A 114,221-nucleotide genomic window follows, 5' to 3' on the forward strand; every position below is an offset into this window, starting at 1 on the left:
AACCCATTGCCGGAGCGGAATATCCAGGGTCTCGACACGCTCGACCAACGCGAATCAGAGCTTCCCCAACCCGATCTGCAGGTAGGCGGCCCCGAACCGGCCGGTGAGCAGCACCGTGGCGTACCGCTCCATCATCGAGTCCTCGCGGTGGGTCAGCCGGGTGACCCTGATGTCGGCGGCGTCGGCACTGCGCAGCAACCGCAGCCGGGCCTCGGCCGAGGCCGCGTCGTCCAGGCCGTCGTCGACCAGCACCAGACCCGGCCGGCGTTCCTGACCGCCCTCTTCGAACGGGTCGGCGAACGGATCGCGGGGCGACACCTGCTGCACCAGTCCGACCAGATCGGTCGCATCGGCCGATAGCCCGACACGCCCGGACGCCTGCCGCAGCGCCTCGACGATCCGTCGGCTGGCTCGGGCCGACAGCACCGAACCGCCCCAGACCAAGGGGGTGGCGTCGGCCAGATCGAGGGCCATCGCCTTGGCCGGGTTGACCGATACGTCGGTGCGCGCCGCACAGCTCTCGGCCACCGCGTCCATCGCGGCGGCGATCGCGTCGGGGTTGGTGAACGGGCCCAGCCCCAGCCGGTGCAGGGCGGCCAGCCCCACGACCGCGGCGGCCAGCGGGTCGCCGGTACTGACCGGCAACACTGTGGTGGAGCGCGATGCGCCCTGCACCGCGAGCGGCGAGTCGGGCGGGCAGATCACCACCAGCCGGCTGCCCCGCCGCACCGCCTCGTGCGCCACGGCGAGACTCTCGGGCCCGCGGCGTCCGATCAGCAGCACGATGTCGAGCGGCCCCACCCAGCCTGGCAGCCCCAGGGCCGGCCAGGCGACGAAGGGCACCGGGCAGACTGGTTCGAGCACGGCTCGCAGCAGCCTGGCCTCCGGGCCGTAAGCGATCACGGCCCGCGGCCGGTCGGAGTCGTCGAGGGCGGCCAGCGGTGCCTCGGCGATGGCCGCCTCGCGCCGCACCCGGGCACCCGAACTGGCCAGGTGCATCAACAGCGGAGCGGCGGCGGCCAGGACGTCTGGGTTTTCGAGCCGCGAGTCGTCGAAATCGAGCATTGGGGTCAGCCCCGCGCCGGACGGCGGGCCTCGTCGATCAGCAGAATCGGGATGCCGCCCTTCAGCGGGTAGGCGAGGCCGCAGTCGGCCCCGGTACAGACCAGTTCGGATGCCTCGTAGTCCCAGGTGAACGCACTGTGGCAGGCCGGGCAGACCAGCAATTCGAGCACGTCATGGGTCAGGTCAGGCATCGGATCCTCCTCGAATCAGCGCCAAGGCTTCGTCTCGTAGCGACGCCATCTGTTGCTCGGTGCGGGCTTCGATGTTCAGTCGCAGCAACGGTTCGGTGTTGGACGCCCGGACGTTCACCCACCAGTCGCCGGTCTCGATGGTCAGGCCGTCGGTGCGACTCTGCTCGCCGCGCCCGGAGAACGCTGTCGCTACCCGATCGAGGGCGGCAGGCACGTCGGCGACGGTGGAGTTGAGTTCCCCCGAGCCGGCGTAGCGGGGCAGTTCGGCCACCAGCTCCGACACCGCTCCCGCGCTTCGGGCGAGCAGGGCCAGCATGTGCAGCGCGGCCAGCATGCCGGTGTCGGCTCCCCAGAAATCACGAAAGTAGTAGTGCGCCGAGTGCTCGCCGCCGAAGATCGCGTCGTGCTGGGCCATCAAGGCCTTGACCGAGGTGTGGCCCACCTTCGAGATCACCACGCGGCCGCCGTCCGCTGCGACCACCTGGTTCACCGCGCGCGAGGTGATGGTGTTGATCACGATGGTGCCGCCGGGTTCGCGGGCCAGCTCCTGCCGTGCGATCAGGGCGGTGACCAGTGACGGGCTGACCACCTCACCGCGCTCGTCGATGATGAAGCACCGGTCGGCATCACCGTCGAAGACCAGCCCGATATCGGCACCGCATTCACGCACCGCGGCCTGTGCGTCGACCAGGTTCTCGGGCTCGAGCGGATTCGGTGGATGGTTGGGAAAACTACCGTCGAGTTCGGTGAACAGGCCGAACAGTTCGAGGTTCAGCGGGCCCAGGACGGCCGGGGCCGTGTGGCCGGCCATGCCGTTGCCGGCGTCGTAGACAACCCTGAGCCGGCGCGACCCGCCCAGCGGTACCAATGCGTGCAGGTGGGCGGCATAGTCGAGCAACACGTCCTGTTCGCGGCGGGTGCCCGGCCCTGCCGCCGGTGGCAGTGGGGCACCGAGGGCGATGCGTTTGATCTCGGTCAGTTGAGCGGGCTCGATGGGGGCCGCGTCGGCCAGGCAGAATTTGACGCCGTTGTAGTCGGCGGGGTTGTGCGAGGCGGTCAGTTGCACGCCCGGCAGCCGAAAATGGCCCGAGGCGAACCACAACTGGTCGGTGCTGGACAAGCCGATGTCGATGACGTTTGCGCCTTGCGCGGTGGCCCCGGCCATGAATGCCCCGGCGAGTTCGGGACCCGTGCTGCGCATATCGCGACCGAGCACGAAGCTCTGCCCGGCCAGGCCCAGCACATGCACGTAGGCGGCCCCGATGGCGTGGGCCCCGGCGGCGTCCCACTCCGGGTTGTCGCCCGTGACCAGACCGCGAATGTCGTTGGCCTTGAAGATCGAGGGTGTAAGCACGTCCGCAGCCTAGTGGAGGACGATTCAACTGTCGGCGACGACGCCCAGATGCCCCTTGCGACGACTCACCGCCGGTTCGGGACGCACCTCGGCCTCACCACCCAGCCCCGCCACCCGGACGGCCTGGGCCAGCGCCAGCAGGTCATCACCGGACGGGCCGGCCTCGTCATCAGAGGCGGGCAACCGGATCACCTCCCAGCCCCGGGGTGCCGACAGGCTGGCGCTGTGCACTGCGCACAGATCGTACGAGCCGGGCTCGGCGCGCAGACCCAGCGGGCCCAGCACGGCGGTGGAGTCGGCGTAGGCGTAGGTGAGGGTGGCGACGGCGCGCGCCGAACACCCAGTTCGCGAACACGACCGTGACCTCACCGGCGTGACATTACCCGCACGCACTAGCCTTGGCGGTATGGCACACCGCAGGGAACGACACGGTCGCGGACTGCGTGGGCCGTTGGCGCTGCCCAACCCGCTCACCGGCAACCCGGTGCCACTGCGCAGTCGTCCGCAACGCTCGGAGTACTTCACCTCGTGCGTCAGCGGTGCGGTGGCGCGGGTGTCGGCCGCCTGCCCGCGGGCCCTGGTGGCCATCGACGTCGGCGTCGAGGACGTGCCGGTGGTCGCCGGGCCGTGGAGCCGCGACCGGGTGCCGCTGGCGGCGGCCATCGGCCCCGAGCCGCCGCAGCACGGCCAGGTGGTGCTGTACCGACGTCCGCTGGAACACCGGGCCCGCACCCGCAAGGGACTGCGGATTCTGGTGTTTCGCACGCTCGTGGAGCAGTTGCACGCGCTGACCGAGATTCCGCTGGAGGAACTCGACCCCGAGGGCTGGGCCACCGACGACGACTGGGATTAGAAAAATGCTGCCTTCCGCCGGTCGAGCCTGTCGAAACCTCGGCGACACGCCGCCTTCCGCCGGTCGAGCCTGTCGAAACCTCGGCGACACGCCGCCTTCCGCCGGTCGAGCCTGTCGAGACCTCGCACATGCACTTCCGGCCAGGGTTTCGACAGGCTCAACCAGCGGTGACCGGGTTGATCAGCACTTCCCCAGCGGGCGGCCAGGCGGCAGCTACCAGCCGACCCGGACGTCCTGGCGAATCGGCGGCAGGGTCGCGGCCGCGGCACCCGGCAATACCGCCAGCGAGGCGACGCCGGTGACGCCGTCGAGATCGGAGCGCACCGCCACCGAGGCGTGAATCGCACCGGTGGTCTCGGGCTGCACGCCGACCAGCGACTCCGCCGCCCGCGGCAGCTCCACCGTGACATCGGCCCCACCCGGAACACTCACCCACGTGTCGAGCAACGGCTGGGTGGCCAGGGCCGGCCTGGCCGCTTGCACCACAACCCGTGCCCGAACCGGCTCGGCGCTGCCGTTGGCCAGGTGCAGCACCGGCGCCAGCTTGGCGCCCGGCGACAACGCCAGCACGCCGGGACCGTCCAGCGCGACGGTCGCCACCTGGGTCGAGATGTCGATGGCCGCAGCCCCGGCGCCGTTGGTGCCGACCACGGCGGCGGTGACCTTCTGCTCCGAGGTGAGCTGTAGGCCCACCGGCGCCTCGGCCAGAGCGCTGCCCAGCGGCACCACCCGGCTGGTGCCGGGGGGCAGGTCGATGGTCTCGAAACCCGGGACGGCGGTCGGCCCGTCGGCGCCCAGCACCTGCAGGGCAACCGAGGCGGTGCGGTCGCCGGGATTCACCACCACCAGGTCACGGCTGCCCTTGCCGGCCGGAAGGCCCGGAACGACCACCGCTCGGGCCGGTTCCGTGGTGGGCGGCAGCCAGTCGCTGCCGGCGGGCGAGCCGCCGTTCAGCATGCGTTGCCGGACGGCGGCGACCACCCGTCCAGCCGAGGTCGACACCCGCACCGAGACGGGCTGGGCATTGGTGAACAGCGGCCCGAGCGGCACCACCCGGCGGCTGCGTGCGGGCACGATGATGCCGCGGGAACCGGGGGCGGTGAGCCGCCCCTCGGCGCCGTAGAGGGTCAGGTCGACCGCTGCGTCCTGGGCGTCGGCGTTGAGCAGCACCAGGTCGGCGGTTGCGGTGCCCGACGACAGCACCCCCGCAAACCACTGCGCGGCGCTCGGGCGCCCGCACGACATCATCGACAGGCCACGATCCGAACCGGCAGCCGCCGCGGTACGGGTGGTGGCCGAGAACGCGTCGAGCCGAGGGGCGGTGACCACCACCGGCTCGCCGGCCGATTCGTCGAGGGTGAAGGACGAGCCGCCGACGGCCGGCCGCTCGGGGCTGCTGAGCTGGGCGGTGGCGACCTCGCCTGCGGGCGATCCAGCGGCTACTGCGGTCGGTTCGTTGGTGCCCACCACCGTCGGGCAGACCACCGTCACCCGGGCCCGGTCGTCGTCGGTGACAGCGGACGCTGCCGGTTGCTGCGCCGGCACCGCCGAGGCCCCGACCAGGGCCAGGCCGACGGCGAGCACCCCGCTCGCCGGCCACCACCACGCGCGGTTCACGAGCGCCTCCTCACCCTGGGGGCGGCCAGCACGATCAACACCAGCACTGCGCCGAGCTGCACCCAGGGCCAGACCTGCGGGCCGCCGTCGAGCCTCAGGTGCAAGGTGCCCGCCTCGGTGCCGAGCTGAAACCCCTGGCGGCCGTCGGCGAGGCTCAACGGCGCCAGCGGACGTCCGTCGATCGAGGCCTGCCACCGGGAGTCCACCGGTTGAGCCAGCACCAATTGCCTCAGCGCCGACCCGGCAGGCACCGGCTGACCATCCCCGGTAGCCACCGCACCCTCACCATCGCCCTCGATCGTCGCGATCGCGGCGTTCGGCACCGGCCAGGTGGCACCGTCGTCGTCACCGGTGCCGATGCCCAGCCCCGGCACGTTGCCGATAGCGGAGCGCAAGTCAGGATCGCTGCCCCGCAGCCACACGTAGCCCACACCGAGCCGGGCCAGATCGGTACTCAGTTGATCGTCGGCGCTGCCCGACAGCAGCCGGTTCACCACCGAGGCGGCCAGTCCTCGCTGCGGCTCGACGGTGCCGGGCAGGCCCCGTTCGTCCTCGCCCAGCCGGGGCAGGTCGCCCTCGACCAGCGCCCAGCGAATCTCGCCGGACGTGCGCGCGATGGCCAGGGTGCGCACCGGCGTGCCGGACGTCATCGCGACGCGGACGAACGGCGGCAGGCTGTCCGACGTCGTGCGGCGCAGGGCCGAGCCGCCGTCCCAAGCCCACCACAGGGCACCCAGGCCGACCGCACCGACCATCACGACACTCAGCGCGAGCACGACCGCGTGCCGCCCGCCCAGGGTGCGGTGGTGCAGTTCGGCGGCCAGCCCCGACAGTCCGCGAGCGGCGGCCAGCATCAGTCCACCCGCCATCAGCACCAGCCAGGCATGTGGCTGGGGCCGCGCCTCGACCCCGGGCGGCACGACCACCACCAACCGGCTCAGCAAGACCGCCAGCAGCAGAGCGACGCCGGCCGTCACGAAGCCCGGGGCCGCCGCGCGCGGTCGCCGGAACAGGCCCAATACGGCAGCCAGCCAGGCCACCCCTAGCACCACGGCGCTCACCCACAGTGGCGCCACCCCGGCCCCGTTGGGGTGAGCCAGCGCCAGCAGCCACGGGTCGGGTTCGGCCAGCGGGGCCAACGCGGGCGAGGCCGAGGTCAGCAGGCGCCCGGGGAAACCCGCCCAGCCGGCCAGTGCGGGCCCCAGCCCGATCGCGCCGGCAAGAGCGGCCACGGCAACCTGCCCCGCCCCGCGGGCGCTGCGAGCGGCCGGCAGCACGGCCATGGCCAGCACCACCAGCGGCCAGGCCAGCGGCACCTCGACCACGGCAAAGACCAGCCACAGGGCCACCGCGCCGGCGGCCCGCCAGCTTCGATCGGCGGCCCACCGGGCCAGGGCATGGGCCAGCAACGGCAGCAGCACAGCCCAGGTGAGCACCCCCAGCCAGCCGCCGCCGAACGCGCCGCACAGCACGGGTGCGATCGCATAGCCCAGCGCGGCGATGACGGCTGCCGACCCCTCGACGCCCTGGCCGCGCAGCGCACGCAAGGCCAGAAACCAGGCCAGCGGCACGACGGTCGTAAAGCCCAACGTGACCAGCCACTCGACCTGGCCGAAGCTCGCCAGCGCAGCCAGCGCGGTGCTGCCCAGCCAGGGCGGGCCGGTCAGATTAGGCTGCCCCGCGATCGGGTCGAGGTAGCTGTGCACCAGGTCGGCCCAGGTCTGCTGCGAGGGCAGCAGACCAACGCCGGTGAGCCGTCCGTCACCGAGCAGCTTCCACCCCGCCAGCACCGCCAGCAGGCCGACCAGGTAGGCACCCACCGCCAGCGGTGAGAGCCTGCGCAACCTGCCCTTGGCGGCGAAGTCGTCGCCGGTCAGCTCGTCGAGCGAGACCTCGGTCTCGCGGTCGGCCAGTTCGGCCCAAGCCTCGGCCAGGCCGCCGGCGGCGCGGTCGATGCTGTGGGCCAGCAATTCTCGCCGGGTAGGAATCAGCCCGGCCAGTGTGTTGGGGTCGACCTCGCGTCCGGTCAGCGCCGCCCGGGCCGGACGGTCGCCCAGCCAGCGTTCGATTGCCCGCAGTTCGTGGCCGGCGCCGGCGGCGTCCTTGCCGAGCAGAAATCCGATCGCACCGAGCAGGCTGCCGAACAGTAGTCGCAGCCTGGTGAACCAGGAAGCGCCGGACGACGCGAGCCGCAGTTCCCAGGCGCGCTGCTCGACCGGGTCGGGCAGCGCGGGTGCAGCCCGGACCACCCGCGCCGCCGGCTCGGCGACGACCCGCACCCCCGCCGCGTTCAGCCGGCGGCCCAGTTCGAGCCCCGCCAGTGCGCTGGGCAGTTTTTCCAGCACTCCGCCGGCGGGCTGCCACAGGTCACGCCGCACCAGCGCCGCCGAGGCGTCCACGCCCAGCACCGCCATGGTCGACAACTGGCCCTGGTCGGGCTCACCGCCCTCGACGGCCGGAATGAGCCGGCCGATCGGTGTGACGGTGAGGCCGCACGACTCGATCAGGTCAACCCGGGCGCGGCGCTGCGACTGGACCATCAGTGGACCGACCAGGCCGATCCGGCTCGATTCGAGCGCGCTGCCCAGCAGTGCGCGCAGGGCATCGGGATCCGGTCTGACGGCCTGCGGAAACAGCCACAGCCACTCGCCGGTGGACCGCTGCACGCCCTCGGCCAGCGTGTCGGCCACGATGATCTCGGCCGGTTCGACGCTCTGTTCGGCCAGCAGCGACCGCACCTGGTCGGCCACGGGCGTGAGCACGATGGCACTGACCCGATGCGCCCCGACGTCAATGTCTGGCTCGGCGGGCTCCTGCTGCAGCCACGCCCAGGGATCAGTCACGGTGCCCTAGGGTAGCGGCCCCGCGTGACACGTCCGGCCCGAAGCCTGCGGAAGCACGGTGCCGGATGGTGCAGTGGCGCCTGGGGACGGGCCGATCAACGAGCCTCGGGAAACGCCGAGTGTTCGCCGGTTGAACGTGTCGAGACCACAACCAGAATGCCCTCACCTGGGGTTTCGACACGCTCAACGAGCGGTAGACGCATGGATCAGCGCTTCCCCGAGACGCCGAGTGTTCGCCGGTCGAGCGTGTCGAGACCTCAACCGGAATGCCCTCACCTGAGGTCTCGGCACGCTCGGCCAACGATTGATCAGTGTCTCTCTAGACCGCGCGCTTCTTCAGCTTGCGGCGCTCGCGCTCCGACAGGCCACCCCAGATTCCGAAGCGTTCGTCGTTGCTGAGCGCGTACTCGAGGCACTCACTGCGCACCTCACAGCTCAGGCACACCCGCTTCGCCTCGCGGGTGGAGCCACCCTTCTCGGGAAAGAACGCTTCGGGATCGGTCTGGGCGCACAGTGCACGCTCCTGCCAACCCAGCGCACCCTCGTCGCCGTCTTCTTCGAACTGCAGAGCTACCAACTCGTGCATGGCATTCCTCCTCGACCCGGTGCAGCCACGCGGAACTACATGGAGGAAATTACATTGGTGTTGTTCCCATAAGTCAACCCAGGGGGTGTGCTACTTTTGCCCGCCCTCACGGGGACGCGGACGCCAGGTGCGTTCCGGGGCCGACGGGAGCTCGGCCTCGGGCTCCTCAAGAACCGCCCCGGCGTCCGGGCGCGCGCCGCTGGCCGCATCGCGCGCACTGCGCCACGCGGTTCCGGTGGCCTGATCGGCCCGCCACAGCGGCTGCGCCTTGGCCTCAGGCGCGGCGACTGCCGGCGGAACCGCAGGTGCCAGGTCGAGCCGGCCCGATTTCACCCCACGCACCAGCACCCAGAGCACACCGGCGGCCACTGCCTTGAGCGAGACGTCGAGCAGGCCGCCCAGAATCTCCATGATCACCCCGAAGGCGTTGGCCGAAGCGGCCAGCCCCAGCGCCAGGCAGATCAGTTGCAGCAGCGTGCCGATGCCGACCACCCAGGCCGAGAGCTTCGCCAGGGTGATCGCGCGCCGGGTGGCCGGCGGAATGAACAAGCAGGTGCAGACCAGGGCAACCAGTGCCAGCACCAGCGACAGGTTCATGATCGACTGGCCGATCTCTTGAAAGGCGGCGAAGACCTGGGTCTTCTCCCAGAAGACCAGTTGGGTGAGCCGTACCACGCCGAGCACGAGGCTGACGCAAATGATCACCAGCACCGCCCAGGTGACGGGTTGCCGAATCCGCTTCAGGTTCTCGAGCATGGCCGGCCCTTCGTGTTCGGCTGATCGGACGGCTCGGCTTCGATGCGATGGACGGCGTAGCGAACGGCACCACAGGGGTCCACCGGCGAGCCGGATGCCCGCAGACGTACCGGGTGGTACGACGAGCGTGACCGGCGCGTCCAGCGCCCCCGGCAGGCGTCACGCCGTAGCTGCCACTCGACGGATCGAGACTCGAAGAAGCGCCGATCAACGCCACCACCGCTGGTTGAGCTCGGAGCCCCTTGCCGGAGCGCATCTTCGGGGTCTCGACAAGCTCGACCAGCGAAAATCAGCACTTCCTTGGCGAAGAGCCGATCAACCCAGCCAACCGCTGGTTGAGCGTGTCGGAACCTCTTGCCAGAGCCGTAGATCCGAGGTCTTGACAAGCTCGACCAACGAAAAATCAGTGATTCCCCAGCCTTAGACATAGCTCTCCCCCGCCTCGTCGCGGACCAGGGCGACCAGCTCACGGACCCGCTCAGCCTGCTCGACCGGCGCGACCATGGTGGTGGTCGGTGTGGTGACCACCACCAGCCCGGAGCAGCCCAACAGGCCGATCAGGTGACCGTCGCCGGCGGTGTTGATGATCACATTGCGCTCGGCGTCCAGGTGCACCGACGCACCGATCAGCGCGTTGCCGGCCGCGTCATGGCTGAGCACCTCGGCCAGCGAGGCGTACCCGCCCACGTCATGCCAGCGCACCGGCAGCGCCACAGCGAGCACATGCGCGGTGCCGGCCCCGGCCGACACCGGCTCCATGACGCCGTAGTCAACCGAGGTCTTGTGCAGGGTGGGAAAGATCTCGGCCAGTCGTTGCGGGTGAGCGGCCAGTTCGAGCACTGCGGCATGGGTGGCCGGATGCAGCGCGGCGAGCTGGTCGAGAAAGGTGGCGGCCCGCCAGACGAACATGCCGGCGTTCCACCAGTAGTCGCCCGAGGCCAGGTACTGGGTGGCTGTGGCCAGGTCGGGCTTCTCGCGAAACTCGATCACCTGGTGGGTGCCGGGGTGCCCCGGCACCCCGGCACCCCGGTGCAGGTAGCCGTAGCCGGTGTGGGCGCTGGTCGGAACCACCCCGAGGGTGACCAGGGCCGCGGGGTCGGCCTCGGCCACCTCGAAAGCCTGCGCCAACGTGGCGGTGAACACCTCGACCGGCTCGATCAACTGGTCGGCGGTCACCTGTGCGATCACGGCGTCCGGGTCGCGCTCGGCGATCACCGCCGCCGGCCAGGCCACGGCGTTGAGCGAGTCACGGCCCTCGGGCTCGCCCAGAATGTTGGCCTCCGGCACCTCGGGCAGTTCGGCCCGCACCTGGTCGGCATACGGCGCGCCGGTGCAGACCAGCACCCGTTCGGGCGGCACCAGATCGCCGAGCCGCTCGAAGGCGATCCGCAGCAGTGAGCGGCCCTCGATCAGCCGGAGCAACTGCTTGGGGGTGCCCTTGCGCGACAAGGGCCACAATCGGGTGCCCGAACCGCCGGCCATGATCACAGCGAAGCGCATGTGCTGAACGATATCGCTCAGCCTCCCCGAAGCGCCGATTTTAGCTCGTCGAGCTTGTCGAAACCTCGAATATGCCACTTTGGCAAGGGGCTACGAGCGCAACCAGCGGTGGTTGCGTCGATCAGTGCTTCCCCTAGGCTGAGCTAATGGACGTCCCCGTCACGCTGGCCGCTCTGCAACGCCGGGCCCGTAGTTTCGGTGCCGAACCGCTGCTCACCCACTATGACCTGGCCACGGGCGGCCGCACCGAACTGAGCGTGGCGACCTTCGCCAACTGGGTGAACAAGACCGCGAACCTGATCGAGGACGCCGGTGCCGACTCCGGTCAGGTGGGGCTGCCGCTGGCGCTGGAGCGTCCGGGGCATTGGATGACGCTGATCTGGCCACTGGCGGCCTGGCAGCGGGAGTGCGCGGTGAGCCTGTTGGCCGACGACGCCGATCTGGTCGTGATCGGGCCGGACGAGCCGCGCGCGATCGTGCCCGGCGCGACCTTCGCCTGCTCACTGCACCCGCTCGGCCTGGGCCTGCGCAACCTGCCGGCCGGAGTACTCGACTACACCACCGAGGCATTGGCCCAGCCAGACCGGGCCGGCACACTGCCGTGTGGGCCGAACGCGCCGGCCTTCATCGACGGCGCCTGCGTGCTCTCACACGCCGAGGTGGCCGACGTCGCGCCGGTCGCGCAGCGGGTGCTGGTACGGCCCAGCGACTCGCTGGGCACGCTGCGCGACGCCGTCATCGCACCCCTGCTGGGCGGTGGCTCGGCGGTGATCGTCGAGGGCGCGGCCGACGACGCGCGGCTCGCGGCGATCCGGGCGGCCGAGCGCTGCGTGGAATGATGGCCGGGTGACTGCCTGGACCTCAGCTCCCCGCTTCTCGCGCCGCACCGGCCTGCTCGCTCTGGCCGGCGTCCTGGTGCTGAGCGGGTGCAGCAACACTCCCGCCGTACCGACCCCGACGGTGTCGCCGACCGGGGCGATCCGCGATCAGTTGCAGGCCGCGATCAGCACGATAGCGGCCGGGCACGACAAGCTGGGGGTCGCCGTGCGCGACCTGCGCAGCGGCGCCTCCTGGAATTTCCGCGGTGACGTGGCCAGCCAGAGCGCGTCCATGGCCAAACCGATGATCGTGTCGATGGCGCTGCGCAAGGCCCGCGCCGACAAGCTGCAGCAGCCGCTCCCACCCGAGCAGGCGACGCAGGCCACCAAAGCCATCACGAACTCCGACAACGACTCGGCCGACGCCCTGTGGGCCTGGGCCGGGGGGCGTCCGGCCTATGACGAACTGGCCGAGGCGCTGGGCCTGGCGAACACCCACAGCGCCGCCGAGAAGGACTTCTGGAGCTGGACCTGGACCACCCCCGAAGACCAGTTGTCGTTCCTACAGCAATTGGTGACCGGCGACACCACTGCGCTCACCGAGGCCGAGCGCAGCTACCTGCTGGGCCTGATGGGTCAGGTGCAGGACGACCAGACCTGGGGGGTCGGCGCCCCCAAGAGCGGCACGGTGAAGGTCGCGTTGAAGAACGGCTGGGTGCAGTTCCAGTCCACCGACAACCTGTGGGCGGTGAACTCGATCGGCCACGTGTCGGGCGACGGACGCGACTACCTGCTCACCATCATGGGCCGGTTCAGCACCTTCGACGAGGGCCGGGCCTACTGCAACGCGATCGGTGATTGGGTATTTCGCATTCTCGGTTCGGGCGAGTTGACGTAGCGCCTCAGGGAGCACCGGCCAACGCCGGCAGAACTGGTCGGGGCTGTCAACGCCCGTTGCCAGCGCCGTGTTTCAAAGGTCTCGACAGGCTCGACCCGCGAAAATCAGCTCACCGTGCAGATCGCATCGAGATCGTCGGTCTGAGTCTTGGCCTTGGCGCTCGCGGTTGCCGTCGGGGTCGCGGTGCCGCCGTCCGAGGCTGATGCGGTGGTCTTGGCCGGCTTGTCGTCGGCGTTCTCGGACGCCTCGATCTTGTCGGCCACGATCTGCCGGATGCGCGGAAAGTCGGGCTTCACCGGCAGGATCAGCGGCGGGGCGAAGCTGACGCTGGCGAGCGGCAGCGAGCGGCCCTTGGCGGCCAGGTCGAGCATGGTGCCGATCTGCGAGGTGGGCAGGTCGGTGGAGACAATCTCTTCGCCGGCCTTCGCGATCTCTTGGAATTTGGTCAGCACCGTGGCCGGGTTGAGCTGCTTGGCCATGGCGTTGAGCACGCATTTCTGCCGGGCCATGCGTTCGTAGTCGGTGGAGCCTTCCCGCGAGCGGGCGAACCAGAGCGCGTTGTAGCCGTCCAGATGCAGGTTCTTGCCGGGGCCGATGTAGCCCTTGATCGGGTACTTGCGGCCTGTGGTCAGGTCGGTGCCGCCACCGATCGGCACCTTGCGGGCGACGTCGAGAGTGATGCCGCCAACAGCGTCGATCAGCGATTGGAAGCCCTTCAGGTCGACCAGCGCGTAGTAGTTGATGTCGAGGCCCAGAATGTTGCCGATCACGTCCTTGGTCGCCTGCACACCCGGGTTCTTCACCCCCGGGAAAAGGTTCTTGTGGTTCATCGCCAGGGTGTAGACGGCATTCAGCAGGCAGGACTGGTCTTTGCACCAGTAGCCGTTGGGGTACAGCTTCTTCAGCGGTGAACTGTCCGGAAACGGCGCCCACTGCAGGTTGCGAGGCAGGCTGAACAGCACGGTGCGGCCGGTGTCGGCATCAATGCTGGCCACGATCATGGTGTCAGGTCGCAGCCCTTCTCGGTCGGCGCCGGCGTCGCCGCCGAGCAGCAGCACGTTGTAACGGCCCGACGAGGTTTCGGCCTTGCCACCGCCGCCGAACACATTGCCGAGCAGGCGGCTCTGGGCGTTGAAGGCGCCCGCGAGCGTCCATGATCCCCAGGCGACGGCCAGCGCCAGAGTGAACGCAACGGCGGGCACGATCGCTTTGCCAGCCGGCGACATGGCGGACGGGTTGGCGATGCGCCAGGCGTTCACGAACAGCAACGCCCAACCCAGGCCGAGAGCCAGTGCCGCCCAGCGCAGCACCTGCAGGGTGATCGGGTTGGCGTACAGCCCGATCGCGAAGGCCCGGAAGGTGAACAGCAGCACCACGAACAGCAGCGCCAGGGCGATCAGGGTGAGCCAGACCCGCACCGCCGCACGACCGATGCGCTGGTTACCACCGACCAGTTGCGCCGAACCCGGCACCAGCACAGTCATACCGAGCAGAGTGAGCCCGCGGCGCAGGGCGATGCCCTGGCTGCGTAGCTGTGCCGGTGGAAGCGGGGAAGTCGTGACGGTCACCGAACCAGTCTGCCGCGCACCTTCAACCGCCACGGCCTCGGCTCGCCGAGGCACCGGTTTCACCCCCAGTTCGGTGACCTCGTCACGCCGTGCCGCGCCGGCAATCCCGACCTATCTCCATTGGGGAACCGCCGATCAAGCGCCGGCGGAGCTCGCCGAGACCTCAGCTGTCCCGCGGCGGCGACGGGTTTCGACGTACCTCAACGCGCCCACCGCCGGTTGAGCCTGCCGACCCCTGCCGAAGCCACAAACCCGAAGTCTCGACGAGCTCGACCAACGACGATCAGCGTTTCCTCAAGGGGACATACCTCAGGCGCCGCGCACCGTGGCGCCCTTGGCGCGGGCCGCATCGCGCAGCGCCTGCTGAAACTCGACCATGCGCCCCTGCAGCGCCTCGTCGGCCGCCGCCAGAATGCGCACGGCCAAGAGCCCGGCGTTGCGCGCGTTGCCGACCGCGACGGTGGCCACCGGCACGCCGGCGGGCATCTGCACGATCGACAGCAGGGAGTCCATGCCTTCGAGGTACTTCAGTGGCACCGGCACACCGATCACAGGCAGCGGGGTGAGTGCGGCCAACATGCCGGGCAGATGCGCCGCGCCCCCAGCCCCGGCGATGATCACCTTCAGCCCACGGGTGTGTGCGGCACGGCCCCAGGCGACCATGTCTTCGGGCATCCGGTGGGCCGACACGACGTCGGCCTGGTACGGCACGCCGAACTCGGCGCACGCCTCGGCGGCGGCCCGCATCACCGGCCAGTCCGAATCCGACCCCATCACGATGCCCACCAGCGGTTGAGCGGACTGCTTCATCGCTGCACTCCCATCAGGTGGTCAGCCGCGGACTGGGCACTCGCCCGCACCTCGGCCACGTCATCGCCGACGACGGTGACGTGCCCGACCTTGCGCCCCGGCACCACGCTCTTGCCGTACAACTGCACCCGGACCCCCGGGTCGCGCTCGAGCAACTCGGCGGTAGCGGCCAGCAGGTCGTCACGGGCACCGCCCAGCACGTTCACCATGGCTGCGTGCCGCTGCCGGACGCCGGTCGGCCCGAGCGACAGGTCGGCGACGGCGCGCAGGTGGTTCTCGAACTGCGAGGTGTGGGCACCGTCGATGCTCCAGTGCCCGGTGTTGTGCGGCCGCATGGCCAGCTCGTTGATCACCACCGCGCCGTCCGCGCGCTGCATCAACTCGACCGCGAGAATGCCGGTGACGTCGAGTTCGGCAGCGATGCGCCGGGCCAGCGCCTCGATCGCCTGCCGCTGCTCGTCGGTCAGGTCGGGGGCCGGGGTGAGTGTGTGGCTGCAGACGCCGTCGGTCTGCACGGTCTCGGTGACCGGATAGACCCGCTCCTCTCCGCTCGGACGCCGGGCCACCAGCACGCTGAGCTCGCGAGTGAAGGCGATGAACTCCTCGGCCAGAATCCGAACCCCGGGCTTCAGGTTGGTGAACGGTTCATTGGCGTCTTGCGGGCGCTCGATCTTCCAGACCCCCTTGCCGTCGTAACCGCCGCGGGAGGTCTTGGCGATCACCGGCCAGCCGATGCGGTCGCCGAACGCGCGCAGCTCGGCCGGCCCCTCGACCACCGCAAACGCGGGGCAGGGCAGGCCCATGGACGTCAGCCGCTCGCGCATCACCACTTTGTCTTGGGCGTGCACCAGGGCGTCGGGGCCGGGGTGCACTCCCTTGCCGCGCTGCAGCAGACCGCGCAGAATCGGTTGCGGAACGTGCTCATGGTCGAAAGTGATGACGTCGCAGCGTTCGGCGAAGGCGTAGACGGTGTCGGCATCGGTGTAGTCCCCGACGCTGGTGTCGGCGACCACCTGGGCGGCGGAGACGTCCGGCCCCTCGGCAAGCAGAGCGATGCGCACCCCGAGCGGAATGCTCGCAGCGTGCATCATCCTGGCCAGCTGGCCGCCCCCGATGATTCCGATCCTCCGCACTGTCACCCCCCCGACCCTATTAGACCCCCCTCCCCCCAGCGCACCCTGCCCACAGCGATGCTCGATCCGACGTCTCCGCCCTCCGGCGTCCTTTCCGCGGTTTGAACCACGGAAGCGACGTGGAAACCCGGAAACGTCGGCGCGACGCCTCGGGCGGGAGGGTGGGTGTGGGGTGGGGGGTCAGGGGGTGAAGATGAGGGTGCGCTGGACGACGAAGTTGACGGCGGTGGCGGCGCCCTGGGCGATCACGAAGCCGATCAACTGCGCCCAGGTCATCGTAGGCACGATCTCGGCGCCGGCGCCGATCACGATCAGCCAGGGGTAGAGCACGGCGAAGATGCCCACCTGCAGCACGAAGGTCAGGGCGTACAGGCCCATCACCGCGGCGAATTTGCGGCGAGAGCCGTCCGACACGAAGGTCCAGCGTCGATTGATCAGGTAGGCGGTGGTGGTGCCGGCAATGAACGACAGGACCTTGGCCGGCAGGTAGCCGAGGCCGACTGCCATCAGGGCTACCAGCAACCCGTAGTCGACGATCGCCGACAGTCCACCGGTGATGACGAAGCGCACGAGTTGAGTGCGCAGCGCTGGCTGTGCGGGCGTGGCGGCGGTCACGCCCGCACCCCGAAGAGCAAGTTCGACACAGCCACGCCAACCTCTTCGACCTTGGGAATGTCATTGAGCACCACCGGCGCCTCGGCTGAAGTGGTGAACACCAGCGAGCCGCAACCGAATATGCGATCGGTGAGGCTGCGTTCGTAGGCCACGTTGGTAATCCGCGCCACCGGCACGTCGTGGCCCACCTTGTTGACGATGCCGGTGCGGGTGATCAGCCGATGGGTGGTGAGGGTGTAGGTGGTGGTGCGCCAACGGAGCAGCGGCAGCAGGTAGGCCGGAATGGCGAGCCCGACGACCAGAGCTACCGTGACCCACCCCGACCACGGACGCCAAGCGGCCGGCATCACCGCGAACGCCAAACCGCCCAGCGCGGCGAGCAGCAGCAGCCAGGCGGTCGGGCCGATCATCACCTTGCCGTGGGAACGCAGGTGCAGCAGTTCGCTCTCGCCGGTTCCGAGCAGCTTGGCGGGTAGTCCCATGCTGCCCATTATGGCGAGCCCCCAAGGCATTCCCGTCCGGCGGCATGGTTCGATAGGCCCATGTCGGTGCCTCTGCTGGTGTTCTTGCACGGCCTGGGCCAAACCCCGCAGTTCTGGCAGAACCAGGTGACCGTGCTGCCGTCGTCCACCCGAGCGGTCGCACCCTGGCTGGACGGGCTGCGCCCCGGCTCGTCCGCCGGGTTCGAGCTGGAGCGGGCGGCTGATGCCGTGCTGACCCAGTTGAACCGGTTCGGGGTCGATCAGGTCGCGCTGGTGGGTAGCGGCCTGGGGTCGTCGGTGGCCGTGGCGGCAGCCGGACGCTCCCCCGCCGCGGTGTCGCACCTGGTGCTGAGCGACGTGCTGCCCCGCACCCCCAGGCTGGCCGGCGCGCTGCAGCGGCTGGCCATGCGCGCCATGCCGGCGGCCACGCTCGCCGATGCCGGACTCGACCGGGAGCGCATGCTGGCCCTGATGAGGACGTCCGCGGCCATCGACCTGCGGCCGCTGCTCCCCGAGGTCACGGCACAGACGTTGGTGGTCGGCGGCTCGGGCAACCCGTCCGGCGTGACCGCCGGGCGCGAACTGGCAGCGGCTATCGCCGGCGCCCGCTGCGAGGTGGTCGGACGCGCCGGATCCGGCGTACCCGCCGAGGCGCCGGAGGAGTTCAACCGGCTGCTCTACGAATTTTCGGGCTGAGCCAGCCCCGCCGGCTGAACCAGCCGGAACCGTCCCCTGAACCAAGCGGAACCGTCCCCGATGCTTGCGGATGGATCAACGTGACGATTCGGCGCTTGCAGCGGTGCTAGGCCAGAATGGTCCGATGCGTGCCTACCGGGAGATCTTGAGCCTGCCCGGCACCTGGCAGTTCAGCGCAGCGGGACTGCTGGCCCGCTCCGGCGGAGCCATGATGGGCCTCGGCATGGTGCTGATGGTGTCGGCCCTGTACGGCAGCTACGGGCTGGCTGGGGCGCTCGCCGCGTCGAACGCGACGGCCTGGGCGTTGGGCACCGCGGCGCTGTCGAACCTGGTCGACCGGTACGGGCAACGCCGGGTGATGTACCCGGCGGTGATCGTGTCGGCCTCCGCGCTGTCGCTGCTGGTGGTTTTCGCCATGCTGCAACTGCCGGCCTGGGCGCTGTTCCCGCCCGCGATCATCTGCGGCGCCACCGGGGGCGCACCCGGCGCCCTGGTCCGGGCCCGCTGGAACAACGCCACGAACAACCACGAGCAACTGCACACCGCCTACGCGCTGGAGTCGACCCTCGACGAGGTCACTTTCGTGGTCGGCCCGGTGCTGGCCACCGCCCTGTCGACGGGGGTGCACCCGGCCGCCGGCCTGATCGCGCCCGTGGTGTTGTCGTTGGCCGGCGCGCAGTTGCTCTACTCGCAGCGCGCCACCGAGCCACCGGTGATGCCGCGGGTCTACGCCGGCGGCGCGAAGCCACCGCTGCTGAAGCGACTGGTGCTGCTGGTGCCCGGCGTGGGCGCCGTGGTCGCGGTCAACCTGCTGATCGGCTGCGTGTTCGGTTCGATCGACGTGTCGGTGGTCGCAGCCGCCACCGAATGGGACGTCCGGGCCGCGGCCGGTGTCGTGCTGGCCCTGTTCTCGCTCGCCTCGGGCCTGGCCGGCTTCTACTACGGCTCACGGGGCTGGTCTTCACCGCTGGTCTCACGCTTCCTGTTTGGCGTGGCGGCACTGTTCGCGGCCTGCTTGTTGATGCTCACGGCAACGTCGGTGCTGGTGCTGTGCGTGGTCGCACTGCTGGTCGGCATCACCGTGGCCCCCACCCTGATCAATGGCAACTCGCTGATCGGACGGCTCGTCCCCCGCGATCGGCTCACCGAGGGCCTGTCGTGGATGGGCACCGGCATCGGCATCGGGGTCGCTGTCGGCTCGAGCGTCTCGGGCGCGGTGATCGACTCGTCGGGCTACCCCGGCGGGTTCATGGTGGTGGCCTGCTTCGGCGCCGTGGCTGCGCTGATCGCGCTGGCCGGACGATCCGGCCTGCGCCGCGCTATGTCCGCGAGCGAGCTCGACCGCTGAGTCGGCAGGCTCGCCGGGCTAGCGCTGGCGCAGCCAGCCAGGCAAGTGCTGATCAACGCGCCCACCGCCGGTTGAGCTCGTCGAAACCCCTAGCCACAGCGTGATGGCCAAGGTCTCGACAAGCTCGACCAGCGAAGAATCAGCGTTTCCCGAATCTTGGCTCGCACTCGTCCTCAGGGTGCCGGCTGGTCCGACCCGGCCTCGGGATCGTGACCCTCGGCGCCTGCGCTGGCGTGGCTCTTACCGGTGACCCGGTGCAGCAGCGTCATCACGGCCACCACCACCGCGCCGACCAGGAGGCCGATCACGGCCGACGCGCCGGTGTTGACCAGCCAGGCGAAGAGTTCGCCGAAGAACCCCGGAACGGCATGCCCGATGGCCTCTTCGGCATGGTGCACGAGGTCATAGACCGGGTGCCAACCCAGCTCGTCGACGCCCACCAGCAGAATGTGACCGCCCACCCAGAGCATCGCGACGATGCCGACGTTCGACAGCACGGCGAGCACCCTGGGCATCGCGGCCACCAGTCCGCGTCCGAATCCGGCCAGCCAGCCGCTGCGTTCGGTGGCCAGGTGCAGGCCGACGTCGTCCATCTTGACGATTACCGCGACCACCCCGTAGACCAGCACGGTCATCACCAGCGCCACCACGATCAGCGTCACAGCGCGTGACAGCAGCGGTTCGGAGGCCACCTCGTTGAGCGCGATCACCATGATCTCGGACGACAGAATGAGATCGGTGCGGATCGCCCCGCCAACCATCGCCTGCTCGTCGGGCCCGCCCACCACCGGCGTCGGCTCGTGCTGGCCGTGGCCGCCGAACTTCTCCCATACCTTCTCGGCGCCCTCGTAACACAGGTAGGTGCCGCCGACCATCAGGATCGGGGTGAGCAGCCACGGCACGAACTGGCTGAGCACCAGCGCGGCCGGCAAAATGATCAGCAATTTGTTGCGCAGCGAACCGACGGCGATCTTCTTGATCACCGGAAGCTCCCGTTCGGGGCTGAACCCGTGCACGTAGCGGGGGGTCACGGCGGTGTCGTCGATCACCACGCCCGCGGCCTTCGCGCTGGCCCGTCCGGCGGCGCCCGCAACATCGTCCATCGAGGCCGCGGCCAGCTTGGCCATCGCCACGATGTCGTCCAGCAGGGCAAAGAAACCGCTCACGCGCCGCAACTCCTTGTTCGATCAATCTCATCAGCGTATCCAGGGAAACGCTCAATTCTCGCTGGTCGAGCGTGTCGAGACCTCGGTCAATAGGCTGTGGCTAGGGGCTTCAACACGCTCAACCAGCGGTGGGCGCACTAATCAGCACTTCCCTGGGCCTCGACGCCCGCGAAGGACGGCCTCAACGCAGGTGCAGTACGTCGCCGGCGGCAAACGCCCGCTCCCCCAGGGGGGTGCGCACGACCAGCCGCCCCCACTCGTCGACGCCCAGGGCCAGCCCTTCGACGCTCAGCGACTCGGACTGCTGCACCCGCACTGGTCGCCCGATGGTGCTGCAGTGCCGGCCGAACCAGGCGCGCAGGTCGTCGCCGTCCAGCCACCGTCGGTAGCCCTGCTCCAGGGCCAGCAGCACGCCGCCGACCACCGCGGTGACGCTGGCCTGGGAGCCCTCCAGCGCCAGCGAGGTGGCGGTCGGCACGGGCAGCTCATCCGCGGCCAGGGTGGTGTTGATCCCCATGCCGATCACCGCAGCGTCCCCGACCCGCTCAGACAAGATGCCGCACACCTTGCGGCCCTCGATCAGCACGTCGTTGGGCCACTTGACCGCGGCATCGACGCCAGCCGCCGATCGCAGCCCCTCGGCCACCGCCACGCCGGTGACCAGCGGCAGCCACAACCAGCGTTCCATCGGCACATCGCCGGGCCGCAGCAGCACCGAAACGGCCACGGACGTTCCCGGCGGCGCCTCCCAGCGTCGTTCGAACCGGCCCCGTCCGGCGCGTTGGTGGTCGGCCACCAGCACCGCACCCGACGGCGCCCCGGCCACCGCTTCGGCGGCCAGGTCGGCATTGGTCGAACCGGTTGCCGGCACGCACGCAACGGACTGGAACAACCGGCCCGGCCCGGTGAGTGCCGCAGTGAGCGCGGCGGCATCGACCAGCGACTGATCAGGCACGCCGCTCAGGGTAGTGCGCCCCCTTCGTCCGGAGGCCACAATGTCCGGGGGACGGTTGCCGGCGACCGTCGGAACAGGAGAGCAGGCCATGCGCGCCGCCGACGAGATTCTCGCAGCCTTGCCGCTGGGCCAGCGTGCCGCCCAACCAGGGATCGCCGAGCAGGCCGTCAGCACGGGCCTGCCCGCCCTGTTCGCCGGGGTGCAGGCCAACGTCACCGACAGTGACCAGGGCTCGTTCAGCCTCGCCAGTACGCTCACCCGGCACAGCGAACCGCAGTTCTTCGACGGCGGGGTCAGCCGCGACGGCGTCGACACCAGCGACGGCCAGGGGATCGTCAACCACATCTTCGCCGACGCTTTGGAGCAGCCGCGGGAGCTGCAGGCCAGTTCGGCCGGCGCGGACGACGTGATCGGCAGGGCGCTGCCCATTCTCGCCCCGATCGTGCTGGCCTACCTGGCCACGAAGCAGCACCTGGGCGGCTCCGGCCTGCAGCAGCCGTCCGACGACGGGCTGGGCGGCGGCATGGCTGGGCTGGGCGATCTGCTCGGCCCGATTCTCGGTGGGCTGTTCGGCCGATGAGAGTCGTTCTCGCATCGGCCAGCCCGGCCCGGCTGCAGGTGCTACGCAGGGCAGGGGTGGCCGCCGAGGTGATCGTCTCGGGGGTCGATGAGGACGCCGTCGCCGTCGAGCCTGCTGCCGCACTCACCCTCACCTTGGCCCGGCTCAAAGCGCACGCCGTGGCCGATCAACTCCTGCCCGGCGACGAGCCCGTGCTGGTGATCGGCTGCGACTCGCTGCTGGAGTTCGCCGGGCAGCCGCAGGGCAAGCCCGCCGACGCCCCCACCGCCGTCCGGCTCTGGCAGGCGATGCGCGGACGGTCGGGCGTGCTGCACACCGGCCACCGCGCGATCGTTATCGACGAGGCCGGCACCCGGGCCGCCGAGCGGGTCGCGTCGACGGTCGTGCACTTCGCCCAGGTGAGTGACGCCGAGATCGAGGCCTACGTCGCGACCGGCGAACCGCTGTGGGTGGCCGGAGCATTCACCGTGGACGGCCTGGGCGGGCCGTTCGTGGCCAGCATCGAGGGTGATTATCACAATGTGGTGGGGCTCTCGTTGCCACTGCTGCGCGACCTGCTGCTCGAGCTGGGCATCGACTGGACCAGCCTGTGGCGAGCGACACCCGGGGGCTGACGGGGTCGCTCGCTGGTCGAGGCACTAGCCTGTCGCTCGATGTCTGATAATGCGCTGGTCCAACCCAAGAAGTCACCGCTACCCGCTTGGCTGCGGGCGATGCGGCCCAAACAGTGGGTGAAGAACATCCTGGTCTTCGCCGCTCCGGTGGCGTCGGGGGCATTGTTCGACCCACGGGTGTTGGCCAACACCGTGTGGGCGTTCGTCGCGTTCTCGCTGATCAGCGCGTCGATCTACCTGATCAACGACGTCCGCGACGTCGAGGCCGACCGGCTGCACCCGAAGAAGCAGTTCAGGCCGATCGCCGCAGGCGAACTGGGGGCGTCGCCGGCGCTGATCCTCGCCGGCGCGACCGCGGTGGCCAGTCTGGCGATCGGCTGGTGGGTGGCGCCGATGCTGGGCGTCACGCTGGCGGTGTACTGGGTGCTGCAGGTGTGGTACTCGATGTTCCTCAAGCACCAACCGATCATCGACCTGGCCATGGTGGCCGCCGGCTTCCTGCTGCGCGCGGTGGCCGGAGGCGTGGCGTCCGGCATCGAGTTGTCGCAATGGTTCCTGCTGGTGGCGTCGTTCGGTTCGCTGTTCATGGTGGCCGGCAAGCGCTACTCGGAGATGAAGGAGTTGGGCTCGGACGCCGGCACCCGCGCCTCGCTGGAGCGATACTCGCTCAGCTACCTACGCTTCGTCTGGGCGATCTCGTGCTCGATCGTGATCATGTCGTACAGCCTGTGGACCTTCGAGCACCGCGCCAACGAGCCCTGGGGCGTGCCCTGGACGACGATCTCGATCGTGCCGTTCACGCTGGCCCTGCTGCGGTACGCCATGGACATCGACGCCGGTAACGCGGGCGAACCCGAAGACGTGGTGCTCAACGACCGGGTGCTGCAGGGGCTGGCGGTGCTGTGGCTGATTCCGCTCGGCATCGGCATCTTCGTGCACTGAGCGCGCGGCATTCCCCACCACGCTCAGCGATTAGCGTTGGTTCCTAGGACGGGTCGCGAAAGTGCACCACATTCCTCACCCCTGCACGCTTCTGACGGCGCATGCACTCACGAATGTGGTGCAGTTTCGCGAGCCAATGCGGCCTGAATCGTCTGGATCACCGCGTCCGGCTGCTCGGTGACCTGCCTCCAGGTGAACCGCAGCACGCGATAGCCCGCCAGCACCAGCGCATTTTGCCGCACCCGATCGGTCTCGAACACCGCGCGTCGGCTGTGCACCTCGAAACCGTCGAACTCGACGATGAGGTGCTGCTCGACCCAGCACAGGTCCGGGTAGTAGCGGGTCTCGCCGACGATCAGTTCGGCGTTGGCGACCCAACCCCCGATTCGGTGCCGACGCAGCAGTGCCTGCAAGACGCGTTCACCGCCCGACCAGGGGTTGTCCAGTGACGCCCGGACGACTCGCCGCCGGACGTCCTGCCCCGGTGAACCAGCCATCGCCGCAACGGCGTCAGGCAACTCGCTCACCTGCAGCCGACCAGCCCGCAGGAACTGCTCGATCAACTCACCGTCGTCGCGGACGGCTGCCTCGACCGCGACGAACGCCGGGGATGGGCAGCGCAGGCCCCGGACGGTCACCCGCTGCTGCGGCGGAACTCGTCGGCGCACCCACCGCAGTCCGGACGTCGCGCGCCGGCTGTGCTGGTGGGCGAGCACGACCTCCTCACCCTCACCGAACTCGTGCTGCAGCGCACCGGTGAGCGCCTGCACCGCGCTGGCCCCCCACAGCACCGATCCCGTGGCGAAGGCGAGCGCCGCCGCGAAGCGCGTGCTGCGGTCGAGCCGCAGGTCGGCGTCCACATAGGTTCCGGGCAGCACCCGCACGATGGTGCGGGTGCGCACCAATTCGTCGAACGCCGCCCGCGAGCGCAGGTGGTCGCGTTGCCGCAGCACGCCGTTGTTGTGCTTCATCACGAACACCAACGTGAGCATCTCGTCGGGGTCTGGCATGCACCTCAGTCCAGCAGTCCCCCGCCCGCTGTGGGACGTCGTCCACAGGTTTTCGTTGGTGAATCTGCACCAACGTCAGAAGCCCCGCAGGCTACCGAGGCGTGGCATCCCCAGACTGTGGTGCAGTTTCGCGAAGGCGACCCCTTTGCCAGGGCACCGGCCCTGTTCGGTTCAGATCGTCACCCGGACGAGCCTGGCGAGACCTCGGCTGGTGCGCTGGAGCAGAAGGCATCGACGGGCGCAACCGACAGTGGACGCCATGGAGCACGCAACCGGCAACCGGCAACCGGCTACTAGGGTGCGTTCATGGAGCCCGATCTGCACACCACAGCAGGCAAGCTCGCCGACTTCCGCCGCCGCGACGAGCAGGCCAGGCAACCGGCGTCCGAGGCTGCCGTGGCCAGAGTGCACGCCAGGGGCAAGCTCACCGCGCGTGAGCGGATCGAAGCATTGCTCGACCCCGACAGCTTCACCGAGTTGGACGAGTTCGCGCGGCACCGCAGCACGGCCTTCGGCATGGCCCTCAAACGCCCCTACACCGACGGGGTGATCACCGGCGTCGGCACCATCGACGGCCGCAACGTCGCGGTGTTCAGCCAAGACCTGGCCATCTTCGGCGGGGCACTGGGCGAGGTGTACGGCGAGAAGATCTGCAAGCTGATGGACTTGGCGCTGCGCACCGGCATCCCGGTGATCGGCCTGATCGAGGGTGGCGGCGCCCGCATTCAAGAGGGCGTGGTCAGCCTCGGTCTCTACGCCGAGATCTTCAAACGCAACACCCACGCCTCGGGCGTGATACCGCAGATCTCGGTGATCATGGGGGCCGCGGCGGGCGGGCACGTCTACTCCCCCGCGCTGACCGACTTCGTGGTGATGGTCGACCAGACCTCGCAGATGTTCATCACCGGCCCGGACGTCATTCGCACCGTCACCGGCGAAGAGGTCACGATGGAAGAACTGGGCGGCGCCCGCACGCACAACAGCCGCTCCGGCAACGCTCACTATCTGGCCGCCGACGAGCCCGACGCGCTCGAGTTCGTCCGGCACCTGCTGAGTTTTCTGCCCAGCAACAATCTCGACGAACCCCCCGCACTCGGCGACCAGCAGCACCCGCTCGAGCCCGACGATTTTCTCGACGGCGTGATTCCCGACTCACCCAACCAGCCCTACGACATGCACCAGGTGATCGAGAGAATCCTCGACGAGGGCGATTTCTGCGAGATTCACGCCCGCTTCGCCGCGAACATGATCTGCGGCTTCGGACGCATCGAGGGCCACCCGGTCGGCGTAGTGGCCAACCAGCCGATGGTCCATGCCGGCTGCCTCGACATCGACGCCTCAGAGAAGGCCGCCCGATTCGTGCGCACCTGTGACGCCTTCAACGTGCCTGTGCTCACCTTCGTCGACGTGCCCGGCTTTCTGCCCGGCACCGACCAGGAGTGGAACGGCATCATTCGCCGTGGCGCCAAGCTGCTGTACGCCTACGCCGAGGCCACCGTGCCGCTGGTCACCCTGATCACCCGTAAGGCCTACGGCGGCGCCTACGACGTGATGGGCTCCAAGCACCTGGGCGCCGACATCAACCTGGCCTGGCCCACCGCGCAGATCGCGGTGCTGGGCGCCGAGGGCGCGGTCAACATTCTGTACCGGCGTGAGCTGGCCGAGGCCGATGACCCGGCCGTCCGCCGAGCCGAACTGATCCAGGCCTACGACGACGAGTTGTCGAACCCCTGGATCGCGGCCGAACGCGGCTATATCGACCGGGTGATCGCCCCGCGCGACACCCGCCTGGAGGTGGCCACGATGCTCCGCCTGCTGCACACCAAGCGGGCCTCCCTGCCGCCCAAGAAGCACGGGAACATTCCGCTGTGACCGGCCCAGCCGCCCCGATCGTGGTGCACGGTCACCCCAGCGAGTCCGAACTGGCCGCGCTCACCGCGGTGCTGCTCGGCCTGCGCGTCGCCGCCACCACCACCGCCAGCAACGACCCGCAGCCGCCCCCGTCCGCCTGGCGCTCCCGCAGCCGGCAGTTGCGCCTGCCGCCCCGGCCCGGCCCGGGCGCCTGGCGGGCCAGTGCCTGGCCCTGACCGTGGGAATTCGACGAAACCGGTCCGATCATCGGACGAAGCCATGACCCTGTCGCCGATGAGCAGAAAGGAAGCCTCCCGATGGCTGCATTCAGCAAGGTTCTGGTCGCCAACCGGGGCGAGATCGCCGTGCGGGTGGTGCGCGCGGCGCGCGATGCGGGCATCGCCAGCGTGGCCTGCTACGCCGACCAGGACGCCGACGCGCTGTTCGTGAAGCTTGCCGACGAGGCCTTCGCCCTGGGCGGCGACACGCCCGCCGACAGCTATCTCGACATCGACAAGCTGCTGCGCGTCGCCGAGCGCTCCGGCGCCGAGGCCGTCCACCCCGGCTACGGCTTTCTCGCCGAGAACGCCGCCTTCGCCAGCGCCGTGATCGATGCCGGACTGACCTGGATCGGCCCGCCGCCGGCGGCCATCGAGGCGCTGGGCGACAAGGTGCGCGCCCGGCACATCGCCGCCCGGGTGGGCGCACCGCTGGTGCCCGGAACCACTGCCCCGGTCTCGAGCGCCGACGAGGTGGTGGCTTTCGCCGAGCAGCACGGCCTGCCGATCGCCATCAAGGCCGCCTACGGCGGCGGCGGGCGCGGCCTGAAGGTGGCCCGTAGCCTCGACGAGGTGGCCGAGCTGTACGAGGCGGCCACCCGCGAGGCGATCAACGCGTTCGGTCGTGGCGAATGCTTCGTGGAGCGATACCTCGACCGGCCACGGCACGTCGAGACCCAGTGCCTGGCCGACGCGCACGGCACCGTGGTGGTGGTCTCGACTCGCGACTGCTCGCTGCAGCGCCGGCACCAGAAGCTGGTCGAAGAGGCTCCGGCGCCCTTTCTCAGCAAGCAGCAGGTCAGCCGGCTCTACGACTCCAGCAAGGCGATTCTGCGTGCGGCCGGCTACGTCGGCGCCGGCACCTGTGAGTTCCTGGTCGGCACCGACGGCACGATCAGCTTTCTCGAGGTGAACACCCGGCTGCAGGTCGAGCACCCGGTCAGCGAAGAGGTGACCGGAATCGACCTGGTGCGTGAGATGTTCCGGATCGCCGCCGGCGAAGAACTGGGCTACGACGACCCGGCACCGCGCGGGCACTCGATCGAGTTCCGGCTGAACGCCGAGGACGCCGGCCGCGGCTTCCTGCCCGCCCCGGGCACCCTCACCACGTGGCAGCCTCCGACCGGGCCCGGCGTGCGGGTCGACGAGGGCTACCTGGCCGGCATGACGGTACCCGGCACGTTCGACTCACTGGTAGCCAAGATCATCGTCACCGGCGCCGACCGCGCCCAAGCCCTGCAGCGCGCCCGGCGAGCACTGGCCGAGACCCGCATCGAGGGCATGCCGACAGTGCTGCCGTTTCACCGGGCGGTGCTGGACGACCCGGCCTTCACCGCGGCGGGAGGCGACTTCGGGGTGCACACCCGCTGGATCGAGACCGACTTCACCGGCACCGTCGAGCCGTATCGAGGGCCGTCGGCGCTGGCCGAGCCGGCCGAGCGGCAGTCGTTCGTAGTCGAGGTGGACGGCCGTCGGCTCGCGGTCAGCGTGCCCGGCGAGTTGCTCGCCCGGGCCGGCCGTCGCGCGCAACCGGCCCGCGCCGTCCGCCGTTTTGCCGGCTCCACAACCCCCGCCGCGGACTCCGACGATCTGACCGCGCCGATGCAGGGCACCGTCGTGCGGGTCGCTGTCGCCGAGGGCGACGTGGTCGCCAAGGGTGACCTGGTCGTGGTGCTCGAGGCCATGAAGATGGAGCAGCCGATCGCGGCCCACCGGGCCGGAACCGTCACCAAACTCGCCGCCGTCGCGGGCGCCACGGTGCCCAGCGGCGCGGTGCTGTGCACGATCACAGGCACAAGCTGAGCGGACTCTTGCGACAGATGAGATCTCTCAGTTTGTGTCGCAAGAGTGAAATTCATCGAATTTTCTTGGTGACGTGCCAGCTTTTGTGTGCACAATGACCAGATGGACTATCTCGGCGTCGTGCTGCTCGTGGCCGCTGTGGCCACGGCATTCGTCGTGATCGCCCGCAGCAACGCCTGGCAAGGCCGTCGTGCCCGAGCCGAGCACGAGTCCCAATTGGCCCTCGCCAAGCGAGCCGCCGAGGCCGATGTGATCGGGCTGGCCGAAACCCTGGCCAGGCTCTCGCCCGCCGCCGAGACCGATCCGCAGGCTCAGGACGACTACGTCCGTGCGACACAAGCGCACGCGCGGGCCGCCCGCTACCTTCAGGAGGCCACTGAGCCCGGCGAGTTGAGCCTGGTCACCGAGAGCCTCGAGGAGGGCCGCTGGACGGCGGCCCGGCTGGCCGCCCGCGCCGCCGGCGAACCGCTGCCCTCTCGCCGTCCGCCCTGCTTCTTCAACCCCGGCCACGGCCCCTCGGCCCGCAACATTCACTGGGACGGCCGCAGCGTGCCGGCCTGCTCCGCCGACGCCGCCCGGGTCGAGACCGGTGCCGACCCCTACATTCGCACCGTCGTGCGCGATGACCGCCGGGTGCCGTACTGGGAGGGCGGGCCGACCTATGCCGGCTGGGCCAGCGGCTACTACGCGTCGTGGCGGGGCAGCACCCTGGTCGCCGACATCGTGACCAGCAACGCCTGACTCAAACGCAACCACCGCTGGTCGAGCCTGTCGAGACCTTCGCCATCACGCTGCGGCAAGGGGTTTCGACACGCTCAACCAGCGGTGGGCGCAGTGATCAGCACTTCCCTAGAACACCTGGCTGCCTTGGCCTGCCGAATGCGTGTGCAGTCGCCGGGCGGCCTCGGCGATCGACCCCGACAGCGACGGGTACACGGTGAAGCTCTGCGCCAACTGATCGACGGTCAGCTTGGCCCGCACAGCCATCGACAGGCTTTCGATCAGTTCGCTGGCGATCGGCGCCACCACCACACCGCCGATGACGATGCCGGTGGTGGGCAGGCAGAACACCTTGACGAAGCCGTCCGAGATGCCGCGCATCTTGGCCCGGGCGTTGGTGTGCAGCGGCAGCATCACCGCCAGCGCGTTCACCACCCCGCAGTCGACCTCGGCCTGGGTGACCCCCACGGTGGCGATCTCCGGAGCGGTGAACACATTGGCGCAGACCGTCCGCAGATCGAGCGGGCCGACCGCGTCGCCGAGCGAGTGCCACATGGCGATGCGGCCCTGCATGGCCGCCACCGACGCGAGTGCGAACACCCCGGTGCAGTCCCCCGCGGCGTACACCCCCCGAGCGGTGGTGCGCGAGACCCTGTCGACTGTCACGTAGCCACGATCGTTCAGCGCCACCCCGGCCTCGGCCAGCCCGATGCCTTGGGTGTTGGGCACCGAACCCACGGCCATCAGCACGTGCGAGCCGGTGACGCTGCGCCCGTCCGCCAGCTTCACGACGACCTCGTCGCCCACCACCTCGGCAGCCTCGGCCCGCGACTTCGACACGATGGTCATGCCGCTGCGCTCGAACACGTGCTGCACCACGCGCGCGGCCTCGTCGTCCTCGCCGGGCAGCACCTGGTGCCGCGAGCTGACCAGCACCACGTCGGCACCCAGGGCGTTGTAGGCGCTGGCGAACTCGGCGCCGGTGACGCCTGAACCCACCACGATCAGCCGTTGCGGCAACTCGCGCAGGTTGTAGAGCTGCGTCCAGTTCAGAATGCGCTCACCGTCGGGACGGGCCTGAGGCAACTCGCGCGGGGTGGTACCGGTGGCGACCAGAATGATGTCGGCGCCGAGCCTTTCCTCGCCCTCGCCGGTGACCGCGACGACGTGCTCGGTGCCGTCCAGCCGTCCGGTGCCGTCGATCAGCCGGACGCCCTCGGCCCGCAGCCGTTGGTCGATGTCGACGGACTGGGCCGCAGCCAGCCGCAGCACCCGGTCGTTCACGGCTGCCAGGTCGACGTGAAAGGCGTGCGCCAGGTCTGACCGCTCCCCCAGCCGCACCCCCAGCTCGTACGCGCCGCGCATGGTCGACATCACCTCGGCGGTGGCGATCAGGGTCTTGGACGGCACCACGTCGGTGAGCACGGCCGACCCGCCCAGTCCGCGTCGCTCGATCAGGGTGACGGAGCCGCCGAGTTGCGCGGCCACCAGGGCCGCCTCGTAGCCGCCCGGACCGCCCCCGATGATCACCACGTTCGTCACACGGGCATTCTGGCACCCACGGGTGACGGCGTCATCGTCGCGCCGGGCAGGCGTCAAGGGAATGCTGACTCTCGCTGATCGGGCTTGCCGAGACCTGGATCTGGCTTTCTGGTCAGAGATTCCGCATAGCTCAACCAGCGGTGGCTCGCGTTGGTCGGCGCAGCTATGTGCCTCAAACCATCGATCGGCGGCGTAGCGAGGCTAGGCTCGGCCGGTGCCCCGCGACCGTTCCACTCTGACCGTCTGCGTGCTGGCGGGCCTCCTGGTGCTGGTGGCGGTGCTGATGATCACCCTCGGACTGCCCGAGCAGACCCTGCTGCAGCACCGCCTGTTGCAGATGTACTCGGTGCCGCTGTCAGGGGCTCTCGGCCTGGGTGTGGCACACCTGACCACCCGGCTCTCACCGATCGACGGTGCCACTCGCATCGTGCTGGTGGTGGCCGTGGCTGCCACGGCGCTGGGCGTGGGGCTGATGGCCGCCGGGGTGATCCTCGACGTGGACGGCCTGCTGCCGCTGGGCCAGGCCCTGATTTGGCTGGCCCTGGGGTTCGCCGTGCTGTGGCTGGTGGCCAAACTGCCACCCCGCAAGGGTGGCCGTAGCTTCGACCTGCGTCCGGTCGACGACGAGTAGGCCCGCCGGTCGGTCCTCGCGCAGCCCCCGCCAGGCCGGTGGCAACCCCCGCTGGTCGAGCCTGTCGAGGGCACAGCCGCTCGAACGCGTCGGCCAGCCCTGTCGAGACTGGTTCGACTGGCGCTATCGTCGCGCCATGAGCGACCCTTACCAGCTCGCTGCGCAGGCCGCCGAGGCGCTGCGCAGCCGCTTCGGCATCGACGGTATCGATCTTGCCCTTGTGCTCGGCTCGGGCTGGGCCCAAGCCGCGGAGGGCCTGGGCGAGCCCCTGGGTGAGTGCCCGTTGGACGAGCTGCCGGGCTTCAGCGCCCCGGTGGTCGCCGGCCACGGCGGCACGCTGCGGCTGGTGCGCACCGCGTCCGGCTCGGTGGCTGCGATCTTCACCGGACGCACCCACCTGTACGAAGCCCGCGGGGTGGCCCCGGTGGTACACGGCGTGCGCACCGCGGCGGCTGCTGGCGCGCGGCGGCTGCTGCTGACCAACGGCTGCGGTGGCATCGGCCACCCGGCCGGAGCCGTGGTACTGATCGCCGACCAGATCAACCTGACCGGCGCAACGCCCCTGGTCGGCCCGCGGTTCATCGACCTGACCGAGGTCTACAGTCCGGCCCTGCGCGCTCTTGCCAAGCAGGTCGACCCGAGCCTGGATGAGGGCATCTACTGCCAGTTTCACGGGCCGGCCTACGAGACGCCGGCCGAGGTGCGCATGGCGCAGGCCATCGGCGGCACGCTGGTGGGCATGTCCACCGCTCTGGAAGCCATCGCGGCCCGCGAGCTGGGGCTCGATGTGCTCGGCATCTCGCTGGTCACCAACGCTGCAGCCGGCATTGCACAGCAGCCGCTCACCCACGCCGAGGTGGTCGAGGCGGGCCACACCGCCCAGCCGCGGCTTCGCGCTCTGCTCAGCGGCCTGCTGGAGCGGCTGTGAGCACCCCGTTTCGGTGGCCTGCTGGAGCGGCTGTGAGCACCCCGCTGAACGGAGCAGCGATCATGACCACCGTCAGGGAAACACCGATTGTTCGCTGGTCGAGCTTGTCGAGACCTCGAATCTGTCGCTCTGGCAAGGGGTTTCGACCAGCGCAACCAGCGCTTGGCTGTGTTGATCAGCTCTTCCCCAGGGACTCCCCCTCGGAGCGACCGTGACCACTGCACTCGGCGACACCCTCGAGGCACAGGTCACCGCCTGGTTCACCGACGACCCCGACCCGGCCACCCAGCTCGCTCTCACCAACCTGCGCGACCGGGCCCGCGACGGCGATCCGGCCGCCCTGGCCGAACTGACCGACGCCTTCAGCGGCCCGCTCAGCTTCGGTACCGCCGGGCTGCGCGGAGCACTCGGACCCGGGCCGAACCGGATGAACCGGGTGGTGGTGGCGCGCGCGGCCGCCGGGCTGGCGGCCCACCTGCTCGACCATGGGCATGCCGGTGACCGGGTGATCGTCGGTTACGACGCCCGTTACAACTCCGACGTGTTCGCCACCGACACCGCTGAGATCCTGGCCGGGGCGGGGCTGCGTCCGCTGCTCTGCACCCAGCATCAACCGACTCCGGTGGTGGCCTTCGGCATCAGGCACTACCGGTGCGCGGCCGGGGTGGTCGTCACGGCCTCGCATAATCCACCGCACGACAACGGCTACAAGGTCTACCTGGGTGACGGCTCGCAAATCGTCCCACCCGCCGATGCCGAGATCGCCGCGCAGATCGCACGAGCGTCACGGGTGCCGGTGGCCGGATTGCGCCGCAGCGACGACTATCACCGGCTCGGCGACGAGTTGGTCGAGGCGTACCTGTCGCGGGCGTCGGCTCTGGTGGCCGGCTCCTCCGCCCGCGAGCTGGTCTGGGTGCACACCGCGTTGCACGGCGTGGGCACCGAGGTGGTCACCCGGGCGGCGGTCGCGGCCGGCTTTCCGGCGCCGCACCTGGTCGAGGCCCAGGCCGCCCCCGACCCGACCTTTCCGACCGTCGCATTTCCCAACCCCGAGGAGCCGGGCGCGATCGACCTGGCCCTGGCGAAGGCGGTCGAGGTGGGTGCCGACGTCGCCGTGGCCAACGACCCCGACGCCGACCGATGCGCCCTGGCCGCTCCCGTGAACGGGTCGTGGCGCATGCTCAGCGGAGACGAACTGGGCTGGCTGTTGGCCGCGGCATCCCTGGCGGACGGGGTCCGTGGCACCTATGCCTGCTCGGTGGTGTCATCGACGCTGCTGGCCGACCTGGCCGCCGCGCACGGTCAACCCTTCGCGCAGACCCTCACCGGGTTCAAGTGGATCGCCCGCGTGCCCGGCCTGGCCTTCGGCTACGAAGAGGCGCTCGGCTACTGCACCGACCCTGCGGCTGTGGCCGACAAGGACGGCGTGACCGCCCTGCTGCGGGTGCTGGCACTGGCCGCCGGGCTGAAGGCCGAGGGACGCAACGTCACCGACCTGCTCGACGATCTGGCCCGCAGCTTCGGCGTCTGCCTCACCGAGCCGCTGAACTACCGGGTGGCCGACCTCGCGCTGATCGGCGATGCGATGGCCAGGCTGCGCGCCACCCCGCCCGGCACCCTGGCCGGCGAGCCGGTGAGTGCGGTCGACCTGGCCCGGGGCTCGGACGAGCTTCCGCCCACCGACGGACTGCTGTTCACCGGTGAGCGGGTGCGGGCGGTGGTCCGCCCGTCGGGCACCGAGCCAAAGCTGAAGTGCTACCTGCAGGTGAGGCTTCCTCCCGACGCCTCCCACGACCTGGCCCTCGCCCGGGCGGAGGCTTCCGGGGTACTGGCGAGGCTGCGCGCAGACCTGGCCGGCGCACTGGGGTTGTGACGGACTCGATCCGCGTGGGCAGCGACCGATCGCTACACTCACCGGTCATGCAGCACCCGCCCGCGCCCCGCCGGCTGGTGCTGGTGGCCGGGCCGTCCGGCAGCGGCAAGAGCCGACTGGTGCTCGGCTCGGGGCTGCCGCAGGTGCGACTCGACGACTTCTACCACGACGCCGACCACCCCGGCCTGCCGCAGACCCTTGGCATACCCGACTGGGACGACGTCGCCACCTGGAACGGTGCGGCAGCGATCGCGGCGATGGCCGAACTGCTCAGCACCGGAGCGACCCACACCCCCGACTACTCGATTCCGTTGTCGCGCACGGTGGGCGAGAAATGCCTCACCATTCCCGACGACGCCACGGTGGTGCTGGCCGAGGGCATCTTCGCCGTCGAAGCGTTGCCGCTGGCACGGGGGGCCGGCATCGAGGCCGAGGGCATCTACCTCGACCGGCCGGGTCTGCTGGTCGCCTGGTACCGGCTGCGTCGCGACCTGGCACAGAAGCGCAAGCCACCGTGGGTTCTGTTGCGACGCGGGCTCGCCCTGTGGCGGGCACAAGGGGCGTTGAAGCGCAAGGCCGTTGCCAACGGCTTCCGCCCGCTGACCTACGAGCAGGCGCAACGGCGGCTCACGGCGATCGCGCCGCACTCTGTTGATGCGTAGCGGAAAGACCCTGTTGATGCGTAGCGAAAAGGCCGCATCACCGTGGCGACGGCACTCGGCGGCCCACGGAAACGCTGATCCATCGTTGGCCGAGCTTGCCGAGGCCGCGGATGTACCGCTGTGGCAAGCGGTTTCGACGTAGCTCAACCAGCGGTGGACGCGTTGCTCAGGCCTTCCGCAGAGCCGGTCACGTCACCCTGGTGGCCGACTCGGCAGGCTCGGCCCGATGATCGACGCACGCGCCGTCCTCAGCCGATCGGCGCCCACTCCGGGCCGGTCTCGGCCAGCTTCGGATCGAGCTTGGTGAAGATCGGGGACGGCTTCGCCAGCGGCGTCCCGACGGCGATCGGACGCGACTCCCAGGTCGCGGCCTGGTTGACGTAGTCGCCGCGCAGCACCGGGTAGGGCGCCTCGGCGCCCGGCTCGGTGACCTCGGTCAGCTCCGGCTGGGCCGCCCAGATGCCCTCGCCACCCAGCGCTTCGAACACCTTCTGCGCGGCGTGCGGCAGCAGCGGGGTGAGCAGGGTGTTGCAGTCCTGGACGACCTGCAGCGCGACGTGCAGCACGGTGTCGCGGCGGACCGGGTCGTCCTTCAGCTTCCACGGCTCCTGGTCGGAGATGTACTTATTGGCCAGCCCGACCACGCGCATCGCCTCGGTGGTGGCGAGCTTGAATTTGCACCGGCTCCAGGCGTCGCCGACCACGGCATAGGCGTCCTTCGCCGCCTGCAGCAGCGCCTCGTCCACCTCGGTCAGCTCGCCGGCGACCGGGATCGCGCCGACACCTCTGTGCGCCATCGAGATCGACCGGTTGACCAGGTTGCCCCACTCGTTGGCCAGCTCGAAGTTGATCCGGCGGACGAACTCCTCCCAGGTGAAGTCGGTATCCTGGTTCTCCGGGCCGTTGACGGCGATGAAGTAGCGCAGCGCGTCCGGGCCGAAGTCGCGCAGGAAATCGCGCACGTAGATCACGTGCCCGCGCGACGACGCCAGCTTCGAGCCCGACATGGTCAGGAACTCCGACGACACGATCTCGGTGGGCAGGTCGAGCAGCCCGAACGCCGACGGCTCGCCGCCCTTGTCGCCCTGGCCGTTGGCACCGAGCAGGATGCCGGGCCAGATCACCGAATGGAAGGTGATGTTGTCCTTGCCCATGAAGTAGTAGGAGCGGGCCTCGTCGTTGCTCCACCAGCGCTTCCAGGCGTCCGGGTCGCCGGACCGCTTGGCCCACTCGATGGACGCCGACAGGTAGCCGATCACCGCGTCGAACCAGACGTAGATCCGCTTCATCGGGGCGTCCTCCCAGCCCTCGAGCGGGATCGGCACCCCCCAGTCCAGGTCGCGGGTGATCGCCCGGGGGCGGAGCTCGGCGAGCAGGTTCTCACTGAACTTCAGCACGTTCGGACGCCAATCCGTCCGGGTCTCCAGCCATTCACCGAGCGCCCCGGCCAGTGCCGGCAGGTCGAGGAAGAAGTGTTCGGTCTCGATGAACTGGGGGGCCTCGCCGTTGATCCGGGAGCGTGGGTTGATCAGGTCGATCGGGTCGAGCTGGCGTCCACAGTTGTCGCACTGGTCGCCGCGGGCGCCGTCGAAGCCGCAGATCGGGCAGGTGCCCTCGATGTACCGGTCGGGCAGGGTGCGGCCGGTGGACGGGCTGATCGCGCCCTGTTGCCGCTGCGCGACGACGTAGCCGTTGGCGTGCAACGTCCGGAACATCTCCTGGACGGTGGCGCGATGGTTGAGCGTGGTGGTGCGGGTGTAAAGGTCGTAGCAACAGCCGAGTCCGGCCAGATCCTCGGCGATCACCCGGTGGTACTTGTCGGCGGTCTGCTGCGGGGTGAGCCCCTCCTTCTCGGCCTGCACCTGGATCGCGGTGCCGTGCTCGTCGGTTCCCGACACCATCAGCACGTCGTTGCCGGCCATTCGCATGTAGCGCGAGAAGACGTCGCTGGGAACGCCGAAGCCGGACACGTGACCGATGTGCCGCGGGCCGTTGGCGTAGGGCCAGGCGACCGCGGTCAGGATGGGTGAACTCATGGTCCTCATCCTATTGGCCCGCCCCGGTGCCCCCGAACCGCGGTAACGCAATGATTTCTCAACGGCGAACAGGCGGTTGACTACGGGTGACAGATGACCCTCAACCATCTGTTTCCGCACTGGCAAGAATGTCCCTACGATGAGGATGTGTCCCCCGAGCTCATCTTGTTGACGCTCGTCGTCGTCACGGCTTTGGCCTTCGACTTCACGAACGGTTTTCACGACACGGCCAACGCCATGGCCGCATCGATCGCCACCAAGGCGCTGACCCCGAAGACCGCTGTCGTGCTCTGCGCCTCGCTCAATCTGGTCGGCGCATTGCTCTCGGTCGAGGTTGCGTTGACCGTCACCAACGCGGTGATCAACCTGCAGAACGCCGATGGCACCCCGCGAGCAGACCTGCTGGCCGACGGGGGCGACAAGCTGCTGCTGATCCTGCTGGCCGGGCTGGCCGGCGCGATCATCTGGAACCTGGCCACCTGGCTGTGGGGGCTGCCGTCCAGTTCGTCGCACGCCCTGTTCGGGGGCCTGATCGGCGCCACCCTGGCCGGGCTGGGCTGGGACGGCGTGCACTGGGTCGGCGATGGCGGCAAGCTCGACGGCGTGATCGGCAAGGTGATCATTCCGGGGTTCATGTCGCCGGCGATCGCCATGATCGTGGCGCTGGTCGGCACCCACTTCGTCTTTCGGGTGGCCGCTTCGCTCGGCGAGAAGTACCGCAAGCAGGGCTTTCGCTGGGGTCAGGTCGGCGCCGCCTCGCTGATGTCGCTGTCGCACGGCACCAACGACGCACAGAAGACGATGGGCGTCATCACGCTGGCCCTGATCGCCTCGGGCGAGTGGCACAGCACCCACGAGGTGCCGTTATGGGTCAAGCTGGCCTGCGCCGTGACGATCGCGCTGGGCACCTATCTGGGCGGCTGGCGGATCATTCGCACCATGGGCAAGGGCCTGGTCGAGATCGAGCCGCCGCAGGGAATGAGCGCCGACATGAGTTCGGCCGCGGTGATCCTGGCCTCCAGCCAGCTCGGTTTCGCTCTTTCGACCACCCATGTCGCCACCGGTTCGATTCTCGGCTCGGGCGTCGGACGACCCGGAGCCCAGGTGCGCTGGCCGGTGGCCGGACGGATGGCGTCCGGCTGGCTGAGCACCCTGCCGTCGGCCGCCGCGGTCGGGGCGCTGATGTTCTTCATCGGCAATTCCCTCGGCACGGGCTGGGGAGCCGCCGTCGTCGTGCTGCTGCTGCTGGCCGCCGGGGTGTACATGTGGCTGCACTCGCGCAAGGAACCGATCGGCCACCACAACGTCAACGACGAGTGGGACGACGCGAAGCAGAAGAAGAATAAGACAGAGGTGGCGGTCTGATGCTGCTCTCGGCTCTGGACGGTGCCTGGCGGGTGCTACTCGCCGGTTTGCTGCTCGGCTCGGGCCTGCCGATTCTGTTCGCACTGGGGGTCAAATCGCTCGCCTGGGCGAACGGAGATCTGCCCGACCGCCCGGCCAACCGGGCCGGGAAGGTGATCGCGGTGGCGCTGTTCGCGATCGTGCTGCTGGCCGTCCTGCTCGGCATCAGCTACATCGTGGCGCACGGCTTGGGCTACACGCTGGTCTGGAACGGCCCGTTGCCAAGCTTCACCGCCAAGTAGGTCGAGCGGTCGGCTGCGATCACCGATCTCGCCTTCAGTGCCCACCTTCTCGGCACCGGCCCGGTTCCACGTCATTTCGCCAAGGAAGCTTTGAGCCTGCCGAAACCCCTTGCCACAGCCACACAGCCAAGGTCTCGACACGCTCGACCAACGAATCACCCGCGCTGAGGACGAGGCGAAGCCGGGTCGCGAATCTCGTCGCGGTGCAGAGTCACCGGGTGCTGCACGTGCGCCGCCAGGTGCGCCGATGACTGACGCTCAGCTCTGCGCGGTGACGTGGCTCAGGTCGTCCGGCCCGAAGGCGCCCGGCAGCACCTGGGCCATCGTCCAGACCCCGTCGGGGGTATCGATCAGCAGATCGGCGCCGCCATGCTCGTACAGCAACTGCCGGCAGCGCCCGCAGGGCATCAGCGGCTCGCCGAGTGCGTTGACGCAGGCAAAGGCCACCAAGCGTCCGCCGCCGGAGGCCACCAAATCGCTGATCAACCCGCACTCGGCGCACAGCGTCACCCCGTAGCCGGCGTTCTCGACGTTGCAGCCGGCCACCACTCGTCCGTCGTCGACCAGCGCGGCAGCGCCGACCCGAAACCGCGAATACGGGGCGTAGGCGCGGCCGGCACAATTCCTGGGCCCGGGTCCGCAGGGCGTTCCAGTCGATCTGCATGTCAACCCCTCCGTCGATTGATCTGGTCGAACCCCTCAGGGCCTCGACAACCTCGACCAGCGGGTTGTCACTACAGACGCGTCCGGTATAGCCATGGCTGCCGGCGTTGCGCCCGATCGTCTGCCGCGGGCAAGGCCATCACTTCGTATAGGGCACGCCGTCGGCGGCAGGGGCACGAGTGCGTCCGATCAGACCGGCGACCGCGATGATGGTGGCCACATACGGCAGCATCAGCAGAAACTGGCTGGGCACCGGGGTGTTGAGGGTCTGCAACTGCGAGGCCATCTGCACCACGAAACCGAAGAACAGCGCCATGGTGGCCGCCAGCACCGGGTGCCAGCGACCCATGATCACCGCGGCCAGGGCGATGAAGCCGTTGCCCACGGTGAGGTCCTTGCTGAACACGCCCACCGAGCCGACGGTGAAGAACGCCCCGCCCAGCCCGGAGAAGACGCCAGCCACCAGCACCGCCTGCCAGCGCACCCCCTTGACCGAAATGCCGACGGTGTCGGCGGCCTTCGGATGCTCGCCGACGGCCCGGACGCGCAGCCCCCAGCGGGTGCGGAACAGCAGCCACCAGACCACCACCACGGCGACGATCGCCAGGTACACCAGAATCGTCTGGTTGAACAGGATCGGCCCCAACAGCGGAATGTCGGCCAGCAGCGGAATCGAAATCGGGTCCATCACCGGGGCGTTGTTCAGCGCCCGCGAGTTGGGTTGCACCAACTGGTCGAACAAGAAGCCGGTGACGCCCGAGGCGAGCAGGTTGATCACCACGCCCAGCACCACCTGGTCGACCAGGTACTTGATCGCGAACAACGCCAGCAGCGCCGCCATCAGCACACTGGCGAACACCGCGGCGAACAGCGCGGCCGGAATCGACTTGGTGACCGAACCGACGATCGCCGCAGCGAAGGCGGCGGTGAGGAACTGGCCCTCGATCGCCACGTTGACCACGCCCGCGCGTTCGCCGACCACGCCACACAGGGCACCCAGAATCAACGGCGTGGCGGTGAACACCGTGCCCGCGAGCTGATTGGCAACCGGGAACGGCAGGTCTTTGCCAGCGGCCGCCCAGGTGAGAAAGCCCAGGACCACCGCCAACCCGGCAACGATGCCGGCCACCATGGGCAGCCGGCCCCGCAGCCGTCCGGAGACGAAACCTGCCCCGGCCAGCAGACACAGCACCGCGCACAGCGCCACCATCGCGGCGCCGGGCACCTCGATGGTGGGCAACTGGACGTCGGCGAACGCGTCCGACAGCGCGAACCGGGCGGTGCCGGTGGTGCTGAAGAACAGCACGCCGAGCAGCAGCCCGACCACCACGATCAACACCCCGGACGACAGCCGCGCCCGCCGGGCGTCGCGCGACTCACGAACCTCGAAATGCAGCTCTTCGGGTGCATCGGCGAGGCTCGGCACGTGCGGCTCATGGGTAGCGGTGCTCATGCGTCGGCTCCCGTCAGCGAAACCCCGCGTTTGCGGGCCTTGAGAAACGGCACCAGGGTCGAGACCAGTTGCGGCGCTGCGACGAACAGCACCACCAGGGCTTGCAACACCAGGGTGAGGGTGAGCGGCGTCTGCGCGACGCTCTGCATGGCCAGGCCGCCGGCACTCAAGCCGCCGAACAGCAGCCCGGCCAGCACGATGCCGATCGGCTTCGAACGGCCGAGCAGGGCCACTGTGATGGCGTCGAAGCCGACGGTGCCGACCAGTCCTTCGGTGAGCGGCACGGGCACCCCGGTGACCGAAGGCCCGAGTGCCGACTGCACCCCGGCCAGGCCGGCCAGGGCGCCGGCGACCGCCATGGTGATGATCGTGGTGGCACCCACGTTCATGCCGGCGGTACCGGCCGCGTGCGGGTTGGCGCCGACGGCCCGAATCGAGAAGCCGATCACCGACCGGTCGAGCAGCCACCACACCGCCACGGCAGCCAGCAGCGCCACGAAGAAGCCCAGGTGCAGTTGCTCGTACAGTTGCGGGAAGGCGGCCGACGACGGCACCTCGGGCGAGATCGGGTCGCTACGGCCCGGACGCTGAAACACCGTCGTGGTGAGCGCCCACGCCAGCAGACCGGCGGCGATGTAGTTCATCATGATCGTGACGATCACCTCATGCGCCCCGGTCTTGGCCTTGAGCCAGCCGACGATGCCGCCCCACAGCGCGCCCGCGATCAGGCCGGCCAGCACGGCCACGAGCAGATGGATCACCGGCGGCAGCGGCAACGAGAAGCCGACCCAGGCCGCAGCCATCGCGCCGAGGATCGCCTGGCCCTGGGCGCCGATGTTGAACAGGCCGGCGCGAAAGGCCAGCCCGACGGCCAGGCCGGCACAGATCAGTGGCGCAGCCGCCGCACTGGTGGCCGACAGTGCCGTCGGCGAACCGACCGCACCGACCAGCAGTGCACCGTAAGCGGTCGACACCTTGGTCCAGGCGCTGCCCAGCGCCAGACCGGGGGCGGTGAACAGGTAGTTGAAGTTGCCCGACACCTGGGGGTCGGCCACGATCATCAGAATCGCGCCGACGATCAGCGCGAGCACGAACGCGGCCAGGGTGATCATCCAGTCCCGCCACCGGGTGCTCGCCCAGGCGCGCAGGCGCGTCGAACGCGGGTCGCTGTCAGCCATCAGTGGTCCTCTCCCCCGGCCCGGGCGTCGTCCGCGGCCACCTGGACGGCCTCGTCGTAGCCGACGCCGGCCATCATCATGCCCATCACGTCGCGTGGAGTATCGGGCGCCACAATGCCGACGATGCGGCCCCGGTACATCACCAGTACCCGATCGGCGAGCGCCTCGACCTCTTCGAGTTCGGTCGAGACCAACACCACCGCCGTGCCCTTGTCGCGCTCCTCGACGATGCGCTTGTGCAGAAACTCGATCGCCCCCACGTCAACGCCCCGGGTAGGCTGCGATGCCACCAGCAACGCCAGGTCGCGGCTCAGTTCGCGAGCCAGCACCACCTTCTGGGCGTTGCCGCCCGAGAGTGACGACCCGACGTTCTGCACATCGGGGGTGCGAATGTCGAACTCGTCGCGCAGCCGCACCGCGTTCTCGTTGATCGCCTTCAGGTTGAGCGACCCGCCGGTGGCGAACGGTGCGGAGTCGAACCGGTTGAGCACCAGGTTCTCGGCGATGCTGAAGCTGCCGATGAAGCCGTCGAACTGCCGGTCTTCGGGGACGAACCCGACGCCCGCGGCGATCGCCTGCCTGGGGGTGCAACCGCTCAGGTCGTCGCCGTCCAGGCTGATCTGCCCCGACAGCAGCGGAATATTGCCCAGCAGGGCGTCGGCGAGCTCGGACTGACCGTTGCCCTGGACGCCGGCGATGCAAAGAATCTCGCCGCCGGCCACCTCGAAGGTGATGCCGTCGACCACCACCGCACCGGCCGAATTGGCGATGGTGACGTCGTCGAGCTGGAGCCGGACGGCCCCCGGCGCCGCGGGCTGCTTGGCGACCGTCAAGTCGACCGCGCGGCCCACCATCAGTTGGGCCAGTTCGGTCTCGGACGAGCTGGGGTTGGCGCTGCCCACGATCTTGCCCCGGCGCAGCACGGTGATGCGATCGGCGATCGCCCGAACCTCGCGCAGCTTGTGGGTGATGAAGACGATCCCCTTGCCCTCGTCCCGCAGCCCCTGCATGACAACCATCAACTCGTCGATCTCTTGCGGGGTGAGCACCGCGGTCGGCTCGTCGAAGATCAGGTACTTGGCATCGTTGGCCAGGGCCTTGAGAATCTCGACCCGCTGCTGCACTCCCACCGGAAGGTCTTCGATGATCGCGTCGGGGTCGACCGGCAGGTTGAACCGCGCCGACAACTCGCGCACCTTGGCCTTGGCGGCCTTGAGGTCGACCACCACGCCGGGCTCACGACCCAGGATCATGTTCTCGGCCACGCTGAACACCTCGACCAGCATGAAGTGCTGGTGCACCATGCCGATGCCCGCGGCCATCGCCGCCTTCGGGTCGTCGAACGACTGGGGCCGTCCGTCGATCACGATCTCGCCACCGTCGGGCTGGTACAGCCCGTACAGCACGTTCATCAGCGTCGACTTGCCCGCCCCGTTCTCGCCGAGCAGGCAGTGGATCTCACCGGGTCTGATGTCGAGGTCGACTGCGTCATTGGCCACGAAAGAGCCGAACTTCTTGGTGATTCCCCGCAACTGCAGCCCGACAGCCTGCTCAGAATCCTGCGACACCGGCTGACTCACTTCACACCACCTTCTCTTGCGTCAGTGCCCTGCAACGGCAGAAGGGGGGCGCATCGCCCCCCTTCACCGGTCAGATCAGGCAGTGGTCTTGATCGAGCCGTCGATGATTCCGGCCTTGATCGCGTCGAGCTCCGCCTTGGTCTCGTCGGTCACCTTGCTGTCCCAATCGTGGAAGGGCGCCAGGAAAGTGCCGCCGTTGGCGAGTGTGCCCAGGTAGGGCTCGTTGCTGAATTTGTCGTCCTTGGCGGCCTTGATCGCTTCGAACACAGCCACGTCCATGGCCTTGGCGACCGAGGACGGAATGATCGAGCAGTACTGCTCCTGACTGATGCAGCCGTCGGTGTCGACCCACAGCGAGCCGACCTTGCCGTTGCTGGCTTTAGCCACCTGCAATGCGCCCTCACTCGACGGGCCGGCCACCGGCAGCAGAATGTCGGCCCCCTGTGCCATCAGGTTGGTCGCCACCTTCTTTCCGCCGGGCACGTCGTCGAAGGGCGATTGCCCGCCGATGAACGTGCCGTCCTTCTTCGTGGTGTCCCAGCCGAGCACCGCGACGCTCTTGCCCTTCTGCTGGTTGTAGTAGGCGACGCCGCGCGCATAGCCGTCCATGAACGAGGTGACCGCGGGGTAGGGTGCGCCACCGAAGGTGCCGACCTTGCCGGTCTGGCTCAGCGAGGCGGCCAGGTACCCGGCCAGGAACGAGGGCTCAGAGGCATCGAAGACCAGGCCCTTCAAGTTGTCGGGGGCGGTGTTCTTGCCCTCGTCGTCGCTGTAGGAGTGGTCGACGATGGCGAAGTCGATGTCGGGGTTCTTCTTGGCGGCGGCCAGGGTGGCGTCACCGAGCGCGAAACCGACGGTCACGATGATGTCGCACTTCTGATTCACCATTTCTTGAACGTTCTTGGCATAGTCAGCCGCGGCCGCGGACTGCACCTCGTTCTTCTGCACACCCAGCTCGGCGACCGCTTTGGTCAGGCCGGCGTAGGCGGTCTCGTTGAACGACTTGTCGTCGAAGCCACCAGAGTCCGACACCATGCAGGCCTTGAAATCGGACTGGGCGACCGTGGCCGAAGCCGAGGCGGTGGCCGATGCCGAGGTGGCTGCCGGCGGCGTGGCACAACCACCGAGGACGAGGGCGAATGCACCGAACGCGACGGGTGCAATCAGGGACTTCTTCACGAACCTGCCTCCTGAGCAAGATGACCGAAGGGCTCTCTCCGCCCCCGAACTGGTGCACACCATAGGTGATCCAGCGCCCGGCCGTCGCGCCCGAAGACCCCTGGAGGGCACGGTGTGACAGAGTTGTTACGCACGGTCAGTTCGGGGCCCGCACGCCGGGTACGTCACGCCGGAACCTCCCGGTCTCGAGCCAATGCCGCAACCGCGACGTGGCGTTCACCACGTAAACGGGCAGCATGTCCTGAAATTCGGCGTTGGCCTGCGCCAGCAGATCGTCGAGGAGCAGCAGGTTGCGCCCGGCGACCATGCCCTCGAGCACGGCGGGCCGAACCTCGGGCAGCGGCCAGCACCTGGGCGTAACCCTGCTTCAGCGCCGCCTCCAGCGACTCGTCGTCGCGCAGGTAGAAGACGGTGATCGCCAGGTCGAGCGCCGGCACGCCCAGCCCCGCATCGTCGAAGTCGAACACCCGCAGGTTCGCCAGGCCATCGCCGCTTGAGCCCCCGCCGGTCGAGCCTGTCGATACCCACTTCAGGTTGCCCCCGTGCAAGTCGGCATGCAACGGAATGATCGCGTCGGTTGCGAACGCCTGGTCCTGGCACGCCTGGGCCCGCTGGTAGGCGGCGAGTACGACCTCGCGGGCCTCGGCGTTCAGCGCCGGGTGGTCGTCGAACCGGTTGGGCAGGTCGGTGAGCACGTTGTCGAACCGGGGCAGCTCGGCGCCCGCGGGCAGGCTCCAGCCACTGGCGTGGTCGTGCAGGATCGCCATCGCCCGGCCCACCACCCGCGCCCGGTCGAGGGTCGGCCGGTTGCCCAGATCACGGCCGTCGAGCCACGAGAACAACACCGCCGCGACGCTCCGGCCGTGATCTGGGCTGGGCACCCGGGCCGCCCAGTCGCCACTGAGGGTGCGCTGCGGCGTCGGCACGCGCAGACCGGTGTCGGCCGCGATCGCCGCCAGCCAGCTCACCTCGGCCAGCAGGTTGGGCTCGGGTTTCGGCATGGCGGTGTTGAGCCGCAGGGCGTACCGGCGGCCGTCGGCGGCGTCGATGCGAAAGGTCGTGTTGTACCCGTGCAGCAACAGCCGCACCCGGGCGTCCGCCAATCCCCAGGCCGGAAGGTCCCGCACCGCGAGCCGTCTCAGCCGCTCCACCTGGGTGCGGCGGGCGACCTTGGCGAACGGCTTGCGCACGGCCGAAACCCTACTGCGGGCCCTCGACGCGCTCCATCGGCGGGGGTCAGCCGGTGAAGCCCGCCTGGTCACCGGGCCGAGGCGGCCACAGCGTCGGCACGTCGGCGACGAACGCCCGCACCAGGTCGTCGGCACCCTCGAGCGCTGAGAGCTCGTTGCCGGCGATGGCCGCCTCGATGCCTGCCCGCAATGCCCGCACCCGCGGCGAGTTGCGGACGCCGTCGAGCACCTCACCCTCGGCCAGCGACCACAGCCACTGAAGCTGTTGCCGGGCACGGCGCGGCTCCAGACCGCCGTTGGCCTCCAGGTAGGCGCGGTGGTCGAGAACGGCTTGCCACACGTCGTCCAGGCCCTTGCCGGTGTACGACGACGAGGTGAGCACCGGCGGTCGGCGGGCGTCCGGGTCGGAGCTGATCAGCTTCATCGCGATGGTCAGCTCGCGGGCGGTCACCCGGGCCTCGCCCTCGTGCTCGCCGTCGGCCTTGTTCACCGTGATCACGTCGGCCATCTCGAGAATGCCGCGCTTGATGCCCTGCAACTGGTCACCGGCCCGGGCCAACGCGATCAGCAGAAACGTGTCGACCATGCCGGCCACCGCGACCTCGGACTGGCCGACGCCCACCGTCTCGACCAGCACCACGTCGAAACCAGCGGCCTCCATCACGATCATCGATTCACGGGTGGCCCGGGCCACCCCGCCGAGGTGACCGCCCGAGGGCGAGGGCCGTACGTAGGCGTGGTCGGATGCCGTGAGGGCCGCCATCCGCGTGCGATCACCCAGAATCGAGCCGCCGGTGCGCGACGATGAGGGGTCCACGGCCAGCACCGCGATCCGGTGGCCCTGGCCGATCAGCTTCACCCCGAGCGCGTCGATGAAGGTGGACTTGCCCGCACCGGGCACGCCAGTGATGCCCACCCGCACCGACCCACCGGCGTCTGCGCGCAGCCGCCGCAGCAGTTGCTTGGCCAGCTCGCGATGGTCGGGCCGCGACGACTCGACCAGCGTGATCGCCCGGGCGATGTGCGCTCGCGATCCCGCCCGCACCCCGTCAGCGAGTTCGTCGGGGTTCATCCTGCGCATCTGCCCACCCTTTCAGAGTTCACGCCAACACCGGTGATTGAGGCGTCGCAAACCACGAGGCCCCGAGGTCTCGACACGCTTGACCAATCGGTTCAGGGGACGGTTCCTTGGTCGGTTCAAGGAACCGTCCCCTGAACCAAGCGGAACCGTCCCCTGAACTGGCGCCACGGCTCAGGCGGGGTCGATCCGATCTTTCAGCTTCTGCAGCAACTCGATCGCGGCGTCGGGAATGATCGTGCCGGGCGGGTAGATCGCGTCGGCCCCCTTGGCCCGCAACTCGTCGAAATCCTGGGCCGGAATGACGCCGCCGACCACGATCATCATATCGTCGCGGCCAAGGGCGTCGAGTTCGGCCCGCAGTGCCGGCACCAGGGTCAGGTGACCCGCGGCCAGCGACGAGACGCCAACCACATGCACGTCGGCCTCGACCGCCTGCCGGGCCACCTCGGCCGGGGTTTGGAACAGCGGGCCGACGTCGACGTCGAAGCCCAGATCGGCAAACGCCGTGGCGATCACTTTCTGGCCGCGGTCGTGGCCGTCCTGACCCATCTTGGCGACCAGAATGCGCGGACGTCGCCCTTCGGCCTTCTCGAACTGCTCGACCAGGCCGCGGGCCTGCTCCACCCCTCGGGTCGTGCCGGTTTCGCTGCGGTACACGCCACTGATGGTACGGATCTGCGCGGTGAACCGCCCGAACTCCGACTCCAGCGCGTCCGAGATCTCACCCACCGAAGCCTTGGCGCGGGCTGCGTCGATGGCCAGCTTCAGCAGGTTGCGGTCGACATCGGTCGGATCCGGGTTGGCCGCGGCCCAACTCAGCCGGCGCAGCGCCTCGGCGGTCGCGTCGGCGTCCCGCTCGGCGCGCAACCGATGCAGCTTCGCGATCTGCTGCTCGCGCACCACGTTGTTGTCGATCTTGAGCACCTCGGGCGGCTCGTCGTTCTCGACGATGTAGGAGTTGACGCCGATCAGCGGCTGCCGCCCGGAGTCGATCCGGGCCTGGGTGCGGGCGGCCGCCTCTTCGATGCGCATCTTCGGAATGCCCGCCTCGATCGCCTTGGCCATGCCACCGGCTGCCTCGACCTCGCTGATGTGCCCCCAGGCCTTGGCCGCCAGTTCGTAGGTGAGCCGCTCCACGTAGGCCGAGCCGGCCCACGGGTCGACGACCCGGCAGGTGCCCGACTCCTGCTGAATGAACAGCTGGGTGTTGCGGGCGATCCGGGCCGAGAAGTCGGTCGGCAGTGCGATCGCCTCGTCCAAGGCGTTGGTGTGCAGCGACTGGGTGTGTCCCTGGGTGGCGGCCATCGCCTCCAGGCAGGTGCGGCCCACGTTGTTGAACACGTCCTGCGCGGTCAGCGACCAGCCGGACGTCTGCGAATGCGTCCGCAGCGACATCGACTTGGGGTTCTTCGGGCCGAAATCGCGGACCAGCTTCGCCCACAGCATCCGGGCTGCGCGGAATTTGGCGACCTCCATGAAGAAGTTCATCCCGACCGCCCAGAAGAACGACAGTCGCGGAGCGAACTGATCGACCTTGAGGCCCACCGACTCGCCGGCCCGGATGTACTCGACGCCGTCGGCCAGCGTGTACGCCATCTCGATGTCGGCGGTCGCCCCGGCCTCCTGCATGTGATAGCCGGAGATCGAGATCGAGTTGAACTTCGGCATATTCGCCGAAGTGAACGCGAAGATGTCGGAGATGATCCGCATCGACGGCGCCGGCGGGTAGATGTAGGTGTTGCGGACCATGAACTCTTTGAGAATGTCGTTCTGGATGGTCCCGGCCAGCTGCGCCGGCTGCACCCCCTGCTCCTCGGCGGCCACCACGTACAGCGCCAGCACCGGCAGCACCGCGCCGTTCATGGTCATCGACACGCTCATCTGATCGAGCGGGATGCCCTCGAACAGTTGCCGCATGTCGAGGATCGAATCCACCGCGACCCCGGCCATGCCGACATCACCGGTGACCCGCGGGTGGTCGGAGTCGTAGCCGCGGTGGGTGGCCAGGTCGAAGGCGATCGACAGACCCTTCTGGCCCGCCGCCAGGTTGCGCCGGTAGAAGGCGTTGGACTCCTCGGCGGTCGAGAAGCCGGCGTACTGCCGGATGGTCCATGGCTGGTTGACGTACATGGTGGCGTACGGCCCGCGCAGAAACGGCGGAATGCCCGGGTAGGTGCCCAGAAAGTCCAGCCCTTGCAGGGCCTCGTCGGCGTAGACCGGCGGCACCAGAATGTGCTCAGGGGTCTGCCAACCTTGGGAGTAGGACGGCACCTGCTCGATCAGATGCTCCCACTGCTGGCTCGAATCGGCCGGCGGGACCGCGTCCCCCAGCTCGATGCCCACGAAACGCGGCACGCTCACTTCGCCACTCCCAACTTGTCCAGTGTGCCGGCCAGGAAGCCGGCGACGTCCATGCCGTCGAAGATCTCGCCGTCGATCACGTCGACGGCGCAGTCAGCGGCGGTCTCGCTGCGGCGTCCGGCGATCAGCACGGTGTCGACACCGGCCGCCTTGAGCGCCGTGGCCACCTCGATCGCCTGCGTCGCGTACACCCGCGCCGAACTGCACAGAATGACCGTGGTCGCCCCGGCCCGCCTGACCTGCTCGACGATCTCGGACGCCGTGCCGCCCTCGCTACTGGGTCGCTCGATGCCGACGACCAGCAGCACGTTCGCGGTGAACTGCTCGCGTGGCCCGAAATCGCGACGGGCGCCCAGGCAGGCCAGGAACACCTGCGGCTTGTGGTCCGACGCCGCCACCCGGTCGCGCAGCGCCTCGAACACCTCGCTGTCGCGGTGCGGCTGCAGCCCTCCCTGTCTGGGGTGCACCGGCCGGGGCCGGACCTCCAGTGGCTGCTCGTGCTCGGCCGGGAACATCGACACGCCGGTGATCGGCTGTTTACGGCTGGCCAGCCGGACGGCCCGCTTGGCCACCGTCTCACCGATCCAGTCGGCGACCCGGCCCTGGGCCAATGCCTTCGCCATGCCACCGGCCGCCTCGATCTCACCGACCCGCGCCCAGGCCCGGCGGGCGAGCTGGTCGGTCAGGCTCTCGACGTACCACGAGCCGCCGGCCGGGTCGGCAACCCGGCCCAGGTTCGACTCCTCGGCGGCCAGCAGTTGAATATTGCGGGTCATCCGGCGCGAGAACTCGGTGGGCAGGCCCCACGCGGTGTCGTGCGGCAGCACCGTGATCGACTCCGCGCCGCCGGTGGCGGCGGCGAAGGTGGCGATGGTGCCGCGCAGCAGGTTCACCCACGGGTCGTCGCGGGTGATCATCCGCCACGACGTGACGGCCAGTTGAACGGCGCCGCGGGCTGCAGCCGGGACGCCGCTGACCTCCCCCACCCGAGCCCACAGCCGGCGCAAGGCGCGCAGCCGAGCAATGGTCATGAACTGGTCGGCGTTGGCCGGCACGCGGAACGCGATCTGGCTGAAGGCCCGCTCCGGGCTGATGCCGTCGGCCTCCAGATCGCGCAGGTATTCCACGCCGGTCGCGATCGCGAAGGCCAGCACATCGACGTCACCGGCACCCGCGTCGTCATAGAGCAGGCCGTCAATAGCGATCGCCCGGGCCTTGGGAAACTCGGCCAGGCCGGTGGCGACCCAATCGCGCTGCGGGCCGAACTCGGGTGCCTGGCCGGTCAGGGCCGCGTGGCCGAGGGCGTCCAAGCCGAGGCTTCCGCCCACTGCGGACGCCTTGCCGCTGGCCCTCCAGAAACCGGCCAGCGCCTGCGCGGCGGTGACCTGGTCGATCCGGCTGCTGACCCGCAGCCGGGCCAACTCGGGCAACACCCCGGCCAGCACCCCGGCCACGTCGGCGGCGGCGATCGCGTCGGGGTCGACCCGTAGCCACAACGACACCGCGCCACGGTTCAGGTCGGTGAGCACGGCGGCGTTGCTGTAGCCGACGTCGGGGTCTTCGTGCAGTTGGGTGATGTCCCAGGCGTGGATCGTGCCGGTGCGCAGGCTGGTACCGCGGGTGAACGGCATCACCCCGGGGTGGCCGAGGTCAGGGCCGGCGCTCGTCGTGGAATAGAGCGGATCGATGATCAGATCGTCCACCGTCGTGGTGGTGAGCCGTTTCATCGCCTGCTCGATGGAGAGTTCCTTGCCCTCGGGACGGCGCCGGTTGAGCACCTTGAGCACCTCGGCCTCCCAGTCCTGCCGGCTTGGCGCCGAGAAGTCGCCGGCCAGGGTCAGCGGAGATTCAGTCATACTACGGAGCGTAGTATTCATCGCGGGGCCATGTCGTCCGTCCGTCGGAAAAGGGTCGCGGGGTGAGCCTCGCGGTCTCGCGATTCGGAACGTCGTATGACGCGGGGCCCGCCCGGGCGCGTTACCCGACCTGGCGCACCAGCGCCTCGGCCGAGGCGATCATCCGCAGCGTCTCCCACTCCCACTCCGGCTCCTGCCCACGGAACGGGCCGGTGGCCAGCGAGATGATCACCGCGGCCGCCCGCAGCCGCAGCTCCAACGGGTCGACCCGCGTGTCGAAGACCGGCACCCAGGTGCGGATCAGCCGGTGCACCTTCGCCTCCTGCGCCGGGTTCATCCGCTGGATCGTCGACAGGTGCGCGATCAAGCAGGCCAGGTCGTCGGCCCGGCGGCCCGGGCCGACGGTGTCGACGTCGAGAATGCCGACGATGCGTCCGCCGGCCACGTGCACCTGGCCCTCGTGGAAGTCGCCGTGGGTGGGCTCGTTGCCGAGCGGAACCGACGCCAGCCCGTCGGCGATCTGCCCGGTGAGCCAGGCCAGCTTGTCGGTGGCCCTGGGCACCGCGGCGGCGACCATCTGGGCGTAGTGCTGCACCGCATCGGCCCAGGGCGGACGCCGCTCGAGCCTGGCCACGCTCATCGGCATGGCGTCGAGCAGGTGAATCAACTGCTCGGCGGTGCACGGGTCGGTCTCGTCGAACACCGCCTTGGCCAGCGGACGTCCGGCGAGATTGTGCAGCAGCAGCAAGGCGTCGTCGGTGGTGGCGGCGACGCGCGGGGCCGGCACCCCGGCGGCCAGCAGCACCTGGTGCCGGCGCACCACGTCGTCGAACACGCGCTCCCGCAACACCTTGCAGTACAGCGTCACCGGCGGCTGCCCCACCTCGACCCGCAGCACGGCGCGGCGCCGCGGCCGATAGCCGATCATCCGCAAGGCCACCTCGCCGGCATCGACCGGCCGCCCGAGCACGTCGTGATCGGTCAGCACCCCGGCCATCTGCTCGGTGTAGGCGGCCCGGGCCAGGCCGGGCAGGTCGGGGTCGTTGGGGTAGATCCAAACGGCCACCTCGCGGTCGCCGTCGGCAAAGATCTCGGCCCTGGTGTCGGACGCCGCCGGCCCGGAGGCCCGCGCGCTGACGCCCAGCAGTTCGTCCCGTTCGCCGTAGGGCCACGCCACGGTGGCCGAGTAGGTCGCCGTCGTGGACTGCTGCGGGTTGGCGTCGATGTGGTCGAGGGCCCAGTTGATCAGCCGGCCACCGGCGTGCTCGACGGCGGCCCCCAGCAGCTCCGCCACCTCGGGTGAGGTGAGCAGCCGCGAACCGTCCGGATCATGTTCCAGCATCGTCATCCGGCTCCGGCGCCGCGCCGATGCGGTGCAGCCTGATCCGGGCGGCACGACGTCCGTCGAGCTCGCTCACGGTGAACTCGAAATGTTCGACCTCGGCCTCGCCGGCCTCGATCGGGTCGAGGGCCACCACGACGGTGTCGCCCACTTCGGGCAGGTGGCCCAGATGAGCCATCACGAACCCGGCCACCGTGTCGTAGGGCCCCTCGGGCAGCACGTAGCCGTTCGCCTCGGCGAACTCCTCGATGGTTTCGAGTCCGTCCAGCTCGGCATTGGCCGGCGAGGCGGCCGGCTCGCCGGCCGGCTGGTCGAACTCGTCAGAGATGTCGCCGACCAGCTCTTCGACCAGGTCCTCCATCGTGACGATGCCGGCCGTGCCGCCGTACTCGTCGCGCACGATCGCCAGATGAGCGTTCGCGGCGCGCAGCTCAGACAGGGCGCGCAGAATCTTCATGGTGTGCGGCAGCGACTCCACCGGACGCACCAGTTGGCGCACGGGCGCGTTGCGCGCGGCCGGGTCGAGATCGAACAGGTCGCGCACGTGGACGAAGCCCAGCACGTCGTCGACGTCTTCGCCGATCACCGGGTAGCGGCTGTGCGGTTGGTCGTGAAAAGTGCGAATGACCTTGTGGGCGGGCATGTCACCGGCCAGAAAGTCGACCTCGGTGCGCGGCACCATGGCCTCGCGCAGGCTCACCTGCCCAGCAGCGAAAACCTCGTCGACGATCTGTCGCTCCTCGTCGCCCAGGGTCGATGACGAGGTGACCATGGCCCGCAATTCCTCGTCGGTCACCTCTTCACGACCGGCCTTGGGGTCGCCGCCCAGCACCAGCACCAGCGCGTTGGTCGACGCGCCCAGAAACCAGATCACCGGACGGGCCAGGGTTGCGATGGCGTTCACCAGCGGCGCCAGCGCCATCGCGAAGCTCTCGGCGCTCTGCATGGCCAGGCGCTTGGCGGTGAGCTCGCCGATCACGATCGAGAAGTAGCTGATCACCACCGTGATGGTCACCAGCGAGACCGGCCCGGCAGCCCCCTCGGGAACACCCCAGCCGATCAGCACCTCAGACAGTGGCTCTTCGAGCGTCGCACCGCCGAAAGCGGCCGACAAAAAGCCCGACAAGGTGACGCCGATCTGCACCGCCGACAGAAACCGGTTGGGGTTGGCGGCAAGGTTGGCCACGGTCTTACCCCGGGCACCCCGGCTCGAAAGCTGCTTGACCTGGCTCTCGCGCAGCGAGACCAGCGCCATCTCGGCCGCGGCGAAGACGCCGCCGATGACGATGAACAGGAAGATCAGCAGCATGTTGCTGATGACTGCGTTCATCGGATCCTTCCCTCGGTGAAGGCCCAAGCGTATCGGGCCTCACCACACGCCAGCGTCACCGGGGGCTAGGGTGACGGCCGTGACCGCCAGCACACCGGGCCCCTTCACTTTCGCGAGGGGCAACGCCGCGAAGCTGGCTGCCCTGCCCCGCTATGCCACCGGCGGGCTGCGCACCCGGTTGCGCAAACGCGACCCGCGGGTATGGGCCTTCGGCAGTGCCTTCGGCCTGGCCGACGGCGCCCTGGCGCTGCTGCGAGCCGCCCGTCGGCTGGAGCCGTCGCTGCGGCTGATCTGGCTGGCCGGCACCGAGGACCAGGCCCGGCGCGCCCGCGCGCTCGGCATCGAATGGGCTCCCAAGGAACGCCGGGCGGGCTTCGACGTGACAGCGTCCGCCGGGGTGGTGGCCGTCACCCATGGCTTCGGCGACGTGAACCGGTATGCGGTGAGCGGTGCCACGATCGCCCAGTTGTGGCACGGATCGCCGCTGAAGAAGCTGCACGCAGACTCCCCCGCCGCGCTGTCGCTCGGCCCACTCAGCTCTGTTCCGGCGGCTCGCGCGCTGATGCGTCAGGCCTATCGGCGCGGCACCCGCCGGATCAGCCTGCTGCCCGTGGCCGCGGAGACGTTCGTGCCGTTCATGTGCAGCGCGTTCGATCTCGCCCCCGAGCAGGTCAGGGTGCTCGGCGAGCCGCGCACCGACGTGCTGTTCCGCGGCAGCGCGTCCGGCCGGCGGGCCGCTGCGCGGCAACTGCTCGAACAGGCCGTCCCTGGTCTGGCCGGACGCCGGGCGGTGCTGTACGCACCCACCTGGCGTGACGGCGAACCCGACCCCAGCGTGCCGACCGACCGCCAGTGGCGCCGGATCGACTCGTGGTGCGCCCGCAACGACAGCATGCTGCTGATTCGCCCGCACCCGCTAGGGGTAGGTTCGTACCCCCACGCGTCCCGGCACGTCCGTCTGACTCCGCCCGCCGTGTTGCCCGAGTCGATGCCGTTGCTGTGGGGGGTGGACGCACTGGTCACCGACTACTCGTCGATGGTTTTCGACTTCGCCGTGACCGGCGGCCCGATCGTGTTCCTCGCACCCGACCTGGAACACTACAGCGACACCCGCGGCCTCTACCTCGACTACCCGCAGCTCACCGGCGCTCGCTGGGAGCAGAACTGGGACGGGGTGCTCGACCGGCTGGAGCAACTCGATCACGACCCCGCTGCCCGGGAGCGTTCGGCAGCCCACACCGCCGGCATCGCCGCCCTGGCACACCGCCACACCGACGGACGCAGTGCCGAGCGGGTCGCCCGCGAACTGCTCGAACTCACCGCCTCGTGACCCGCGAGGTGTCGACGGTGCGCTCGGCGCCGGTGGACATCCCGCGAATGAACCCCGCGCCCCACGACAGGTGCATGATGCCGAGCACCGACACGTTCAACAGCCATTCCCGCACGTTGCTCGCGCCCAGCGATCGCGCCGACACGTAGCCCAGCCCGGCCGCATAGGCCAGCGGCGCGGCGTGCACCAGAGCGGCCACCCGATCGGCCCCCCTGGGCAGCAGCCCGTTCAGTTGGGCCACCGCCACCACCGTGGACGCGCCCAACGCCAGCACCACCAGCGGCGGGGGCAGGTACTTCAGCGGCGTGCGGCCCTGTTCGCGCACCAGGTGACCGCGCCACACGCCGGTGGCGAACATCTGGCGGCGCAGCGTGGCCGGCGTGGCGCGTGGCCAGTAGGTGACGGCGACATCCGGCGTGTACCAGATCAGGTGACCGGCGGCCAGAATGCGCGAGTTCAGTTCCCAGTCCTCGGCCCGCCGCAGCGTCTCGTCGTACCCCCCGACCTGGTCGAGCACCTCGCGGCGGAAGACGCCCAGATATGCCGAATCGGAGGGCCCCGCCTGCTTCGCGCCGTGGTACTGGCCGCCGCCCAGCCCCCACGGGGAGTTGTAGGCCCGGGCCACCGCCGACTGAAACGGGGTGCGGCCCTTGGCGCGCATCACGCCGCCCACGTTCACCGCGCCGGTCGAGTTGAGCAGGCCGACCATCGTGACGGTGTAGTTCTCGGGCAGTTCGGCGTGCGCGTCGACCCGCACCACGATCGGGTGCCGGCTGGCGGCGATGGCCAGGTTGAGGCCCACCGGAATGTCGTTGCGCGGGTTGTCGACCAGCACGATCCGGTCGTCGGCGGCGGCCAGCTCGTGCGCGATCGCCGTGGTGCGGTCGGTGGACGCGCCGAGCGCGATGACCAGTTCGGCCTCGGCCGGGTAGCTCTGCGACAACACCGCGGCCACCGCGTCGGCCAGGTGGCGCTCCTCGTTCAGCACCGGCATCACGTAGCTGACGGGGGGAAACTCGCTCACCCGGCGAGGCTATCGCGCGCGACCAGTGGGTTCCCCACCCAGCTCTGCGGGCGGGCAGTCGCATTCGGGTCGAGGGCGAGCCCGATGCGTCGTCCGATGACGGCGAGCTGCTTGATCCGACTCCTGGTCAGCGGGTCGATTGCGGCCCGCCGCACCTGTGCGACATGACCGGCGCAGGGGCGACCACGGCGCCCCAGCCCTGGTCGGTGACAGTGGCCAGCACCGAGCGGCCATCGGCCGGGTCGGGCGCATGCAGCATGGGGCCCTTGCGCTCCAGTCGCGCCACGACCGGCCGGGACGACGTGCGAAATTGCCTGAAGCGCGCTCCAGGGGCGGACACTGGCCCCATGAAAACGACCGGTGCCACCATCTCGCAGGCCGCGGACGCTCTGGACCTGACCGCCGACACGCTGCGCTACTACGAGCGCGACAACCTGCTGCTGCGGACGGTGCCCCGGGAGCCCAATGGTCACCGCCGCTATCAAGAGGCCGACCTGCACTGGATCGAATTGATCACTCGACTACGGGCGACGGGCATGCCGATCCGCGACATCCGGCAGTATGCCGCGCTGGTCAGGGCCGGTGACGGCAACGAGACCGAACGGCTGGAGTTGCTGCGCCGGCACCGCCGGCGGGTGCTGGCCCAACTCGCCGCGGTGACCGTCAATCTGGCCGCGATCGATCACAAGATCGCCCTCTACGACGACCGGCTCGAACAGCGTGCGCTCTCCGCTTGACCTGGAGCGCGCTCGAAGGTGTTGGCTGACGTCATGAGCACACCGATCCCCACCCGGACTCTCGGCTCCGCCGACTCCGCACTGACCGTTTCAGCCCTCGGCCTGGGCTGCATGGGCATGTCGGAGTTCTACGGAACGCCCGATCACGACGGCGGTCTCACCACCATCCGCCGCGCCCTCGACCTCGGCGTCAGCTTTCTGGACACCGCCGACATGTACGGGCCGTTCACCAACGAGAAGCTGGTCGGCGAGGCGATCCGCGGACGCCGCGACGCAGTGCAACTGGCCACGAAGTTCGGCAACGAGCGGCTCCCCGACGGCACCCGGCTGGGCGTCAACGGACGCCCCGACTACGTCCGCGCCGCCTGCGACGCCTCGCTGCGGCGGCTCAGCGTCGACCACATCGACCTCTACTACCAGCACCGGGTGGACTTCACCGTGCCCATCGAAGAGACCGTGGGCGCCATGAAAGGTCTGGTCGAGGCTGGGAAGGTGCGCTTCCTGGGCTTGTCGGAGGCTTCTCCCGAGACGATCCGGCGCGCCCATGCGGTGCACCCGATCACCGCCGTGCAAACCGAATACTCGCTGTTCACCAGGGACGTCGAGGACGCGGTGCTGCCCATGCTGCGCGAACTCGGCATCGGGCTGGTGCCGTACTCGCCGCTCGGCCGTGGCCTGCTCACCGGCACGATCGGCTCAGCGTCGCTGACCCCCGGCGACAGCCGCAGCACCGCCTACTTCCCGCGCTTCCAGGCCGGGGCACTGGAGGTGAACCTGGGGCTGGTCGACCACGTTCGCACGTTGGCGGTCGACCACGACTGCACGCCCGGTCAGCTCGCGTTGGCCTGGGTGCTCGCCCAGGGCACCGACGTCGTTCCGATCCCGGGCACCAAGCGGATCCGCTACCTGGAGGAGAACGCCGGCGCCCTCGACATCCGACTCACCGCCGACGACCTCGCCGCACTCACCCGCGCCGTCCCCCGGGACGCTGTCGCGGGTGCCCGCTACGGCGACATGAGCACCATCGACGACTGACAATCCGGTCGGCGCCGTCGTACTACTCGTCGAGCCCCGGCCTGCCCGCGCAGTGGTTGCTGCCGGTTCGGGCGCCGCGTCGATGACACGATCGGCAGGTGGCCTTCTTCACCGCACTGGTCGATGTGATCCTGCCGGTCGTGTTGGTCGCCCTGGTCGGCGTCGCGCTGGCCCGCAGCTTCTCGCTCGACATGAGCACCGTGGGCAAGGTCAACCTCTACGGGCTCACCCCGATGCTCGCCTTCAACAGCGTGCTGCAGACCGAGGTCTCCGGTGGCCAGGCGGTGCACCTCGTCGCTGGCTACCTGCTGGTCACCCTCGTCGCCGGCCTGATCGCCTGGCTCGCTGCGTGGGGACGCGACGGCCCGACCCGGCGCGCCATGATCGCCAGCGTGGTGATCGGCAACAACGGCAATTTCGGGCTGCCCATCGCCCTGCTGGCTTTGGGACGCACCGGACTCGATCACGCTGTGGTGATCTTCGTCACCTCGCTGGTGGTGATGTACACCGTCGGGCCTGCCTTGCTCGGTTCGCACGGCGGGCTGCGGGACGCCGCGCGAAGCGTGCTGCGGCTGCCCGCAACCTGGGCGTTGGCCACGGGCCTGCTCGTCCGGACGACCGGGGTCAGCCTGCCGGTCGGCGTCCTGCGCGGTGTCGAGCTGCTGGCCCAGGCGGCGATCCCGATGGTGCTGATCGCGTTGGGGTTGCAGTTGGGGCAGCGGTCGAGCCTACGGCTGACCGGGCCGGTGGTGGTCGCGTCCCTGGTCCGGGTGCTGGCACTGCCGTTGCTCGCCGGCGTCTTGGGCCCCCTGCTGGGCCTGGAGGGCATCGAATTGAGCAGCCTGATTCTGGCCTGTGCCATGCCGACTGCGGTGAACGCGTTCATGCTGGCCCGCGAGTACGGTTCGAATCCCACCCTGGTGGCCAGCGTGGTGGCCGTCTCGACCTTGGCCAGCCTGGGCACGATCGCGGGTGTGGTCGCACTGCTCCCCGCGCTTGCCTGAGCCACCCACCCAGTCGCACTGCTCCCCGCGCTTGCCTGAGCCACCCACCCACCTGACCGGCTCACCATCCTGAACCGAGCAGCCTGAAGCGAGCAGCCTCCCGAGCAGCACGAGCGGGTCGCCGTGGGCGCCGACTCCGGCGTGAGCGTCACTGCTGCGCAGGAGGCGCCACAGAGCGCCCAGTCTCATCCACCGCGCTACAGCCGCACCAAAGGCGCGACCCTCGCTGGTTGAGCTTGCCGAAACCCCTAGCGAGGCCACGCAATCCGCGGTCTCGACACGCTCGACCAACGAAGGATCAGCACGTGCCTGACCGCGATGATCCATGATCTCGGCGCGGAGGATGGCCCGCCCGGTGCCGGGGCGAGTCTGATTGGTAGTCTCCTGCCGTCAAGAAACCGCGAGGCATGAGGGGTCACGATGAGTCCGATCATCTATACGCATACCGACGAGGCGCCGTTGCTGGCGACCTATTCCTTTCTGCCGATCGTCCAGGCCTACGCCGGAGCTGCGGGCGTCCAGGTCGAGACTCGCGACATCTCCCTGGCCGGCCGCATCATCGCGGTGTTCCCCGAGCGGCTCAGCGACGAGCAACGACTCCCGAACGCACTGGCCGAGCTCGGTGAGCTGGCCAAGACCCCCGCGGCCAACATCATCAAGCTGCCCAACGTGAGTGCGTCGATGCCGCAGCTCAAGGCGGCCATCGCCGAACTGCAGGCGAAGGGCTACGACCTTCCCGACTACCCCGACAACCCGGTCAGCGCCGAAGAGACCGAGGCCAAGGCCCGCTACGACAAGGTCAAGGGCAGCGCGGTCAATCCGGTGCTGCGCGAAGGCAACTCCGACCGGCGGGCACCCGAGTCGGTGAAGAACTACGCCCGGCAGCACCCGCATTCGATGGGAGCGTGGAGCGCCGACTCGAAGACCAACGTGGCCACGATGGACGCCGACGACTTCCGGCACAACGAGCGATCGGTCGTGCTTGATGCCGACGATGAGTTGCGCATCGAACTGGTGCCCGCCGACGGTGGCGCAACCGTCGTGCTCAAGTCGGCGATTCCGGTGCTGGCCGGCGAGGTCGTCGACGGCACGGTGCTGCGCGCCGCGGCGCTGCAGGCATTCTTGCGCGAGCAGATCGACCGGGCCAAGGCCGACGGCGTGCTGTTCTCGGTGCATCTGAAGGCCACCATGATGAAGGTCTCCGACCCGATCATCTTCGGCCACGTCGTCCGGGCCTTCTTTCCCGAGACCTTCGCCGCCTACGGCGACAGCCTGGCCGCTGCCGGGTTGAGCCCGAACAACGGGTTGGGCGGCATTCTGGCCGGACTGGATGCGCTGCCGAACGGCACCGCCATCAAGGCAGCGTTCGCCGCCGAGCTGGCCGCCGGGCCGGAACTGGCGATGGTCGACTCCGACCGCGGCATCACCAACCTGCACGTTCCCTCCGACGTGATCGTGGACGCCTCCATGCCGGCGATGATCCGGATCGGCGGCCACATGTGGGGCCCGGACGGCAACCAGGCCGACACTCTGGCGGTGATTCCCGACTCGTCGTACGCGGGGGTCTATCAGGCCGTCATCGACGACTGCCGGGCCAACGGAGCCTACGACCCGGCAACCATGGGCTCGGTGGCCAACGTCGGGTTGATGGCCCAGGCCGCCGAAGAGTACGGCTCGCACGACAAGACCTTCGAGATCGGCCTGGCCGGCACGGTGCGCGTGGTGAACCGTGCCGGGGACGTGCTGATCGAGCACGCTGTTCAGCCCGGCGACATCTGGCGTGCCTGCCAGGTCAAAGACCTGCCGATTCGAGACTGGGTGAAGCTGGCCGTCACTCGGGCCCGGGCCACCGGCGACCCGGCGATCTTCTGGCTCGACGACAGCCGCGCCCACGACCGCAACCTGATCGCCAAGGTCGAGACCTACCTGGCCGACCCTGAACTGGTCGGCGACACCACCGGCCTGGACATCTCCATTGCCTCGCCGGTGCAGGCGACCAAGGTGTCGGTGGAACGCATCCGGCGCGGCGAGAACACCATCTCGGTGACCGGAAACGTGCTGCGTGACTACAACACCGACCTGTTCCCGATCCTTGAGGTCGGCACCTCGGCGAAGATGCTGTCGGTGGTGCCGCTGATCAACGGCGGCGGGCTGTTCGAGACCGGGGCGGGCGGGTCTGCCCCCAAGCACGTCCAGCAGCTAGTCAAGGAGAACTACCTGCGCTGGGACAGCCTGGGTGAGTTCCTGGCGCTGGCCGAGAGCTTCGCCAAGTACGCCGAGGTGACCGGCAATGCCTCGGCCCAGGTCCTGAGTGAAACGCTGGACCGGGCGACCGGCACCTTCCTGAACGAGAACAAGTCGCCGGGACGCCGACTGGGCACCATCGACAACCGGGGCAGCCACTTCTACCTGGCGCTGTTCTGGGCCGAAGAGTTGGCCGCACAAAGCGACGACGACGCCTTGGCGGCCAGGTTCGCCCCGCTCGCCGGGGCGTTGCGCGAGCACGAGGCGACGATCAACGCCGAACTGCTCGCGGTGCAGGGCTCGCCGGCCGACCTCGGCGGCTACTACCGTCCCGACGACGCCCTGACGAGTGCGGTGATGCGTCCCTCGACGACGCTGAACGCAGCGATCGACTCTCTGTAGAAGCGCTGGATCACGCGACCGCCGTCGGTTCGGCCGATGTCGCGGCGATTCGAGCGTTTTCGCTGGGAACAGTCGCCCATCTACCTGGTCCCGCGGAGAAATGAGCGTATTGCGTGGGTCCGGACCGGCCCATTACGCGCGTTTCCCCGCGGGGAACGGATGGATGTCAGCGGCGGTCAGCCAGAACGCTCATATCGCCGCGCAACGCCCAGATGAAGGCTCACCCGCACCTCGCCGACAGCCATCCACCACCCCCGCAACGACGGCGTCCGAGCTGCTGAACACCAGGCGGGCCTCGCGCGACGGCCGGTACCCTTGCGCGGTGATCGACTCGACCCATTGGCTGCTCACCCTGGCCTGCGAAGACCGGCCCGGCATCGTTCATGCCGTCACCGGAGCGATCGCGCAGGCGTACGGCAACATCACCGAACTGCAGCAGTTCAGCTCGGCCGAGTCGGACCGGTTCTTCATGCGGGTCCAGGTGCAGTCGGGTTTCGACCGTTCGGTGTTCGAGCATGCGATCACCCCGATCGCCAACTCGCTGAACGCCGAATGGGTGCTGGACTACGTCGGACGCCCGCGGCGCACGCTGATCTTGGCGTCCAAGGCCGGTCACTGCCTCAATGACCTGCTGTTCCGGGCCCGCTCCGGCCATCTGCAGATCGAGATCCCGCTGATCCTGGCCAACCATCCGGATCTGGGTGACCTGGCCGGCTTCTACGGCGTCCCGTTCGAAGACCATGTGGTGCTGCCGCACACCAAGGCGGCGTTCGAAGCCCGCGTCCTGGAGGCCGTCGAACAGCACGACATCGAGTTGGTGGTGCTGGCCCGCTACATGCAGATCCTGTCGCCCGAACTATGTGAGCGGCTGGCCGGCCGGGCGATCAACATCCATCATTCGTTCCTGCCCGGCTTCAAGGGGGCCAACCCCTACCGGCAGGCGCACGGCCGCGGGGTGAAGCTGATCGGGGCGACCGCACACTTCGTCACCGCCGACCTCGACGAGGGGCCGATCATCGAGCAGAACGTGCGCCGGGTCGACCACTCGGTGGACGTTCCCAAGCTGGTTGAGATGGGCCAGGAGCAGGAGTCGCGCACGCTGACCGACGCGGTGAAGCTGTTCGCCGAGCACCGGATCATGCTCGACGGCCAGCGCACGGTGATCTTCCGCTGATCGACCCCGTCAGTGCCGATTCCCGGGCGAGCACTGACCAACGCTGCGCCCCCGGCTGAACCTGCCGAAACCCCTTGCGGGGTGAGATCCGAGGTATCGACAAGATCGACCGGCCACGATCAGCGTTTCCGCGATCCTCGACCCAGGCAGGTCCGGCGGTCAGACGACCGGCGGCAGCGCCGACCACGGGAAGACGATCCAGGCATCGGTTTGCTTCCAGACGAAGTCGACCTGAAACACCGAGGTGGGCTTGGTGTACAGCACCGCGGTGCGCACTTCAGCGCCATTGGCGAGCAGGATCTTCATGACCAGATCCATGGTGCGCCCGGAGTCGGCCACGTCGTCGACCACCAGGACGCGCCGTCCGGCGATGCTCTCGATGTCGAGCAGCGGCGCCAGCAGCACCGGGTCGGGCAGGGTGGTCGCCACATCGGTGTAGAACTCCACGTTCATGGCGTCGGCGAGCTTGACGCCGAGGGCGTAGGCGAGCGCGCCGGCGGCGACCAGCCCACCCCGTGCCACCGCCACGATCACGTCGGGCCGAAACCCGCTGGTCGCGACCGTACTGGCGAGTTCGCGGCTTGCGGCGCCGAACCCCTCCCAGGTGAGTACCTCTTTGCCGTCGGTGTCGGACGCTTCCGCGTGGTAGGCCGTCATGCGCGCCAGCCTAGTGGCCCTTCGCTCAAAGGACGTCGCCATGCCGAGTGCCACAGTGGGATCGGTCGCCCAACGGCTCGATGGCGGCGGTGAGTTCGGCTTCCGCATCGCACGGGCAGTCGTGCACCATGCCTTCGATGCCTGGGTCACCGGCATCTAGCTGGCTGAAGATCAGCAGGTTCCGGGCCAGGTAGGCGCAGCGGGTCGTCCATGACAGGAAAGTCCAGCCGGGTCTGATTCCAGGTCGGGGCCGCGCCCACCGCTGGCTGAGGCTACCGAAACGCCTTGTGAGAGCGCTCCGCTCAAGGTCTCGACAAGTTCGACCAACGAGAACCAGCAACCCTCACTGGTCGAGTCTGCCGAAACCTCATCGTGGGGCTATGAGATTCCGCAGGTAGGCGAAGTCGGCCGGGCGCCCCACCTGCGGAGTCTCTCAATCATCGACACCTCCTTGAAGGATTGCGCAACGATCCATCACAGTTCTTGGCAAGCAGAACGTGTGGAGGTGTGCCGATGGGTCCAGTGAACGTGGGCAGCAGCATCGATCTGAACAGCGATGTGGGCGAGTCGTTCGGCGCCTGGTCGATGGGTGACGACTCGGCCATGCTGAAGCTGGTCTCCAGTGTCAACGTCGCCTGCGGGTTTCACGCTGGTGATCCCAGCACGGCTCGCCGAATCTGCAGAACCGCTGCCGCCACCGGGGTGGCGGTCGGTGCGCACGTGAGCTACCGCGATCTGGCCGGCTTCGGTCGCCGCTTCGTCGACGTCGATCCGGTCACGCTGGCCGACGAGGTGCTCTATCAGGTCGGTGCGCTGCAGGCGATCGCCCGGGCCGAGGGCACTCGGGTGAGCTACGTGAAGCCACACGGCGCGCTCTACAACACGATCGTGCACCACGAGGTGCAGGCCCGCGCCGTGGTGGACGGGGTGGTCGCCGCAGCCGACCATCTCGCCGTGCTGGGGCTGCCCGGTTCGGCATTCCTGGCCTTCGCGGGTGAACGCGGCCTGCGCACCGTCACCGAAGGCTTCGTCGACCGCGGCTACCGCGCCGACGGCACATTGGTGCCGCGGTCCCAGCCTGGCGCAGTGCTGCACGATCCGGCGGCGGTAGCCGAGCGGGCCGTGCTGATGGCCGCCGGCGACGTGGTCGCCGACGACGGCTCGCTGATCGCGGTGCAGGTTCAGAGCCTGTGCGTGCACGGCGACACGCCCGGGGCCGTCGAACTCGCCCGCGCCGTGCGCGCTGCCCTTGAAGCCACCTCCACAGCAATCGAGCCGTTCGCGACTCACGAGAGTGAGGCATGACCACCACCGACCCAAGTCAATAAGAAGACGCCGCTGAGGGAGGTATTCACCACGCAGCCGCGCGTGCTGCTCGCTGCTGCAGCACTGACCCGGTTGTGCCCCGGCGTGCCGGACTCATTGCTCACCGGGTTCGTTGCCAGCCATGCCACCACCACGCTGCACCTGCCGACCAGCACCGTGCCCACCGCGGTGATGATCGGCTCGGGCGGGCAGGTCGTCGTGATGCCGCTGGCCGGCACGCTCACCGAGAAGTTCGACCGCCGCCTCGTCTCCGGGATCGCTACCGTGCCGACCGCGATCTGGGTTCCGGTGCTGTTCGTGCTGATTCAGGACGCCAGCCCGTCCATGCTCGCGACCTCTATCGTCGTGGGCATGATCCTGCACGCCCTGATGTACGGGCCACAGGCCGCCTCCATCGCCGAGCAGCTCCCCGCCCGACTGCGCTATGTGGGCAGTTCGCCGGCCTCCACCCTGACCGGTGTGGTCGGCGGCGCGGTTGCCCCGCTGCTCTGCACCCTGCGCTGTGCCAAGACCCAGTGGTGGATCTCGATCGCCGCCTACGTCAGGGTGGCTGCAGCAGCCACCCTGATCGGCATGCTGATCGGGCGCGATCCACACGACAAGGAGAATCTGGAGCTGTTCGAGGCCGGCACCAGGGCAGCGCAGGTGTGATGGCCGGCTCCGTCCCGCTCCCCGACAAGGCGCCCGCCGCGCTCAGGCGGGTGGCCCGGTTGGGCTCCCGGACACTGCTGCTGAACGTGCCGGCCAGCCTGGTGCAGCCGGCGCGTCGGCAACTGCTCGCCGAACCGCTGCCCGGGCAACAAGAGCTGACCGCCGGGGCGGCCTCGGTTGCGGTTCGCTTCCGAACCGCTGCGCAGGCCGAGGACGCCCGGGCCCACCTTGCTGCCCTCCCGTTCGACGCCGGAGCGGTGCCGGACGGCCCACTGCTCAGCATCGACACCGTCTATGACGGTGAGGATCTCGCCGAAGTGGCCCGGCTCACCGGGCTCGACATCGCCGCAGTGATCGGGGCACACAGCGAGCAGGAGTGGCGGGTGGCGTTCGTCGGCTTCGCGCCGGGCTTCGCCTACCTGAAGGGTCAGGACGAGCGCCTGCAGGTGCCCCGCCGATCCACCCCGCGAGTGCGCATCCCGGCTGGCTCGGTGGCACTCGCGGGGCCGTTCTCGGCGGTCTACCCGCGTTCATCGCCCGGTGGCTGGCAGTTGATCGGGCACACTTCGGCCGAGTTGTGGTCGCTCGATGCCCGCCCACCGACCCGGTTGGAGCCCGGCACCCGGGTGCGGTTCCGCGCCGTCCGGGAACGGGTCGAACCGGCCGAGCCAGCACCCGCGCACCTGCCCGCCCGCACCCCGGACTCGAGCGGGCTGCTGGTGCGCCTGCCCGGTGTGCAGAGTCTGATCGAAGACGCCGGACGGGCGGGGTTCTCGGCCTGGGGGGTCTCTCGCTCCGGCGCGGCCGACACCGGCTCGCTGGCCCAGGCGAACCGGCTGGTCGGTAACGACTCCGGAGCTGCCGCCATCGAGAACACGGCCGGCGGCCTGGAGCTGGAGGCGGTCGGCGACCAGGTTCTGGCGGTCACCGGTTCCGATGCCCATGCAACCCTGTGCGACGACCGTGGCGAACGGGAGGTCGCCGCGGGAACCCCGTTCGCGCTGCGGTCCGGCGAACGGCTCCGGCTGGGCCCACCCCGGGCCGGGCTGCGCAGCTATGTCGCGATCCGCGGAGGAATCGACGCCCCTGTGGTGCTGGGCAGCCGGTCCACCGACACCCTGGCCGGGCTGGGCGTGCCCGCTCTGGCGGTCGGCGATCTGCTGCCGGTGGGCGCTGCTCCACGCTCTGCGGTGGGTGCGCCAGAACCGGTCGTGCCGCCGGTCGGCCCACAGCAGGCGCAGCTCGACGTGCTGCTCGGCCCCGACGACGACTGGTTCGGCACCGCCGCCATCGCGGCCTTCCAGGATCAGGAGTGGACGGTCACGGCGCAGTCCAACCGGGTCGGGCTGCGCCTGGAGGGGGTACCGCTGAAGCGCGAGCGATCGGGAGAACTGGCAAGTCAGGGCCTGGTTCCTGGAGCGATCCAGGTGCCTCCCTCGGGCCAGCCCGTGCTTTTCGGCGCCGACCACCCGGCCACCGGCGGCTACCCCGTGATCGGGGTCGTCGCCGACCATCATCTCGACCGTGCCGCTCAGGTGCCGATCGGCGCCCGGATTCGGTTCCGGATCATCGCCTAGGGAAGCACTGACCAACCCAACCCCCGCTCGTTGAGCTTGTCGAAACCCCTAGCCAAAGCACCAAAAGCAAGGTCTCGACAAACTCGACCAACAAAGAATCAGCGCTTCTCAGGCGTCCTGCAGCCAGCGGCGACAGCAACGCCGGGCCGCTGAGCTCCGTTGTCGGTGACGGTCGCCGGTCACTGTGCGGCGACGACGCCGTTCAGGCCGAAGCCGTCGTCAGGGTCGGGATCGGGGTAGTCGATGCCGGCCAGCGTCCAACCGGCATCGGGGTCACCGTCGGCGATGATCACCGTGGTGTTCGGTATGCCGAAGCTGCCCAGCGCGGCGTGCAGCTGCGGCATCACGTAACCGGCCCAGGTGCGGATCGCCGCCCCGTGGCTCACCAGCAGGGCCACCTGATGACCCGATTCGGCGATCTGGCGCACCGCCGCGGTGTAGCGGGCAATGAACTCCACCCCGCTCTCGCCGCCGGGAATGCGGGCGGTCGCGTCACCCTCGCCCCACGACCGCAGCACGGCGAAGTAGCGCCGCAGGTCGGCCGACCGCTCGTCGTCGCCCGCGCCGATCTCGCGCAGCCCCGGCAACACCGCCGGGCTCAGCCCGCGCGCAGCGGCCGTCGGCTCGGCGGTCTGCACGGCCCGGGTCAGGTGAGAGGAGTACACGGCGTCGAGTTCGTGGTGGGCCAGCCGGTCGACCAGCCGACGCGCCTGAGCGCGTCCGAACTCGTCCAACCCGGGGCCCGGCGGGGCGGTGTCGAGCAGAGCCGCGACGTTGGACGCGGTACGGCCATGACGGGCAAGCAGCAGACGCACAATCCGAGCCTAATGGACGCGCCCACGCTGATAGCGTGAAGCGTCACCACTCGTCGTTGAGGAGAAACCCGTGAGCACACCCGTCAAGGTCGCCGTCACCGGCGCGGCCGGCCAGATCTGCTACAGCCTGCTGTTCCGCATCGCCAGCGGTGCGCTGCTCGGCCCCGATCAGCAGGTCGAGTTGCGGCTGCTCGAGATCACCCCAGCCCTGAAGGCCCTGGAGGGCGTGGTGATGGAACTGGACGACTGCGCGTTCCCGAACCTGGCCAAGGTCGAGATCGGCGACGACCCCACGAAGGTGTTCGACGGGGTCAACCTGGCCATGCTGGTCGGCGCACGACCGCGCACCGCCGGCATGGAGCGCGGTGACCTGCTCAGCGCCAACGGCGCCATTTTCACCGCTCAGGGCAAGGCGCTCAACGAGGTCGCCGCCGATGACATCCGGGTGCTGGTCACCGGCAACCCGGCCAACACCAACGCCCTGATCGCCATGAAGAACGCCCCCGACATTCCCACCGAGCGGTTCAACGCCCTGACCCGGCTCGACCACAATCGGGCGATCAGCCAAGTGGCGCAGAAGGCCGGTGTGCCGGTGACCGCGGTCAGCCACATGACCATCTGGGGCAACCACTCCGCCACCCAGTACCCCGACCTGTTCCACGCTGAGGTGAATGGCCAGAACGCGGCGGCGCTGATCGACGACCAGGCCTGGATCGAGAATGACTTCATTCCCACCGTCGCCAAGCGCGGAGCGGCGATCATCGCGGCCCGCGGCTCGTCGTCGGCGGCCTCGGCGGCGAACGCCACCATCGAACACATGCGCGACTGGGTGCAGGGAACCCCGGCCGGCGACTGGATCTCAGCGGCGGTGCCGTCCGACGGATCGTACGGCGTGCCCGAGGGCATCATCAGCTCGTTCCCGGTCACCACCCAGAACGGTTCGTGGGCGATCGTCGAGGGCCTCGAGATCAACGACTTCAGCCGCGCCAAGATCGACGCCTCGGTCGCCGAATTGCAGGACGAGGCCGCCGCGGTCACCGAACTCGGCCTGATCTGAGCGCTTCCCCGGGAAACACTGATCAACGTGCCACCGCTGGTTGAGCCTTGTCGAAACCCCCTTGCCACAACGTCATCACCGAGGTCTCGACAAGCTCGACCGGCGAAAGTCAGCGTCTTCGCTGGCTTCGGGCGACAGCGCAGGTGAGAACGGTGCAGGCGGATGGATCGTCCGGCGCACCTGCGCCGGCAGCTTCGCCCGGTGGTCTCAGCTCCGCATCGCGGGCACGGCCCAGGACAGCACGACGATGCCGATGCCAATGGTGAGCAACACGATGGTGTCGACCGGACGGTTGCGCACTGCCAGCAGCCCGACTCGTCGATTGGGCAGCAACCGGAACAGCCCGCCCAGGCTGATCGCCAGCCCGATCAAGGTGGTGCCGCTGCGCCAGTGACCAGTGGCGGCCACACCCAGCCCCACGAACACCCCCACCAGCACGCTGGCCAGCGGCCACTGGCCCAGCACCTGCTGGGCGAAGTTCTTCGGCGGACGCTCCGCGGGTGCGGTCATGGTGCCGATCGTGCCACGCTCCGCCACCTGCTCAGTGGAAGAAGTGCCGGGTGCCGGTGCAGTACATGGTCACGCCCGCGGCACTGGCCGCCTCAATGGTCTCGGCGTCGCGCATCGAGCCACCCGGCTGCACGATGGCCCGCACGCCGGCGGCGATCAAAATGCCGGGGCCGTCCGCGAACGGAAAGAAGGCGTCCGAGGCCGCGACCGAACCGACCGCCCGCTCCCCCGCCCGCTCCACGGCCAGCCGGCACGAGTCCACCCGGTTCACCTGGCCCATGCCGACCCCAACAGACGCTCCCTCCCTGGCCAGCAGAATCGCGTTGCTCTTCACCGCGCGGCAGGCCCGCCAGGCGAAGGCCAGGTCGGCTAGGGTGGCGGAATCGGCAGGCTCACCCGCGGCGAGCGTCCAGTTCGCCGGGTCGTCGCCGGGGGCGTCGATGCGGTCGGGTTGCTGCAGCAGCGCGCCACCCGAGATGGGCTGCAACTGACGTGCGCGATGCTCGTAGGGGGCCGCCTTGAGCAGCCGGACGTTCTTCTTGCGGGTCAGCACCTCAAGCGCCCCGGGCTCGTAGCCGGGCGCGATCAGCACTTCGGTGAACACCTCGGCCACCTGCTCGGCCATCGCCACCGACACCGGACGGTTGGTGGCGATCACCCCGCCGAACGCACTCACCGGGTCGCAGGCGTGCGCCTTGCGGTGCGCCTCGGCGATGTCGGCGCCGACCGCGATGCCGCACGGATTGGCGTGCTTGATGATCGCCACCGCCGGCTCGCTGAAGTCGTAGGCGGCCCGGTAGGCGGCATCGCCGTCGGTGTAGTTGTTGTAGCTCATCTCCTTGCCGTGCAACTGGTCGGCCCCGGTGATGCCGTCCGGGCCGTTGGGGTAGCGGTACAGGGCCGCCGCCTGATGGGCGTTCTCGCCGTAGCGCAGCCCGCCGACCTGATGCCAGGCTCCGGCGATCCAGCCCGGGAACTCGCCGTCCTCGAACTGCTCCCCCAGCCAGGACGCCACCGCCATGTCGTAGCCGGCGGTGTGCCGAAACGCGGCGGTGGCCAGTCCCTGCCGCTCGCCGAGAGTGAAACCGCCGGCGGCCAGCGCGTCCAGCACGCTCGGGTACTGGTCGGGGGCGGTGACGATGGCCACCGACGGGTGGTTCTTGGCCGCTGCCCGCACCATGCTCGGCCCGCCGATGTCGATCTGTTCGACGCACTCGTCCGGGGTCGCCCCCGACGCCACGGTTGCAGTGAACGGGTAGAGGTTGCTGACCACCAGTTGGAACGGCTCGATGCCCAGTTCGGCGAGTTGCTCGCGGTGCGACGCGAGCCGCAGGTCGGCCAGCAGCCCGGCGTGAATGTGCGGGTGCAGGGTCTTGACCCGGCCGTCCAGGCATTCGGCGAAGCCGGTCACCTGCTCCACCGGCGTGACCGGCACCCCGGCGTCGGTCAGCGTGCGGGCGGTCGACCCGGTCGAGACCAGCTCGACCCCGGCGTCGGCCAGCGCTCGGCCGAGTTCGACCAGGCCGGTCTTGTCGTACACCGACAACAAGGCGCGGCGAATCGGTGTGCGGTCGGTCATGAGTCCCCCTGACGGGCCAGTTCGTTGACGGTGTGCACCAGCAGGGCCCGCTCGGCCACCTTGATCCGCTCGTGCAGCGAATCGACGGTGTCGTCGGGCAGCACCCGGACGGCCTCCTGGGCGAGAATCCGGCCGGTGTCGACGCCGGCGTCGACTTCGAACACCGTGGTGCCGGTGATCTTCACACCGTGTTCAAGGGCGTCCCGAGGGCCGTGCATGCCGGGAAAGCTAGGCAGCAGGGCCGGGTGGGTGTTGATCGTCCGGCCGCCGAAGCGGGCCAGAAACACCGGGCCGACCAGTTTCATGAAGCCGGCCAACACCACCAGCTCGACGTCGTGCTCTGCGACCAACCGGGTGAGCTCGGCGTCCCACGCAGCCCGGTCGCCACCCTTGCTGAAGGGGTGCACGAAGGTCGGCACGCCGGCCGCCGCCGCGCGCTCCAGCCCCTGCGCCGACGGGTTGTCGGCCCCGACCACGACGACTTCGGCCTCCAGCCGTCCGTCGCCATGAGCGTCGAGCAGCGCCTGCAGCAGGCTGCCGGTGCCAGACACCAGCACTGCGACGCGAATGGGCATGAACGCCAGCCTACCGACGCTTCGCAGTGTTCGCCCCCGCCCGCCCACCCCTGGGCACCCCCACCCCCGTCCGCACGTCCGCACGTCCGCACGTTGCTCGGGTTTGGGTTCGTTGCTCAGGTTCAAACCTGCGCAACGAACCCAAAGCTGAGCAACGTCGCCGTGTCCCCGGGGGGGTACAGCTAGTCGCGGCGGGCCAGGGGGACGGTCTGCTGCTCCAGCCTTTCGGTGGGCATGTCGAGCAGTTCGGTGGTGTCGTCGGGACCGCCCGGACGCGGTACCTCCGGCAGGTGCCGGGCCTTGGCGAACCAGTGGCCGAGGGCACCCGACGCACCGCCGAACGCCAGCGGCAATGGCGCCAGCCAGATCAGATTGAGCAACACCGGGCCCATGCCGACCAGCCGTCCATTGCCCAGATCACCGCGCGACAGCACCCCGACCACGACGATCAGCACTGCGACGCCGAAGCCTGAGCCGGCGCCACGAGCGAGCGCCCGTAGCCAACTGCCGCCGACCGCGGGTCGCGCCGACGCCGTCCAGCCCGCGGCGGCCCCGGCGACCAGCCCCGAGACCAGCCACGCGTAGCTCCAAGCCGAACCGCCGCCGGGCTGCGGCACCGCACCGAACACCGGCACGGCCGGCAACAGGCCGACGGTGCTGAGCAACGGCGAGACGAACGAACCGACACCGACACTGAAGCCGGCGCCGAGCACCCAACTGGCCGACCAGGCCAGCAGGTTGGGCAGGTAGAGCAGTTGGGCGATGACCAGCAGCCAATTGCCGACCGCATCGGTGGCCAGGGAGTTCTCGATCAGGCTGACCCGCTCGCTGCCGACGATCAGGCCGACCAGCAGCACAGCGGCGGCGACGGCGGTCATCGTGGCTAGGCCGGTGACGACGGCCCTCGGCAGGCCGGCCAGCCACACCGGTGCCGGCGCCAGCCGCCGCAACCTGGGCGCGAGCACCCAGCCGGAGCCCAGCGCACCCACCACCAGTCCGCCCAGCAGCGCCCACCCGGCCCGCGGCGCGGCACCTGAGCTGAGGGCGACCACCCCGCCGACGGCGCCGTAGCCTGCCGTCACCAAAGCCCACGCCTTGAGCGCACCCAGCCCGTCCAGGGCGGCGCCGGGCACCACCCGCAACACGAGACCGACCACGGTGCGGGTCAGCAGCACGAACAGCAGGCTGAGCCCGAGCGGAGCAAGAGTCACGGTGACCTCGCCGATCGTGGCTCCGGCGCCGTGCCCGGCCAGCCACAGTTGCCCGGCGAAGCCGAGCATGCGCGGCACCGGTATGGCCATCGCGGTGAACCAGCCGACCATCACCAGGCCGATCACCAGCAACCAGCCCACCACGGCGGCGGCGGCGCCTGCCGCCAGGGCCGTGGGCAGCAGCGGAAACTCCAGCACGGGGATCGCCTCGGCGCCAGGGTTGACTGCGGCAACGGTTAGCTGCAGACGCGAGCGACGGCGATCAGATGGAACGGGCATGGTCCCACCATCGTCGGGCAGCCGCCCGGCGCCGGTGGGCCGGACACGCCCACCCGCACTAAACTCGTTGAGGTCAACCCCCTCCCGACGACAAGGACCTCATGAGCGACACCGACTCCGACCGGCCGCGACGCGCTCTGGAACCCTTGGACGACGACCTCACCGACGACGCAGCGACAAGCGCGGCGAGCCCCTCGCGAGGATGGGCGCCGGCCGACACCTTGCCGGAGGATGAGGTGTCGGCCCCGGACGACCAGCCGGAGGTGAGCACGCCGATTCCGCCGCCGGCACCCACCCTGCCCGAGCCGCTGCAACCGGCCCCGGTGGGGCGCCGATTCTCGGCCGAGCCGGTGTCCGAAGACGCCGTGGCCGGCGCACCCCGCCGCTCGGCCGCCAGCGTGAGTTCACCCCCGTGGGTCGATGAGCCCTTCGCAACCAGCGCGGTGACTCCCGACGCCGTGACCGAGACGTCCGTCCTCGCCGAACCGGACGGCACCGCAGGTCACCCTCGGCGCCGACTGATCCTCATCACGGCTGCCGTGGTCGCGGCGGCCGTGGCGCTGAGCCTGGTTTTCTGGCGGGCCCGGCCCGGTGGCAGCACCGAGAACCCGCCGGTCACCTCGACCGGCCCGGCGGACAGCGTCAGCGTCAGCCCCAGTCCGGCTGGCCTCGACGCGGCCCAACTGCTGGTGGCCGACGACCTGACCGACCTGCGCAAGTCGACCCGTTGGACCGAGGCCGCGGACCCGACCGGTGCGGCACCAACGCCCGCGTGCGTCGAGCTGTCGTCCACCGGCGGCGCCGCCCCCGACACCGAGGCGAGCCGGCGCTTCACCGCCGACCGGGACGGCGGCGTGCTGGTGCAGGTCGCCCAGGCCATGGCCGACGAGCCGGCAGCGACCACCGCCTACCAGGCCCTGCTCAGCCAGGCGGCTAGCTGTTCCGACGCTCAGTTGCTGGCCGTCTACCGCATCGACGGCCTGGCCGACTCGGCCACGGCGCTTACCGTCGCACTCACTGACGGCACCCAGCACACCCTGCTGATCACCCGCACCGGCCGGTTCGTCGGCGTGACGGACGCGTCCGTCACCGAAACTCCCGTCGTGGGCGCAGGGGCGCTCAGCAGCACCATCGCGACGTCGCTCGCCAGGCAGTGCGGCATCGCCACCGGCACCTGCCCGACGACCCCGAAGGCGTCCGCAACGCTGCCTCCGGCGACCGACCCGGTCGGCTGGCTGGCGTGGGTGGACGTACCGCTACTGACCCCAGGCGAGGGCAAGTGGACCGCCACGGACGCCGCGGCGCCCAACCTGGTCGGCAGCCAGTGCGAGGACGTCGACCTGAACAAGCTGCCCGGAACCACCGAGGCCGCGCACCGCACCTATCTGCTCACCGACGACTCCAAGGCCCCCGAAGGCTTCGGCATCGACCAGGCCATCTACACCTTCAGTAAGGCCTCGGCGGCCACCGCGATGGCGAAAACGCTGACCGACAACTTCGCCGAATGCGGCGACCGCACCCTCACTGCGAAGGTACAGACCGCCGACGTGTCGGCCGTGGGCGAAGGCTCCAAGAAGCTGGAGGGCAAGAGCTATGTGGTCACTCAGCGGATCAGCGACAGCAAGACCGTGACGTTCCGGGTGGGTGTTGTCGCCGTCGGCACTCGGCTGGTGTACCTGCTGGCCAACCCGTCGGCGAACTTCGACTTCACCGATGCCGCCTGGAAAGCGCTGGTCGGCCGGGCGGCCCAGCGGGCCACCCAGTTCGCCTGAGGTCGCTCCCGCTGGCACTGCCGCGACGTTTCCGGGTTTCAGCGTCGTTTCCGTGGTTTGAACCACGGAAACGACGCTGAAACCCGGAAACGTGGGGTTGGGGTTAGGTCGGGTTAGGTACGGGGCTCCATGATCGCGCGCACCAGTGCGGCGGTTTCGCTGGGGGTGCGGCCCACCTTGACCCCGGCGGCCTCCAGTGCGGCCTGCTTGGCCTGGGCGGTGCCCTTGGAGCCCGACACGATCGCACCGGCGTGGCCCATCGTCTTGCCCTCAGGGGCGGTGAACCCGGCGACATAGCCGGCCACGGGCTTGGTGACGTGCTCGGCGATATAGGCGGCCGCCCGCTCCTCGGCGTCGCCGCCGATCTCGCCGATCATCACGATGCAGTCGGTTTCGGGGTCGTTCTCGAACGCTTCGAGGGCGTCGATGTGGGTGGTGCCGATGATCGGGTCGCCGCCGATGCCCACCGCACTCGAGAAGCCGATGTCGGCCAGCTCGAACATCATCTGGTAGGTCAGCGTGCCCGACTTGCTGACCAGGCCGATCCGGCCCGGACGAGGAGCGATGCTGGCCGGAATGATGCCCACGTTGGAATGTCCGGGGCTGATCAGGCCCGGGCAGTTGGGGCCGATCAGCCGGGTGGTGCCGCTGGAGGACGCATAGGCGTAGAACTCGGCGGTGTCTTTGACCGGAACGCCCTCGGTGATCACCACCACCAACTCGATGCCGGCGTCGACGGCCTCGAACACCGCCCTCTTGGTAAAGGCCGCCGGCACGAAGATCACCGACACGTTGGCGCCGGTGGCCGCGCGGGCCTCGGCGACCGAGTCGTAGACCAGCACCGGGTCTTCTTCAAAGGTAACCGTTTGCCCGCCCTTGCCGGGCGTGACACCCCCGACGATGCGGGTGCCCGAGCTGATCATCCGCTGGGTGTGCTTGCGACCCTCGGAGCCGGTCATGCCCTGCACGAGCACCTTGGAGTTCTGGTCCAACCAGATCGTCATGAGCGTCGTCCCTCTCAGTTCTTGCTGGCCAGTTCGGCGGCCTTGCGGGCGGCCGAGTCCATCGTGAGTTCCATCGTGACCAGCGGGTGGGCGGCTTCGGCCAGAATGTGCCGGCCGATCTCGACCGCGTTGCCGTCGAGCCGCACCACGATCGGTTTGGTCGCCTTCTCGCCCAGCATGCCGAGCGCGGCGATGATGCCCTTGGCCACCTCGGAGCAGGCGGTGATGCCGCCGAACACGTTGACGAAAACCACCTTCACCTGGGGGTCGGAGAGAATGATGTCGAGCCCGTCGGCCATCACCTGCGCCGACGCGCCGCCGCCGATGTCGAGGAAGTTGGCCGGGGTGGGGCTGCCGGGGAACTCCTTGCCCGCGCCGGCGACCACGTCGAGGGTGCTCATCACCAGACCGGCCCCGTTGCCGATGATGCCGACGCTGCCGTCGAGCTTCACGTAGTTGAGGCCGCGCTCGCGGGCCCGGATCTCGAGCGGGTCGTCGCGCGACTCGTCGCTGAGCACGTCCCAGTCGGGGTGCCGGAAAGATGCGTTCGCGTCGAGCGACACCTTGCCGTCCAGCGCCAGGATTGTGCCGTCACCGGTCTTCACCAGCGGGTTGACCTCGACCAGGGTGGCGTCGTTGTCGCGGTACACCTCGCCCAGCAGCACCAGTACCCCCGCCACTGCGGCCCGATCGGCCTCGGCGAAGCCGGCGGCCGCCACGATCTCGTCGGCTTTGGCAGCGTCGAGCCCGGCGATCGGGTCGACCTCGACCTTGGCCAGGGCCTCCGGACGCTCCTCGGCCAGCGTCTCGATGTCCATGCCGCCCTCGACCGAGCACATCGCCAGGTAGCTGCGGTTGGCCCGGTCGAGCAGCAGGCTGAAGTAGTACTCCTCGGCGATGTCGGCACCCTCAGTGACCATCACCTGCTCGACGATGTGGCCCTTGATGTCGAGGCCGAGAATCTCGGACGCCTTCTGCCGCGCCTCTTCGGGGCTGCGAGCCAACTTCACCCCGCCCGCCTTGCCGCGGCCACCGACCTTCACCTGCGCCTTGACCACCACCACGGGGGTGGCGAGCGTCCGTGCGGCCTGCTCGGCCTCCTCGGGCGTGCGGGCCACGATGCCCCGCAGTACCGGTACCCCTTGGGCCTCGAAAAGATCCCTTGCCTGGTACTCGAAAAGATCCACTGCCTGCTCCATCCTTCCGGGCCTCACCGCCCGCTCGGCACCCGGGTCACGATAGTCGGCCCGCACGACGATCCGCATCCCGCGGCCGGGCCTGTCGCCAACTGGTGGACGAAACCAGTGCCGTCGCGGCGTCACGGAGCCCTGAACGCCCGGAGACTGCCGGATCGACCGGCAAGATCGGCGGGACGTCCGCCGTGACGAGGACCAGGGACGGGGGCCAGAGGCAGCGGCCCGACGTGAGGGCCCGACGTGGGGGCCAGAGGTGGGGCATCCCTGGCCCAACCGTTCGATTCTGAGAAACTCCCTAAGAAATGCTAAGGTGCTGACAGGTTTCCGGTTCTCGGATGACCGACCAACGTTGCAGTACTGGAGGAGAGACCCGCGTGCGCCCACCTGAGGCTCGGCCCGCAGCGACCGACACCATGGGGTCCCGACTCCTTCGCAGAGGTGTCGCGGCGCTCGCCATCGGCTCCCTCGGCCTCGGCATGACGCACCTGACCAGCCGCCCGTCGTCGGCCGCACCGGTTCCACAGCCGACCGTTGCCGGCGTCAACGCCGCCGCGATGGACGCCCGCGACCAGGACGTCAGCCGTGACGCCGCCCGCGGCATCGCCCCGCAGGCACTGGCACAGGCCCGCAGCCAGGCGCTGGCCCAGACCGCCGCAGAACTCGCTGCCGGACGCAAGTCGGAGGCACTCGAAACGCGCACCGAGGCGCTCGACACCAACGCCGAGCAGATCAACGAACAGTCGAAGCTGCTCAACGACCGGTCGAACTTTCTGATGCCGACCGCGGGCAAATTCGGCTCGGGGTTCGGCATGCGGCTGCACCCGATTCTGCATTACTACCGCATGCACAACGGCCAAGACATCGGCGGCGCCTGCGGCCAGCCGATCTGGGCCGCTCAGAGCGGCACCGTCATCAAGGTGGCCACCGGCGGTTACAACGGGGGCTCGGGCCATAACGTGCGCATCGACGGCGGCACCGTCGGCGGCGTCGAACTCGAGACCGCCTACCTGCACATGGACACGATCGCGGTGAAGGTCGGCCAGCGAGTGCATAAGGGCGAACTGCTCGGCACCGTGGGCAACACCGGCATTTCGACCGCCTGCCATCTGCACTTCTCGGTGTACGTCAACGGCAAGGCCGTCGACCCGGCGCCCTACCTGAAGAACGCCGGCTGACCCCAAGCTCACCGAGCAACGGGTTCGCCGTGCGTGGGGGGCACGCCGATTTTCGCTGGTCGAGGTTGTCGAGAACCTCGCACCGGGCGCTCTGGCCCGGAGATTCGCCGATCTTCCCGCCCCACGGCGGCCCCGAAGGGCACTTGGTCGCTGACCCGAAGATTCGCCGAAACCCCTCCCTGCCGATCCGCGCGCGAAGCCGCGGTCCATGGCTGGCAAAGGGTTTCGAGGTAGCTCAACCAGCGGTGGTTGCGTTGCTCAGCCGTCTCGTGCCCATGGCCATGACCTGAGGTCTCGCCACGCTCGACCGGCGTTCGCGCTCAGAGCTTCTCCATCGGCGCGTGCTTCAGGCTGAGACGCTTCAGCCCGCTGCTGCCGAAGTCGACGTCGGCCTTGGCTAGGTCGCCCGCTCCACTGGTGGCCAGCACCGTGCCCATGCCGAACACCGTGTGCAGCACCCGATCGCCGGGCTGCACCGATGGCACGGTCTTGGCCAGTGCCGGCTTCGACCCGAACCCGACCGTGTTGCGCCAGGCCTGCTCGGTGCGGGCCTTTGCGCGTGAGGCGAAGCCCACCTGCGCCGCGCCGAGCCGCCGCCAGTCGAACAGGTGCTGGGGAATCTCTTCGGTGAACCGACTGGGCGGGTTGTACTGCGGGGTTCCCCACAGCGTGCGGACCACAGCCCGGCTCAGGTACAGCCGCTGCCGCGCCCGGGTGATGCCCACATAGGCGAGTCGACGCTCCTCCTGCAGTTCGTCGGCATCGGTGAGCGCGCGCTGGTGGGGAAAGATGCCGTCCTCGAAGCCGGTCAGAAAGACCACCGGAAACTCCAGGCCCTTCGCGGTGTGCAGGGTCATCAGGGTGACCACGCCGGTGCCCTCGCCCTCGCCATCGGCGTCCGGAATCTGATCGGAGTCGGCGACCAGCGCGATCCGCTCCAGAAATGCCGGCAGCGAATCGTCCGGTTCGGGGGCCGCGGCAGCCAGCTCGCCGCCCTCCGGCGGCAGGTCAACGGCGTGGGCGGCGGCGACGAACTCCTGGGCCACCGCGACCAGCTCGATCAGGTTCTCCAGCCGGGTGGCGTCCTGCGGGTCGTCGGAGTTCTTCAGCTCGTCGATGTAGCCGGACTTCTCCAGAATCGAGGTGAGGACCGTGTCGGCGGCGGCGCCGTCGCCCATCATCGCCCGATGCTCGGCCAGCATGCTCGCGAACGACTGAATCTGGGTGAGCGATCGAGTGGCCAGCCCCGGGGCCTCGGACGCCCGGGCCAGCGCGGCCCCGAACGGAATCCGCTCGGCCGCCGCCAACACTTCGATCGCCGCCTCGGCGCGCTCACCGATGCCCCGCCGAGGGACGTTCAGGATGCGCCGCACCGATACGTCGTCGGCCGGGTTCGCGATCGAGCGCAGGTAGGCGATCGCGTCGCGCACCTCGCGCCGCTCGTAGAACCGGACGCCGCCGACCACCCGGTACGGCATGCCGACCCGAATGAACACCTCTTCGAAGGCCCGCGACTGGGCGTTGGTGCGGTAGAAAACCGCCACGTCAGCGGGTTTGGCATGCCCGGCGTCGCTGAGCCGGTCGATCTCGTCGGCGACGAACTGCGCCTCGTCATGCTCGGTGTCGGCCACCCAGCCGACGATTCGCTCACCGTCGCCGGCCTCAGACCAGAGCCGCTTCTGCGGACGCCCCGAGTTGCGGGTGATCACCGCGTTGGCGGCGTTCAGAATGGTCTGGGTGGAGCGGTAGTTCTGCTCCAACACGATGGTGGTGGCGCCCGGGAAGTCGGCCTCGAAGGCCAAGATGTTGCGGATCGTCGCACCCCGGAAGGCGTAGATCGACTGGTCGGAGTCGCCGACCACCATCAGCTCGGGCGGCTCGACCCCAACCATGCCCTCGGGCACCGGCAGGTCGGCGCACAGCTCACGGACCAGGGCGTATTGGGCGTGGTTGGTGTCTTGGTACTCGTCGACCAGCACGTGCCGAAACCGCCGCCGGTACTGCTCGCGCAGGTCGGGGTACGCCTGCAGTAGGTGCACGGTGGTCATGATCAGGTCGTCGAAGTCGAGGGCGTTCGCCCTGGTCAGCCGTCCTTGATAGTCCCGGTACGCCTCGGCGTACACCTTTTCGGCGTCGGTCGCGGCGCGGGCAGCGGCGGTCTCGTGATCAACCAGTTCGTTCTTGCAATTGCTCACCCAGTTCAACACTGTGCGAACCGGGTACCGCTTGGGGTCGACCTCGGCGTCACGCAGCACCAGGGTCATCAGCCGCTTGGCGTCGGTGTCGTCGTAGATCGAGAACGTGCGGCTGATGCCGAACCGGTGAATGTCGGCACGCAGCATGCGCACACACGCCGAGTGAAAGGTGGAGACCCACATCAGCTTGGCCCGGTTGCCGACCATATCGACCACCCGGTGCCGCATCTCGGCAGCGGCCTTGTTGGTGAACGTGATGGCCAGGATCGACCCAGGGTGCACCTGCCGGAAGCTGACCAGGTGGGCGATCCGGCGGGTCAGCACCCGGGTCTTGCCCGAACCGGCGCCGGCCACCACCAGCACCGGTCCCCCGGCATGCAGCACCGCCTCGCGTTGCGGCGGATTCAGCTCGGACAGCAGTTCGGCCTCGGTGATCCGCTGGCGTCGCGCGCCCCCCTCGCCGGCGCGCGGGGACGCCGGCGCCTCCGCCCCACCGGCGGACGCGGACGGCTCGGTGGAGAAGTTGAACAGGTCCGGGAACAGGGTGTCGGTCATCGCGTCCCAACCTTAAGCGCTCGATCCGACATTGCAGAGTGACTCACTCCACAGGGTGCCCGTCAGGCCTGTCGACAGGTCGGTTTCGCACACTTCTACCAGGGCCCCTGCCCAGACCCGGACGCGGAGGGCGCCCGCACCCCAACTGCCGGGCGAGTTCATCACGCCACCCGACCAGCCGCTTGGTCGTCCACGAAGCGTCACCCCCTATCCACCCCACTGTGCACATTGTGCTACGTTTGCCCACATGACCAGCGTGGCCAGCCGCGAGCTCCGCAATCACACCGCTGCCGTGCTACGCCGGGTAAGCGAGGGGGCAGACGTGACGGTCACCGTCAACGGGCTTCCGGTCGCATTGATCACCCGCCCTCGGAGTCAGCGTCCGATCGTGTTGACACGGGACGAACTCGCCGGACTGCAGGCTCGCGCCGCGTCCGATCACCGGTTGCGCGCCGACCTCGCCTGGATCTCCGGTGACACCACCGACGACCTGGGCAATCCGGCGTGACTCCGACCCGTGGACTGGCCGACACGAGTGTTTTCGTCGCGATGGAGAGCGGGCGTCGGTTGCACCAGGACCGGCTACCCGACGAGTTGCGGGTATCGGTCATTACCTTGGCCGAGTTGGAAGCCGGGGTTCTGGCCGCACAGACCCTTGCCGACCGTTCCACGCGACTAGCGACACTGGAGCGAGTCGCCGCGGTCGAGCCGCTGCCTGTGGACATCGTTGCTACGGCGGCATGGGCTCGGCTACGGGTCGAAGTCCATCAAGCCGGACGCCGGGTCAACGTCAATGACCTCTGGATCGCCGCTGTGGCAATCGCGAACGACCTACCCGTGGTGAGTCAGGACGACGACTTCGCAGTGCTCGCCGAATTGGGCCTGCTTACGGTGATCAACGTCTGAGTCGAGACCCGGCCGCCGCCCGCTCATTGAGTTCGTCGAAGTGACTCGTCCCAGGGATCGCGAAGGGTCTCGACCAGCGACGAGCAGCTCGACCGCCGTCGCTCAGACCAGCCGGCGATCCGTGGCCCACCGGGTCAACTGGTGCCGGTTCGACAACTGCAGTTTGCGCAGCACGCTGGACACGTGGGTCTCGACGGTCTTGATCGAGATGAACAGTTCGCGGGCGATCTCTTTGTAGGCGTACCCGCGGGCAATCAGCCGCATCACCTCGCGTTCGCGCTGCGACAGCCGATCGAGCTCTTCGTCGACCTCGGCGATGTCGATCGAACCCGAGAAGGCGTCCAGCACGAACCCGGCCAGGCGGGGCGAGAACACCGCATCGCCCTCGGCCACCCGGGCGATGGCGTCGACCAGCTCGTCGGCCGAGATCGACTTGGTGACATAGCCGCGCGCACCGCCCCGGATCACGCCGATCACATCCTCGGCCGCATCGCTGACGCTGAGCGCCAGGAACCTGATCTCGGGTTCGACCGCATGCACCTGCTTGAGCACCTCGACCCCGCCCCCGCCGGGCAGGTGCACGTCGAGCAGCACCACGTCCGGCTGGGCCTTGAGCACGGCCGCTACCGCCGTCGGCACGTCCTCGCCCTCGCCGACGATCTGCACCCGGGCACCGATGTCGTGCTTGACGCCGCTGCGGAACATGGCATGGTCGTCCACGATCACCACCCGGTGGGCCGCGGTCGGTGTGGTCTGCTCGGTCATCGCTTCATCTCCAGTCGTACCTCGGTGCCCTCGCCGGGGGCACTTCTGATCGTTGCATTGCCGCCGGAGCGCCGCAATCGCTCGACGATCGAGCCACGCACACCCATCCGGTCGGCGGGAATCTCCTCCAGCACGAAACCGCTACCGCGGTCGCGCACGAAGACCTCGATGGTGTCGTGGTCCACCTCGGCGTACACGTCGACCTTGGCCACCCCGGCATGCTTGGCGGCGTTCACCATGGCCTCGCGGGCCGCCTGAACCAGCGGCCGCAGGTCAGCGGCCAGCTCGCGATCGCCGACCACCACGATGTCGACGTCGACCCCGTGATCGTCCTCGACCTCGGCGGCGGAGTCCACCAGCGCCGCCTTCACCGTCGCGGCCTCGGACGTCTCGCCGTACAGCCAGGCCCGCAACTCGCGTTCTTGGCGCCGGGCCAGGGTCGCCACCGCCTTGGGATCGGACGCCTGGCGCTGGATCAGCGCCAGGGTCTGCAGCACCGAGTCGTGCAGGTGGGCGGCCATGTCGGCCCGGGCGTCGGCGAGCATTTTCTCTTCGCGAATGGTGGCCAGCGAGCGCCGCACCCGAATGATCCAAGGCGCCGCCGCCAGTAGCAGCCCCAGCACCGCCAGGCCCAGCACGACCAACGTCCGCATGCCCTCCGGCAGCGGCGGCAGCGCCATCACGGTCAGGCCCACTGCCGTGCCCAGCCCGAACAACCCGATCAAAATCCGGACGATCCGCGACCAGTGCGCAATCAGCGGCGCGAACCAGCGACGCCAGCCGGTCAGTCCCGTCATCGACCGGTTGGGAATGTGGTCGGCCTGCCACCAGATCAGCATGAGCCCGGGTACGCCGGCCAGCGCCGGCCACAGTGCCGGTGCCGGAGCTCCGAGCCCCGCCGCCTCCACGAACCAGAGCAGGCCGGCGCCCAGTAGCATCACCGCCGACATCACGCCCAGATCGGCCGGCACTCGGTGGCCGTCCGGAACTGTACGCAGGCCGCCGCGGCTGGCTGCTTCGATGCCGGGAGCCTGCGGCGCCTCGGACGCCAGTGGCAGTGCCAGCCACAGCACCAGGTAGACGCCCACGCCGAGGCCCATGCTGGCGCTGAGCAGCACGAAACCGAGCCGCAACACCAGCACCGGCCAGTTCAGGTGGGCGGCCAGCCCGCTGCACACCCCGGCCAGCCAGGCGGTGTCGAGGCGCCGGTCCGCACGCCGCGAAACGGGCTGCGCAGGCACGGGCGAGACGGTCACAGCACCAAGCCTCACACGCCGCAGCGGGGCCGACCAATGCTTTGGGGGTCGCTTCAGGGGTCTTCCCAGTTGGCCCGGCGCTGGTCGCCGACCAAAGTGGCTGGCATGGAACTCACCCCGCTGCGCCGCGCCCGCTCCGGCGCCGTGTTGGGTGGCGTCTGCTCGGCCCTGGCCCACCGCTGGCAGGTCGACCCCACCATCGTGCGGATCGCCATGGTGCTGCTGTCGCTGATCGGCGGTCTGGGCGTCGCACTCTACGTGGGTGCGGTACTGCTGGTACCGCGCGAGGGCTCGACCCAACTTCCACTCAACCGCCTCGCCCCCTTCACCCACACCTGGTCCCCGGCGGCCACGATCGGGGCCGTGGTCGGGCTGGGCGCACTGATCACCGTGCTGATCGGATCGTGGCTGCCGTTCGGTATCGCCCCCGCCGTCGGCCTCGGCTTTCTGTGGTATTTCGGCTTCTACCGCCGGCACCGCCTGCAACCGCCCGCGGGCAGCCGCCCCCCCGAGGCTGCGCAATCACCCGCCCCGCTGCCTAAGCGTCCGGTCGAGCCGATGACCGATTTCGAGCGGGCTGGCCGCCGAATGGCAGCAGCGGGTCGCCCAGGAGCGCCACGACCGGGGCGTCGCCGGCCCCACCCCGGCGACGCCCCCGTGGCCCGCGGCGCACCCCAACCCGATCGAGCCCCTGGACGTTCCGCGGCTGGTCGAGTACCGGGCCACACCGGGCGCTACCCGCCCCCACCCGGTGAACCCGACCCACCCGGCAGGCGCGGCCGACCCCGCGAACCTCGATCCGCCCAGCCTCCGCCACTCAGCGAGTGTCATCGACCCGCTGCGCTCCCCCGAGCCGGACCCCGCACCCCTGCCCCCCGCGCAGCAATGGACGCCGCCGCCGGCCCGCACCCACCGGACGCGTCCCCGCTGGTTGTGGCCGTTGGTGCTGTGTCTGGTCGGCGCCGGGCTGGCCACCCTCGGCGTGCTGTCGGCCGTCACCGGGGTGCAGGTTCCCCCCGTGGGCTACGCCGGAACGGTGCTCGCCGGGCTGGGCGTCGGCCTGTTGATCGCGGCCTGCGCGGGCCGTCCGCGCGGGTTGCTGCCGCTGTCGGTGATCGCTGGCCTGGCCACGGTGCTGATGCTGCTGCCGACACCCCGGGTGGGGCCGGTCGGCGACGACACGTTCAGCTACCTGACGCTGGCACAGTTGCCCACCTCACAAAGCCACGGCGCGGGTGACGTCACCCTCGACCTGTCCGGGCTGGCGATCACCGAGACCCGGCGGTTCGAGTTCGACAGCGGGCTGGGCGACGTCTCGCTCACCCTGCCAGCCACCGGCAACGTGGTGGTGGACTGGAAGATCGGCCTCGGCGAGTACACCGGCCCCGACGGCCACCGCGAAGGCTTCGGCCTCGACGGCAGCTACCAGCGCATCACCGACCCCACCGCCCCGACGCTGACCCTGGTGGTCAGAACCGGCGCCGGACACCTGCGGGTGACCTCGTGAAGCGCATCGATGTGGCGGCGCTCAACGTCGGCCTGGTCTGCTGCGGCATCGCCCTGCTGGCGCTGTGCGCCACCTTCGGCGCCGTCGACTGGAAACTCGTCTCGATCATCGCCCCGCTGGGCCTGGTCGTGATCGGCCTGATCGGCCTCCTGCTGTCTCGTAAACCTCAGAAAGGAAAACCATGAACGGCAAATCCCTGACCCGTTCCACCACCGACAAATTCCTTGGCGGCGTGTGTGGCGGATTGGCCCGTTTTCTCAACCTCGACTCGGGCTTGGTGCGCATCATCACCGTGCTGGTCGCGATCTTCACCCAGGTCGGCGGGATCGCCTACCTGGTGCTCTGGGCCGTGCTGCCCACCGATTCGAGCAGCCGCACCGGCCTCGACGAGGTGAAGGACGCCTTCGGCAACCGCAACACCCCACCGGCCGCCGATCGTCCGACCCAGAACCCGGACGACCTGCGCTGATTTTTTCGCTGGTCGAGCCTGTCGAGACCCGACGGACGAGGCTTTGATCAACCCGACCAGCGCTGGTTGAGCGTGTCGAAACCCCTTGCCACAGTGGCAAGTCCGGGGTCTCGACACGCTCGACCGGCTGGCCATGGGGGCGTCTCGATGTACCGGTCGCCGTCGGGGCCATGCACCCGCTGATCGGCAAGTACGACGGTGGGGTGCCGCACATGCACGGCCGCAACGTGGAGTTGCCGCACACCGCCAAGCAACCCGAGGTCGAGTCGGCCGAGAGGCTGGTGCGGCCGGCCCACCAGCACGAGGGCGAGCTGGACGTGATCGCCATCGGCCCGCTGACCAACCTGGCCCTGGCCCAGGACCCGTCGATCGTGCACCGGGTGCATCAGGTGGTGATCATGGGCGGGGCGGCACTGGTGCCAGGCAACCTGACCCCGGTCGCCGAGGCGAACATCGGCAACGACACCGAGGCCGCATAGCTGGTGCTGCAGGCACCGTGGCAGGTCGTGCTGGTGCCGTTGGACGGAACTCTCGAGCACGTTTTCGAAGAGTCCGACCGGCTGGCCTTGCAGGCATCAGACCCGGCCCTGAACCGGGTTCTGGGCGACATGCTGGCGGTGTACTTCGACTACTGCGTGACCAGGTACGGACGCCGGGTCTGCGCACCTGCACGATCCGCTGGCCACCGCGATCGCGGCCGGCCAGATCACCGCGACCCGGGCACCGAAGGTGCCGGTGGTGGCCGACGACACCAGCGGACCGGGCCGCGGACAGACCATCTGCGACCTGCGTGACCGGCGCCTCGGCCCCAGGGATGTGGACGGCGCCCACGTACGGGCGGTGCTGGAGACCGACCGGCCATTGGGGCCGATGCTGGCCGAACGGCTGCTGGCCTACCGGCCGACCGCTGGATGAGGTTCGCCGGTTGAACGTGTCGAGACCGCAGACAACGGGGCTTCGACACGATCAACCAACAATTCCGAGCGCTTCCCCGGCGAACCTGCCGAGAAATGTGCGTATTGATGCGTGCCCCCACGGCGGTTCTTGCTCGACGCGCAGAAATCAGCGTTATGGCTTGCCACGGAGGCCGGCATAACGCTCATTTCGGCGCAGGGCGTTGCTCGGCGGGTAGCGGCCGTCGCCAAAACGCACGTATCGCCGCGAGCACCTGGCCGCGCTTGGCCCCCGGTCTCAGGGCTGCCAGTTCGCCAGTTGTTCGGCGCTCGGGTAGGAGTTCTGCGCCCCCTCACCGGTCGCGGCGTAGGCGCCCACCCGGACGGCGAACGCGCAGGCCGCCTGCAGGTCGTCACCGGCGGCCAGCCGAAAGGCCAGCGCCGCCAGGAACGCGTCGCCGGCACCGGTGGTGTCGACCGGCGTGATCGGCGGTGCCGGGATCTGCTGTGACGCCGTACCCGCTCTCAGGTCGATGATCCGGGCGCCGCCGGCCCCCAGGGTGACCACCACCGTGCCCGGACCCGCCTGGCCGAGCACGGCACGGGTGGCCTCGACCACCGCCGTCCAGTCGCCCAGCGGCGCGAAGTCAGGCTGCCGGGTCAGGTCGCCCAGTTCGTGGGCGTTGACCACCACAACGTCGGCCAGGCCGAGCAGGTCGGAACCCACCGTGGAGTACGGCGAGAGGTTGAGCAGCACACGCGCACCGCGCTGTCGGGCTGCGCGAGCCGCGGCCCGGACAGCCTCGATCGGCACCTCCAGGCACAGGGTGAGCACCGACGCTGCGTCCGCGGTGTCGAAGAATGCGCCGGCACCGGCGACGTCGGCCGCGGTGAGCTTGCCGTTGGCACCGGGGCTGACGATGATGCAGTTCTCGCCGGCGTCGTCCACGGCGATCATGGCCGAACCGGTCGACACCCCCGGCAGCACCCGCACCTCGCTGGTGTCGACACCCGAGGCCCGCAGGCTGTTCAGCAGCATGGCACCGTTGCCGTCGTCACCCACGCAGCCGAGCAGCGCGACGTCGCCACCCAGCCGGCCCACCGCCGCGGCCTGGTTGGCACTCTTGCCGCCGGGCACGATCACCAGGTCGGAGCCGGTCACGGTCTGTCCCGGCCCGGGAAGGCGGGCCGTGCGCACCACCAGGTCTGCGTTGAGCGAACCGACCACCAGCACGCGTCCGCAGGCCATGGCTTGTTAGCTCCTTCGGGTTCGTCGGTGAAGGCCCGAACCTAGCCGACGTCCGGCGGAACGGTCGAGTGCCGCGGCGGCGGAACCCTCGGCACTAGGGTCGGGCTATGCGACCCGATCAGTTGCCATTGCTCACCACCTTGTCGGAGCCGGTCGTGCACCCCGACGGCAGTTGGGCCGTGGTGGCGAGCAGCCGGCCGGACTTCGACTGCGACGGGTACGTCGGGCAACTGTTCCGGGTGCCCCTGGACGGCTCCGCGCCGCGCCGCCTCACCAGGGGCAACGCCGATACGCACCCCCGCTTCTCGCCGGACGGCTCACTGCTCGGCTTTCTGCGCGCGGGCGCCAACGACCGTCCGCAGGTGCATGTCATACCGGCGCAGGGCGGCGAGGCGGTGTGCCTCACCAACCAGCCGCTCGGCGTCTCGGACTTCGCCTTCGCACCCGACGGGCGCACCCTCGCCTTCATCGCCCGGGTGCCCGAGAGCCGGCCGCTACGGCACGGTGGAGGGCATCGAGCCGCAGCAGGAGGATCCGCGCCGCATCACGTCGCTGCACTTCCAATTCAACGGGCTGGGCTGGCTACGCGACCGACGCAACCACCTGTTCATGGTCGAGGTGCCCGAGGTCTTCGGCGAACCCGCCGTGACCCCCAAGGGCCGCGCCGCCGCCAGCGCCGACCCCGAATCGCTGAAGAACCTCGGATTCACCGAGCCACGCCGGCTCACCGACGGTGACGCCGACGTCATGCAGCCCTGCTTCACCGCCGACGGCTCCGCGGTGCTGGTCACGACCACCCGCACCGAGGGCGCCGAATCGCTGGTCCGCGATCTGCTGCAGGTGCCGGTGGACGGCTCACCGATCGTCCGGCTCACCGATGGCAGCGTGGCCGTGCACGTGCCCGTGGTGGCCGGTGCCGGCACCTGGCTGGTGGGCATCGAACGGGGCGCGTCGGGCGTTGACTTCGTGGCGGCGCACCCTGGGCTGTACCGGCTCACCGAAGCCGGCCCAGGTCTGGTCACCCACCCCGAGGTGCTGATCGCCGCAGCGCCGGTGGCTGCCGGCGAGTCCGTGCTGGCCATCGCCGAGCACCGGGGCGCCAGCCAGTTGCTGCGCGCCGACGCCGACGGCACCGAGCTGTTGCTCGACAGCACGGCCGGGGTGATCCTGGTCGGCTGCGGCAGCACCCCGGACGGCCCCGGGGCAGCGGCCCCGATCGTGGTCACCTACCGCACGGGCGCCGGCATGGACGAGGTGGGCCTGGTCGAGAACGGCGCGGTGCGCCGGCTGACCGACTTCTCGGCGCGGCTGCGTTCGGCGACCACCATTCGCGAACCGCGCGAACTCACCACCACCGCACCCGACGGCTACCCGGTGCACGGCTGGGTGGTGCTGCCCGATGGTGCCGGCCCGCACCCGACGCTGCTGCTCATTCACGGAGGCCCGTTCGCGGCGTATGCCCCCGCCTTCTTCGACGAAGCGCAGGTGTACGCCGAGGCCGGCTACGCGGTGGTGATGTGCAATCCGCGCGGCTCGTCCGGCTACGGCAGCGAGCACGGCCGCGCCATTCAGGGCGACTTCGGCAACCTCGACGCCGCCGACGTGCTCGCCTTTCTCGACCACGCCGTCGCCACGGTGCCGGGCCTGGACGGGGACCGGGTCGGCATCATGGGCGGCTCGTACGGGGGCTACCTGACCGCCTGGATCATCGCCCAGGACCACCGCTGGGCCGGCGCCATCGTCGAGCGCGGCTACCTCGACCCGGCCTCGTCCGTCGGGGCGTCTGACATCGGGTGGTACTTTCCGCAGCATTACCACGGCTCGAAAGAGCAGATGGACGCCCAGTCGCCGATGCTGCTGACCGATCGGGTGACCACCCCGACGTTCGTGATCCATTCCGAGCAGGACCTGCGTTGCCCCTTGTCACAGGCGTTGCGCTACTACGCTCAGCTCAAGCTGGGCGGCATCGAGGCCGAGTTGCTGGTGTTTCCGGGCGAGAACCACGAACTGTCGCGTTCGGGCACGCCGTGGCACCGCCGGCAGCGCTTCGAGGCGATTCTCGGCTGGTGGGCGCGGCAGCTACCGGTTGGGTGAACCGGCCGGTCGAGACTGACGCCGGTCGAGCCCGTCGATGTCGAGCGTCGAAACCCCAGGCGCACCGGGTTGGTCGACCCCGCCGAGACCCGGTTTCGGCATAGCTCAAGCGGCAGTGCCGTCCACGGCGAAGAAGACCACCTCGAATGATCCCGCGACGCTGCGGCCGTCCAGCGGTGTCAGGCTGACCACGATGCCGGTGGCACGGTCGAGACCGATCAGCCAGCGCGTCGGCAGATCGGCGGGACGCGGCAGATCCTGCGCCCAGGGGCCGCCCTCGCCGCGGTACAGGCGGTCGGCGAGTTGGCCCTCCAGCAACGGGCAGCAGGTGCAGCGCGGGTCGTAGCCGCGGCCTTGGTGGACGACCGCCCACCAGGTCAGCCGGCCGTGCCGCTGGCCGGCGGCCAGCTCGCTGAGCAGGGTCGCCGGGCCGGGCCGCTCGGCCGAGCCGTCGGCGAGCTCGACCGGGTCGAGCATCGCCACCCAGCGATAGTCCTGCCACGGCGACGACCGGGCCAGCGCCCGCCACTGCCGCTCGGTGGGCGCGAGCCCGCTGCGGGTCACCGCAGGATCACTCCCACTCGATGGTGCCCGGGGGCTTGGAGGTGATGTCGAGCACCACCCGGTTGACCTCGCGCACCTCGTTGGTGATCCGGGTCGAGATCCGTTCCAGCACGTCGTAGGGCAGCCGGCCCCAGTCGGCGGTCATCGCATCCTCTGAGGTCACCGGACGCAGCACCACCGGGTGGCCGTAGGTACGTCCGTCGCCCTGCACGCCGACCGAGCGGACGTCGGCGAGCAGCACCACCGGGAACTGCCAAATCTCGCGATCCAGCCCGGCCGCGGTGAGCTCGGCACGAGCGATGGCGTCCACCTCACGGAGCAGATCGAGCCGCTCGCGGGTCACCGCACCGATGATCCGGATGGCCAGGCCGGGGCCCGGGAACGGGTGCCGCCAGACCATGTCGGACGGCAGGCCCAACTCGGTGCCGACCGCCCGCACCTCGTCTTTGAACAACGTGCGCAAGGGTTCGATCAGCTTGAACTGCAGGTCGTCTGGCAGTCCGCCCACGTTGTGATGGCTCTTGATGTTGGCCGCACCCTCGCCGCCGCCGGACTCCACGACGTCGGGGTAAAGGGTGCCCTGCACCAGGTACTCGATGTCCTTGTGGTCGTTGAGCGCGCGGGCGGCGTCTTCGAAGGTGCGAATGAACTCGCGGCCGATGATCTTGCGCTTGGTCTCGGGGTCGCTCACCTCGCTCAGCGCACCGAGAAAGCGGTCGGCCTCGTCGCGCACCACCAGATCGACGCCGGTGACTGCCACGAAGTCGCGTTCCACCCGTTCGGCCTCGCCCTTGCGCAGCAGTCCGTGGTCGACGAACACACAGGTCAACTGATCGCCGATCGCCCGCTGCACCAACGCTGCCGCCACCGCCGAGTCGACGCCACCGGACAGCGCACACAACACCTGCGCGTCGCCCACCTGGGCGCGGATCGCTGCCACCGAATCGTCGACGATGCTGGCCGGCGTCCAGTCCTGGCGGCAGCCGGCGATGGTGACCAGGAACGTCTCAAGCACCGCCTGCCCGAACTCGGAGTGACCCACCTCGGGGTGCCACTGCACGCCGGCCAGGCCGCGGTCGAGGTCTTCGAACGCGGCGACCGGCGAGCCGTCGGAGGTGGCCAGGCAAACGAACCCGGGCGGAGCCTCATGGACGGCGTCGCCGTGGCTCATCCAGGCCCGGAAGCTGGGCGGCAGGTCACCGAGCAGTGCGCCACCCTCGCCGACCTGCACGGGGGTGCGGCCGAACTCCGACAGGCCGGTGCGGCGCACCTCGCCGCCCAGCGCCGAGGCCATGGCCTGAAAGCCGTAGCACATGCCGAAGGTCGGAATGCCGGTGGCGAACAGCGCCGGATCAACCTGGGGAGCGCCCGGCGCGTACACCGACTGCGGGCCGCCCGACAGCACGATCGCCTTCGGCTTGCGGGCCACGATCTCGCTGACCGTCGCGGTGTGCGGCACGATCTCTGAATAGATGCGTGCCTCGCGCACCCGGCGGGCGATCAACTGGGCGTACTGGGCGCCGAAATCGACGACCAGCACCAGCTCATGGTCGTGGTTCATGGCACGCAGTCTAGGGAAAGCCATAGGTACTATGATTTCGCACCGAGATTCGTGAACGCGGAATTGCCCGCAAAGTACTTCAGTTAGGAACACCATGCAGATCTACGACGACGTCACTGCGCTGGTCGGACGCACCCCGCTGGTGCGTCTCAACCGCATCTTCGGCGATGCCCAGGCCACCGTGCTCGGCAAGCTGGAGTTCTACAACCCGGCCAACTCGGTGAAGGACCGGATCGGGGTGTCGATGATCGACGCCGCCGAGGCGTCCGGCCAGTTGAAGCCGGGCGGAACGATCGTCGAGGCCACCTCGGGCAACACCGGCATCGCGCTGGCCATGGTGGGTGCCGCCCGCGGCTACCGGGTGGTGCTGACCATGCCCGAGACGATGAGCAAGGAACGCCGGGCCCTGCTGCGCGCCTTCGGCGCCGAACTGGTGCTCACCCCCGGTCCCGAGGGCATGCGCGGCGCGGTGGCCCGGGCCGAGGCGATCGGCGCCGAAGAGGGCGCGGTGCTGGTGCGCCAGTTCGCCAACCAGGCCAACGTCGAGGTTCACCGCAAGACCACCGCCGAAGAGATCTGGAACGACACCGACGGCACCGTCGACTACGTCGTGGCCGGCATCGGCACCGGCGGCACCATCACCGGCGTCGGCCAGGTGCTCAAGGAGCGCAAGCCGAGCGTCAAGATGATCGCCGTCGAGCCCAAGGAGTCGCCGATTCTCGAGGGCGGCAAGCCGGGCCCGCACAAGATTCAGGGCATCGGCGCCAACTTCATTCCCGAGATTCTCGATCAGTCGGTGATCGACGAGATCATTCCGCAGAACGCCGAGACCGCCGTCGAGTACGCCCGTCTGGCCGCTGCCAAAGAGGGCCTGCTGGTGGGCATCAGCTCCGGTGCGGCACTGGCCTCGGCCGGCGAACTGGCCGCTCGCGAAGAGAACGCCGGCAAGGTGATCGTGGTGATCATCCCGTCGTTCGGCGAGCGCTACCTCTCGACCATTCTGTACTCCGACCTGCTCGACTGAAGCTCCCGCTCGACCACTCCGACGGCCCCGTCTCACGACGGGGCCGTCGTTGGTGTGAGGGGGCCGCGCAGCCTGCGGCGAGCTCTGGTTTGATGGGGCGATGAGGTTGCGAGCGCTGGCTTCGGCCGCCTGGTTGCGGGTGAATGAAGACCTTGAAACGGCACTGCGCGAAGACCCGGCGGCGCACAGCAGGTGGATGGTCGCGCTGAGCTACCCGGGTGTGCACGCGGTGTGGGCGCACCGGCTGTGCCACACGCTGTGGAACGCCGGCCCGTTGACCCGGCCGTTGGCCCGGCTGATCTCGCAGTTCTCCCGCGCCCTGACCCAGGTCGAGATTCACCCCGGCGCGGTGATCGGCCGCCGTTTCTTCATCGACCACGGCAACGGCGTGGTGATCGGCGAGACCGCCGAGATCGGCGACGACGTACTGATGTACCACCAGGTGACCCTGGGCGGACGTTCCCGCGGCCGGTTCAAGCGGCACCCGACGATCGGCAACGGCGTGCTGCTGGGTGCCGGCGCCAAGATCATCGGCCCGATCACCATCGGCGAGGGCTCGAAGGTGGGCGCCAACGCGCTGGTGGTGAAAGACGTGCCGCCGGGCTCGGTGGTGACCGGCATCCCGGCCAACACCGCGGCCGGTGACGTGATCGCCTGAGGTGCTGATTTCACTGGTCGAGCCTGTCGAAACCTCAGACAGAGTGCTCTGACTAGTGGTTTCGACACGCTCAACCAACGGTGGGCGCATTGATCAGCGCGTCTCTAGAGGCAGCCGAGCCCGATCAGGCGAACCGCTGCCGACGGTAGCCGGCCGAGCCGAAGCCGAGGATCAGCAAGCCGATCGTCGAAAAGAGCACCAGCAGGAAGAACGACCACAGCCCGCCCTTGCCGAATGCCGCGCCGAACCTGATCCCCCAGACGACCGCCATCACCAGGTTCACCAACGGCACGAACATGAGCAGGAACAGCCACGGGTTCAAGCCGGCAATCTTGAACGAGAGGTACATGTTGTAGAGCGGCACCAGCGCAGCCCAGCCCGGCTGGCCCGCCTTGGCGAAGACGCGCCAGAGCGCGACGATGCTCGCCACGAGGACGATCGCGCCGAACGAAGCCGTCACTGCGGAGGTGAGCCAGGCGACGATGTGCTGGCTGAGTTCTGTCGGGTCCACGGGTTCTCCTTGTTGGGCGTCACAAGCAGCGTAGCCACCTCAGCCCGCCCACCTCGCGAGGTTGGACCGACCACGGTGCGGCGCGTCGGCGACCCCGTCAGTCGGCTCTGGGCGCCCACTGCGGGTCACGACCCACCCAGCCGACCAGTCTGGCGTAGGGCGGGGCGTCGACGGCGACCGGGACGACCGGGCCAAAGGGGATGCCGAGCTCGGCACCGCGCGGCTCGGCGGGCAGTGCGCCGGTGATCGGGCCGACCACGGCTGCGGCGACGGACTGGTTCAGTTCGGCATCCCGGCCGAGGGCACGAGCCAGGTCCCAAGCGTGGACGGCCAGTTCACTGGCGTAGATGGCGATGGCCTGAAAGCCCGGCATCGCCCCGGCAGGGTGCGCCCACTCGCGGGCCAGCAGCGCGTCATCGGCCAGGGCGTCCTGCACCGGCGCGATCCGGGAACGCCAGGCGTCCGACCACTCGGTGTCGGCGATGCCCTCAAGGGTGGACGGCACCTCGAACGGCAGACCACCGCCGGCGATGTGCACGATGCGGTTCTCAACAGCGATCAGGTGACTGAGCAGCTCACGCACCGTCCATTCCGAACATGGAGTCGGCCGATCGAGATCGGTGGCCAGCAACGCATGGATCAGCGGCGCGATCTGGGCGAGCGCGGTGTGGAACAGGGGCCGGGTGTCCGGCACGGTCTGGGTTTCGTTCATGTCTCCTATCCTCACGCCGTATCCAGACATCTTCTGTCATGTTTTCGTGACAGGATTCCGACTGTGCGTGCCGACCGGTTGCTGCAGATCCTCGCCCTGTTGCGGCGACACGGGCGGCTGCCCGCGCGCCGGCTCGCCGGGATCCTAGAGGTGTCTGAACGCACCGTGCTGCGCGACATGGAGGCGCTGTCGGCCGCCGGCGTCCCGGTCTACACCGATCGCGGACGCAACGGGGGCTGCGCACTGCTGGACGGCTACCGCACCGAGGTCAGCGGGCTGAGCCCCGGCGAGGCGCAGGCGCTGTTCGCCTGGACGTCGGGCACCGCCGCCGCCGAACTCGGGCTCAGCGGCGAGCTGAGTTCGGCGCTTACCAAGCTGTCGGCCACCGTCCCCGGGCCGGCGCTGGAGAAGGCCGAGGCGCTGGCATCGGTGGTGATGGTCGACCGGCGCCGCTGGTTCGCCGCAGCCGAGGAGGTGCCGCTGCTGCCGGTGCTGCGCGACGCCGCCACCCGCAAGCGACGACTCCGGCTGCGGTACGCATCGCCCCGGAACAACGGCGAACCCGGCACCCGGACGGTCGACCCCTACGGCCTGGTCGAGAATGCCGGGCGCTGGTACCTGCTCGCCGCCCACCGGGGCCAGCAGCGCACCTATCGGGTGTCCCGGATCGTCGCCGCCACCGTGCTGGACGAGGCCGCCAAGGTGCCCGACGACCTGAATCTCGCCGAGGCCTGGGCCCGGCAGCGGGCCGCCTTCGAGGACCACAGCGCCGGCTGCACCATCACGGTCGCCGTTCAGCCCGCGGCCGTAGGGTACTTCACCACCTACTCCCGCTTTCAGCTCGCACCCGGCACCACTGTGGTCGAACGCGGCGAGGACGACGGGTGGCCGATCGTGGAGCTGACCTTCCGAGCCAGGCGGGCGGCATTGGCGATCGTGCTCGCCTTCGGCGGCGAGGCCCGGCTACTCGCCCCCGACGACCTGCGTCAGGATGCGGTGCGGCTGGCTCGGGCGACCATCGAGGCACATCAGAGCTGATTTCGTTGGTCGAGCTTGTCGAGACCTGGATGCTCGCCGGTCAGGGGTTTCGACAAGCTCAACCAGCGGTGGTCGCGTTGATCCGCGATCCGGGTCAAACGGCGCAAGCGCTGGGGTTTCAGATCGCCCGCCGAGTGCGCCGCGGCCGGGACATGGTTGATCAGCGTTTCGCCTAGCGCTGGTTGGTGTCGAAATCCCTTGCCGACAGCCGCAGGCGACCCAGGTCGTGCAGCACCGGGACGATCCGCGGCCGAGCTGTGAGGGCGCTCGCGACGTCGGAGAAAAGGCTGAGCTCGGTGAGCAGCGTGCGGGTCGGCGGCAACAGCCGGACCAGGCCTGCGCCGGCGTCCCGCAGCAGGTCGCCGGGACGGCTCCATCCGGTGCGGACCGCCTCAGTGGTGGTGTTTCGCCAGTCCTGGTCCGGGTGGGTGGCGGCGAGGAAGAAGGCGACGTCGAAGCGGCGGCGTCCGCCGGGTGGTGTCACCCAGTCGTCCCAGGGCACCAGGTCGGCGGCGGTGAGCAGCACGCCGCACTCCTCGGCCACCTCGCGGATCGCGGCGGCAGCCAGCAACTCGGGCGTCGGTAACTCGGTGGCGGCCCAGGCCAGCAGGTGCGCGTCCGGGACGTCCAGGGGTAGCTCGCCCGGCAGTAGGCGTCCGCCGGGGAAGACCACCGCTCCCTCGGCGAAGTCCATGGTCGACGCGCGGTACTGGACGAACACCTCCAGCCCCGAGGCTCCGTCGCGCAACGGAAGCACGCTCACTGCCGGCCACGGTGCGATGTGGTCGGCGACCTGCTTCGCCAGCGTCACCCGCGGGCCGGCCCGCAACAACCCGAGTCGTTCCTCGGCATCAAGCAGCCCGGCCATCGCCACCGGCAGATCGGCGTCGACGTAGCCGTGGCGCCGGTAGAACGGGGCGTTCCACGGCACGTCGGCGAAGGTCCGCAGGGTGACCACCGACGCTCCCCTGGCCCGGACGCCGTCCTCGGCCGCAGCGAGCAGTGCCGCGCCCAGGCCCCGGCGTTGGGCGTCCGGATGCACGCTGAGCTGCTCCAGGTGGAAGCGGGCGTCGAACTCCAACACGTGCGCGAAGCCCAGGATCCGCTCGGTCGCATCGACGGCGACGAGTGCGAAGCCGCGTGCAGTCAGCGCAGTTGCCCGTTCCGGGGGCGAACTCGGCAACGCCACGACGCCGTCGAACAGGGCGTCGGCGGCGGTCTCGATCTCGTCCAGCGCCACCCCGTCCGCTGCGGTCGCCGGGCGGATCCGGAACGGAATGGCGGTCAGTTCGCCTCCCGAGCGATCCGCTCGTGGTGCCGGACCACCTCGGACACGATGAAGTTCAGCAGCTTCTCGGCGAACTCGGGGTCGAGTTGGGCGTCCTTGGCGACGGTGCGCAGGCGCTCGATCTGACGGGCTTCACGGTCAGGATCGGCCGGCGGCAGGCCCACGTTGGCTTTGAGTTCCCCCACCCGCTGGGTGATCTTGAACCGCTCGGCCAGCAGGTAGATCAGCGCCGAATCGAGGTTGTCGATGCTGTCGCGCATCCGCGCGAGCTCGGGGTGCGTCATGCCTTCGCCTTTCCGATACCACTCATCCGGCGGAGCACGACCACCGCTGCCGCGAGCAGGCCGAGACCGACCCGTTCGGGCGCGGCAGGGGGCACCGACAGAGGAAACCCGCCACCGGGCGCCTGGTAACCGCTCGGTTGCGGGGCACCCGGTACGCCCGGGTATCCGTCGCCCGGCACCGGTGCGCCGGGATTCGGTGGCTGGCCGCCGGCACCCGGGTACAGGGCGGCTGGGTTCGGATACTGGCCCGCGGTCGGGTCAGGGGACGCGGCATTCGGGTACTGGGCGGAACCGGGCGAGTAGTGGGTGCCGCCGGCCGGGTAGCCGGGAGCTCCCGCCGGATAGGGAGTCTCGGAAGCCTGGCAGCCAGAGTACGAGTCCCCCGAAGTGCGGGACGGCTGGCCGGCGTCCGCCGCCGCGGACGGAGCTGCCGCGCCGTCCGGTTCGGGGGCTGCACGACCCGCAGGGAAGGACGCGGGCGGGTCGAACTCGGGGCCCGGCGATCCGGACGGGGGCGTGCTCATGGGGGCATCGTAGCGATGCCGGCCGTCTGTACCACCGCAATTCCGAGTGGTACACTTCGGTCTATGCCGACGACGCTGACCCGGATCCAAGTCACCCAGACCCCGCCGGTCGCCCACGCGCTCGAGATCGCCGCGAAGGAGTGGCCCGGCATCCCTCGCTCCGAGCTCATCACCCGGCTGATGACCGCCGGAGCCCAGTCGGTCGAGACCGCCCGCGCCGAGCGCCGGGCAGCGCGGCGCAAGGTTCTCGAAGAGACCAGGGGAACCATCGACTACCCGCCCGGCTACCTCGAAGACCTCCGAAAGGACTGGCCGGAATGATCGTGCTCGACGCCAACGTGCTGATCGCACACTTCGCAATCCGCGACGCCCACAGCGCCCGAGCGCTCGAACTGCTCGATACCGACGAGGAACTGTCGATCCACCCGATCACCCTCGCGGAGGTCCTCACTCGCCCGGCCCGCGACGGTCGCGCAGACCTCTATCGCGAACGGATCGCCACCATGGGGATCGAGCAGCTACCCGTCCCCACCGAGCAGCCACTCGCCCTCGCCAAGCTGCGGGCCAGCACATCGCTGAGACTGCCTGACTGCTGCGTACTCGCCGCCGCGATGGAGACCGGCGCCACCCTGGCCACCTTCGACACCGCGTTGGCGAAGGTGGCGTCCGACCATGGGGTCACCATCGCGCAATAGTTGCTAGGAATGCCTGGCTACTCTCGTGGCGTGCGGAGAGAACTCACCGTCAGCGATGCCTGGACACGAGGGCTGCTGATGGTGATGTCCGCCGGCGCGGGCATGCTGGCGGCGTTGGAGATCTTCGGCTCATTGATGGCCCTCGGACCAGAAGACGAGGTTCCCCCGAAGGCCATCCTGATTCCGGCGGGAGTGGCCGCCGTCGGAATCGTCCTGGCATGCGTCGGTGGCGCCTGGTCACGATGGGCGTCCGGCGTGCTGGGAGTGCTGTACGGCGGTGCCGGTGTACAGGGCCTGAACGAGCTCGCCGATTGGTGGAGGGGATCCCGCAGTGACATTGCGACGGCAGCCATCTTCGGCGCGATGATCGCCCTCGGGGCAGTTGCGGTCGCAGTAGCCATCCGTGCGGCACGGACGTCCAGGGCCGACCGATTGCGGGCCGCAACAACACCCTCACTACCGATGCCGGACGCGGCAGATCACACACGCTGATAGCGGCAGATCACGCACGTCAGTAGCGGCAAAACACACACCCACCCGACGGCAGAACGCATACAGCAGAGCCCGCCTGCCCGCCCGGAATCGGCACGCCCGTGGTCCGGAAGGGGTCTCGACAAGCTCGACCAACGAGGACTCACCCGACGGCAGAACGCATACAGCAGAGCCCGCCTGCCCGCCCGGAATCGGCACGCCCGTGGTCCGGAAGGGGTCTCGACAAGCTCGACCAACGAGGACTCAGCGGTGGACGACGATCTCGACCCGCTGGAACTCCTTGACCTCGGTGTAGCCGCAGGTGGCCAGGGCCCGACGCAGGGCGCCGACCAGGTTCATCGTGCCGTCCGGGGTGTGCGAAGGGCCGTGCAAAATCTGTTCCAGCGAACCGATGGCACCGAATTTGACCCTTTCGCCGCGCGGCAAGGTGGGGTGCCAAGCCTCCGGCCCCCAGTGGTAGCCGTGCCCCGGGGCCTCGGACGCCCGAGCCAGCGGCGAGCCGACCATCACCGCGTCGGCGCCGCAGGCGATCGCCTTGGCGATGTCGCCGGAGCGGCCCAGGGCGCCGTCGGCGATGACGTGCACGTAACGGCCACCCGATTCGTCCATGTAGTCGCGGCGAGCCTCGGCCACGTCGGCCAGCGCCGACGCCATCGGCACCTCGACACCGAGCACGTTGCGGGTGCGCTTGGTGGCACCGCCGCCGAAGCCGACCAGCACGCCCGCCGCCCCGGTGCGCATCAGGTGCAGCGCCGCCTGGTAGGTGGCGCAGCCGCCGACGATCACCGGCACGTCGAGGGCGTAGATGAACTCCTTGAGGTTCAGCGGCTCCACCGCGGACGACACGTGCTCGGCCGAGACCGTGGTGCCGCGGATCACGAAGAAGTCGACCCCGGCCTGAACGACCACCGAGGCGAACGCCTTACAGTTCTCGGGCGACAGCGAGCCCGCCACCGGCACCCCGTACTCACGAATCTCGTTGAGCCGCTGGGTGATCAACTCGCCCTGAATCGGCGCCGAGTAGAGCTGTTGCATGCGCCGTGTGGCGCTCACCTGGTCGTCGAGCTCGGCCAGTTCCTGCAGCAACGGCTCGGGGTTCTCGTAGCGCGTCCACAGGCCCTCGAGGTTGAGCACGCCCAAGCCGCCCAGCTTGCCGAACGCCGCGGCGCTGGCCGGTGACATCACCGAGTCTTGCGGGGCCGCCACGATCGGAAAATCGAAGGTGAGGGCGTCGATCGTCCAACTCAGCCGGACGTCTTCGATGTGCCGGGTGCGCCGGGTCGGCACGATCGCGATGTCGTCGAACGAGTAGACCTGCTGCGCGCGCTTCGAGCGCCCGATCTCGATCATGGGGCGGGATCCTTTGCCGTGGTCACGATTGGGGGGCGGAGTAGTTCGGGGCCTCGATGGTCATCTGAATGTCGTGCGGGTGTGACTCGCGCAGGCCGGCCGAGGTGATCCGCACGAACCGGCCCTTCGCGTGCAGCTCCTCGACGGTGGCGGCCCCGGTGTAGAACATCGACTGCCGCAGCCCGCCGACCAGTTGGTAGGCCACCGCCGACAACGGGCCACGGTAGGCCACCTGGCCCTCGATGCCCTCGGGAATCAGCTTGTCGTCGGCGCTGACATCGCCTTGAAAGTAGCGGTCCTTGCTGTAGGACGCCCGTCGCCCGCGCGCGGCCATGGCACCCAGCGAACCCATGCCCCGGTACGACTTGTACTGCTTGCCGTTGATGAACACCAGTTCGCCGGGGCTCTCGTCGCAGCCGGCCAGCAGCGAGCCGAGCATCACCGTGTCGGCGCCGGCCACCAACGCCTTGGCGATGTCGCCGGAGTACTGCAGGCCGCCGTCGCCGATCACCGGCACCCCGGCCGGACGGCAGGCGCGGGCCACGTCGTGGATGGCGGTGACCTGTGGCACGCCGACCCCGGCCACCACCCGGGTGGTGCAGATCGAGCCGGGCCCGACCCCAACCTTGACGCCGTCGGCGCCGGCGTCGACCAGGGCTGCGGCGCCCGCATAGGTGGCCACGTTGCCGCCGATGATGTCGACGTGAGCCGCGGCCGGTTCGGCCTTCAGCCGGGCGATCATGTCGAGCACTCCGGTGGAGTGGCCGTGCGCGGTGTCGACCACGATGGCGTCCACACCAGCCTCGACCAGCAGCATCGCCCGCTGCCACGAGTCGCCGAAGAAGCCGACGGCGGCACCGACCCGCAGCCGGCCCTGATCATCCTTGGACGACAGCGGGTACTTGTCGGACTTCACGTAGTCCTTGAGCGTGATCAGCCCGCGCAGCGTGCCGTCGGTGTCGACCAGCGGCAGCTTCTCGATCTTGTGCCGGGCCAGCAGCCGCAACGCCTCTTCGCTGCTGATGCCGGGCCAGCCGGTAACCAGCGGCATCGGCGTCATCACGTCGCTGACCCGGCGGCGCGGGTCGTCCTCGAAACGCATATCGCGGTTGGTCACGATGCCGAGCAGCTTGCCCGCGCCGTCGACCACCGGGACGCCCGAGATGCGGAACTGGCCACACAATTCGTCGACCTCGCCAATGGTGCGATCGGCGGTGATCGTGATCGGCTGGTCGACCATGCCGGCCTCGGAGCGTTTCACCCGGTCGACCTGGGACGCCTGCTCGTCGGCCGGCATATTGCGGTGCAGGATGCCCATGCCGCCCTCGCGGGCCATCGCGATGGCCATTCGGGCCTCGGTGACGGTGTCCATGGCCGCGCTGAGCAGCGGAAGGTTCAGCCTGATCCGTTTCGACACCTGGGTGGCCGTGTCGGCCGCCGAGGGAATCACGTCGCTGGCGTTGGGCTGCAGCAACACGTCGTCGAAAGTGAGCCCGAGCGTTGCGAACGGCGCCGGTACGCCGGCCGGAGTCAGATCGGCAGAGGACATCAAGGCACCACTTCCTTCGCGCGGGAGAGGTCAGTCTATGCGTGCCCGCCCGGCGCGCCCGCGCCGTCCAGCCTGCCGGCGGGGTTCAGCCCAGGGCGGACAACGCCTCGGCCAGCCGTGGGTGGGTGAACGTGAAGCCCTCGTCGAGCAACCGTCGCGGCTGAACCCGGGTGCCGCTGAGCAGCGCCTCGTCGACCAGTTCGGAGCCGAGCACCAGCCTCAGCCCGGGCAGCGGCATCGGAACCAGTGCCGGGCGCTGCAGTGAACCCGCGAAGGCCTCGGTGAAGGCGGCGTTGGTGACCGGGTTGGGAGCGGTCAGGTTGACCGGGCCGGTGAGCGTCGAAGTGAGCAGGTGGGCGACGGCCCGGGTGTAGTCGGCGAGGTGAATCCACGACACGAACTGCCGTCCCGAGCCGATGCGTCCACCCAGGCCGAGCTGAAAGAGCAGCCGCTGCTTGCCCAGAAAGCCGCCGTGCTCGCTGAGCACGTGCCCGGTGCGCAGGTAGGCCGTCGGCACCGGGGCGGCGTGCGCGGCCCGCTCCCAGTCGGCCACCAGCCGCGCCAGAAAGCCCCCGCCCTGGCCGGTGGCCTCGTCGATCATGGTTTCGCCGGTGTTGCCGTAGAAGCCGATGGCCGAGCCGTTCAGCAGTCGGCGGCAGCGACCGCCGGGCTGCAGCGCCGCGGCGATCGTGGTGGTCGGATTCAGCCGGGAGGAGCGCAGCTCGCTCTTGCGCTGATCGTTCCAGCGGGCATCGGCGATGCCGGCGCCGCAGAAGTTGATCACCGCGTCGACGTCGGTCAGGCCGGGGGCATCGATACGGCCCTCATCGGGGCTCCAGCGACGCTCGTCGCGATTCTCGGCCGGACGCCGCACCAGAGCCAACACCTGGTGACCAAGGCCGCGTAGGTGGGCCACCGTGGCACTGCCCAGCAGCCCTGACGCCCCGGCGATTGCGATACGCACCAAGCCAGCCTAGTCGGGCAGCGGACGCCTCCCTGGCTCAGCCGAGTGGGGTGGGCCGCTCGGCCCGCGCCACCCAGATCGCGTAGCAGGCCACCCCGGCTAGCAACCCCACCGCCAGCGAGGGCAGCACCCGCCAGTTGTACAGGTTGTTCACGCAATAGGCGATCAGGTAGCCGATGGTGACGAACACCACCCAGCGGCAGGCCGTCCGGCCCAGCGGCACAAGCGCGAGCAGCGCCAGGCTCAGCCCCACGTACCAGGGGTGCAGGGCCTGCCCGATGAACAACACCAGCAACGAACCCCACGCCGTCACCTCGAGCGGACGCTCCGGACGGCTCAGTAGCAGCGCCGCCAGCCCGGCCGCGGCCAGGCAGGCGATCAGGGTGTTCGCCGCGTGGGTGAGGTCACTGCCGGTGAACGCCAGCGCGTCACCGAGGGCAACCGACACCGTCATGGTGCGGGCCCGGCCCATCTGCGACAGCCAGTTCGTCCAGCCGAAGCCCAGGCCAGTGGCCAACGAGACCGCCACGAAGGTGGCCAACGCCACGACTGTGGCGACCGCGGTGCGCCAGCCCAGCACGGCGATGCGCTGCAGCCGGGGCAGCCCGGCCAGCGCAGCGGCCACCGGCAGCCCGGCAGCCGCGATCACCGCCAGCCCGGCCTGCTGTTTCAGCGCCATGGCCAGGCCGATCACTATCGGCGCCAACACCAGGCTGGCCGAGACCCGCGGCACCCGCTGCACGCTCAGCCACACCGCCAGCACCACGACGCCGGTCATCAAGGTGTCGTTGTGCGCCCCGCCGATCAGGTGCACGATCACGATCGGGTTGAGAACGCCGAGCCAGACCGCCCAGTTCCGGTCGGTTCCCAACCGTTCGGCCAGCCGCGGCACGAAGGTCGCCAGCAAGGCGACCCCGAGCACCGCGGGCAGTCGCTGCGCGATCACCCCCCAGTAAGGGTGCATGCCGCCCAGGTGCACCATCAGCCGGTTGATCTCCAGCGCGAGCGGCGGGTACGCCACCCCGTTGCCGGCCCAGAACTCGTCCACGAAAGGTTGGAAGGGGCCGCCGAAACTGCCCAGCACGTCGACGTACGGATTGCCGCCGTTGGCCATGATCCAGCCCAGATCGGCATAGAGGAACGGGTCGCCGCTCATCACCGGCGGCACCACCAGCAACGGGGCGGCCCACAGCAGCCACAGCCACGACGGCAGCTCACGTCCCGGACGTGGCAGCAGCGCCAGCCAGCCGACGCACAACAGCAGGCACCCCGCCAGCACCAACAAGGTGCCGGTGTTGCGGTCGATGGCTTGGGCGAGCACGGCGATCGGGCCTACCCCCCAGCCGTCCGGATTGAACGAGAAGTCGTTGCTGCAGGCCCCGATGCCGACCAGCAGCGACCCCGCCAGGCCCGCCCAGACACCGGTCTGGCGCCAGATCGGCAGGGGCATGAGTGAGGCTTTCGTCGTCGGTTGGGTGCGGGTCGATACTACGGGTGCAGTGCGCACCGAAAACGCCGCCGCGAGGCACCCGGGGCACCTGCTTGCCTGTGCAGCGGTACGCCCCGGCCTGCTCGCCGGCTCGCCATCGTCATGGCACCGAGTGCCAGACCACGGTCTGCACGGCGTTCCACACCACGAAGCCGAGCATCAAGGCGGTGGTCCAGCCGAACTGACGGCGACTCAGCGGCACCAGCGCCAGCAGCGCGAACGACCAGGGCAGGTACCACGGGTGCATCGACTGGCCCAGGGTGCTGACCGCCAGCGACCCCCACGCCACCGCGCTGAGCGGACGGTCGGCGAACCGGATCACCAGCCAGGCCAGCACCAGCAGCGTGACCAGGGTCGAGACCGCACCGATCGCCGTCAGCCAACCGGTGGGGTCGCCGCCGAGTCGGTCGATCAGCCGCTCCCCCAACTGGGCGAGCACCGAGAACGGTGCCGCGGTGCCGGCCTTGCCCATCAGCGACAGCCATCGCGTCCACCCGAAACCCAAGCCGCTGGCCAGCGACACCGCCACGAAAGCCGCGCCGGCCACTGCGGTACCGACCAGCGTGCGGCGAGCCAGCAGCAACACTCGGCGCACCGGAGGCGATACGGCGAGCTGGGCCGCCACCGGCAGCCCGGCGGCCGCGATCACCGCGAGACCGGCCTGCGGTTTCAACGCCATCGCCACACCGATCACGGCGGGGCCGGCGAGCAGGCTCCAGGCCCAGTGCGGGCCACGCAAAGCCACCCACACCCCGAGCAGGGCGACGGCCAGCATCAGCGCGTCGTTATGCGCTCCCCCGACGAAGTGCACGATCACCAGCGGATTCGCCACGCCCCACCACACGGCGCGGTCGGGGTCGGCGCCCAAGCGCACAGCCAACCGCGGCACCAGCCACGCCACCAGCACCAGCGCGGCCAGCACCGGCACTCGCATCAAGACAATGCCGAGGTAGCTGGCGAAGCCGCTGAACTGCACCACCGCGGCGTTGACGAGAAGGGACAGCGGCGGGTAGGCGACACCGCTACCCGCCCAGAGCGGATCGACGTGCAGCGCGTAGGGCCCACCGGCCCCGGTGAGCCCGACCAGGTAGGGGTTCTGCCCCTGGCTGACGATCCAGCCCAGGTCGGCGTACAGCACCGCGTCGGCCGAGAGCACCGGAGGGACCAGCAGCAGCGGCAGGCTCCACAGCGCCATCGCCGCCAGCGCCCGTCGCCGGGAGGGCGTCGGTGGCGAACCGGAGGCCGGCGCAGCCCCCGAATCGACGGGCCGCAGCAGCCACCAGGCGGCTACCAGCAGCACGACCCCGGCGACGATCGCGAACCGGTTCACGGGCAGCGGTAGCGCCAGCCCGACGGCGTTGACGATCGGGGACGGCCAGCCGTCGGGACCGTGGGCGAACTCAGGGTGGCAACTGCCCCACCCGATCAGCACAGTGCCGACAACGCCGATCGCCGCTGGGGCGAGGCCGTAGCGCCGCCGGCTGAGAAGGTCGGGGACGGCGGGCACCCGCTCATGGTACTGACCGATCGGCAGCGCCCGGCTGGTAAACGGTGCCGTCGAAGAGCAGTTGGCTTTTCCTTCGACGAGCCTGTCGAGGCCCGCGTGGCGACGATTTTCGATGGGCCTGGCCCCCACTAGGGAAACGCTGGTCCTTCGCTGGTCGAGCCTGTCGAGACCTCAGACGGAGTGCTCTGACTAGGGGTTTCGACTAGCTCAACCGGCGGTGGACGCCTTGATCAGCACGTCCTCAAGAGATTCCGCCCGGCCCTGGAATGCCGAGGGGTTCGATGCGACTACCCCTAGGCTTCGCCCATGAGTTCAACGATCGAGTGCGTCACGACGTTATTCGACGAGGCGACGGTGGTCGTCCCGGCCCCCGGTTCCGGGCCCGGCAACTGGTCCGGCGCACCCGCGGCACTCTACGCCGACGGCGCCTATTGGCTGACCTATCGGGTGCGGCGTCCGCTCACCGCCGGACGGGGCGTCGCCACCGTGGTGGCCCGATCAGCCGACGGGTTCGCTTTCGAGACGGTCGCCGAGGTGCATCGCGAAGCCTTCGGCGCCGAGTCGTTCGAACGCCCCGCGCTGGTGCACCTGCCCGGCGGCGGCTGGCGGCTGTACGTGTCGTGCGCCACCCCCGGCTCCAAGCACTGGTGGGTCGAGGCGATCGACGCCGACACCCTCGAGCAACTGCCCACCGGACGGCGCACGGTGGTGCTTCCGGGCAGCAGCACCGTGGCTGTGAAAGACCCCGTGATCGTCACCGACGGCACCGCCTGGCACCTGTGGCTGTGCTGTCACCCACTCGACGTAGCAGGAGCCGAGGACCGGATGACCACTCGCTACCTGACCAGCACCGACGGGCTGACCTGGACCGATCACGGCCTGGCACTCGCGCCGTCCGGTACCGGCTGGGACGCCCGCGGCACCCGGGTGACCGCGGTGCTGTCGCTCGACCCGCTGGTGGTGCTCTACGACGGACGCCCCGACGCCGAGTCGAACTGGTTCGAGCGCACGGGCAGGGCACGGGCGGCCGGCGCCGGCGGCCGGCTGGAGCCGGTCGACGACGGGCCGATCGCGTGCTCCCCCGCCTCGGACGGCGCGCTGCGCTATGCCACAGCCGTGCAGGGCCCAGACGGACTCACCAGGCTCTACTTCGAAGCAGCGCGGCCCGACGGCGCCCACGACCTGATGGTCGCGCCCTGGCCCGGCTGAGGAAACGCGGCCGAACTCAACCGGTACGGCCTGCGAACGAGCCGGCGCTCAAGTCGGCACGCCAGTCGTCGAACGACCGTCCGGTGACCGATTCGAGCAGGTCGATGTCGTCGGCGAATTGCTGCACGAGCCGAGCCCGGGTCGCCTGGTCCAAGGTGGGCCGGGCCTTCGCCCCACGGGACTGCATCAGCGACGTCAATGGTTCGCTGGCCCGGCGCCACACCTGGGGCGGAAACCACGCCCCGGCCGCGGCACCGGCCCGAATCACCGTTGACAGCACCGTGGTGGACAAGCCCGCCCCCACGTAGCTACGGGAGTTCTCCCGCGGGATGGTCTGCACCAGCCCGCTTTCCAGGCCGAGGAAGCCGACCACCCGGTCGAGCAACCCGGCCGGGTCTTCGACCAACTCCCGGTACCTGACCAGCAGAATGCGGTCGGGGTCCACATGGTTGTACAGGTCCTGGAGCTGGTGGCCGTAGAAGCCCTGCCTGCGGTAGTGCCAAAACGGCGCCCAACCCTTCGCGATTCGCTCACTCTCCAGGTTGAACGCGGTTTCGAAATCGGCCACGGGCTCCAGGCCGTCCGACCACAGGTGCATCCAGTTCGAGTAGGCCCGATCGACGGGGTCGCGAATCACCGCGATCAGCTTGACCTCGGGCAGTTCCTCGGCGATCCTCCGCCGGGCGTTGCGCAAATACAGGTAGAATGGCGTGCTCTCGATGCGCAGTTGGTCGTCTGTGGCGGGAGCGAAGAGCGCGTCGTACTCTTCACGCCGCCAGATCCACTCCTGCTGGCTGTGCGCATCCCCCGGCCCGTTGTAGGCCGGCGGCGGGGCGTCGGCGCACAGGTAGTACTTCGGCTCTTTGGGCGTGGTGGTGAACACCTGAGGGTGCCGGGCCAGCGCGGCGTGCAGGGCACTGGTACCGGCCTTGGGAGCACCGATCAGCAAGGCGTCCGGACGGGGGCTGCGAGCTGCCATGTCGAAACGGTAGGCGGCGCCGCGGCCGTCCGGCGCCGGTCTCGACATATAACCTACAAAATTACTAGGGAAATGCTTGGTCCATCGCTGGGCGAGCCTGTCGAGACCGCAGGCGAGGCACTCTCACTAGGGGTTTCGACAGGCTCAACCCACGGTGGGCACTGATCAGTACTTCTCCAGGAACACTCGGCCAGGCGTGGAGCCGAGATACACCGAACCCCCCGCCCAGCAGGACGGGGGGTTCGGCGCGATTCGAGCGCGGACGCTCAGTGGTTGTGTCCGTCGTCGTCGGACTCCTCCGGCTTCTCGACCACCAAAGTTTCGGTGGTGAGCAGCAGAGCGGCGATCGACGCGGCGTTGGCCAGTGCCGAGCGGGTGACCTTGACCGGGTCGATGACGCCGGCGGCCAGCAGGTCGCCGTACTCGCCGGTGGCCGCGTTGTAGCCCTGGCCGGCCGGCAGCTCCTGCACCTTCGACACGATCACGTAACCCGGCTCGCCACCGTTCTCGGCGATCCAGCGCAGCGGCTCGACCACCGACTTGGCCACGATCTGCACACCGGCGAGCTCATCACCGGTCTTGCCCAGGCCGTCGGCCAGCACAGCAGCGGCGTGCACGAGGGCGCTGCCGCCACCGGCGACGATGCCCTCTTCGATGGCCGCCCGAGTAGCCGAGACGGCGTCCTCGATGCGGTGCTTCTTCTCTTTGAGCTCCACCTCGGTGGCCGCTCCGACCTTGATCACGCAGACGCCGCCGGCGAGCTTGGCGACCCGCTCCTGCAGCTTCTCACGGTCCCAGTCCGAATCGGTGCGGGCGATCTCGGCCTGTAGCTGGGCCACCCGGCCCTTGACCTCTTCGGCCGAGCCGGCGCCGTCGACGATGGTGGTGTTGTCCTTGGTCACCACGATGCGGCGGGCACGGCCCAGCACGTCGAGACCGACCTGGTCGAGCTTCAGCCCAACCTCAGGAGAGACCACCTTGCCGCCGGTGAGAATCGCGATGTCTTCGAGCATCGCCTTGCGCCGGTCACCGAAGGCCGGGGCCTTCACCGCGACCGACGTGAAGGTGCCGCGAATCTTGTTCACCACCAGGGTCGACAGGGCTTCGCCGTCGACATCTTCGGCCACGATGAACAGGGTGCCACCGGCGCCGATCACCTTCTCGAGCAGCGGCAGCAGGTCGTTCATCGACGACACCTTGCCCTGATTGATCAGGATGTAGGGGTCTTCGAGCACCGCCTCCATGCGCTCGGGGTCGGTCACGAAGTACGGCGACAGGTAGCCCTTGTCGAACTGCATACCCTCGGTGAACTCGAGTTCGGTGCCGAACGTGTTGGACTCGTCGACGGTGATCACACCATCCTTGCCGACCTTGTCGAAGGCGTCGGCGATGAGCCGGCCGATCTCGGAGTCACGCGCCGAGATGGTGGCCACGTTGGCCATGTCGTCGGTGTCGTCGACCTCGCGAGACAGCTCACGCAGCTTGTCGCTGACGGCCTCGACGGCCGCCTCGATGCCACGCTTGAGGCCCACCGGGTTGGCACCGGACGCCACCGCGCGCAGCCCCTGGTGCACCAGGGCCTGGGCGAGCACGGTTGCGGTGGTGGTGCCGTCACCGGCGACATCGTTGGTCTTGGTGGCGACCTCCTTGGCCAGTTGGGCGCCGAGGTTCTCGTACGGATCGGTGAGCTCGACCTCTTTGGCGACGGTCACGCCGTCGTTGGTGATGGTCGGAGCGCCCCACTTCTTGTCGAGCACCACGTAGCGGCCCTTGGGGCCGAGCGTCACCTTCACGGTGTTGGCGAGGACGTCCACGCCACGCTCGAGCGAGCGTCGCGCATCCTCGTCGAACTGAAGGATCTTGGGCATGATCTGACGGTTCCTTACTTGGAGACGACGGCGAGAATGTCGCGGGCGTTCAGGAGCAGGTACTCCGTGCCCTCGTACTTGACCTCGGTGCCGCCGTACTTGGAGAAGATCACGACGTCACCCTCGGCGACGTCGAGCGGAACGCGGTTGCCGTTGTCGTCGATGCGGCCGGGGCCGGTCGCAACGACCTTGCCCTCCTGCGGCTTCTCTTTGGCGGTGTCGGGAATCACCAGGCCCGAGGCGGTGGTCTGCTCGGCCTCGAGAGGCTGGACGAGAATACGGTCCTCGAGCGGCTTGATCGTGACTGCCACGTCAAAACCCTTTCTTGTGCTGGGCACGCGGCCCATTGCTGTCGGTTTCGGGAGCCGGGGCGTCGTCGCGGGTGCCGCCTGCGGCCGTTCGCACTCTCGGCGTGAGAGTGCTAACACTGAATCTATCGCGGGGTTAGCACTCGTTCAACCCGAGTGCCAACGATTCACGTGCAGAACCGACCCGCGCGAGCCGGCGATCACGACTGTCGACCCACCCTCAGGCGGCAGATGCGCGAGCCCGCAGATCAGAACCGCCACGCTCGATGGCGTCGAGAGCAACCAGCAGCGCACTGCGGCTCTCATCGAGACGCCGGGCGGTGGCTGCCGCGGCCAGAGCGGTCAGCGCCTCGCGCTGCCAGCCCTCGAAGCGCCGCAGAAAACCGCTCAGACTCAGGCTGAGCGGGAGGATCTCATGGGCGGCCACCCGCGGCAGATAGCTGCGCCCGACCAGATCTCGGACGTTGCCGAGGGCCGACTGCAGGTCCTGGGCGGGATCATCCGCCGAGCCGTGCACCGCAACCACCCGAAAGGCGTCACCGATGCCCGCGGGCAAGGAGTTGGCGATCGCCCAGGCGTCGGTCGCGAGCGAGGCGGAATTATCCAAATTATATTGGTCACTCATACAAATATGGTAGGTCGCCGCCCCCTCCGCGACCAAGCTCTGCGCTATGGGTCAGCTATGTTCATCAACCTTTCACCTACCCCGGCCCCACTCTTTCAAGTCGATGGATGATCAAACCGCTTAATGAACTGTCTAGACTCGTGCCGTGCCCGATCACGACCGCGCTGCCCTGCTGCACACCCTGGTCACCCTCGTTCGCCAGGTGGGCTGGGCATCAGAGCGGGTCGGCCACGGCTTCGCGTCGAATCAGGGCCTCCACCCCACCGACCTGCGCGCGCTCACCGCCATCTACGCCGCCGACCTGGCCACAACGCCACTCACGCTTCGCGAGCTGGCCGCCCAGCTCGACGTCACCCCGGCCGCGGTCACCTATGCCGTTGATCGGCTGACCTCCGCCGGGCACGTCCGGCGCGAGCGCGGCACCCGCGATCGTCGCACCGTGGTACTGCGCTTCGGGGAGCACGGCCACCAGGTGGCACACGAATTCTTCACCCCGCTGGGCGAACTGCACACCAACGCACTGGCTGACTTTTCCGATGCCGAACTCGATGCCTGCGCCCGCGTACTGAGTGTGGTGAATGCGGCTCTGGAGCGGTTCGACCGTGACCTGCGGACTTCGAGTCAAGCCGAGAGAGCGAACCCATGAAAGGCACTCGTCGCACCTGGGCCGTAGCCATCGGGCTCTACCTGCTGGGCATCTTCATGGGAGCGATAGACACCGGAATCGTCACGCCGGCGCGCACCATCATCGCCGACGACCTGGGCGTCGACGAGCAACTGGGTATCTGGATGATCACCGTCTACACGCTGTCGTACGCGGCGGCAATTCCGGTGCTGGGCAAATTGGCCGACCGGCTGGGCCGCAAGCCCGTCTACCTCACCGCGATCACGCTCTTCGGCATCGGCTCGCTGCTGTGCGGACTGTCCCAGGACGTTGGCAGCTTCGGCATGCTGATCGCCGCGCGGGCGATCCAGGCGGTCGGCGGCGGCGGCATCTTGCCCATCGCCACTGCCGAGATCGGCACCGAGGTGCCCCCCGAACGACGCGGCATGGCGCTGGGTCTGGTGGGTGCGGTGTTCGGCATCGCGAACCTACTCGGAGCATCGGCGGGCAGCCTGATCCTCGATCTGGCCGGTACCACCAACTGGCAGTGGATCTTCTACGTCAACGTGCCGATCGCGGCGCTGATCGTGGTCGGCGGGCTGGTGCTGCTGCCCGACCATCGCGAAACCACGGTGGCGCCGCTCGATCTGGTCGGCACCGCACTGCTCGTGGCGATGATCATGAGCCTGCTGTACGGCCTGACCAACGTCGACTTCTTCGACCTGGCCGGCAGCCTGACCTCAACCGAGGTCTACCCGTTTCTACTCGCCTTCGTGCTGTTGCTGCCGGTGTTCGTGCTGGCCGAACGCCGGGCCGCTGACCCGGTGCTGAACCTGCGCTATTTCACCGAGGCCCCGATCGCGCTCACCCTGGCCGCTTCGTTCCTGTCGGGGTTCATTCTGATGGGCGTGGTGTTCGTGCCCCAACTGGCCGAGAATGCCCTACAACTACCCAGCGGCTCCGGCGGCTACCTGGTGATCATTCTCGGGCTCGCCTCAGGGGTGGGTGCTCCACTGTCCGGACGACTGACCGATACGTTCGGCCCCAAGCGAGTGCTGGCCCTGGGCGCCGGCGTGTCGGCGCTGGCCGCGGTGAGCGTGATCGCCTGGGTGATTCCCCAACCCGGCTACCCCAGCGTGATCGTCACCCTGGTGTTGATCGGCCTGGGCCTCGGCTGCGTGATCGGTTCACCGCTCAACTACCTGATGCTGAGCCTCACTCCGCCGCACCAATCGAACTCGGCACTGGGCACCTTGTCGCTGGTGCGCTCGATCGGCACCACACTGGCCCCGGCCATCATGGTCGGCTTTCTGGCCCATGCCGGCGGCCTGGTGCAGGCCCGGCTGACGGCCGAACTGCCCTCGACGATCACTGCGCCGCAGTTGCCCTACGCCGCGACTCTGCAGGCCAGATTCGCCAAGTGGCGGGCCGACGACCGGTTCGCCGAGGCCCTCGACACAGTGGAGTTCCCCGATCTGGCCACCGCCACCACGATCGAGGTGAACACCGACAGCGGCGGCACCCTGCCCGACGACCTGGTCACCGTGCTGAAGAACGCCGACGTCACCACGATCGTCGACGCCACCAAGACCGTGGCGAGATACCTGTTCGCCGAACAGACCCCCGCCGTGGTGGCCGATATTCAACACGGCGTGACAACGGGCATCGACCGGCTCGGCACCGTCGACGACACGCTGGCCAGCAGCAGCGCCACGCTCAGCTCGAAGATCTCAACGATGAACGCCGGGCTGGCCGGCATGCGCACCGCGCTGAATCGCATGGACCGCTCCACAGCCTCGATGAGCACTGCGATCGGCAAGCAGACCACGGCGATCGCCGGCATGACCAGGGGCGTTGACGGCATGACCACGGCGATCGCAGGCCTGAACCGGGCTCGGGCCGGGCAGGCCAAGGCTGTCGCGGGCATCACCAAGGCGCTGGCCGGGCTGCGCCGGGCGATCGCCGGGGTCGACGCTGCGCTGGCCGGCATCGATGCCGGCCTGGCCGGCCTCGATCAGGCACTGGCCGAGCAACGGGCACAACTGGCCGAACTGGAGGCCACACCCGACCCCACGCTCGAGCCACAGATCGAGGCGTTGCAAGCTTCCATTGCGGCGCTCATGGCCGAACATGTCACCTTGGCGGCCAAACGATCCTCGACGGCGGCCAAGCTCGCCAGCCTGCAGGCACAGCAGCAGGCCTTGGCCGCGAAACGAACGGCGCTGGTGCGGGCCCGCGCGTCCCTCACCGCCAAACGTGACGGCGTGATCGCCAAACGGTCAACGCTCAGGGCCCAGCGTGCACAACTGACGGCCGCCCGGGCCACCCTGATCAGCGGGCGCGACCAGGTGCTGGCCGCACGGGCGAAGCTGGCCGCCTCACGCGCCAAGCTGGCCACGGCTCGCAGCAAGCTGGCGACAGCACGCCACGAGGTCGACCAGGCGCGCCGCGAGGTGGCGACGACGGTGCACGAGCTCACGGTGCTGCACGACGCCGTGCCGAGCGCGTTCGAACAGGCTCTGACCGATTACCTGGCCGACATCGACACCCGCGCGCCGGCGCTGCGGCAGGCTTTTCAGAGCACGCTCAACGAGGGATTCCGTGACCTGTAC

Annotated in this window: 107 protein-coding genes and 1 pseudogene (1 of these 108 cut by a window edge); 48 read left to right on the forward strand and 60 right to left on the reverse strand. The window is 69.4% G+C overall.

Annotated elements, in window-relative coordinates; genetic code table 11:
- Nucleotides 1–54 precede the first annotated feature (54 nt).
- The 4 genes from QM721_RS10570 to QM721_RS10585 are packed head-to-tail and all read right to left on the reverse strand — an operon-like array spanning nt 55 to nt 2,979.
- Nucleotides 55–1,065 carry an SIS domain-containing protein gene (locus QM721_RS10570; RefSeq protein ID WP_415121697.1) on the reverse strand — a complete coding sequence of 337 codons (1,011 nt, stop codon included), beginning with the start codon at nt 1,063–1,065 and terminating at the stop codon, nt 55–57.
- Between the two features lie 5 nt (nt 1,066–1,070).
- The gene (locus QM721_RS10575; RefSeq protein ID WP_415121699.1) at nt 1,071–1,256 is read right to left on the reverse strand and encodes a Trm112 family protein; all 186 of its coding nucleotides are present in this window, start codon (nt 1,254–1,256) and stop codon (nt 1,071–1,073) included.
- Nucleotides 1,249–2,610, reverse strand: a complete 1,362-nt coding sequence (manB, locus tag QM721_RS10580; protein WP_415121701.1) for a phosphomannomutase/phosphoglucomutase — start codon at nt 2,608–2,610, stop codon at nt 1,249–1,251. Before manB ends, QM721_RS10575 begins: the two co-directional genes overlap by 8 nt.
- A gap of 24 nt (nt 2,611–2,634) precedes the next feature.
- Nucleotides 2,635–2,979, reverse strand: coding sequence for a DUF3499 domain-containing protein (locus tag QM721_RS10585; protein WP_415121703.1), 345 nt, complete (start codon nt 2,977–2,979; stop codon nt 2,635–2,637).
- A 37-nt stretch (nt 2,980–3,016) separates the two neighbouring features.
- Between QM721_RS10585 and QM721_RS10590 the strand changes: the two genes are divergently transcribed.
- Complete coding sequence (locus tag QM721_RS10590; protein WP_415121704.1) at nt 3,017–3,463, forward strand: metallopeptidase family protein; 447 nt, start codon at nt 3,017–3,019, stop codon at nt 3,461–3,463.
- A 213-nt stretch (nt 3,464–3,676) separates the two neighbouring features.
- On the opposite strand, the gene QM721_RS10595 is transcribed toward QM721_RS10590, so the two are convergent.
- The 5 genes from QM721_RS10595 to QM721_RS10615 form a co-directional block, all read right to left on the reverse strand.
- Nucleotides 3,677–5,080, reverse strand: coding sequence for a DUF5719 family protein (locus tag QM721_RS10595; RefSeq protein WP_415121706.1), 1,404 nt, complete (start codon nt 5,078–5,080; stop codon nt 3,677–3,679).
- The gene (locus tag QM721_RS10600; protein WP_415121708.1) at nt 5,077–7,923 is read right to left on the reverse strand and encodes a hypothetical protein; all 2,847 of its coding nucleotides are present in this window, start codon (nt 7,921–7,923) and stop codon (nt 5,077–5,079) included. The genes QM721_RS10595 and QM721_RS10600 overlap by 4 nt, the downstream gene beginning before the upstream one ends.
- A gap of 319 nt (nt 7,924–8,242) precedes the next feature.
- A complete protein-coding gene (locus tag QM721_RS10605) occupies nt 8,243–8,509 on the reverse strand; it encodes a WhiB family transcriptional regulator (protein WP_415121710.1) in 267 nt (88 codons plus the stop codon).
- Nucleotides 8,510–8,599: 90 nt separating this feature from the next.
- The gene (locus tag QM721_RS10610; RefSeq protein WP_415121712.1) at nt 8,600–9,265 is read right to left on the reverse strand and encodes a hypothetical protein; all 666 of its coding nucleotides are present in this window, start codon (nt 9,263–9,265) and stop codon (nt 8,600–8,602) included.
- 420 nt (nt 9,266–9,685) lie between these two features.
- Complete coding sequence (locus QM721_RS10615; RefSeq protein WP_415121714.1) at nt 9,686–10,765, reverse strand: mannose-1-phosphate guanylyltransferase; 1,080 nt, start codon at nt 10,763–10,765, stop codon at nt 9,686–9,688.
- Nucleotides 10,766–10,911: 146 nt separating this feature from the next.
- On the opposite strand from QM721_RS10615, the gene QM721_RS10620 reads away from it, so the two are divergent.
- On the forward strand, nt 10,912–11,604 hold the full coding sequence (locus QM721_RS10620; RefSeq protein WP_415121716.1) for a TIGR03089 family protein: 693 nt from the start codon (nt 10,912–10,914) through the stop codon (nt 11,602–11,604).
- 7 nt (nt 11,605–11,611) lie between these two features.
- Nucleotides 11,612–12,481 carry a serine hydrolase gene (locus QM721_RS10625; protein ID WP_415121718.1) on the forward strand — a complete coding sequence of 290 codons (870 nt, stop codon included), beginning with the start codon at nt 11,612–11,614 and terminating at the stop codon, nt 12,479–12,481.
- A 104-nt stretch (nt 12,482–12,585) separates the two neighbouring features.
- Here QM721_RS10625 and QM721_RS10630 read toward each other — a convergent pair whose 3' ends face one another.
- The 5 genes from QM721_RS10630 to QM721_RS10650 all read right to left on the reverse strand — a co-directional run bounded on the left by QM721_RS10630 (nt 12,586) and on the right by QM721_RS10650 (nt 17,089).
- Nucleotides 12,586–14,049: an LCP family protein gene (locus QM721_RS10630; RefSeq protein ID WP_415121719.1), complete on the reverse strand. Its 1,464-nt coding sequence runs from the start codon at nt 14,047–14,049 to the stop codon at nt 12,586–12,588.
- Nucleotides 14,050–14,358: 309 nt separating this feature from the next.
- Nucleotides 14,359–14,859 carry a 5-(carboxyamino)imidazole ribonucleotide mutase gene (purE, locus tag QM721_RS10635; protein ID WP_415121720.1) on the reverse strand — a complete coding sequence of 167 codons (501 nt, stop codon included), beginning with the start codon at nt 14,857–14,859 and terminating at the stop codon, nt 14,359–14,361.
- Complete coding sequence (locus QM721_RS10640; RefSeq protein ID WP_415121721.1) at nt 14,856–15,998, reverse strand: 5-(carboxyamino)imidazole ribonucleotide synthase; 1,143 nt, start codon at nt 15,996–15,998, stop codon at nt 14,856–14,858. The genes purE and QM721_RS10640 overlap by 4 nt, the downstream gene beginning before the upstream one ends.
- Before the next feature lie 174 nt (nt 15,999–16,172).
- Nucleotides 16,173–16,607, reverse strand: a complete 435-nt coding sequence (locus QM721_RS10645) for a GtrA family protein (protein ID WP_415121723.1) — start codon at nt 16,605–16,607, stop codon at nt 16,173–16,175.
- On the reverse strand, nt 16,604–17,089 hold the full coding sequence (locus QM721_RS10650; protein ID WP_415121725.1) for a PH domain-containing protein: 486 nt from the start codon (nt 17,087–17,089) through the stop codon (nt 16,604–16,606). The genes QM721_RS10645 and QM721_RS10650 overlap by 4 nt, the downstream gene beginning before the upstream one ends.
- Before the next feature lie 60 nt (nt 17,090–17,149).
- Here QM721_RS10650 and QM721_RS10655 point away from each other — a divergent pair, with 60 nt between their 5' ends.
- A complete protein-coding gene (locus QM721_RS10655) occupies nt 17,150–17,785 on the forward strand; it encodes an alpha/beta fold hydrolase (protein ID WP_415121727.1) in 636 nt (211 codons plus the stop codon).
- Nucleotides 17,786–17,909: 124 nt separating this feature from the next.
- Nucleotides 17,910–19,133, forward strand: a complete 1,224-nt coding sequence (locus QM721_RS10660) for an MFS transporter (RefSeq protein ID WP_415121729.1) — start codon at nt 17,910–17,912, stop codon at nt 19,131–19,133.
- Between the two features lie 173 nt (nt 19,134–19,306).
- On the opposite strand, the gene QM721_RS10665 is transcribed toward QM721_RS10660, so the two are convergent.
- Both QM721_RS10665 and QM721_RS10670 read right to left on the reverse strand, forming a co-directional pair.
- On the reverse strand, nt 19,307–20,299 hold the full coding sequence (locus QM721_RS10665; RefSeq protein ID WP_415121731.1) for a DUF808 domain-containing protein: 993 nt from the start codon (nt 20,297–20,299) through the stop codon (nt 19,307–19,309).
- Nucleotides 20,300–20,480: 181 nt separating this feature from the next.
- Complete coding sequence (locus QM721_RS10670; protein WP_415121733.1) at nt 20,481–21,254, reverse strand: biotin--[acetyl-CoA-carboxylase] ligase; 774 nt, start codon at nt 21,252–21,254, stop codon at nt 20,481–20,483.
- An 88-nt stretch (nt 21,255–21,342) separates the two neighbouring features.
- Between QM721_RS10670 and QM721_RS10675 the strand changes: the two genes are divergently transcribed.
- From QM721_RS10675 to QM721_RS10685, 3 genes are read left to right on the forward strand one after another with little or no spacing between them, the layout of a single operon-like run.
- Nucleotides 21,343–21,834, forward strand: a complete 492-nt coding sequence (locus QM721_RS10675; RefSeq protein WP_415121735.1) for a DUF937 domain-containing protein — start codon at nt 21,343–21,345, stop codon at nt 21,832–21,834.
- On the forward strand, nt 21,831–22,448 hold the full coding sequence (locus QM721_RS10680) for a Maf family protein (RefSeq protein ID WP_415121737.1): 618 nt from the start codon (nt 21,831–21,833) through the stop codon (nt 22,446–22,448). Before QM721_RS10675 ends, QM721_RS10680 begins: the two co-directional genes overlap by 4 nt.
- 39 nt (nt 22,449–22,487) lie before the next feature.
- Complete coding sequence (locus QM721_RS10685) at nt 22,488–23,390, forward strand: decaprenyl-phosphate phosphoribosyltransferase (RefSeq protein WP_415121739.1); 903 nt, start codon at nt 22,488–22,490, stop codon at nt 23,388–23,390.
- A gap of 107 nt (nt 23,391–23,497) precedes the next feature.
- On the opposite strand, the gene QM721_RS10690 is transcribed toward QM721_RS10685, so the two are convergent.
- The gene (locus tag QM721_RS10690) at nt 23,498–24,400 is read right to left on the reverse strand and encodes an endonuclease domain-containing protein (protein ID WP_415121740.1); all 903 of its coding nucleotides are present in this window, start codon (nt 24,398–24,400) and stop codon (nt 23,498–23,500) included.
- 306 nt (nt 24,401–24,706) lie between these two features.
- Here QM721_RS10690 and QM721_RS10695 point away from each other — a divergent pair, with 306 nt between their 5' ends.
- From QM721_RS10695 to QM721_RS10710, 4 genes are all read left to right on the forward strand, one after another.
- Entirely contained in the window at nt 24,707–26,272 is a 1,566-nt protein-coding gene (locus tag QM721_RS10695; RefSeq protein ID WP_415121742.1) for an acyl-CoA carboxylase subunit beta, read from the forward strand.
- Nucleotides 26,269–26,487, forward strand: coding sequence for an acyl-CoA carboxylase subunit epsilon (locus tag QM721_RS10700; RefSeq protein WP_415121744.1), 219 nt, complete (start codon nt 26,269–26,271; stop codon nt 26,485–26,487). Before QM721_RS10695 ends, QM721_RS10700 begins: the two co-directional genes overlap by 4 nt.
- 81 nt (nt 26,488–26,568) lie before the next feature.
- Nucleotides 26,569–28,332, forward strand: a complete 1,764-nt coding sequence (locus tag QM721_RS10705; protein ID WP_415121746.1) for an acetyl/propionyl/methylcrotonyl-CoA carboxylase subunit alpha — start codon at nt 26,569–26,571, stop codon at nt 28,330–28,332.
- 102 nt (nt 28,333–28,434) lie between these two features.
- A complete protein-coding gene (locus QM721_RS10710; protein ID WP_415121748.1) occupies nt 28,435–29,073 on the forward strand; it encodes a hypothetical protein in 639 nt (212 codons plus the stop codon).
- Between the two features lie 108 nt (nt 29,074–29,181).
- Here QM721_RS10710 and QM721_RS10715 read toward each other — a convergent pair whose 3' ends face one another.
- Nucleotides 29,182–30,594 (reverse strand): NAD(P)H-quinone dehydrogenase, encoded by a 1,413-nt coding sequence (locus QM721_RS10715; RefSeq protein WP_415121750.1) that lies wholly within the window; start codon nt 30,592–30,594, stop codon nt 29,182–29,184.
- Nucleotides 30,595–30,808: 214 nt separating this feature from the next.
- Here QM721_RS10715 and QM721_RS10720 point away from each other — a divergent pair, with 214 nt between their 5' ends.
- From QM721_RS10720 to QM721_RS10735, 4 genes are all read left to right on the forward strand, one after another.
- Nucleotides 30,809–31,225 (forward strand): hypothetical protein, encoded by a 417-nt coding sequence (locus QM721_RS10720; RefSeq protein ID WP_415121752.1) that lies wholly within the window; start codon nt 30,809–30,811, stop codon nt 31,223–31,225.
- 136 nt (nt 31,226–31,361) lie between these two features.
- On the forward strand, nt 31,362–32,153 hold the full coding sequence (locus tag QM721_RS10725) for a purine-nucleoside phosphorylase (RefSeq protein ID WP_415121754.1): 792 nt from the start codon (nt 31,362–31,364) through the stop codon (nt 32,151–32,153).
- Nucleotides 32,154–32,364: 211 nt separating this feature from the next.
- Complete coding sequence (locus QM721_RS10730) at nt 32,365–34,026, forward strand: phospho-sugar mutase (RefSeq protein ID WP_415121756.1); 1,662 nt, start codon at nt 32,365–32,367, stop codon at nt 34,024–34,026.
- A 47-nt stretch (nt 34,027–34,073) separates the two neighbouring features.
- Complete coding sequence (locus tag QM721_RS10735) at nt 34,074–34,688, forward strand: uridine kinase (RefSeq protein ID WP_415121758.1); 615 nt, start codon at nt 34,074–34,076, stop codon at nt 34,686–34,688.
- Between the two features lie 248 nt (nt 34,689–34,936).
- Here QM721_RS10735 and metG read toward each other — a convergent pair whose 3' ends face one another.
- On the reverse strand, nt 34,937–36,724 hold the full coding sequence (gene metG / locus QM721_RS10740; protein ID WP_415121760.1) for a methionine--tRNA ligase: 1,788 nt from the start codon (nt 36,722–36,724) through the stop codon (nt 34,937–34,939).
- 147 nt (nt 36,725–36,871) lie between these two features.
- Here metG and QM721_RS10745 point away from each other — a divergent pair, with 147 nt between their 5' ends.
- Nucleotides 36,872–38,089 carry an inorganic phosphate transporter gene (locus QM721_RS10745; RefSeq protein ID WP_415121762.1) on the forward strand — a complete coding sequence of 406 codons (1,218 nt, stop codon included), beginning with the start codon at nt 36,872–36,874 and terminating at the stop codon, nt 38,087–38,089.
- Nucleotides 38,089–38,370, forward strand: coding sequence for a hypothetical protein (locus QM721_RS10750; RefSeq protein WP_415121764.1), 282 nt, complete (start codon nt 38,089–38,091; stop codon nt 38,368–38,370). Before QM721_RS10745 ends, QM721_RS10750 begins: the two co-directional genes overlap by 1 nt.
- A 258-nt stretch (nt 38,371–38,628) precedes the next feature.
- On the opposite strand, the pseudogene QM721_RS10755 reads toward QM721_RS10750, so the two are convergent.
- The 11 genes and pseudogenes from QM721_RS10755 to QM721_RS10805 all read right to left on the reverse strand — a co-directional run bounded on the left by QM721_RS10755 (nt 38,629) and on the right by QM721_RS10805 (nt 53,583).
- Nucleotides 38,629–39,034, reverse strand: a pseudogene (locus QM721_RS10755) (cytidine deaminase).
- 138 nt (nt 39,035–39,172) lie between these two features.
- Nucleotides 39,173–40,486 (reverse strand): ABC transporter permease, encoded by a 1,314-nt coding sequence (locus tag QM721_RS10760; protein WP_415121766.1) that lies wholly within the window; start codon nt 40,484–40,486, stop codon nt 39,173–39,175.
- The gene (locus QM721_RS10765; RefSeq protein ID WP_415121768.1) at nt 40,483–41,664 is read right to left on the reverse strand and encodes an ABC transporter permease; all 1,182 of its coding nucleotides are present in this window, start codon (nt 41,662–41,664) and stop codon (nt 40,483–40,485) included. The genes QM721_RS10760 and QM721_RS10765 overlap by 4 nt, the downstream gene beginning before the upstream one ends.
- Complete coding sequence (locus tag QM721_RS10770) at nt 41,664–43,244, reverse strand: ABC transporter ATP-binding protein (RefSeq protein WP_415121770.1); 1,581 nt, start codon at nt 43,242–43,244, stop codon at nt 41,664–41,666. The genes QM721_RS10765 and QM721_RS10770 overlap by 1 nt, the downstream gene beginning before the upstream one ends.
- A gap of 75 nt (nt 43,245–43,319) precedes the next feature.
- Nucleotides 43,320–44,423 (reverse strand): BMP family lipoprotein, encoded by a 1,104-nt coding sequence (locus tag QM721_RS10775; protein WP_415121772.1) that lies wholly within the window; start codon nt 44,421–44,423, stop codon nt 43,320–43,322.
- Between the two features lie 164 nt (nt 44,424–44,587).
- Complete coding sequence (locus tag QM721_RS10780) at nt 44,588–45,613, reverse strand: phosphotransferase enzyme family protein (protein WP_415121774.1); 1,026 nt, start codon at nt 45,611–45,613, stop codon at nt 44,588–44,590.
- 46 nt (nt 45,614–45,659) lie between these two features.
- Nucleotides 45,660–46,694 (reverse strand): methylmalonyl Co-A mutase-associated GTPase MeaB, encoded by a 1,035-nt coding sequence (gene meaB, locus QM721_RS10785; protein WP_415121776.1) that lies wholly within the window; start codon nt 46,692–46,694, stop codon nt 45,660–45,662.
- A gap of 171 nt (nt 46,695–46,865) precedes the next feature.
- Nucleotides 46,866–49,055, reverse strand: coding sequence for a methylmalonyl-CoA mutase (gene scpA / locus QM721_RS10790; protein WP_415121778.1), 2,190 nt, complete (start codon nt 49,053–49,055; stop codon nt 46,866–46,868).
- On the reverse strand, nt 49,052–50,911 hold the full coding sequence (locus QM721_RS10795; protein ID WP_415121780.1) for a methylmalonyl-CoA mutase family protein: 1,860 nt from the start codon (nt 50,909–50,911) through the stop codon (nt 49,052–49,054). The genes scpA and QM721_RS10795 overlap by 4 nt, the downstream gene beginning before the upstream one ends.
- A 121-nt stretch (nt 50,912–51,032) precedes the next feature.
- The gene (locus QM721_RS10800) at nt 51,033–52,259 is read right to left on the reverse strand and encodes a phosphotransferase (RefSeq protein ID WP_415121782.1); all 1,227 of its coding nucleotides are present in this window, start codon (nt 52,257–52,259) and stop codon (nt 51,033–51,035) included.
- Nucleotides 52,240–53,583 carry a hemolysin family protein gene (locus tag QM721_RS10805; RefSeq protein WP_415121784.1) on the reverse strand — a complete coding sequence of 448 codons (1,344 nt, stop codon included), beginning with the start codon at nt 53,581–53,583 and terminating at the stop codon, nt 52,240–52,242. Before QM721_RS10805 ends, QM721_RS10800 begins: the two co-directional genes overlap by 20 nt.
- A 79-nt stretch (nt 53,584–53,662) precedes the next feature.
- Between QM721_RS10805 and QM721_RS10810 the strand changes: the two genes are divergently transcribed.
- Nucleotides 53,663–54,913 carry a CDP-glycerol glycerophosphotransferase family protein gene (locus tag QM721_RS10810; RefSeq protein ID WP_415121786.1) on the forward strand — a complete coding sequence of 417 codons (1,251 nt, stop codon included), beginning with the start codon at nt 53,663–53,665 and terminating at the stop codon, nt 54,911–54,913.
- On the opposite strand, the gene QM721_RS10815 is transcribed toward QM721_RS10810, so the two are convergent.
- Nucleotides 54,900–55,937 carry a glycosyltransferase family 2 protein gene (locus tag QM721_RS10815; protein ID WP_415121789.1) on the reverse strand — a complete coding sequence of 346 codons (1,038 nt, stop codon included), beginning with the start codon at nt 55,935–55,937 and terminating at the stop codon, nt 54,900–54,902. The genes QM721_RS10810 and QM721_RS10815 overlap by 14 nt on opposite strands.
- Nucleotides 55,938–56,284: 347 nt before the next feature.
- Between QM721_RS10815 and QM721_RS10820 the strand changes: the two genes are divergently transcribed.
- The 5 genes from QM721_RS10820 to purU all read left to right on the forward strand — a co-directional run bounded on the left by QM721_RS10820 (nt 56,285) and on the right by purU (nt 62,533).
- Entirely contained in the window at nt 56,285–56,674 is a 390-nt protein-coding gene (locus QM721_RS10820; protein WP_415121791.1) for a MerR family transcriptional regulator, read from the forward strand.
- A 33-nt stretch (nt 56,675–56,707) separates the two neighbouring features.
- A complete protein-coding gene (locus tag QM721_RS10825; protein ID WP_415121793.1) occupies nt 56,708–57,709 on the forward strand; it encodes an aldo/keto reductase in 1,002 nt (333 codons plus the stop codon).
- 98 nt (nt 57,710–57,807) lie between these two features.
- Nucleotides 57,808–58,713, forward strand: coding sequence for an AEC family transporter (locus tag QM721_RS10830; protein WP_415121795.1), 906 nt, complete (start codon nt 57,808–57,810; stop codon nt 58,711–58,713).
- Nucleotides 58,714–59,133: 420 nt separating this feature from the next.
- On the forward strand, nt 59,134–61,359 hold the full coding sequence (locus tag QM721_RS10835) for an NADP-dependent isocitrate dehydrogenase (RefSeq protein WP_415121797.1): 2,226 nt from the start codon (nt 59,134–59,136) through the stop codon (nt 61,357–61,359).
- 322 nt (nt 61,360–61,681) lie between these two features.
- Complete coding sequence (purU, locus tag QM721_RS10840; RefSeq protein ID WP_415121799.1) at nt 61,682–62,533, forward strand: formyltetrahydrofolate deformylase; 852 nt, start codon at nt 61,682–61,684, stop codon at nt 62,531–62,533.
- Between the two features lie 159 nt (nt 62,534–62,692).
- On the opposite strand, the gene QM721_RS10845 is transcribed toward purU, so the two are convergent.
- Complete coding sequence (locus QM721_RS10845) at nt 62,693–63,190, reverse strand: phosphoribosyltransferase (protein WP_415121801.1); 498 nt, start codon at nt 63,188–63,190, stop codon at nt 62,693–62,695.
- Nucleotides 63,191–63,703: 513 nt separating this feature from the next.
- Between QM721_RS10845 and QM721_RS10850 the strand changes: the two genes are divergently transcribed.
- The 3 genes from QM721_RS10850 to QM721_RS10860 all read left to right on the forward strand — a co-directional run bounded on the left by QM721_RS10850 (nt 63,704) and on the right by QM721_RS10860 (nt 66,744).
- Complete coding sequence (locus tag QM721_RS10850) at nt 63,704–64,495, forward strand: LamB/YcsF family protein (RefSeq protein ID WP_415121803.1); 792 nt, start codon at nt 63,704–63,706, stop codon at nt 64,493–64,495.
- 63 nt (nt 64,496–64,558) lie between these two features.
- Nucleotides 64,559–65,167 (forward strand): MFS transporter, encoded by a 609-nt coding sequence (locus tag QM721_RS10855; RefSeq protein ID WP_415121805.1) that lies wholly within the window; start codon nt 64,559–64,561, stop codon nt 65,165–65,167.
- Nucleotides 65,167–66,744 carry a 5-oxoprolinase/urea amidolyase family protein gene (locus tag QM721_RS10860; RefSeq protein WP_415121807.1) on the forward strand — a complete coding sequence of 526 codons (1,578 nt, stop codon included), beginning with the start codon at nt 65,167–65,169 and terminating at the stop codon, nt 66,742–66,744. The genes QM721_RS10855 and QM721_RS10860 overlap by 1 nt, the downstream gene beginning before the upstream one ends.
- Before the next feature lie 179 nt (nt 66,745–66,923).
- On the opposite strand, the gene QM721_RS10865 is transcribed toward QM721_RS10860, so the two are convergent.
- Nucleotides 66,924–67,559, reverse strand: a complete 636-nt coding sequence (locus QM721_RS10865) for a histidine phosphatase family protein (RefSeq protein WP_415121809.1) — start codon at nt 67,557–67,559, stop codon at nt 66,924–66,926.
- A gap of 70 nt (nt 67,560–67,629) precedes the next feature.
- Here QM721_RS10865 and QM721_RS10870 point away from each other — a divergent pair, with 70 nt between their 5' ends.
- Complete coding sequence (locus tag QM721_RS10870) at nt 67,630–68,616, forward strand: malate dehydrogenase (RefSeq protein ID WP_415121811.1); 987 nt, start codon at nt 67,630–67,632, stop codon at nt 68,614–68,616.
- A 207-nt stretch (nt 68,617–68,823) separates the two neighbouring features.
- Here QM721_RS10870 and QM721_RS10875 read toward each other — a convergent pair whose 3' ends face one another.
- The 4 genes from QM721_RS10875 to QM721_RS10890 all read right to left on the reverse strand — a co-directional run bounded on the left by QM721_RS10875 (nt 68,824) and on the right by QM721_RS10890 (nt 72,770).
- Nucleotides 68,824–69,126, reverse strand: a complete 303-nt coding sequence (locus tag QM721_RS10875) for a DUF3017 domain-containing protein (protein ID WP_415121813.1) — start codon at nt 69,124–69,126, stop codon at nt 68,824–68,826.
- Between the two features lie 31 nt (nt 69,127–69,157).
- The gene (gene purH, locus QM721_RS10880) at nt 69,158–70,705 is read right to left on the reverse strand and encodes a bifunctional phosphoribosylaminoimidazolecarboxamide formyltransferase/IMP cyclohydrolase (RefSeq protein ID WP_415121815.1); all 1,548 of its coding nucleotides are present in this window, start codon (nt 70,703–70,705) and stop codon (nt 69,158–69,160) included.
- The gene (purN, locus tag QM721_RS10885) at nt 70,702–71,280 is read right to left on the reverse strand and encodes a phosphoribosylglycinamide formyltransferase (protein ID WP_415121817.1); all 579 of its coding nucleotides are present in this window, start codon (nt 71,278–71,280) and stop codon (nt 70,702–70,704) included. The genes purH and purN overlap by 4 nt, the downstream gene beginning before the upstream one ends.
- Nucleotides 71,281–71,462: 182 nt before the next feature.
- A complete protein-coding gene (locus QM721_RS10890; RefSeq protein WP_415121819.1) occupies nt 71,463–72,770 on the reverse strand; it encodes a DUF6350 family protein in 1,308 nt (435 codons plus the stop codon).
- Between the two features lie 101 nt (nt 72,771–72,871).
- Here QM721_RS10890 and QM721_RS10895 point away from each other — a divergent pair, with 101 nt between their 5' ends.
- Nucleotides 72,872–74,542, forward strand: a complete 1,671-nt coding sequence (locus QM721_RS10895) for a hypothetical protein (RefSeq protein WP_415121821.1) — start codon at nt 72,872–72,874, stop codon at nt 74,540–74,542.
- Between the two features lie 113 nt (nt 74,543–74,655).
- On the opposite strand, the gene sucD is transcribed toward QM721_RS10895, so the two are convergent.
- Nucleotides 74,656–75,546, reverse strand: a complete 891-nt coding sequence (gene sucD / locus QM721_RS10900; protein WP_415121823.1) for a succinate--CoA ligase subunit alpha — start codon at nt 75,544–75,546, stop codon at nt 74,656–74,658.
- A 14-nt stretch (nt 75,547–75,560) separates the two neighbouring features.
- Nucleotides 75,561–76,733: an ADP-forming succinate--CoA ligase subunit beta gene (gene sucC, locus QM721_RS10905; protein ID WP_415121825.1), complete on the reverse strand. Its 1,173-nt coding sequence runs from the start codon at nt 76,731–76,733 to the stop codon at nt 75,561–75,563.
- A 422-nt stretch (nt 76,734–77,155) separates the two neighbouring features.
- Here sucC and QM721_RS10910 point away from each other — a divergent pair, with 422 nt between their 5' ends.
- Complete coding sequence (locus QM721_RS10910) at nt 77,156–77,917, forward strand: M23 family metallopeptidase (protein ID WP_415121827.1); 762 nt, start codon at nt 77,156–77,158, stop codon at nt 77,915–77,917.
- A gap of 320 nt (nt 77,918–78,237) precedes the next feature.
- Here the strand turns inward: QM721_RS10910 and pcrA are convergent, their stop codons facing one another.
- Entirely contained in the window at nt 78,238–80,667 is a 2,430-nt protein-coding gene (gene pcrA, locus QM721_RS10915) for a DNA helicase PcrA (protein WP_415121829.1), read from the reverse strand.
- A gap of 247 nt (nt 80,668–80,914) precedes the next feature.
- Here pcrA and QM721_RS10920 point away from each other — a divergent pair, with 247 nt between their 5' ends.
- Together QM721_RS10920 and QM721_RS10925 are read left to right on the forward strand one after the other, a co-directional pair.
- Nucleotides 80,915–81,175 carry a type II toxin-antitoxin system Phd/YefM family antitoxin gene (locus QM721_RS10920; RefSeq protein ID WP_415121831.1) on the forward strand — a complete coding sequence of 87 codons (261 nt, stop codon included), beginning with the start codon at nt 80,915–80,917 and terminating at the stop codon, nt 81,173–81,175.
- Nucleotides 81,172–81,573: a type II toxin-antitoxin system VapC family toxin gene (locus QM721_RS10925; protein WP_415121833.1), complete on the forward strand. Its 402-nt coding sequence runs from the start codon at nt 81,172–81,174 to the stop codon at nt 81,571–81,573. The genes QM721_RS10920 and QM721_RS10925 overlap by 4 nt, the downstream gene beginning before the upstream one ends.
- A gap of 102 nt (nt 81,574–81,675) precedes the next feature.
- Here QM721_RS10925 and QM721_RS10930 read toward each other — a convergent pair whose 3' ends face one another.
- From QM721_RS10930 to QM721_RS10940, 3 genes are read right to left on the reverse strand one after another with little or no spacing between them, the layout of a single operon-like run.
- Nucleotides 81,676–82,338, reverse strand: a complete 663-nt coding sequence (locus tag QM721_RS10930) for a LuxR C-terminal-related transcriptional regulator (protein WP_415121835.1) — start codon at nt 82,336–82,338, stop codon at nt 81,676–81,678.
- Complete coding sequence (locus QM721_RS10935) at nt 82,335–83,594, reverse strand: PspC domain-containing protein (protein WP_415121837.1); 1,260 nt, start codon at nt 83,592–83,594, stop codon at nt 82,335–82,337. Before QM721_RS10935 ends, QM721_RS10930 begins: the two co-directional genes overlap by 4 nt.
- Nucleotides 83,595–83,647: 53 nt before the next feature.
- A complete protein-coding gene (locus QM721_RS10940; RefSeq protein ID WP_415122088.1) occupies nt 83,648–83,809 on the reverse strand; it encodes a hypothetical protein in 162 nt (53 codons plus the stop codon).
- Between QM721_RS10940 and QM721_RS10945 the strand changes: the two genes are divergently transcribed.
- The 6 genes from QM721_RS10945 to QM721_RS10970 all read left to right on the forward strand — a co-directional run bounded on the left by QM721_RS10945 (nt 83,739) and on the right by QM721_RS10970 (nt 86,485).
- Nucleotides 83,739–84,833 carry a PspC domain-containing protein gene (locus tag QM721_RS10945; RefSeq protein WP_415122082.1) on the forward strand — a complete coding sequence of 365 codons (1,095 nt, stop codon included), beginning with the start codon at nt 83,739–83,741 and terminating at the stop codon, nt 84,831–84,833. The genes QM721_RS10940 and QM721_RS10945 overlap by 71 nt on opposite strands.
- Entirely contained in the window at nt 84,802–85,101 is a 300-nt protein-coding gene (locus QM721_RS10950) for a hypothetical protein (RefSeq protein ID WP_415121839.1), read from the forward strand. The genes QM721_RS10945 and QM721_RS10950 overlap by 32 nt, the downstream gene beginning before the upstream one ends.
- On the forward strand, nt 85,098–85,286 hold the full coding sequence (locus QM721_RS10955; protein WP_415121841.1) for a hypothetical protein: 189 nt from the start codon (nt 85,098–85,100) through the stop codon (nt 85,284–85,286). The genes QM721_RS10950 and QM721_RS10955 overlap by 4 nt, the downstream gene beginning before the upstream one ends.
- Complete coding sequence (locus tag QM721_RS10960; protein ID WP_415121843.1) at nt 85,283–85,570, forward strand: PspC domain-containing protein; 288 nt, start codon at nt 85,283–85,285, stop codon at nt 85,568–85,570. Before QM721_RS10955 ends, QM721_RS10960 begins: the two co-directional genes overlap by 4 nt.
- Before the next feature lie 62 nt (nt 85,571–85,632).
- On the forward strand, nt 85,633–86,049 hold the full coding sequence (locus tag QM721_RS10965; RefSeq protein WP_415122084.1) for a nucleoside hydrolase: 417 nt from the start codon (nt 85,633–85,635) through the stop codon (nt 86,047–86,049).
- A gap of 259 nt (nt 86,050–86,308) precedes the next feature.
- On the forward strand, nt 86,309–86,485 hold the full coding sequence (locus QM721_RS10970) for a hypothetical protein (protein ID WP_415121845.1): 177 nt from the start codon (nt 86,309–86,311) through the stop codon (nt 86,483–86,485).
- A gap of 276 nt (nt 86,486–86,761) precedes the next feature.
- Here the strand turns inward: QM721_RS10970 and QM721_RS10975 are convergent, their stop codons facing one another.
- Nucleotides 86,762–87,712 carry a ribokinase gene (locus QM721_RS10975; RefSeq protein ID WP_415121847.1) on the reverse strand — a complete coding sequence of 317 codons (951 nt, stop codon included), beginning with the start codon at nt 87,710–87,712 and terminating at the stop codon, nt 86,762–86,764.
- Nucleotides 87,713–88,216: 504 nt separating this feature from the next.
- Here QM721_RS10975 and QM721_RS10980 point away from each other — a divergent pair.
- Nucleotides 88,217–89,806 carry a S9 family peptidase gene (locus tag QM721_RS10980; RefSeq protein WP_415121849.1) on the forward strand — a complete coding sequence of 530 codons (1,590 nt, stop codon included), beginning with the start codon at nt 88,217–88,219 and terminating at the stop codon, nt 89,804–89,806.
- Nucleotides 89,807–89,911: 105 nt separating this feature from the next.
- Here QM721_RS10980 and QM721_RS10985 read toward each other — a convergent pair whose 3' ends face one another.
- A complete protein-coding gene (locus QM721_RS10985; RefSeq protein WP_415121851.1) occupies nt 89,912–90,370 on the reverse strand; it encodes a hypothetical protein in 459 nt (152 codons plus the stop codon).
- Between the two features lie 7 nt (nt 90,371–90,377).
- Nucleotides 90,378–91,931 carry a glutamine-hydrolyzing GMP synthase gene (guaA, locus tag QM721_RS10990; protein WP_415121853.1) on the reverse strand — a complete coding sequence of 518 codons (1,554 nt, stop codon included), beginning with the start codon at nt 91,929–91,931 and terminating at the stop codon, nt 90,378–90,380.
- Nucleotides 91,932–92,025: 94 nt separating this feature from the next.
- On the opposite strand from guaA, the gene cysK reads away from it, so the two are divergent.
- Together cysK and cysE are read left to right on the forward strand one after the other, a co-directional pair.
- Nucleotides 92,026–92,955 carry a cysteine synthase A gene (cysK, locus tag QM721_RS10995; RefSeq protein ID WP_415121855.1) on the forward strand — a complete coding sequence of 310 codons (930 nt, stop codon included), beginning with the start codon at nt 92,026–92,028 and terminating at the stop codon, nt 92,953–92,955.
- A gap of 100 nt (nt 92,956–93,055) precedes the next feature.
- Nucleotides 93,056–93,613, forward strand: coding sequence for a serine O-acetyltransferase (gene cysE, locus QM721_RS11000; RefSeq protein ID WP_415121857.1), 558 nt, complete (start codon nt 93,056–93,058; stop codon nt 93,611–93,613).
- A gap of 124 nt (nt 93,614–93,737) precedes the next feature.
- Here the strand turns inward: cysE and QM721_RS11005 are convergent, their stop codons facing one another.
- Together QM721_RS11005 and QM721_RS11010 are read right to left on the reverse strand one after the other, a co-directional pair.
- Entirely contained in the window at nt 93,738–94,124 is a 387-nt protein-coding gene (locus QM721_RS11005) for a DUF5684 domain-containing protein (protein ID WP_415121859.1), read from the reverse strand.
- 97 nt (nt 94,125–94,221) lie between these two features.
- Nucleotides 94,222–94,836, reverse strand: coding sequence for a TIGR03086 family metal-binding protein (locus tag QM721_RS11010; RefSeq protein WP_415121861.1), 615 nt, complete (start codon nt 94,834–94,836; stop codon nt 94,222–94,224).
- A 63-nt stretch (nt 94,837–94,899) separates the two neighbouring features.
- Here QM721_RS11010 and QM721_RS11015 point away from each other — a divergent pair, with 63 nt between their 5' ends.
- Nucleotides 94,900–95,874, forward strand: coding sequence for a helix-turn-helix transcriptional regulator (locus tag QM721_RS11015; protein WP_415121863.1), 975 nt, complete (start codon nt 94,900–94,902; stop codon nt 95,872–95,874).
- Between the two features lie 172 nt (nt 95,875–96,046).
- Here QM721_RS11015 and QM721_RS11020 read toward each other — a convergent pair whose 3' ends face one another.
- Genes QM721_RS11020 through QM721_RS11030 form a run of 3 tightly spaced genes read right to left on the reverse strand, consistent with a single transcriptional unit; the run spans nt 96,047 to nt 97,970 of the window.
- Nucleotides 96,047–97,114 carry a GNAT family N-acetyltransferase gene (locus QM721_RS11020; protein WP_415121865.1) on the reverse strand — a complete coding sequence of 356 codons (1,068 nt, stop codon included), beginning with the start codon at nt 97,112–97,114 and terminating at the stop codon, nt 96,047–96,049.
- A gap of 44 nt (nt 97,115–97,158) precedes the next feature.
- Nucleotides 97,159–97,446: a chorismate mutase gene (locus QM721_RS11025; RefSeq protein ID WP_415121866.1), complete on the reverse strand. Its 288-nt coding sequence runs from the start codon at nt 97,444–97,446 to the stop codon at nt 97,159–97,161.
- A complete protein-coding gene (locus QM721_RS11030) occupies nt 97,443–97,970 on the reverse strand; it encodes a hypothetical protein (RefSeq protein WP_415121868.1) in 528 nt (175 codons plus the stop codon). The genes QM721_RS11025 and QM721_RS11030 overlap by 4 nt, the downstream gene beginning before the upstream one ends.
- Nucleotides 97,971–98,033: 63 nt before the next feature.
- Between QM721_RS11030 and QM721_RS11035 the strand changes: the two genes are divergently transcribed.
- The 3 genes from QM721_RS11035 to QM721_RS11045 are packed head-to-tail and all read left to right on the forward strand — an operon-like array spanning nt 98,034 to nt 99,157.
- Nucleotides 98,034–98,291 (forward strand): hypothetical protein, encoded by a 258-nt coding sequence (locus QM721_RS11035; RefSeq protein WP_415121870.1) that lies wholly within the window; start codon nt 98,034–98,036, stop codon nt 98,289–98,291.
- Nucleotides 98,288–98,665 carry a type II toxin-antitoxin system VapC family toxin gene (locus tag QM721_RS11040; protein WP_415121872.1) on the forward strand — a complete coding sequence of 126 codons (378 nt, stop codon included), beginning with the start codon at nt 98,288–98,290 and terminating at the stop codon, nt 98,663–98,665. Before QM721_RS11035 ends, QM721_RS11040 begins: the two co-directional genes overlap by 4 nt.
- A 30-nt stretch (nt 98,666–98,695) precedes the next feature.
- Complete coding sequence (locus QM721_RS11045; protein WP_415121873.1) at nt 98,696–99,157, forward strand: hypothetical protein; 462 nt, start codon at nt 98,696–98,698, stop codon at nt 99,155–99,157.
- 243 nt (nt 99,158–99,400) lie between these two features.
- Here QM721_RS11045 and QM721_RS11050 read toward each other — a convergent pair whose 3' ends face one another.
- The 5 genes from QM721_RS11050 to mptB (QM721_RS11070) form a co-directional block, all read right to left on the reverse strand.
- The gene (locus QM721_RS11050) at nt 99,401–100,507 is read right to left on the reverse strand and encodes a GuaB3 family IMP dehydrogenase-related protein (RefSeq protein ID WP_415121874.1); all 1,107 of its coding nucleotides are present in this window, start codon (nt 100,505–100,507) and stop codon (nt 99,401–99,403) included.
- A 22-nt stretch (nt 100,508–100,529) separates the two neighbouring features.
- On the reverse strand, nt 100,530–102,056 hold the full coding sequence (guaB, locus tag QM721_RS11055; RefSeq protein WP_415121876.1) for an IMP dehydrogenase: 1,527 nt from the start codon (nt 102,054–102,056) through the stop codon (nt 100,530–100,532).
- 85 nt (nt 102,057–102,141) lie between these two features.
- The gene (locus QM721_RS11060; RefSeq protein WP_415121877.1) at nt 102,142–103,020 is read right to left on the reverse strand and encodes a TIGR01777 family oxidoreductase; all 879 of its coding nucleotides are present in this window, start codon (nt 103,018–103,020) and stop codon (nt 102,142–102,144) included.
- Nucleotides 103,021–103,057: 37 nt separating this feature from the next.
- Nucleotides 103,058–104,470, reverse strand: coding sequence for a polyprenol phosphomannose-dependent alpha 1,6 mannosyltransferase MptB (mptB, locus tag QM721_RS11065; RefSeq protein ID WP_415121878.1), 1,413 nt, complete (start codon nt 104,468–104,470; stop codon nt 103,058–103,060).
- A gap of 139 nt (nt 104,471–104,609) precedes the next feature.
- Nucleotides 104,610–106,016 (reverse strand): polyprenol phosphomannose-dependent alpha 1,6 mannosyltransferase MptB, encoded by a 1,407-nt coding sequence (gene mptB / locus QM721_RS11070; RefSeq protein WP_415121880.1) that lies wholly within the window; start codon nt 106,014–106,016, stop codon nt 104,610–104,612.
- A gap of 306 nt (nt 106,017–106,322) precedes the next feature.
- Between mptB (QM721_RS11070) and QM721_RS11075 the strand changes: the two genes are divergently transcribed.
- Complete coding sequence (locus QM721_RS11075) at nt 106,323–107,225, forward strand: hypothetical protein (RefSeq protein ID WP_415121882.1); 903 nt, start codon at nt 106,323–106,325, stop codon at nt 107,223–107,225.
- Between the two features lie 16 nt (nt 107,226–107,241).
- On the opposite strand, the gene QM721_RS11080 is transcribed toward QM721_RS11075, so the two are convergent.
- From QM721_RS11080 to QM721_RS11095, 4 genes are all read right to left on the reverse strand, one after another.
- Entirely contained in the window at nt 107,242–108,204 is a 963-nt protein-coding gene (locus QM721_RS11080; protein ID WP_415121883.1) for a sulfotransferase family protein, read from the reverse strand.
- Nucleotides 108,205–108,470: 266 nt separating this feature from the next.
- Complete coding sequence (groL, locus tag QM721_RS11085; RefSeq protein ID WP_415122086.1) at nt 108,471–110,075, reverse strand: chaperonin GroEL; 1,605 nt, start codon at nt 110,073–110,075, stop codon at nt 108,471–108,473.
- 11 nt (nt 110,076–110,086) lie between these two features.
- Nucleotides 110,087–110,383, reverse strand: a complete 297-nt coding sequence (groES, locus tag QM721_RS11090) for a co-chaperone GroES (RefSeq protein ID WP_415121885.1) — start codon at nt 110,381–110,383, stop codon at nt 110,087–110,089.
- A gap of 217 nt (nt 110,384–110,600) precedes the next feature.
- Nucleotides 110,601–111,005 (reverse strand): hypothetical protein, encoded by a 405-nt coding sequence (locus QM721_RS11095; RefSeq protein WP_415121886.1) that lies wholly within the window; start codon nt 111,003–111,005, stop codon nt 110,601–110,603.
- 145 nt (nt 111,006–111,150) lie between these two features.
- On the opposite strand from QM721_RS11095, the gene QM721_RS11100 reads away from it, so the two are divergent.
- Together QM721_RS11100 and QM721_RS11105 are read left to right on the forward strand one after the other, a co-directional pair.
- Entirely contained in the window at nt 111,151–111,651 is a 501-nt protein-coding gene (locus QM721_RS11100; protein WP_415121887.1) for a MarR family winged helix-turn-helix transcriptional regulator, read from the forward strand.
- Nucleotides 111,648–114,221 carry the 5' portion of an MFS transporter gene (locus QM721_RS11105; protein ID WP_415121888.1) on the forward strand. It continues 117 nt past the right edge of the window, so only the first 2,574 of its 2,691 coding nucleotides appear in the window; it begins with the start codon at nt 111,648–111,650; its stop codon lies off the right edge, out of view. The genes QM721_RS11100 and QM721_RS11105 overlap by 4 nt, the downstream gene beginning before the upstream one ends.

Origin of the sequence: Micropruina sp., from assembly GCF_047602085.1 — a bacterium.
Lineage (GTDB): Bacteria > Actinomycetota > Actinomycetes > Propionibacteriales > Propionibacteriaceae > Micropruina.

What these genes read in the sequence shown, in the direction of transcription:
- QM721_RS10570 (WP_415121697.1), bottom strand. Translation starts at nt 1,065, where the DNA reads ATGCTCGATTTCGACGACTCGCGGCTCGAAAACCCAGACGTCCTGGCC.
- QM721_RS10575 (WP_415121699.1), bottom strand. Translation starts at nt 1,256, where the DNA reads ATGCCTGACCTGACCCATGACGTGCTCGAATTGCTGGTCTGCCCGGCC.
- QM721_RS10590 (WP_415121704.1), top strand. Translation starts at nt 3,017, where the DNA reads ATGGCACACCGCAGGGAACGACACGGTCGCGGACTGCGTGGGCCGTTG.
- QM721_RS10605 (WP_415121710.1), bottom strand. Translation starts at nt 8,509, where the DNA reads ATGCACGAGTTGGTAGCTCTGCAGTTCGAAGAAGACGGCGACGAGGGT.
- QM721_RS10610 (WP_415121712.1), bottom strand. Translation starts at nt 9,265, where the DNA reads ATGCTCGAGAACCTGAAGCGGATTCGGCAACCCGTCACCTGGGCGGTG.
- QM721_RS10615 (WP_415121714.1), bottom strand. Translation starts at nt 10,765, where the DNA reads ATGCGCTTCGCTGTGATCATGGCCGGCGGTTCGGGCACCCGATTGTGG.
- QM721_RS10620 (WP_415121716.1), top strand. Translation starts at nt 10,912, where the DNA reads ATGGACGTCCCCGTCACGCTGGCCGCTCTGCAACGCCGGGCCCGTAGT.
- purE (WP_415121720.1), bottom strand. Translation starts at nt 14,859, where the DNA reads ATGAAGCAGTCCGCTCAACCGCTGGTGGGCATCGTGATGGGGTCGGAT.
- QM721_RS10650 (WP_415121725.1), bottom strand. Translation starts at nt 17,089, where the DNA reads ATGGGACTACCCGCCAAGCTGCTCGGAACCGGCGAGAGCGAACTGCTG.
- QM721_RS10655 (WP_415121727.1), top strand. Translation starts at nt 17,150, where the DNA reads ATGTCGGTGCCTCTGCTGGTGTTCTTGCACGGCCTGGGCCAAACCCCG.
- QM721_RS10660 (WP_415121729.1), top strand. Translation starts at nt 17,910, where the DNA reads ATGCGTGCCTACCGGGAGATCTTGAGCCTGCCCGGCACCTGGCAGTTC.
- QM721_RS10675 (WP_415121735.1), top strand. Translation starts at nt 21,343, where the DNA reads ATGCGCGCCGCCGACGAGATTCTCGCAGCCTTGCCGCTGGGCCAGCGT.
- QM721_RS10680 (WP_415121737.1), top strand. Translation starts at nt 21,831, where the DNA reads ATGAGAGTCGTTCTCGCATCGGCCAGCCCGGCCCGGCTGCAGGTGCTA.
- QM721_RS10685 (WP_415121739.1), top strand. Translation starts at nt 22,488, where the DNA reads ATGTCTGATAATGCGCTGGTCCAACCCAAGAAGTCACCGCTACCCGCT.
- QM721_RS10690 (WP_415121740.1), bottom strand. Translation starts at nt 24,400, where the DNA reads ATGCCAGACCCCGACGAGATGCTCACGTTGGTGTTCGTGATGAAGCAC.
- QM721_RS10695 (WP_415121742.1), top strand. Translation starts at nt 24,707, where the DNA reads ATGGAGCCCGATCTGCACACCACAGCAGGCAAGCTCGCCGACTTCCGC.
- QM721_RS10705 (WP_415121746.1), top strand. Translation starts at nt 26,569, where the DNA reads ATGGCTGCATTCAGCAAGGTTCTGGTCGCCAACCGGGGCGAGATCGCC.
- QM721_RS10710 (WP_415121748.1), top strand. Translation starts at nt 28,435, where the DNA reads ATGGACTATCTCGGCGTCGTGCTGCTCGTGGCCGCTGTGGCCACGGCA.
- QM721_RS10725 (WP_415121754.1), top strand. Translation starts at nt 31,362, where the DNA reads ATGAGCGACCCTTACCAGCTCGCTGCGCAGGCCGCCGAGGCGCTGCGC.
- QM721_RS10735 (WP_415121758.1), top strand. Translation starts at nt 34,074, where the DNA reads ATGCAGCACCCGCCCGCGCCCCGCCGGCTGGTGCTGGTGGCCGGGCCG.
- metG (WP_415121760.1), bottom strand. Translation starts at nt 36,724, where the DNA reads ATGAGTTCACCCATCCTGACCGCGGTCGCCTGGCCCTACGCCAACGGC.
- QM721_RS10750 (WP_415121764.1), top strand. Translation starts at nt 38,089, where the DNA reads ATGCTGCTCTCGGCTCTGGACGGTGCCTGGCGGGTGCTACTCGCCGGT.
- QM721_RS10760 (WP_415121766.1), bottom strand. Translation starts at nt 40,486, where the DNA reads ATGAGCACCGCTACCCATGAGCCGCACGTGCCGAGCCTCGCCGATGCA.
- QM721_RS10765 (WP_415121768.1), bottom strand. Translation starts at nt 41,664, where the DNA reads ATGGCTGACAGCGACCCGCGTTCGACGCGCCTGCGCGCCTGGGCGAGC.
- meaB (WP_415121776.1), bottom strand. Translation starts at nt 46,694, where the DNA reads ATGCGCAGGATGAACCCCGACGAACTCGCTGACGGGGTGCGGGCGGGA.
- QM721_RS10795 (WP_415121780.1), bottom strand. Translation starts at nt 50,911, where the DNA reads ATGACTGAATCTCCGCTGACCCTGGCCGGCGACTTCTCGGCGCCAAGC.
- QM721_RS10800 (WP_415121782.1), bottom strand. Translation starts at nt 52,259, where the DNA reads ATGACGATGCTGGAACATGATCCGGACGGTTCGCGGCTGCTCACCTCA.
- QM721_RS10805 (WP_415121784.1), bottom strand. Translation starts at nt 53,583, where the DNA reads ATGAACGCAGTCATCAGCAACATGCTGCTGATCTTCCTGTTCATCGTC.
- QM721_RS10820 (WP_415121791.1), top strand. Translation starts at nt 56,285, where the DNA reads ATGAAAACGACCGGTGCCACCATCTCGCAGGCCGCGGACGCTCTGGAC.
- QM721_RS10825 (WP_415121793.1), top strand. Translation starts at nt 56,708, where the DNA reads ATGAGCACACCGATCCCCACCCGGACTCTCGGCTCCGCCGACTCCGCA.
- QM721_RS10835 (WP_415121797.1), top strand. Translation starts at nt 59,134, where the DNA reads ATGAGTCCGATCATCTATACGCATACCGACGAGGCGCCGTTGCTGGCG.
- QM721_RS10845 (WP_415121801.1), bottom strand. Translation starts at nt 63,190, where the DNA reads ATGACGGCCTACCACGCGGAAGCGTCCGACACCGACGGCAAAGAGGTA.
- QM721_RS10850 (WP_415121803.1), top strand. Translation starts at nt 63,704, where the DNA reads ATGGGTCCAGTGAACGTGGGCAGCAGCATCGATCTGAACAGCGATGTG.
- QM721_RS10860 (WP_415121807.1), top strand. Translation starts at nt 65,167, where the DNA reads ATGGCCGGCTCCGTCCCGCTCCCCGACAAGGCGCCCGCCGCGCTCAGG.
- QM721_RS10875 (WP_415121813.1), bottom strand. Translation starts at nt 69,126, where the DNA reads ATGACCGCACCCGCGGAGCGTCCGCCGAAGAACTTCGCCCAGCAGGTG.
- purH (WP_415121815.1), bottom strand. Translation starts at nt 70,705, where the DNA reads ATGACCGACCGCACACCGATTCGCCGCGCCTTGTTGTCGGTGTACGAC.
- purN (WP_415121817.1), bottom strand. Translation starts at nt 71,280, where the DNA reads ATGCCCATTCGCGTCGCAGTGCTGGTGTCTGGCACCGGCAGCCTGCTG.
- QM721_RS10890 (WP_415121819.1), bottom strand. Translation starts at nt 72,770, where the DNA reads ATGCCCGTTCCATCTGATCGCCGTCGCTCGCGTCTGCAGCTAACCGTT.
- QM721_RS10895 (WP_415121821.1), top strand. Translation starts at nt 72,872, where the DNA reads ATGAGCGACACCGACTCCGACCGGCCGCGACGCGCTCTGGAACCCTTG.
- sucD (WP_415121823.1), bottom strand. Translation starts at nt 75,546, where the DNA reads ATGACGATCTGGTTGGACCAGAACTCCAAGGTGCTCGTGCAGGGCATG.
- QM721_RS10910 (WP_415121827.1), top strand. Translation starts at nt 77,156, where the DNA reads ATGGGGTCCCGACTCCTTCGCAGAGGTGTCGCGGCGCTCGCCATCGGC.
- pcrA (WP_415121829.1), bottom strand. Translation starts at nt 80,667, where the DNA reads ATGACCGACACCCTGTTCCCGGACCTGTTCAACTTCTCCACCGAGCCG.
- QM721_RS10920 (WP_415121831.1), top strand. Translation starts at nt 80,915, where the DNA reads ATGACCAGCGTGGCCAGCCGCGAGCTCCGCAATCACACCGCTGCCGTG.
- QM721_RS10930 (WP_415121835.1), bottom strand. Translation starts at nt 82,338, where the DNA reads ATGACCGAGCAGACCACACCGACCGCGGCCCACCGGGTGGTGATCGTG.
- QM721_RS10940 (WP_415122088.1), bottom strand. Translation starts at nt 83,809, where the DNA reads ATGGCGATCCGCACGATGGTGGGGTCGACCTGCCAGCGGTGGGCCAGG.
- QM721_RS10960 (WP_415121843.1), top strand. Translation starts at nt 85,283, where the DNA reads ATGAACGGCAAATCCCTGACCCGTTCCACCACCGACAAATTCCTTGGC.
- QM721_RS10975 (WP_415121847.1), bottom strand. Translation starts at nt 87,712, where the DNA reads ATGGCCTGCGGACGCGTGCTGGTGGTCGGTTCGCTCAACGCAGACCTG.
- guaA (WP_415121853.1), bottom strand. Translation starts at nt 91,931, where the DNA reads ATGAACCACGACCATGAGCTGGTGCTGGTCGTCGATTTCGGCGCCCAG.
- cysK (WP_415121855.1), top strand. Translation starts at nt 92,026, where the DNA reads ATGCAGATCTACGACGACGTCACTGCGCTGGTCGGACGCACCCCGCTG.
- cysE (WP_415121857.1), top strand. Translation starts at nt 93,056, where the DNA reads ATGAGGTTGCGAGCGCTGGCTTCGGCCGCCTGGTTGCGGGTGAATGAA.
- QM721_RS11010 (WP_415121861.1), bottom strand. Translation starts at nt 94,836, where the DNA reads ATGAACGAAACCCAGACCGTGCCGGACACCCGGCCCCTGTTCCACACC.
- QM721_RS11025 (WP_415121866.1), bottom strand. Translation starts at nt 97,446, where the DNA reads ATGACGCACCCCGAGCTCGCGCGGATGCGCGACAGCATCGACAACCTC.
- QM721_RS11030 (WP_415121868.1), bottom strand. Translation starts at nt 97,970, where the DNA reads ATGAGCACGCCCCCGTCCGGATCGCCGGGCCCCGAGTTCGACCCGCCC.
- QM721_RS11035 (WP_415121870.1), top strand. Translation starts at nt 98,034, where the DNA reads ATGCCGACGACGCTGACCCGGATCCAAGTCACCCAGACCCCGCCGGTC.
- QM721_RS11040 (WP_415121872.1), top strand. Translation starts at nt 98,288, where the DNA reads ATGATCGTGCTCGACGCCAACGTGCTGATCGCACACTTCGCAATCCGC.
- QM721_RS11050 (WP_415121874.1), bottom strand. Translation starts at nt 100,507, where the DNA reads ATGATCGAGATCGGGCGCTCGAAGCGCGCGCAGCAGGTCTACTCGTTC.
- guaB (WP_415121876.1), bottom strand. Translation starts at nt 102,056, where the DNA reads ATGTCCTCTGCCGATCTGACTCCGGCCGGCGTACCGGCGCCGTTCGCA.
- mptB (WP_415121878.1), bottom strand. Translation starts at nt 104,470, where the DNA reads ATGCCCCTGCCGATCTGGCGCCAGACCGGTGTCTGGGCGGGCCTGGCG.
- QM721_RS11075 (WP_415121882.1), top strand. Translation starts at nt 106,323, where the DNA reads ATGAGTTCAACGATCGAGTGCGTCACGACGTTATTCGACGAGGCGACG.
- QM721_RS11080 (WP_415121883.1), bottom strand. Translation starts at nt 108,204, where the DNA reads ATGGCAGCTCGCAGCCCCCGTCCGGACGCCTTGCTGATCGGTGCTCCC.
- QM721_RS11095 (WP_415121886.1), bottom strand. Translation starts at nt 111,005, where the DNA reads ATGAGTGACCAATATAATTTGGATAATTCCGCCTCGCTCGCGACCGAC.